At 67.7% G+C, this 110,395-nt stretch carries 114 protein-coding genes, 2 tRNA genes and 1 pseudogene (1 of these 117 only partly in view); 61 read left to right on the top strand and 56 right to left on the bottom strand.

All coding sequences use genetic code 11. The features are described 5' to 3' along the window. The first annotated feature begins 239 nt into the window (after window positions 1-239). Together B7L05_RS03005 and B7L05_RS03000 are read left to right on the top strand one after the other, a co-directional pair. Window positions 240-1,622 (top strand): M20/M25/M40 family metallo-hydrolase, encoded by a 1,383-nt coding sequence (locus B7L05_RS03005; protein ID WP_085808729.1) that lies wholly within the window; start codon window positions 240-242, stop codon window positions 1,620-1,622. A gap of 53 nt (window positions 1,623-1,675) precedes the next feature. Beyond that, window positions 1,676-2,335: a peptidylprolyl isomerase gene (locus B7L05_RS03000; protein ID WP_085808728.1), complete on the top strand. Its 660-nt coding sequence runs from the start codon at window positions 1,676-1,678 to the stop codon at window positions 2,333-2,335. A 9-nt stretch (window positions 2,336-2,344) separates the two neighbouring features. On the opposite strand, the gene B7L05_RS02995 is transcribed toward B7L05_RS03000, so the two are convergent. Beyond that, on the bottom strand, window positions 2,345-2,533 hold the full coding sequence (locus B7L05_RS02995; RefSeq protein ID WP_085809067.1) for a hypothetical protein: 189 nt from the start codon (window positions 2,531-2,533) through the stop codon (window positions 2,345-2,347). A gap of 236 nt (window positions 2,534-2,769) precedes the next feature. On the opposite strand from B7L05_RS02995, the gene B7L05_RS02990 reads away from it, so the two are divergent. Then, window positions 2,770-3,999 (top strand): dipeptidase, encoded by a 1,230-nt coding sequence (locus tag B7L05_RS02990; protein ID WP_085808727.1) that lies wholly within the window; start codon window positions 2,770-2,772, stop codon window positions 3,997-3,999. A gap of 4 nt (window positions 4,000-4,003) precedes the next feature. Here the strand turns inward: B7L05_RS02990 and B7L05_RS02985 are convergent, their stop codons facing one another. Genes B7L05_RS02985 through B7L05_RS16825 form a run of 3 tightly spaced genes read right to left on the bottom strand, consistent with a single transcriptional unit; the run spans window position 4,004 to window position 6,788 of the window. Then, window positions 4,004-5,008 carry a histone deacetylase family protein gene (locus B7L05_RS02985; protein ID WP_085808726.1) on the bottom strand — a complete coding sequence of 335 codons (1,005 nt, stop codon included), beginning with the start codon at window positions 5,006-5,008 and terminating at the stop codon, window positions 4,004-4,006. Continuing rightward, entirely contained in the window at window positions 5,005-6,201 is a 1,197-nt protein-coding gene (nhaA, locus tag B7L05_RS02980; protein ID WP_144037095.1) for a Na+/H+ antiporter NhaA, read from the bottom strand. The genes B7L05_RS02985 and nhaA overlap by 4 nt, the downstream gene beginning before the upstream one ends. Beyond that, window positions 6,198-6,788: an SOS response-associated peptidase family protein gene (locus B7L05_RS16825; protein ID WP_144037094.1), complete on the bottom strand. Its 591-nt coding sequence runs from the start codon at window positions 6,786-6,788 to the stop codon at window positions 6,198-6,200. The genes nhaA and B7L05_RS16825 overlap by 4 nt, the downstream gene beginning before the upstream one ends. Before the next feature lie 176 nt (window positions 6,789-6,964). Between B7L05_RS16825 and B7L05_RS02975 the strand changes: the two genes are divergently transcribed. Further along, window positions 6,965-8,038, top strand: a complete 1,074-nt coding sequence (locus B7L05_RS02975) for a nitronate monooxygenase family protein (RefSeq protein ID WP_085808724.1) — start codon at window positions 6,965-6,967, stop codon at window positions 8,036-8,038. 111 nt (window positions 8,039-8,149) lie between these two features. Here B7L05_RS02975 and B7L05_RS02970 read toward each other — a convergent pair whose 3' ends face one another. Continuing rightward, complete coding sequence (locus tag B7L05_RS02970) at window positions 8,150-9,790, bottom strand: lysine--tRNA ligase (RefSeq protein ID WP_085808723.1); 1,641 nt, start codon at window positions 9,788-9,790, stop codon at window positions 8,150-8,152. 200 nt (window positions 9,791-9,990) lie between these two features. Between B7L05_RS02970 and B7L05_RS02965 the strand changes: the two genes are divergently transcribed. Continuing rightward, window positions 9,991-10,242, top strand: a complete 252-nt coding sequence (locus B7L05_RS02965) for a PilZ domain-containing protein (RefSeq protein ID WP_256926579.1) — start codon at window positions 9,991-9,993, stop codon at window positions 10,240-10,242. Window positions 10,243-10,374: 132 nt separating this feature from the next. Here the strand turns inward: B7L05_RS02965 and B7L05_RS02960 are convergent, their stop codons facing one another. Then, on the bottom strand, window positions 10,375-11,310 hold the full coding sequence (locus tag B7L05_RS02960) for a ribose-phosphate pyrophosphokinase (RefSeq protein WP_085808721.1): 936 nt from the start codon (window positions 11,308-11,310) through the stop codon (window positions 10,375-10,377). A 124-nt stretch (window positions 11,311-11,434) separates the two neighbouring features. On the opposite strand from B7L05_RS02960, the gene gltX reads away from it, so the two are divergent. The 10 genes from gltX to B7L05_RS02910 all read left to right on the top strand — a co-directional run bounded on the left by gltX (window position 11,435) and on the right by B7L05_RS02910 (window position 20,071). Next, the gene (gene gltX / locus B7L05_RS02955) at window positions 11,435-12,766 is read left to right on the top strand and encodes a glutamate--tRNA ligase (protein ID WP_085808720.1); all 1,332 of its coding nucleotides are present in this window, start codon (window positions 11,435-11,437) and stop codon (window positions 12,764-12,766) included. Between the two features lie 103 nt (window positions 12,767-12,869). Then, on the top strand, window positions 12,870-13,526 hold the full coding sequence (locus B7L05_RS02950) for an energy transducer TonB (RefSeq protein WP_085808719.1): 657 nt from the start codon (window positions 12,870-12,872) through the stop codon (window positions 13,524-13,526). Between the two features lie 95 nt (window positions 13,527-13,621). Beyond that, on the top strand, window positions 13,622-13,969 hold the full coding sequence (locus B7L05_RS02945; protein ID WP_085808718.1) for a hypothetical protein: 348 nt from the start codon (window positions 13,622-13,624) through the stop codon (window positions 13,967-13,969). A 20-nt stretch (window positions 13,970-13,989) separates the two neighbouring features. After that, on the top strand, window positions 13,990-14,961 hold the full coding sequence (gene ribD, locus B7L05_RS02940; protein WP_085809066.1) for a bifunctional diaminohydroxyphosphoribosylaminopyrimidine deaminase/5-amino-6-(5-phosphoribosylamino)uracil reductase RibD: 972 nt from the start codon (window positions 13,990-13,992) through the stop codon (window positions 14,959-14,961). Next, window positions 14,943-15,557 (top strand): riboflavin synthase, encoded by a 615-nt coding sequence (locus tag B7L05_RS02935; RefSeq protein ID WP_085808717.1) that lies wholly within the window; start codon window positions 14,943-14,945, stop codon window positions 15,555-15,557. Before ribD ends, B7L05_RS02935 begins: the two co-directional genes overlap by 19 nt. Further along, entirely contained in the window at window positions 15,541-16,692 is a 1,152-nt protein-coding gene (gene ribB / locus B7L05_RS02930; protein ID WP_085808716.1) for a 3,4-dihydroxy-2-butanone-4-phosphate synthase, read from the top strand. Before B7L05_RS02935 ends, ribB begins: the two co-directional genes overlap by 17 nt. After that, the gene (locus B7L05_RS02925) at window positions 16,692-17,213 is read left to right on the top strand and encodes a hypothetical protein (RefSeq protein WP_085808715.1); all 522 of its coding nucleotides are present in this window, start codon (window positions 16,692-16,694) and stop codon (window positions 17,211-17,213) included. The genes ribB and B7L05_RS02925 overlap by 1 nt, the downstream gene beginning before the upstream one ends. Further along, the gene (gene ribH, locus B7L05_RS02920) at window positions 17,213-17,632 is read left to right on the top strand and encodes a 6,7-dimethyl-8-ribityllumazine synthase (protein WP_085808714.1); all 420 of its coding nucleotides are present in this window, start codon (window positions 17,213-17,215) and stop codon (window positions 17,630-17,632) included. The genes B7L05_RS02925 and ribH overlap by 1 nt, the downstream gene beginning before the upstream one ends. A 113-nt stretch (window positions 17,633-17,745) precedes the next feature. Beyond that, entirely contained in the window at window positions 17,746-18,627 is an 882-nt protein-coding gene (locus tag B7L05_RS02915; protein WP_085808713.1) for a bestrophin family protein, read from the top strand. Between the two features lie 76 nt (window positions 18,628-18,703). Next, complete coding sequence (locus B7L05_RS02910) at window positions 18,704-20,071, top strand: cytochrome P450 (protein WP_085808712.1); 1,368 nt, start codon at window positions 18,704-18,706, stop codon at window positions 20,069-20,071. A gap of 73 nt (window positions 20,072-20,144) precedes the next feature. Here the strand turns inward: B7L05_RS02910 and B7L05_RS02905 are convergent, their stop codons facing one another. The 4 genes from B7L05_RS02905 to B7L05_RS02890 form a co-directional block, all read right to left on the bottom strand. Beyond that, on the bottom strand, window positions 20,145-20,327 hold the full coding sequence (locus tag B7L05_RS02905; protein ID WP_085808711.1) for a hypothetical protein: 183 nt from the start codon (window positions 20,325-20,327) through the stop codon (window positions 20,145-20,147). A gap of 29 nt (window positions 20,328-20,356) precedes the next feature. After that, window positions 20,357-21,490, bottom strand: a complete 1,134-nt coding sequence (gene tgt / locus B7L05_RS02900) for a tRNA guanosine(34) transglycosylase Tgt (RefSeq protein WP_085808710.1) — start codon at window positions 21,488-21,490, stop codon at window positions 20,357-20,359. Further along, the gene (locus B7L05_RS02895) at window positions 21,487-21,879 is read right to left on the bottom strand and encodes an EF-hand domain-containing protein (RefSeq protein WP_307718245.1); all 393 of its coding nucleotides are present in this window, start codon (window positions 21,877-21,879) and stop codon (window positions 21,487-21,489) included. Before B7L05_RS02895 ends, tgt begins: the two co-directional genes overlap by 4 nt. A 174-nt stretch (window positions 21,880-22,053) precedes the next feature. Beyond that, window positions 22,054-22,127: transfer RNA gene (locus B7L05_RS02890), tRNA-Gln, on the bottom strand. Window positions 22,128-22,272: 145 nt separating this feature from the next. Here B7L05_RS02890 and B7L05_RS02885 point away from each other — a divergent pair. Both B7L05_RS02885 and B7L05_RS02880 read left to right on the top strand, forming a co-directional pair. Next, window positions 22,273-23,325 (top strand): Ppx/GppA phosphatase family protein, encoded by a 1,053-nt coding sequence (locus tag B7L05_RS02885; protein WP_144037093.1) that lies wholly within the window; start codon window positions 22,273-22,275, stop codon window positions 23,323-23,325. Window positions 23,326-23,346: 21 nt separating this feature from the next. Further along, window positions 23,347-24,036: an RlmE family RNA methyltransferase gene (locus B7L05_RS02880; protein WP_085808709.1), complete on the top strand. Its 690-nt coding sequence runs from the start codon at window positions 23,347-23,349 to the stop codon at window positions 24,034-24,036. A gap of 184 nt (window positions 24,037-24,220) precedes the next feature. Here B7L05_RS02880 and rpoZ read toward each other — a convergent pair whose 3' ends face one another. Next, window positions 24,221-24,565: a DNA-directed RNA polymerase subunit omega gene (rpoZ, locus tag B7L05_RS02875; RefSeq protein WP_085808708.1), complete on the bottom strand. Its 345-nt coding sequence runs from the start codon at window positions 24,563-24,565 to the stop codon at window positions 24,221-24,223. Between the two features lie 117 nt (window positions 24,566-24,682). Between rpoZ and B7L05_RS02870 the strand changes: the two genes are divergently transcribed. Next, the gene (locus B7L05_RS02870) at window positions 24,683-25,849 is read left to right on the top strand and encodes a phosphatidylserine/phosphatidylglycerophosphate/cardiolipin synthase family protein (protein ID WP_085808707.1); all 1,167 of its coding nucleotides are present in this window, start codon (window positions 24,683-24,685) and stop codon (window positions 25,847-25,849) included. Further along, entirely contained in the window at window positions 25,846-26,316 is a 471-nt protein-coding gene (locus tag B7L05_RS02865; RefSeq protein ID WP_085808706.1) for an OsmC family protein, read from the top strand. Before B7L05_RS02870 ends, B7L05_RS02865 begins: the two co-directional genes overlap by 4 nt. A gap of 13 nt (window positions 26,317-26,329) precedes the next feature. Here the strand turns inward: B7L05_RS02865 and B7L05_RS02860 are convergent, their stop codons facing one another. Next, complete coding sequence (locus B7L05_RS02860; protein ID WP_085808705.1) at window positions 26,330-26,944, bottom strand: class I SAM-dependent methyltransferase; 615 nt, start codon at window positions 26,942-26,944, stop codon at window positions 26,330-26,332. A 200-nt stretch (window positions 26,945-27,144) separates the two neighbouring features. On the opposite strand from B7L05_RS02860, the gene B7L05_RS02855 reads away from it, so the two are divergent. The 8 genes from B7L05_RS02855 (at window position 27,145) to B7L05_RS02820 (ending at window position 37,728) form a co-directional block, all read left to right on the top strand. Beyond that, window positions 27,145-28,434: an MFS transporter gene (locus tag B7L05_RS02855; protein WP_256926577.1), complete on the top strand. Its 1,290-nt coding sequence runs from the start codon at window positions 27,145-27,147 to the stop codon at window positions 28,432-28,434. 50 nt (window positions 28,435-28,484) lie between these two features. Next, a complete protein-coding gene (locus B7L05_RS02850) occupies window positions 28,485-29,735 on the top strand; it encodes an argininosuccinate synthase (RefSeq protein ID WP_085808703.1) in 1,251 nt (416 codons plus the stop codon). Between the two features lie 158 nt (window positions 29,736-29,893). Next, a complete protein-coding gene (locus B7L05_RS02845; protein ID WP_085808702.1) occupies window positions 29,894-30,157 on the top strand; it encodes a hypothetical protein in 264 nt (87 codons plus the stop codon). Window positions 30,158-30,159: 2 nt separating this feature from the next. Beyond that, a complete protein-coding gene (locus B7L05_RS02840) occupies window positions 30,160-31,755 on the top strand; it encodes a L,D-transpeptidase family protein (RefSeq protein ID WP_144037092.1) in 1,596 nt (531 codons plus the stop codon). A 70-nt stretch (window positions 31,756-31,825) separates the two neighbouring features. Further along, window positions 31,826-33,340, top strand: a complete 1,515-nt coding sequence (locus B7L05_RS02835) for an NAD(P)/FAD-dependent oxidoreductase (protein WP_085808701.1) — start codon at window positions 31,826-31,828, stop codon at window positions 33,338-33,340. Between the two features lies 1 nt (window position 33,341). After that, complete coding sequence (locus B7L05_RS02830) at window positions 33,342-35,159, top strand: hypothetical protein (protein WP_085808700.1); 1,818 nt, start codon at window positions 33,342-33,344, stop codon at window positions 35,157-35,159. A 9-nt stretch (window positions 35,160-35,168) separates the two neighbouring features. Beyond that, a complete protein-coding gene (locus B7L05_RS02825; protein ID WP_085808699.1) occupies window positions 35,169-36,839 on the top strand; it encodes a hypothetical protein in 1,671 nt (556 codons plus the stop codon). Between the two features lie 88 nt (window positions 36,840-36,927). Beyond that, the gene (locus B7L05_RS02820) at window positions 36,928-37,728 is read left to right on the top strand and encodes a DUF2490 domain-containing protein (protein WP_085808698.1); all 801 of its coding nucleotides are present in this window, start codon (window positions 36,928-36,930) and stop codon (window positions 37,726-37,728) included. A 6-nt stretch (window positions 37,729-37,734) separates the two neighbouring features. Here B7L05_RS02820 and B7L05_RS02815 read toward each other — a convergent pair whose 3' ends face one another. From B7L05_RS02815 to B7L05_RS02800, 4 genes are read right to left on the bottom strand one after another with little or no spacing between them, the layout of a single operon-like run. Next, window positions 37,735-38,865, bottom strand: coding sequence for a GNAT family N-acetyltransferase (locus B7L05_RS02815; protein WP_085808697.1), 1,131 nt, complete (start codon window positions 38,863-38,865; stop codon window positions 37,735-37,737). 32 nt (window positions 38,866-38,897) lie between these two features. Then, window positions 38,898-39,359: a RidA family protein gene (locus tag B7L05_RS02810; RefSeq protein WP_085808696.1), complete on the bottom strand. Its 462-nt coding sequence runs from the start codon at window positions 39,357-39,359 to the stop codon at window positions 38,898-38,900. Between the two features lie 33 nt (window positions 39,360-39,392). Then, window positions 39,393-40,049 (bottom strand): hypothetical protein, encoded by a 657-nt coding sequence (locus B7L05_RS02805; RefSeq protein ID WP_085808695.1) that lies wholly within the window; start codon window positions 40,047-40,049, stop codon window positions 39,393-39,395. Beyond that, window positions 40,046-40,321: a DUF3572 domain-containing protein gene (locus tag B7L05_RS02800; RefSeq protein WP_085808694.1), complete on the bottom strand. Its 276-nt coding sequence runs from the start codon at window positions 40,319-40,321 to the stop codon at window positions 40,046-40,048. Before B7L05_RS02800 ends, B7L05_RS02805 begins: the two co-directional genes overlap by 4 nt. 36 nt (window positions 40,322-40,357) lie before the next feature. On the opposite strand from B7L05_RS02800, the gene B7L05_RS02795 reads away from it, so the two are divergent. Continuing rightward, complete coding sequence (locus B7L05_RS02795; RefSeq protein ID WP_085808693.1) at window positions 40,358-40,720, top strand: response regulator; 363 nt, start codon at window positions 40,358-40,360, stop codon at window positions 40,718-40,720. On the opposite strand, the gene B7L05_RS17860 is transcribed toward B7L05_RS02795, so the two are convergent. The 3 genes from B7L05_RS17860 to mgtE all read right to left on the bottom strand — a co-directional run bounded on the left by B7L05_RS17860 (window position 40,692) and on the right by mgtE (window position 43,108). After that, entirely contained in the window at window positions 40,692-41,129 is a 438-nt protein-coding gene (locus tag B7L05_RS17860) for a GFA family protein (protein ID WP_218775982.1), read from the bottom strand. The genes B7L05_RS02795 and B7L05_RS17860 overlap by 29 nt on opposite strands. A gap of 67 nt (window positions 41,130-41,196) precedes the next feature. Continuing rightward, window positions 41,197-41,631, bottom strand: a complete 435-nt coding sequence (locus B7L05_RS02785; RefSeq protein WP_085808692.1) for a DUF1489 family protein — start codon at window positions 41,629-41,631, stop codon at window positions 41,197-41,199. A gap of 16 nt (window positions 41,632-41,647) precedes the next feature. Then, complete coding sequence (gene mgtE, locus B7L05_RS02780) at window positions 41,648-43,108, bottom strand: magnesium transporter (RefSeq protein WP_085808691.1); 1,461 nt, start codon at window positions 43,106-43,108, stop codon at window positions 41,648-41,650. Between the two features lie 137 nt (window positions 43,109-43,245). Between mgtE and B7L05_RS02775 the strand changes: the two genes are divergently transcribed. Beyond that, window positions 43,246-43,701, top strand: coding sequence for a peptidylprolyl isomerase (locus B7L05_RS02775; protein WP_085808690.1), 456 nt, complete (start codon window positions 43,246-43,248; stop codon window positions 43,699-43,701). A gap of 63 nt (window positions 43,702-43,764) precedes the next feature. On the opposite strand, the gene B7L05_RS02770 is transcribed toward B7L05_RS02775, so the two are convergent. Next, entirely contained in the window at window positions 43,765-44,655 is an 891-nt protein-coding gene (locus B7L05_RS02770) for a LysR substrate-binding domain-containing protein (RefSeq protein ID WP_085808689.1), read from the bottom strand. A gap of 484 nt (window positions 44,656-45,139) precedes the next feature. Here B7L05_RS02770 and B7L05_RS02765 point away from each other — a divergent pair, with 484 nt between their 5' ends. Beyond that, the gene (locus tag B7L05_RS02765) at window positions 45,140-47,434 is read left to right on the top strand and encodes a CDC48 family AAA ATPase (RefSeq protein WP_085808688.1); all 2,295 of its coding nucleotides are present in this window, start codon (window positions 45,140-45,142) and stop codon (window positions 47,432-47,434) included. A 200-nt stretch (window positions 47,435-47,634) separates the two neighbouring features. Here the strand turns inward: B7L05_RS02765 and dnaN are convergent, their stop codons facing one another. Both dnaN and B7L05_RS02755 read right to left on the bottom strand, forming a co-directional pair. Continuing rightward, the gene (gene dnaN / locus B7L05_RS02760) at window positions 47,635-48,753 is read right to left on the bottom strand and encodes a DNA polymerase III subunit beta (RefSeq protein ID WP_085808687.1); all 1,119 of its coding nucleotides are present in this window, start codon (window positions 48,751-48,753) and stop codon (window positions 47,635-47,637) included. Between the two features lie 125 nt (window positions 48,754-48,878). After that, a complete protein-coding gene (locus B7L05_RS02755) occupies window positions 48,879-49,529 on the bottom strand; it encodes an outer membrane protein (protein WP_085809062.1) in 651 nt (216 codons plus the stop codon). Window positions 49,530-49,756: 227 nt separating this feature from the next. Between B7L05_RS02755 and B7L05_RS02750 the strand changes: the two genes are divergently transcribed. From B7L05_RS02750 to rlmN, 3 genes are all read left to right on the top strand, one after another. Further along, window positions 49,757-50,398 carry a histidine phosphatase family protein gene (locus B7L05_RS02750; RefSeq protein WP_085809061.1) on the top strand — a complete coding sequence of 214 codons (642 nt, stop codon included), beginning with the start codon at window positions 49,757-49,759 and terminating at the stop codon, window positions 50,396-50,398. 17 nt (window positions 50,399-50,415) lie between these two features. Next, window positions 50,416-50,877 carry a hypothetical protein gene (locus tag B7L05_RS02745; RefSeq protein WP_085808686.1) on the top strand — a complete coding sequence of 154 codons (462 nt, stop codon included), beginning with the start codon at window positions 50,416-50,418 and terminating at the stop codon, window positions 50,875-50,877. Window positions 50,878-50,956: 79 nt separating this feature from the next. Next, entirely contained in the window at window positions 50,957-52,141 is a 1,185-nt protein-coding gene (rlmN, locus tag B7L05_RS02740) for a 23S rRNA (adenine(2503)-C(2))-methyltransferase RlmN (RefSeq protein WP_085809060.1), read from the top strand. Window positions 52,142-52,176: 35 nt separating this feature from the next. Here the strand turns inward: rlmN and recN are convergent, their stop codons facing one another. Together recN and B7L05_RS02730 are read right to left on the bottom strand one after the other, a co-directional pair. After that, window positions 52,177-53,832: a DNA repair protein RecN gene (gene recN, locus B7L05_RS02735; RefSeq protein ID WP_085808685.1), complete on the bottom strand. Its 1,656-nt coding sequence runs from the start codon at window positions 53,830-53,832 to the stop codon at window positions 52,177-52,179. A 34-nt stretch (window positions 53,833-53,866) separates the two neighbouring features. Next, window positions 53,867-54,949 carry an outer membrane protein assembly factor BamD gene (locus B7L05_RS02730; protein WP_085808684.1) on the bottom strand — a complete coding sequence of 361 codons (1,083 nt, stop codon included), beginning with the start codon at window positions 54,947-54,949 and terminating at the stop codon, window positions 53,867-53,869. 177 nt (window positions 54,950-55,126) lie between these two features. On the opposite strand from B7L05_RS02730, the gene B7L05_RS02725 reads away from it, so the two are divergent. The 5 genes from B7L05_RS02725 to B7L05_RS02705 are packed head-to-tail and all read left to right on the top strand — an operon-like array spanning window position 55,127 to window position 59,486. After that, window positions 55,127-55,957, top strand: a complete 831-nt coding sequence (locus B7L05_RS02725) for a class I mannose-6-phosphate isomerase (protein ID WP_085808683.1) — start codon at window positions 55,127-55,129, stop codon at window positions 55,955-55,957. A gap of 31 nt (window positions 55,958-55,988) precedes the next feature. Then, the gene (locus B7L05_RS02720) at window positions 55,989-56,750 is read left to right on the top strand and encodes a sulfite exporter TauE/SafE family protein (protein ID WP_085808682.1); all 762 of its coding nucleotides are present in this window, start codon (window positions 55,989-55,991) and stop codon (window positions 56,748-56,750) included. Between the two features lie 40 nt (window positions 56,751-56,790). Further along, complete coding sequence (locus B7L05_RS02715; RefSeq protein ID WP_085808681.1) at window positions 56,791-57,489, top strand: cytochrome b/b6 domain-containing protein; 699 nt, start codon at window positions 56,791-56,793, stop codon at window positions 57,487-57,489. Then, window positions 57,486-58,241, top strand: coding sequence for a molybdopterin-dependent oxidoreductase (locus B7L05_RS02710; protein WP_085808680.1), 756 nt, complete (start codon window positions 57,486-57,488; stop codon window positions 58,239-58,241). Before B7L05_RS02715 ends, B7L05_RS02710 begins: the two co-directional genes overlap by 4 nt. Window positions 58,242-58,259: 18 nt before the next feature. After that, window positions 58,260-59,486 carry a cyclopropane-fatty-acyl-phospholipid synthase family protein gene (locus B7L05_RS02705; RefSeq protein ID WP_085808679.1) on the top strand — a complete coding sequence of 409 codons (1,227 nt, stop codon included), beginning with the start codon at window positions 58,260-58,262 and terminating at the stop codon, window positions 59,484-59,486. 64 nt (window positions 59,487-59,550) lie between these two features. Here the strand turns inward: B7L05_RS02705 and B7L05_RS02700 are convergent, their stop codons facing one another. Continuing rightward, on the bottom strand, window positions 59,551-60,336 hold the full coding sequence (locus B7L05_RS02700; RefSeq protein ID WP_085808678.1) for an SDR family NAD(P)-dependent oxidoreductase: 786 nt from the start codon (window positions 60,334-60,336) through the stop codon (window positions 59,551-59,553). After that, window positions 60,333-61,127 (bottom strand): enoyl-CoA hydratase/isomerase family protein, encoded by a 795-nt coding sequence (locus B7L05_RS02695; RefSeq protein WP_085809059.1) that lies wholly within the window; start codon window positions 61,125-61,127, stop codon window positions 60,333-60,335. The genes B7L05_RS02700 and B7L05_RS02695 overlap by 4 nt, the downstream gene beginning before the upstream one ends. Window positions 61,128-61,258: 131 nt before the next feature. Between B7L05_RS02695 and B7L05_RS02690 the strand changes: the two genes are divergently transcribed. The 3 genes from B7L05_RS02690 to B7L05_RS02680 all read left to right on the top strand — a co-directional run bounded on the left by B7L05_RS02690 (window position 61,259) and on the right by B7L05_RS02680 (window position 64,443). Further along, window positions 61,259-62,047 carry an SDR family NAD(P)-dependent oxidoreductase gene (locus tag B7L05_RS02690; RefSeq protein ID WP_085808677.1) on the top strand — a complete coding sequence of 263 codons (789 nt, stop codon included), beginning with the start codon at window positions 61,259-61,261 and terminating at the stop codon, window positions 62,045-62,047. A gap of 69 nt (window positions 62,048-62,116) precedes the next feature. Beyond that, window positions 62,117-63,214, top strand: coding sequence for an acyl-CoA dehydrogenase family protein (locus tag B7L05_RS02685; protein ID WP_085808676.1), 1,098 nt, complete (start codon window positions 62,117-62,119; stop codon window positions 63,212-63,214). Between the two features lie 23 nt (window positions 63,215-63,237). Beyond that, window positions 63,238-64,443: an acyl-CoA dehydrogenase family protein gene (locus B7L05_RS02680; RefSeq protein ID WP_085808675.1), complete on the top strand. Its 1,206-nt coding sequence runs from the start codon at window positions 63,238-63,240 to the stop codon at window positions 64,441-64,443. A 62-nt stretch (window positions 64,444-64,505) separates the two neighbouring features. Here the strand turns inward: B7L05_RS02680 and B7L05_RS02675 are convergent, their stop codons facing one another. From B7L05_RS02675 to B7L05_RS02665, 3 genes are read right to left on the bottom strand one after another with little or no spacing between them, the layout of a single operon-like run. Then, window positions 64,506-66,359 carry an AMP-binding protein gene (locus tag B7L05_RS02675; RefSeq protein WP_085808674.1) on the bottom strand — a complete coding sequence of 618 codons (1,854 nt, stop codon included), beginning with the start codon at window positions 66,357-66,359 and terminating at the stop codon, window positions 64,506-64,508. A 50-nt stretch (window positions 66,360-66,409) separates the two neighbouring features. Further along, entirely contained in the window at window positions 66,410-66,649 is a 240-nt protein-coding gene (locus tag B7L05_RS02670; RefSeq protein ID WP_085808673.1) for a hypothetical protein, read from the bottom strand. A gap of 30 nt (window positions 66,650-66,679) precedes the next feature. After that, window positions 66,680-67,840 carry an acyl-CoA dehydrogenase family protein gene (locus tag B7L05_RS02665; protein WP_085809058.1) on the bottom strand — a complete coding sequence of 387 codons (1,161 nt, stop codon included), beginning with the start codon at window positions 67,838-67,840 and terminating at the stop codon, window positions 66,680-66,682. A gap of 130 nt (window positions 67,841-67,970) precedes the next feature. Here B7L05_RS02665 and B7L05_RS02660 point away from each other — a divergent pair, with 130 nt between their 5' ends. Continuing rightward, the gene (locus B7L05_RS02660; RefSeq protein WP_144037091.1) at window positions 67,971-68,633 is read left to right on the top strand and encodes an HPP family protein; all 663 of its coding nucleotides are present in this window, start codon (window positions 67,971-67,973) and stop codon (window positions 68,631-68,633) included. Window positions 68,634-68,642: 9 nt separating this feature from the next. Further along, a complete protein-coding gene (locus tag B7L05_RS02655; protein WP_179187103.1) occupies window positions 68,643-69,482 on the top strand; it encodes a MaoC family dehydratase N-terminal domain-containing protein in 840 nt (279 codons plus the stop codon). Between the two features lie 566 nt (window positions 69,483-70,048). On the opposite strand, the gene B7L05_RS02650 is transcribed toward B7L05_RS02655, so the two are convergent. The 4 genes from B7L05_RS02650 to B7L05_RS02635 form a co-directional block, all read right to left on the bottom strand. Further along, a complete protein-coding gene (locus B7L05_RS02650; RefSeq protein WP_144037090.1) occupies window positions 70,049-70,885 on the bottom strand; it encodes a hypothetical protein in 837 nt (278 codons plus the stop codon). 83 nt (window positions 70,886-70,968) lie between these two features. Then, window positions 70,969-71,562: a TetR/AcrR family transcriptional regulator gene (locus B7L05_RS02645; protein ID WP_085808670.1), complete on the bottom strand. Its 594-nt coding sequence runs from the start codon at window positions 71,560-71,562 to the stop codon at window positions 70,969-70,971. Between the two features lie 70 nt (window positions 71,563-71,632). Next, window positions 71,633-72,085, bottom strand: a complete 453-nt coding sequence (locus B7L05_RS02640) for a DUF5991 domain-containing protein (protein WP_085808669.1) — start codon at window positions 72,083-72,085, stop codon at window positions 71,633-71,635. A gap of 50 nt (window positions 72,086-72,135) precedes the next feature. Next, window positions 72,136-72,501 carry a hypothetical protein gene (locus tag B7L05_RS02635; RefSeq protein WP_085808668.1) on the bottom strand — a complete coding sequence of 122 codons (366 nt, stop codon included), beginning with the start codon at window positions 72,499-72,501 and terminating at the stop codon, window positions 72,136-72,138. Window positions 72,502-72,685: 184 nt separating this feature from the next. Between B7L05_RS02635 and B7L05_RS02630 the strand changes: the two genes are divergently transcribed. Then, window positions 72,686-73,354, top strand: coding sequence for a zinc-ribbon domain-containing protein (locus B7L05_RS02630; protein WP_085808667.1), 669 nt, complete (start codon window positions 72,686-72,688; stop codon window positions 73,352-73,354). A 10-nt stretch (window positions 73,355-73,364) separates the two neighbouring features. Here B7L05_RS02630 and B7L05_RS16820 read toward each other — a convergent pair whose 3' ends face one another. Next, on the bottom strand, window positions 73,365-73,640 hold the full coding sequence (locus B7L05_RS16820; protein WP_144037089.1) for a hypothetical protein: 276 nt from the start codon (window positions 73,638-73,640) through the stop codon (window positions 73,365-73,367). A gap of 85 nt (window positions 73,641-73,725) precedes the next feature. Here B7L05_RS16820 and B7L05_RS02625 point away from each other — a divergent pair, with 85 nt between their 5' ends. Genes B7L05_RS02625 through B7L05_RS02615 form a run of 3 tightly spaced genes read left to right on the top strand, consistent with a single transcriptional unit; the run spans window position 73,726 to window position 75,483 of the window. Next, window positions 73,726-74,142: a DUF4383 domain-containing protein gene (locus B7L05_RS02625; protein WP_085808666.1), complete on the top strand. Its 417-nt coding sequence runs from the start codon at window positions 73,726-73,728 to the stop codon at window positions 74,140-74,142. Then, window positions 74,139-75,200, top strand: a complete 1,062-nt coding sequence (locus B7L05_RS02620; RefSeq protein ID WP_085808665.1) for a hypothetical protein — start codon at window positions 74,139-74,141, stop codon at window positions 75,198-75,200. Before B7L05_RS02625 ends, B7L05_RS02620 begins: the two co-directional genes overlap by 4 nt. Then, window positions 75,184-75,483 (top strand): hypothetical protein, encoded by a 300-nt coding sequence (locus tag B7L05_RS02615; protein ID WP_256926576.1) that lies wholly within the window; start codon window positions 75,184-75,186, stop codon window positions 75,481-75,483. Before B7L05_RS02620 ends, B7L05_RS02615 begins: the two co-directional genes overlap by 17 nt. On the opposite strand, the gene B7L05_RS02610 is transcribed toward B7L05_RS02615, so the two are convergent. The 3 genes from B7L05_RS02610 to cpdR all read right to left on the bottom strand — a co-directional run bounded on the left by B7L05_RS02610 (window position 75,411) and on the right by cpdR (window position 77,890). Continuing rightward, the gene (locus tag B7L05_RS02610; RefSeq protein WP_085808663.1) at window positions 75,411-77,045 is read right to left on the bottom strand and encodes an FAD-binding oxidoreductase; all 1,635 of its coding nucleotides are present in this window, start codon (window positions 77,043-77,045) and stop codon (window positions 75,411-75,413) included. The two genes, B7L05_RS02615 and B7L05_RS02610, sit on opposite strands and share 73 nt — an antisense overlap. A gap of 345 nt (window positions 77,046-77,390) precedes the next feature. Further along, window positions 77,391-77,465: transfer RNA gene (locus B7L05_RS02605), tRNA-Val, on the bottom strand. A 47-nt stretch (window positions 77,466-77,512) separates the two neighbouring features. Then, entirely contained in the window at window positions 77,513-77,890 is a 378-nt protein-coding gene (cpdR, locus tag B7L05_RS02600) for a cell cycle two-component system response regulator CpdR (protein WP_085808662.1), read from the bottom strand. Between the two features lie 121 nt (window positions 77,891-78,011). Here cpdR and B7L05_RS02595 point away from each other — a divergent pair, with 121 nt between their 5' ends. Further along, the gene (locus B7L05_RS02595) at window positions 78,012-78,845 is read left to right on the top strand and encodes an N-formylglutamate amidohydrolase (RefSeq protein ID WP_085808661.1); all 834 of its coding nucleotides are present in this window, start codon (window positions 78,012-78,014) and stop codon (window positions 78,843-78,845) included. 173 nt (window positions 78,846-79,018) lie between these two features. Here the strand turns inward: B7L05_RS02595 and B7L05_RS02590 are convergent, their stop codons facing one another. The 3 genes from B7L05_RS02590 to B7L05_RS02580 are packed head-to-tail and all read right to left on the bottom strand — an operon-like array spanning window position 79,019 to window position 81,857. Continuing rightward, complete coding sequence (locus tag B7L05_RS02590) at window positions 79,019-79,564, bottom strand: cytochrome b (RefSeq protein WP_085808660.1); 546 nt, start codon at window positions 79,562-79,564, stop codon at window positions 79,019-79,021. A 16-nt stretch (window positions 79,565-79,580) separates the two neighbouring features. Then, window positions 79,581-80,357 (bottom strand): SapC family protein, encoded by a 777-nt coding sequence (locus B7L05_RS02585; RefSeq protein ID WP_085808659.1) that lies wholly within the window; start codon window positions 80,355-80,357, stop codon window positions 79,581-79,583. Window positions 80,358-80,414: 57 nt separating this feature from the next. Then, entirely contained in the window at window positions 80,415-81,857 is a 1,443-nt protein-coding gene (locus tag B7L05_RS02580) for an FAD-binding oxidoreductase (RefSeq protein ID WP_085808658.1), read from the bottom strand. A gap of 63 nt (window positions 81,858-81,920) precedes the next feature. Here B7L05_RS02580 and B7L05_RS02575 point away from each other — a divergent pair, with 63 nt between their 5' ends. The 4 genes from B7L05_RS02575 (at window position 81,921) to B7L05_RS02560 (ending at window position 84,581) form a co-directional block, all read left to right on the top strand. After that, window positions 81,921-82,373: a hypothetical protein gene (locus B7L05_RS02575; RefSeq protein WP_085808657.1), complete on the top strand. Its 453-nt coding sequence runs from the start codon at window positions 81,921-81,923 to the stop codon at window positions 82,371-82,373. 105 nt (window positions 82,374-82,478) lie between these two features. Further along, the gene (locus B7L05_RS02570; protein WP_085808656.1) at window positions 82,479-83,924 is read left to right on the top strand and encodes a DEAD/DEAH box helicase; all 1,446 of its coding nucleotides are present in this window, start codon (window positions 82,479-82,481) and stop codon (window positions 83,922-83,924) included. A gap of 1 nt (window position 83,925) precedes the next feature. Beyond that, a complete protein-coding gene (locus B7L05_RS02565) occupies window positions 83,926-84,396 on the top strand; it encodes an NUDIX domain-containing protein (RefSeq protein WP_256926575.1) in 471 nt (156 codons plus the stop codon). Further along, on the top strand, window positions 84,390-84,581 hold the full coding sequence (locus tag B7L05_RS02560) for a DUF1289 domain-containing protein (RefSeq protein ID WP_085808655.1): 192 nt from the start codon (window positions 84,390-84,392) through the stop codon (window positions 84,579-84,581). The genes B7L05_RS02565 and B7L05_RS02560 overlap by 7 nt, the downstream gene beginning before the upstream one ends. A gap of 85 nt (window positions 84,582-84,666) precedes the next feature. On the opposite strand, the gene B7L05_RS02555 is transcribed toward B7L05_RS02560, so the two are convergent. From B7L05_RS02555 to B7L05_RS02540, 4 genes are all read right to left on the bottom strand, one after another. Continuing rightward, window positions 84,667-85,092, bottom strand: a complete 426-nt coding sequence (locus B7L05_RS02555) for a L,D-transpeptidase family protein (RefSeq protein ID WP_307718244.1) — start codon at window positions 85,090-85,092, stop codon at window positions 84,667-84,669. Between the two features lie 354 nt (window positions 85,093-85,446). Beyond that, the gene (locus tag B7L05_RS02550) at window positions 85,447-86,394 is read right to left on the bottom strand and encodes an aldo/keto reductase (protein ID WP_085808653.1); all 948 of its coding nucleotides are present in this window, start codon (window positions 86,392-86,394) and stop codon (window positions 85,447-85,449) included. After that, window positions 86,391-86,573 (bottom strand): hypothetical protein, encoded by a 183-nt coding sequence (locus B7L05_RS02545; protein WP_085808652.1) that lies wholly within the window; start codon window positions 86,571-86,573, stop codon window positions 86,391-86,393. Before B7L05_RS02545 ends, B7L05_RS02550 begins: the two co-directional genes overlap by 4 nt. Then, window positions 86,573-86,893, bottom strand: coding sequence for a hypothetical protein (locus B7L05_RS02540; protein WP_085808651.1), 321 nt, complete (start codon window positions 86,891-86,893; stop codon window positions 86,573-86,575). The genes B7L05_RS02545 and B7L05_RS02540 overlap by 1 nt, the downstream gene beginning before the upstream one ends. A gap of 165 nt (window positions 86,894-87,058) precedes the next feature. On the opposite strand from B7L05_RS02540, the gene B7L05_RS02535 reads away from it, so the two are divergent. The 4 genes from B7L05_RS02535 to metH all read left to right on the top strand — a co-directional run bounded on the left by B7L05_RS02535 (window position 87,059) and on the right by metH (window position 92,762). Further along, window positions 87,059-88,012, top strand: a complete 954-nt coding sequence (locus B7L05_RS02535) for a metalloregulator ArsR/SmtB family transcription factor (protein WP_085808650.1) — start codon at window positions 87,059-87,061, stop codon at window positions 88,010-88,012. Next, a complete protein-coding gene (gene metF, locus B7L05_RS02530) occupies window positions 88,009-88,950 on the top strand; it encodes a methylenetetrahydrofolate reductase [NAD(P)H] (protein WP_085808649.1) in 942 nt (313 codons plus the stop codon). The genes B7L05_RS02535 and metF overlap by 4 nt, the downstream gene beginning before the upstream one ends. Continuing rightward, window positions 88,950-89,999, top strand: a complete 1,050-nt coding sequence (locus B7L05_RS02525; RefSeq protein WP_085808648.1) for a homocysteine S-methyltransferase family protein — start codon at window positions 88,950-88,952, stop codon at window positions 89,997-89,999. Before metF ends, B7L05_RS02525 begins: the two co-directional genes overlap by 1 nt. Before the next feature lie 75 nt (window positions 90,000-90,074). After that, window positions 90,075-92,762: a methionine synthase gene (gene metH, locus B7L05_RS02520; protein ID WP_085808647.1), complete on the top strand. Its 2,688-nt coding sequence runs from the start codon at window positions 90,075-90,077 to the stop codon at window positions 92,760-92,762. Window positions 92,763-92,810: 48 nt separating this feature from the next. On the opposite strand, the pseudogene B7L05_RS02515 reads toward metH, so the two are convergent. The 4 genes and pseudogenes from B7L05_RS02515 to B7L05_RS02500 form a co-directional block, all read right to left on the bottom strand. Beyond that, window positions 92,811-93,785, bottom strand: a pseudogene (locus tag B7L05_RS02515) (SDR family oxidoreductase). Further along, window positions 93,782-94,399, bottom strand: coding sequence for a flavodoxin family protein (locus B7L05_RS02510; protein ID WP_085808646.1), 618 nt, complete (start codon window positions 94,397-94,399; stop codon window positions 93,782-93,784). Before B7L05_RS02510 ends, B7L05_RS02515 begins: the two are co-directional and overlap by 4 nt. Then, complete coding sequence (locus B7L05_RS02505; protein WP_085808645.1) at window positions 94,396-94,845, bottom strand: DUF5991 domain-containing protein; 450 nt, start codon at window positions 94,843-94,845, stop codon at window positions 94,396-94,398. The genes B7L05_RS02510 and B7L05_RS02505 overlap by 4 nt, the downstream gene beginning before the upstream one ends. A gap of 69 nt (window positions 94,846-94,914) precedes the next feature. Further along, window positions 94,915-96,222, bottom strand: a complete 1,308-nt coding sequence (locus B7L05_RS02500; protein WP_085808644.1) for a M20/M25/M40 family metallo-hydrolase — start codon at window positions 96,220-96,222, stop codon at window positions 94,915-94,917. Window positions 96,223-96,435: 213 nt separating this feature from the next. Between B7L05_RS02500 and B7L05_RS02495 the strand changes: the two genes are divergently transcribed. Next, complete coding sequence (locus tag B7L05_RS02495; RefSeq protein WP_085808643.1) at window positions 96,436-96,864, top strand: hypothetical protein; 429 nt, start codon at window positions 96,436-96,438, stop codon at window positions 96,862-96,864. 1 nt (window position 96,865) lies between these two features. Then, window positions 96,866-97,618 carry a TorF family putative porin gene (locus B7L05_RS02490; protein WP_085808642.1) on the top strand — a complete coding sequence of 251 codons (753 nt, stop codon included), beginning with the start codon at window positions 96,866-96,868 and terminating at the stop codon, window positions 97,616-97,618. A gap of 287 nt (window positions 97,619-97,905) precedes the next feature. Here B7L05_RS02490 and B7L05_RS02485 read toward each other — a convergent pair whose 3' ends face one another. The 5 genes from B7L05_RS02485 to map all read right to left on the bottom strand — a co-directional run bounded on the left by B7L05_RS02485 (window position 97,906) and on the right by map (window position 104,596). After that, window positions 97,906-98,967: a hypothetical protein gene (locus B7L05_RS02485; protein WP_256926574.1), complete on the bottom strand. Its 1,062-nt coding sequence runs from the start codon at window positions 98,965-98,967 to the stop codon at window positions 97,906-97,908. A 427-nt stretch (window positions 98,968-99,394) separates the two neighbouring features. After that, on the bottom strand, window positions 99,395-100,807 hold the full coding sequence (gene glnA, locus B7L05_RS02480; protein WP_085808641.1) for a type I glutamate--ammonia ligase: 1,413 nt from the start codon (window positions 100,805-100,807) through the stop codon (window positions 99,395-99,397). Window positions 100,808-100,894: 87 nt separating this feature from the next. After that, window positions 100,895-101,233, bottom strand: coding sequence for a P-II family nitrogen regulator (locus B7L05_RS02475; protein WP_066777324.1), 339 nt, complete (start codon window positions 101,231-101,233; stop codon window positions 100,895-100,897). A gap of 214 nt (window positions 101,234-101,447) precedes the next feature. Continuing rightward, window positions 101,448-103,661, bottom strand: a complete 2,214-nt coding sequence (locus B7L05_RS02470; protein ID WP_085808640.1) for a PQQ-dependent dehydrogenase, methanol/ethanol family — start codon at window positions 103,659-103,661, stop codon at window positions 101,448-101,450. 107 nt (window positions 103,662-103,768) lie between these two features. Beyond that, a complete protein-coding gene (gene map, locus B7L05_RS02465; RefSeq protein ID WP_085808639.1) occupies window positions 103,769-104,596 on the bottom strand; it encodes a type I methionyl aminopeptidase in 828 nt (275 codons plus the stop codon). A gap of 68 nt (window positions 104,597-104,664) precedes the next feature. Here map and B7L05_RS02460 point away from each other — a divergent pair, with 68 nt between their 5' ends. The 3 genes from B7L05_RS02460 (at window position 104,665) to B7L05_RS02450 (ending at window position 106,777) form a co-directional block, all read left to right on the top strand. Beyond that, window positions 104,665-105,420, top strand: coding sequence for a molybdopterin-binding protein (locus B7L05_RS02460; RefSeq protein WP_085809055.1), 756 nt, complete (start codon window positions 104,665-104,667; stop codon window positions 105,418-105,420). A gap of 148 nt (window positions 105,421-105,568) precedes the next feature. After that, window positions 105,569-106,336: an EAL domain-containing protein gene (locus tag B7L05_RS02455; RefSeq protein WP_256926573.1), complete on the top strand. Its 768-nt coding sequence runs from the start codon at window positions 105,569-105,571 to the stop codon at window positions 106,334-106,336. A gap of 69 nt (window positions 106,337-106,405) precedes the next feature. Further along, window positions 106,406-106,777, top strand: a complete 372-nt coding sequence (locus B7L05_RS02450; RefSeq protein WP_256926572.1) for a DUF4440 domain-containing protein — start codon at window positions 106,406-106,408, stop codon at window positions 106,775-106,777. 49 nt (window positions 106,778-106,826) lie between these two features. Here the strand turns inward: B7L05_RS02450 and B7L05_RS02445 are convergent, their stop codons facing one another. The 3 genes from B7L05_RS02445 to B7L05_RS02435 form a co-directional block, all read right to left on the bottom strand. Beyond that, a complete protein-coding gene (locus B7L05_RS02445; RefSeq protein ID WP_085808637.1) occupies window positions 106,827-107,579 on the bottom strand; it encodes a hypothetical protein in 753 nt (250 codons plus the stop codon). Between the two features lie 127 nt (window positions 107,580-107,706). After that, a complete protein-coding gene (locus B7L05_RS02440) occupies window positions 107,707-108,840 on the bottom strand; it encodes a nitronate monooxygenase family protein (protein ID WP_085808636.1) in 1,134 nt (377 codons plus the stop codon). Between the two features lie 75 nt (window positions 108,841-108,915). Further along, window positions 108,916-110,395, bottom strand: partial view of a helicase HerA-like domain-containing protein gene (locus B7L05_RS02435; RefSeq protein ID WP_085808635.1) — the 3' portion only. 137 nt of this gene lie beyond the right edge of the window; 1,480 of the gene's 1,617 nt are visible here — the last part of the coding sequence; the start codon falls outside the window, past its right edge — the gene reads right to left on this strand; it ends in the stop codon at window positions 108,916-108,918.

Raw genomic sequence — 110,395 nt, 5'->3', positions numbered from 1 at the left:
ACGCCGCCGCGGCCCGGCGGGGGGTATCCTCCCCCAGGCAACGCCGGAATGCATAGGCAGTAGAGGCCCGCATGGTCTCCCGGGCTGGAGCTCTCCGGCCGCTGACCATGTTTAGGGGTTGTCGGGCGGTCCTGCGGGATCGTTCGGCAACCTCTTCTCATATCTGGCTCTTCTCATATCCGCCCCTTCTCATATCTGGACCGTCCCGGTAGCGTGGCGGGAAAGCAGGGGGTCAGCAGATGAAGATGGTTGGGATGCTCGCGGCGATGTTGCTGGCGGCGAGCAGCGCGCAAGCGGCGCCGGCGGCAGGCGCGGCGGACGCGCAGGCGATCGAGATCGCCAAGAAGCTGATCGCGCTGCGCACGGTGCGCGGGGCCGGCAACCAGACGCCGGCGGCGGCGGCCTATCTCAAGCAGCAGATGGTGGCGGCGGGGTTCCCAGCCGGGGACATTACCGTCGAGCCGGTCGACGATACCGCGCTGTTCATGGCCCGGTGGCGCGGGAGTGATCCAAAGGCGCCGGCCCTCGTCATCTCCGGCCATATGGATGTCGTCGAGGCGAAGCCTGCCGACTGGCAGCGCGACCCGTTCACCCCCGTGATCGAGAACGGCTATCTCTTCGGCCGCGGCGCGACCGACATGAAGCTCGACATGGCGCTGGTGGTCGCCACGCTGATCGACATGAAACGTGCCGGCTACACGCCGCGGCGCGACATCGTACTTGCCTTCTCGGGCGACGAGGAAACGGTGATGAAGACATCGTCGATCCTCGCCGAGCGGTTGAAGGGGGCGGAGATGGCGCTCAACGTCGATGGCGGCGGCGGGCTGCTGGGCGAGGACGGGCGGCCGCAATATTTCACCGTGGGTGCAGCGGAAAAGACCTACGCCGATTTCCAGCTCGAGGTGACCAACGCCGGCGGCCATTCGTCGGCGCCACGGCGTGACAATGCGATCAACCAGCTGGCAGCGGCACTGGCGCGGATCGGCGGCTATCGCTTCGCGCCGCAGCTGAGTCCGATCACCAAGGGATATTTCGAGGGCATCGCCGCGCGGCAGACACCCGAACTCGGCAAGGCGATGCGCGCTTTTGCGGCGAACCCGGCTGACAAGGCGGCGATCGAAACGCTGGCGGCGAGCCCCGCCTATGTCGGGCAGATCGGCACCACGTGCGTGACGACAACGATAAGCGGCGGGCACGCGCTGAATGCGCTGCCGCAGCGCGCGACCGCCAACATCAACTGCCGCATCTTTCCGGGCGTGAAGCCCGCGGCGGTGATGGCCGAGCTGCAACGCGTCGCCGCCGATCCGGCGGTAAAGTTCAGCGACGTGACCGAGGGATCGAACCCGACCGACGCCTCGCCGCTGCGCCCCGACCTGATGACCGCGGTGAAGAAGGCGATCGGCGCGGTGCGGCCCGGCGTGCCGGTGTTCCCGTCGATGTCCGCCGGCGCGAGCGATTCGATGTGGTTCCGTTCGGTCGGCATCCCCAGCTACGGCATCAGCCCGCTGTTCCTGAAGGAATCGGACGAGTTCGCGCACGGGCTGAACGAGCGCACCCCGATCGACAACGTGCCACTGGGCGTGCGCTATTACCGGTCGGTGCTGACCGATCTGTCGAAATGAGGTGAGCGCGCGGAGCGCTGGCGCTGCGAAGCGTCGGCGGCTACCGCGCGGGGATGCGTATCATCCTGTCGTCCGCGCTGATCGGCGCGATGCTGCCCGCGATCATGGCCCCCGCCGCCGCGCAGCGCGCCGATCGGCCGACGCCGGGGTTCGTCCGCGTGCGGCTGGAGACGGCGATGGGGCCGATCGTGCTGGCGCTGAACGCGAAGCGAGCGCCGGAGACGACCGCCAACTTCATGCGCTATGTCGACGACGGGCGGTTCGACGGGATCGCCTTCTATCGCGTGGCGCGCAACAAGGCGGCGCCGCAATATGGCTTCGTGCAATCGGGCATCCGCACTGACGCGCGCCGCTTCCTTGATCTGATCCCGCATGAATCGACGGCGAAGACGGGGATCAAGCACCTCGACATGACGATATCGATGGCGCGGCGCGGGCCGCCCGGATCGGCGAACGGCAATTGGTTCATCACTGTCGGCGCCGCGCCGCAGATGGACTGGACGAAGACCAATCCGGGCTATGCGGCGTTCGGCCGGGTCGTGGGGGGGCAAGCGGTGATCAAACGCATCCTGGCGCAGCCGACCGGCGGGCGGATGGCAGGAACGATGCTGATGAAGCCCGTCGTCATCACCCGATCAGTGCGGCTCGACGGCAAACCACGCCCCACCGGCCGCCCGCGCCCATGGCTGATCGAGGGGCGCAAGGACGGCTGAGCGGCGACGCTAGGCAGGCGTCGGCTCGTCCGACGCGGCGGGATCAGCGGCCGCTTCGTCCGTGTCGTTATAAACCTTGTCCAGATAGTAGCTGGCGATCGTGTAATGCGCCTTCACCGCCTCCGGATGCTCGGTGCGCTGCGCCATTTCCAGCTCGAGTTCGGCGCGGCGGTAGAAATAGTCCTTGTCGTCGGTCACCAATGCTACTCCGGTCTCTCCTGCGCTTCCATATGGGCGCGATTTTACAGTTTTAAATCAGGCGGGTGGCGGACGTTCGAAACACGGCACATGGCGTTGATATAGCAACGGCCGTTTACCTTGATCTTTCGGCCGCGTGACGTTCCAATGCTGCGTATCCCGGCACGATCGCCGGGAGGGAATGGTGCGGAACGCGGTATCTCCGTTTCCGTTCCGTTCCGATATGGGGAGCCTCAATGTCGTTGATCGCCATCCTGCTTGCCGCCGCGGCGCCCGCGTCGCCGCCGGTGCCCGCACGCGTGACGCAATTGCTGGAACGTTCCCCGATTATCGACGGCCACAACGATCTCGCCTGGGAAATCCGCGAGCGGCACGAGGCGCGGGTGGAGGCACTGGATCTCTCGCGCGATACGGCCGCGCTGCCGTATCCGCTGCAGACCGATGTGCCGCGCCTTCGGCGGGGCGGGGTAGGCGGGCAGTTCTGGTCGGTGTGGATACCCGCCGACACGACCGGGCCGCGCGCGGTGGAAATGACGCTCGAGCAGATCGACATCGTACGCCGCTTCGTCGCGGCGAACCCAACTGCGTTTGCCCTGGCGACAAGCGCCACCGACATCCGCGAGGCGCAGCGCGGCGGGCGGATCGCCTCGTTGATCGGGATCGAGGGTGGGCATCAGATCGACGGGCGGCTCTCGGTGCTGCGCCAGATGAAGGCGCTCGGCGTCGGTTACATGACGCTGACGCATGGCAAGAGCCTTGCCTGGGCCGATTCGTCGACCGACGCCCCGCGCGCGAACGGGCTCACTGCCTTCGGGCGGCAGGTAGTGGCGGAGATGAACCGCATCGGGATGATCGTCGACGTGAGCCACGTGTCCGACGCGACGCTGGCTGCGGTCCTCGACGTCGCGGTGGCGCCGGTAATCGCGTCGCATTCCTCGGCGCGCGCGCTGGCGGATGCGCCGCGCAACATCCCTGACGATCTGCTGCGGCGGATCGGGGCGGCGGGCGGCGTGGTGATGGTCAACGTCTATCCGGCGTTCCTGTCGAGCGCGTGGCGGGCGTGGGATCGCGAGCGGACCGCGTTCGGCAAGGCGAACGGGCTCGCCACCGATGCCTACGGCCCCAAGGCGCCCGCGCCGCTCGTCGCGTGGGATGCCGCGCATCCGATGCCGCGTGTGACCGCCGCGACCGTTGCCGACCACGTCGAGCATATCGCGCGCGTGGCAGGGCGCGGCGCGGTCGGGATCGGCGGCGATTACGACGGCATCGGCGGCACAGCGCCCGAGGATATGGCGGGGGTGGACGGCTATCCGCGGCTGTTCGCCGAGCTTGCCCGGCGTGGATGGAACGATGCCGATCTCGCGGCACTGGCGCAAGGCAACGTGCTGCGCGTGATCGAGAGGGTGGGGGCGGTGGCGGCAAGCCAGAAGGGCCGGCCGCCGATCGACGCGACTGCGCTGAACTGAAGCCTCAGAAGCCGGCGAGGAGGCTTGCGACGTTGGCGCCGAGCGCGTCGATCGCATAGCCACCCTCCATCACGATCGCGGTCGGCAGCCCGAGCGCAGCGATATCGCGCCCGATTACGGTGTAATCGGGCGTGCGCAGCGCGAAGTGGCTGATCGGATCGCCCTCCCACGTGTCCGCGCCGAAGCTGAGCACGAGGAAGCTCGCGCCCCAGCGCGCAATTGCGTCGAGAGCGCGGCTCTGCGCCGTGCGGAACGCGTCAAGCGTGGTGCCGTGCGGCAGTGGCAGGTTGAGCGTCGCGCCTTCGCCAGCGCCCTCGCCGGTCTCGTCGGTGTGGCCCCAGTAGAAGGGATAATCGGTTGCGGGGTCGGCGTGGACGCTGGCGTAGAAGACATCGCCGCGCTGCCAGAAGATGTCCTGCGTGCCGTTGCCGTGGTGATAATCGATATCGAGGATCGCGACGCGCGCGTGGCCCGCGTCGCGCGCCGCCTGCGCGGCGATCGCGGCGATGTTGAGGTGGCAGTAGCCGCCGCAATAATCGGCGCCGGCGTGGTGGCCGGGCGGACGACATAGCGCGAAGGCGGCGCGTTCCCCGCCGAGCACCGCGTGTGTCGCGGCGAGCGCCGACTGTGCGCTGCCGTAGGCGCTGGCCCAGGTCTGCGCGGTGATGGGCGTCGTCGCGTCGAACGAGTGGCGGCCGAGCAGCGCGTCGACCCGGTCGAGTCGCAGCGGGCGGCGGCCGACGATCGGAAAGGCATAGGGCAGGGCATCGCCGGGGCGTCCGGCGGCAGCCCAGGCGGCGGGCGCTTGTTGCAGGAACGCGCAATAGTCGGGCGAATGCACCGCGAGGATCGGCGCGTCGCCGCAATCGGGCGGGGCGTCCGCGCCGCCGATCGCGTCGAGGATCGCCTGAGCGCGTTCCGGCTTCTCAGCATAGTCGGTGAAGCCGCCGTTATGGAGCTCGTGCCGTGGCGCGTGCGCAAGCTGTGCGGGCGAGAAGAAGCGCTTCACGACGCCCGGCTCGCGGGCTTGGCGAGCGCGAGGACGATCGCGCCGGCAAGCGCCGATGCGATCGAGCCGGCGAGCACCCCGACCTTCACTTCCTCGACCAGCGGGGGGTCGCCGGGGAAGGCGAGCGTGCCGATGAACAGGCTCATTGTGAAGCCGATCCCGGCGAGCAGCGCCATGCCGTAGAGCTGTGCCCAGCTGACGCGATGCGGCGGCTTGGCGATGCCGAGCCGCGCGGCGCCCCAGATCATGCCGAAGATGCCGATCTGCTTGCCGAAGAACAGCCCTGCCGCCACCGCGAGCACGAGCGGCTCGCCGGCGATCGCCCAACCCGTGGCGCCCAGCGCGACGCCGGCATTGGCGAAGGCGAACAGCGGCACGACCGCGAAGGCGACCCACGGGTGAAGCGCGTGTTCGAGGCGGTGAAGCGACGAGTGCGCGGCGTCGGGGGCGCCGGGCGTGCGGACGATCGGCACGAAGGCCGCGGTCACGACGCCCGCGATCGTCGCATGGACGCCCGATCGCAGCACGAACAGCCACAATGCGGCGCCGACGAGCAGATACGGCCACAGCACCATAATCCCGCGCCGGTTCATGACGTAGAGAACGATCGTGGCGAGCCCCGCGCCGGCGAGCGCAACAGCGCTGATCTGATCAGTATAGGCGAGCGCGATGATCGCGACGGCGCCCATATCGTCGACGATCGCCACCGTCGTCAGCAGCAGCTTCAGCGCGGAGGGAACGCGCGAGCCCAGCATCGCCATGATGCCGACGGCGAAGGCGATATCGGTCGCCGCGGGGATCGCCCAGCCGCGCTGCAGCTGCGGCGCGTCGCCGACGATCGCGAGGAAGACGAGCGCGGGGACCGCCATGCCGGCGGCGGCGGCGAGGAAGGGCAGGCGGCGCTGATCGGCCTGTGCCAGCCGGCCGTCGACGAACTCGCGCTTGATCTCCAGCCCGACGAGCAGGAAGAACAGCGCCATCAGCCCATCGTTGATCCACAGGTGGACCGTCATCGCGCCGAGCTGCGGCGCGAGGACCGGCCCAATCTCGGCATGGAGCGCGTGCGCATAGCCTTCCGCCGTCACGGGCAGATTGGCGACGATCATCGCGAGGATCGCGGCGACGATCAGGACGACGCCGCCGGCGGCCTCGTTCGCGAGGAACGCGCGCAGCGCGGAGCGGCGCCGCGTCAACGCGCCGGCTCCACCGAGAGGCTGCCCGCGGGCAGCGGCCGGCACAGATCGGCCGAGGGAACCGCCGGATCGAGCCACGCTGCCCAGGTATCGCGGCCGAGCACGACGACCTGGCGCGAATGGTAGGGCGCGATATCGGGACCCGGCTCGCACGTCAGCATGGTGAAGGCTTCGCCGACGGCCGCGTCGTGCCGCCACAGACCGGCAATGCAGAACCACGAATGATCGACGAGGCGAAAGGCCCATTTGTCTTTGCGCTTCGCCTTGGGATCGGCCGGCGCGGTGAACTCAAAGAACGCGTCGACCGGGATGAGGCAGCGGCCCTTGACGAGGCTCCGCCCGTCCGAGCGATAGTTGTAGACCGGCCGCCCGCCCGCACCCGGCCAGCTCCAGCGGCGCGTGACGCACTCCGCCCGATCCGCAGCGCCCTCGACGCCGCGGATGATGATCGTCGAATCGGTAATGCGGAAGCCGTCGAGCGGTGCCATGTTGGGCGCGCCTTCGGGGAAGACGAGCGGGATGCGCGTCTCGCCCCAGTCGTTGCGGAGCTCGCCAAGGGCGATGCGGCGGGCGGCCTCGTTGCACATGCGGGGGAGGGTTAGCGGGTCGCGCGCGCGGGCGCTAACGTTGTCGGCAGGTTCCGATCGATCTGTTGGCGATTCACTTGCCCCTCGCTCGCGCGTGCGATCGCGCCGCGTCGGTGGCACGGCTGCTAGGTTGCTGCGCGATTGTGGAGTGCCGCTGCCGCGCGCATGACCCTGTGATGCGCTCGTTCCAGCACCTCGGCGTCACCATTCCCATCGTACAGGCTCCGATGGCGGGCGTTTCAACACCGCAATTGGCGGCTGCGGTGTCCGAGGCCGGCGGGCTGGGTTCGATCGGTGTCGGCGCGACCGATGCCGACGGAGCACGATCGATGATCGACGCCGTTCGCGCCCGCACCTGCCGCGCCTTCAACGTCAATCTCTTCGTCCATGCGACGCCGCGACCGGACGCGATGCGCGAGCGGCGATGGATCGATGCGCTGCGGCCGACTTTCGAGCGCTACGGCGCGACGCCACCGGCAGCGTTGAGGACGATCTACACCAGCTTCGCCGATGACGACGCGATGCTTGCGATGCTGCTGGAGACGGCGCCGCCGGTGATCAGTTTCCACTTCGGCGTGCCGCCAAAGGAAAAGATTGCGGCGTTGAAGGGCGCCGGCAGCCTGTTGCTCGCCTCTGCTACCAACCTCGATGAAGCGCGGCAGATCGAAGCGGCCGGCATCGACCTGATCGTCGCGCAGGGCTGGGAGGCCGGCGGGCATCGCGGCGTGTTCGATCCTGCGGCGCGCGATGACCGCCTCGGCACGGTGGCGCTGACGCGGCTGCTCGTCACGCATACGACCCTACCCGTCATCGCCGCCGGCGGGATCATGGATGGCGCCGGCATCCGTGCGGCGCTCAGCCTAGGCGCCGCGGCCGCGCAGCTGGGCACCGCCTTCGTCGCGTGTCCGGAGAGCAGCGCCGACACCGGCTATCGCGCGGCGCTGTTCGGGGAAGCTGCGCATCACACGACGATGACGAGCGCAATATCGGGCCGGCCGGCGCGTTGCCTGACGAACCGCTTTACCCGATGGGGAGAGGCGACCGGGCTTCCCGCGCCGGATTATCCAATCGCCTACGATGCGGGTAAGGCGCTGAACGCGGCGGCGCGCGCCGCCGGCGAGCCGGGTTTCGGCGCGCACTGGGCCGGCCAAGGCGCGCGGCTGGCGCGTTCGCTGCCTGCCGCGCAGCTGGTCGAGGCCCTGTGGCGGGAGGCGCAAGACACTAGCGCGCAGGGGGATGCGGACCAGTGAGCGAAGTGAGGCCCGGGCGCTCACCGTCCGGGCGTTAAGCGGAGCCGGCGGCGCGATGCATTGTCGCGCCAAGCATGCTGCCGGTCGCTGCGACGGTACGATCGCCCGCGGTTACGCCAGCGCGAGGGCCTCGGCGATGAGGCGGCGGGTGTTGGCGATCCCGTAGAGGCGGATGAAGCTGCCCATGCGCGGGCCCTGGCTCGAGCCGAGCAGCGTTTCGTACAGCGCCTTGAACCAATCGCGCAGCTCGGCGAAGCCGCCGGCGTCGCCGAACGCACTCTTGCCGATCTCATAGACGGCGTTCTGGATGTCCTCTGCCGAGGCGTCCTCGCCGAGCGCGGCGAGATCGCCGTCGAGGCGGCGCAGTGCGTCGACCTCGATCCCCTCGGGCGCACGACGCTTCAACGTGGGCGCGATGAAGTCGCCGTGGTAGGCGAGCGCGTAGCCGATCATGCGATCGAGCTCGGGGTGCTTCTCCGGCGCCGCATCGGGCAGATAATTGGCGAGATAGCCCCACACCTGCGCCTTGGTCGCGCCTTCGCCCATCACGCCGACGAGGTTGAGTAGCAACCCGAAGGTAACGGGCAGCGTCTCGCCGGGCACGTCGCCCGAGTGGACGTGGTGCACCGGATTGCCGAGCCGCTCCTTCCAGCCCTGACCCGCGTAATTGGCGCGGAACTGCCAGTAATCGTCGATCGCGCGCGGGATCAGGCCGAGGTGGAGCGACTTGGCCTTCTTGGGCTCGCGATAGATGTAGAAGGCGAGGCTCTCGTCGGGGCCGTAGGTGAGCCACTCCTCGATCGAGAGCCCGTTGCCCTTCGACTTGGAGATCTTCTCGCCCTTGGCGTCGAGGAACAGCTCGTAGATCAGCCCCTCGGGCTTACGCCCGCCGAGCACCTGCGCGATCTCGCCGCCGAGCACGCCCGAATCGATCAGGTCCTTGCCGTACATCTCATAGTCGACGCCGAGCGCGGCCCAGCGCATCCCCCAGTCCGGCTTCCACTGCAGCTTGGCGCGGCCGCCGAGGATCGACTGTTCGACCGTCTCACCCCCCGGAACGGAGGCGTCGGTGAAGCGGATGATCCCGGCTTCGGCGTCGACCACCTCGACGGGGACCTGGAGGACGATGCCGCTCGTCGGGCTGATCGGGAGGACAGGGGAATAGGTCGCCTGCCGCTCGGCGCGCAGCGTCGGTAGCATGACCGCCATGATCTTGTCGTAGTGGCGCAGCACGTCGCGCAGCTTCTCGTCGAAGCGGCCCGACGCGTAATAGTCGGTCGACGAGACGAACTCGTAATCGAAGCCGAAGCGATCGAGGAAGTCGCGCAGCATGGCGTTGTTGTGGGCGGCGAAGCTGTCGAACTTGCCGAATGGATCGGGGACGCGCGACAGCGGCTTGCCGAGGTTCGCCTCCAGCAATTCCTTGTTGGGTACGTTGTCGGGCACCTTGCGCAGCCCGTCCATGTCGTCGCTGAACGCCACCAGGCGCGTCGGAAGCCCGGTCATCTCCTCATAGGCGCGGCGGACCATGGTGGTGCGCAGCACTTCCTGGAAGGTGCCGATGTGCGGCAGGCCCGAGGGGCCGTAGCCGGTCTCGAACAGCATCGGCTCGCCGTTCGGCTTGCCATTGGGCCAGCGCTTGATGAGCTTGCGCGCTTCCTCGTACGGCCAGGCCTTGGACTCGAGCGCGGCGGCGCGGCGCTCATCATGGGTGGCGGCGTTCTGGGTGGGGGCAGCGGCGTCGTCGGTCATGGTGCGGTGCGACGTAGCGACGGCGGGCGGTGATGGCTATATGCGAAGGCGCGTTGTTCCAGGCCGTGGCCGCCGTGCAGATGCGTTTGCCGAAAAGTAACGAATGCGTCGGATAAGTTCGTCCCATGGACAACGCTGCATCTCTTTCGATCCCGGGTGAAAGCGAAGAAAGCCGCCGTGCGCTGCGCAAGGCGGTCCGGATGCGCGCCCATCTGCGCGATCGTGGCACGACCCGCTTCGAGATCGAAGTGGTCGACCTGTCGGTGACGGGGTTCCGCGCGCAGACGAGCTTCACGCTGTGGCCGGGAACCACGGTGTGGCTGACGCTGCCGGGGCTCGCGGGGCTGGAGGCGGTGGTCGCGTGGCGCGACAAGTACCGCTACGGCTGCGCGTTCTCCAAGCCGCTGCACCCGGCGGTGTTCGATCACATCGTGGCACTTGGGAACAGCTAGGCGCGCTCGCGCGGCGATCGCAACGCGAAGCTGTTCCCCGGCCGGCGGGTCGGCGAAGCCGAATCCGTCCGACGCCGCGGCTTGGCCGCGGCGCTTTCTATCTTTGTACCCGAACTGAAGCGAACCTAGACCTCAGTCGAACAGCGACGAGACGCTCGTCTCGTCGGCGATTCGTTTGATCGCCTCGGCGAGCAGCGGGGCGATGGTGAGGTGGCGGATGCGCTTGGCATTCCCGATCGCCTCGGCGTTGCCGATCGAATCGGTGATGACGAGCTCGCGCAGCACCGATCCCTCGACCCGCGCGACCGCGCCGCCCGACAGTACGCCGTGGGTGACATAGGCGACGACGTCCTCCGCGCCGGCTTCCTTCAGCGCGGCGGCGGCGTTGCACAGCGTACCCGCCGAATCGACGATGTCGTCGATCAGGATGCAGAAGCGCCCTTCGACCTCGCCGATGATGTTCATCACTTCCGATTCGCCCGCGCGCTCGCGCCGCTTGTCGACGATCGCGAGCGGGGCGTTGTTGAGCCGCTTGGCGAGCGCGCGGGCGCGCACCACGCCGCCGACGTCGGGCGAGACGACCGTCAGATTCTTCGAGCCGAAGCGCGCGTTGATGTCCGCCGACATCACCGGCGCGCCGAACAGATTGTCGGTCGGAATGTCGAAGAAGCCCTGAATCTGCCCGGCGTGAAGATCGACCGAGAGCACGCGATCCGCGCCCGCGGTGGTGATGAGGTTGGCGACGAGCTTGGCCGAGATCGGCGTGCGCGGGCCGGGTTTGCGATCCTGCCGGGCATAGCCGAAATAGGGCAGCACCGCGGTGATCCGCTTCGCCGAAGCGCGTTTCAGCGCGTCAATGCAGATCAGCAGTTCCATGAGGTTGTCGTTGACCGGAAAGCTGGTCGACTGGATCAGGAAGACGTCCTCGCCCCGGACGTTCTCCATAATCTCAACGAAGATCTCCTCGTCAGCGAAGCGGCGCACCAGCGCCTCCGTCAACGGCAGTTCGAGATAGGCAGCGATGTCCCGTGCCAGCGGCAGGTTCGAATTGCCCGTCATCAGTTTCATGCGTTGCGCCCTTTCGTCGCGGCCCCCTTAGCGCCGCCGCCTCATGTTGCAATCTCGCGTCACGATCCGAGCGTGTGCACCGGGTGGTTTGCGTGTGCCCCGCCGCACGCTAACCGCTGGCGGCATGACGATCGTTACCCGCTTCGCCCCATCCCCGACCGGCCGGCTCCACGTCGGCAACATCCGCACTGCGCTGTTTAACTGGATGTGGGCGCGCGCGAACGGCGGCCGCTTCCTGCTGCGCATCGACGATACCGACGCGGCGCGCAGCGAGGAACGGTTCGTCGCGGCGATCCGGGAGGATCTCGCGTGGCTAGGCCTGGCGCCCGACGACGAGGTGCGCCAGTCGGACCGGTTCGCACTGTATCAGGCGCGGTTCGACGCGCTGGTGGCGGCGGGGCGGATCTATCCCGCCTACGAGACCAGCCAGGAGCTCGACCTCAAGCGGAAGGTGCAGCTCGGTCGTGGGTTGCCGCCGATCTATGATCGCGCGGCGCTCGCGCTGAGCGACGCCGATCGCGCGCGACTCGAGGCTGATGGCGTGCGGCCGCACTGGCGCTTCCGCCTCGATCACGACGCGCCGGTCGAATGGGACGATCTGGTGCGCGGGCCCCAGCGGTTCGATCCGGCGACGATGAGCGATCCGGTGATCCGCCGCGCCGACGGATCGTGGCTCTACATGCTGCCGTCGGCGATCGACGATGTCGACTTGGGGATCACGCATGTCGTGCGCGGCGAGGATCACGTCGCCAACACCGCGCTGCAGATCCAGATGTTCGCGGCACTCGGCGGCACGCCGCCGGCGTTCGCGCACGCCGCGCTGCTGACGGGTGCGGAGGGCAAGCTTTCCAAGCGGCTCGGCAGCCTAGGCGTCGACGAGCTGCGCGCGGGCGGAATCGAACCACAGGCGATCCGCGCGTTGCTGGCGCGGCTCGGCACCAGCGACCCGGTCGAGCCGACGCCGGAGATGACGCCGCTCCTCGCCGGGTTCGATTTTGCCCGCTTCGGCCGCGCCCCGGCGCGGTTCGACGAGGGCGAACTCGCGCAGGTGAACGCGCGGATCATCCACCAGCTGCCCTATGCTGCCGTCGCCGATCGGCTGCCGGCCGGGATGGACGCACGCGCCTGGGAGGCGGTGCGGCCGAACCTGTCGACGCTCGCCGAGGCGGCGGACTGGTGGCAGGTGATCGAGGGGCCGGTCGACGCTGCGGCAGTGGAGGGCGAGGATGCCGAATATCTGGCGGCGGCAGCCGAGGCGGCGGCGAGCGTCGACTGGTCGGACGCCCCGTGGCACGCGCTGACGGCGCGGCTCAAGGCGGCGACCGGGCGCAAGGGCAAGGCACTGTTCCTGCCGCTGCGCCGCGCGCTGACGGGGCGCGACCATGGACCGGACATGGCGGCGCTGCTGCCGCTGATCGGCCGCGATCGGGCGCTCGCCCGGCTTCGGCAGGGCTGATCGATCAGCCTCAAGAAACGTATTGCAACGGTCTGGTTACGTTGTAACATCACGATCTGGGCAAGAGACCCGGGAAGGAGCAGCATCGAGGAGAGGTAAGGCCATGTATGCGGACCGTCACGCCCCGCCGGAGGGCATCAAGCCCGGCAGCCTGATCGTCGCCATCGGTATCAACGCAGGGCTGATCGGTGCCCTGCTGTTCGTGACGCCGGTGTTCGAGGTGAAGGAGCGCAATCGCGGACTGACGATCGAGAACGTGCCGATCGACCCGCTGCCCGAACCGCTTCCCCCCGAAGCGAAACCCGTCGCGAATACGCGGTCCGCAGCTTTGCCCGAGCGGGTCGACGTGACGATGCCGGTACTGCCGACGAGGCACGGCGACTTCGTGCTGCCCCCACCGTTGCCGCCACTGCCGCCCTTACCGCCGTTGCCGCCAGGCGAGGCAGTGCGGATCGATCCGCCTCCCGCGCCAGTGACGGTCGAGGCGCGGCTTGACCCGCAGTACGCGCGCGATCTCCAGCCCGCCTATCCACCGGGCGAGCGTCGCGCCGAGCACGAGGGGCGGGTGACGGTGCGCGTCACGATTGGTGTCGACGGACGGGTCACCGCGGCGGAGTGCATCAGCGCGGCGAGCGACGCCTTCTGCCGCGCGACGCGTGCGCAGGCGCTGGCGAAGTGGCGGTTCCAGCCAGCAACGCGTGATGGCGTACCGGTGGAGGCGACCAAGGAGATGACGGTGCGTTTCGAACTGCAATCGTGAGGGGCGGGCACGGCCGCAGCGGACATCGCCTTCGCTGTTGTGTCGTTCCGGGGTCGGGGCTGGTCGCGCCGTCCCCGGAGCCCTATATCGACGCTATGAACTTCTTTGCCCGGATGAGCCCGCTGCGCGCGGTTCGCGACCTGCGGCTGTTCCTGGCGCAGCGCCAGCCGTACGAACTGGTGTTCCTGCTGATCTCGATTTTGGTGACGGGCGTAATCCTGATCGGGTTCGTCAAGGATTCGCATATCGAGAAAGAATATCGCCCCAAGATCATTTACGTGCAGCAGTGGCGGCTCGACCGGACCGATGCCGAGATCCGCGCGCAGCAGGCGATCGACGCGCCGATCAAGCAGAAGGCGATCGACGACGAGCGCAAGCGGCGCGAGGCGCGGCAGGCGCAGTTCAAGCGGATCGACGACAAGCTCAACCAGTGGGGGCTGTAGCCAGCGAAGACGCGCGCTGGATGGGTGCAGCGCTGGCGCTTGCCGCGCGAGGGCGCGGACGAACCAGCCCGAACCCCAGCGTCGGCTGCGTGATCGTTGGTGACGGTCGGATCGTCGGGCGCGGCTGGACGCAGCCGGGGGGGCGTCCGCATGCCGAGGCGATGGCGCTGGCGCAGGCGGGCGAGGGCGCGCGCGGGTCGACCGCCTATGTCACGCTGGAGCCGTGTGCGCACCAGTCAGCGCGTGGGCCGGCCTGCGCCGACCTGCTGGTCGCGGCCGGGGTGGCGCGCGTCGTGGCCGGGAGCGGCGACCCCGATCCACGGACCGACGGCAAGGGGTTGGCGCGACTCGCGGCGGCGGGGATCGCGACGACGAGCGGCGTGCGGGCGGAAGAAGCGCGGACGGCGATGGCAGGGTTCCTGACGCGGCTGTCGCAGGGGCGGCCGCACGTGACGCTGAAGCTCGCCACCTCGCTCGACGGATGCATTGCGCGTGCCGACGGGGAGAGCCGCTGGATCACCGGTGCCGAGGCGCGCGCGCACGCGCATCTTGAGCGCAGCCGGCACGAGGCGATCCTGGTCGGCCGCGGGACATGGGAGATCGACCGCCCGGCGCTCGACGTGCGATTGCGGGGGCGGGAGGCGCGCGCGCCGCAGCGCGTCGTCCTGTCGAGCCGATCGGATCGCCTGCCGAACGCGGACGGCGTGACCGTCATCGCCGCGCCCGGCGCGATCGCCGGGCTGCCGGGCGACCATCTCTTCGTCGAGGGGGGCGCGGGGGCGGCGTCGGCGTTCCTCGCCGCGGACCTTGTCGACCGGCTGCTCCTGTACCGCGCGCCGATCCTGATCGGTGGCGGGCGGCCGGCGCTCGGCGACATCGGGCTGGGCGCGCTCGGCGAGGCGCACGGCCGTTGGCGATTGACCGATGCGCGCCAGCTTGGCAGCGACCGGCTCGAAGTCTACGAGCGGGTGCGATGTTCACCGGGATCATAACCGACGTCGGAGAGATTGCGCGCGTCGAGACGCGCGGCGACACCCGCGTCGTCGTCCGCACTGCCTATGAAACCGCCGAGATCGATCTCGGCGCGTCGGTCGCGTGCTCGGGCGTCTGCCTGACCGTCGTCGACAAGGGGCCGAACTGGCTCGCGTTCGACGTGTCGGGCGAGACGATCAGCCGCAGCGCGCAGGGGCAGTGGAGCGAGGGACGCCCACTCAACCTCGAACGCGCGATGAAGCTCGGCGACGAACTGGGCGGACATATCGTGACGGGGCACGTCGACGGCGTTGCCGAGGTGATTGACGTTACCGCCGACGGCGATTCAAAACGCGTGCGTTTCCGCGTGCCGAGCGATCTAGCGCCGTTCCTCGCGCCCAAGGGGTCGGTGACGGTCGACGGCGTGTCGCTGACGGTCAACGCCGTCGACGATGCCGCCGATGGATCGAGCACCTTCGCAATCAACATTATCCCGCATACCCAGGCCGTCACCACGTTGTCCGCGCTCGCGCCCGGCAAGGCGGTCAACATCGAGATCGACGTCCTCGCCCGCTACCTCCAACGGATGGAACATTATCGTGCAAAAGCCCGCTGAGCTCGCGCGCCTGCGCCACGCCTTCCTCTCGACGCCCGAGGAAATCATCGACGAGGCGAAGAACGGGCGGATGTTCATCCTGGTCGACGACGAGGATCGCGAGAACGAGGGCGATCTGGTGATCCCGGCGCAGATGGCGACGCCCGAGAAGATCAACTTCATGGCGAGGCACGGGCGCGGGCTGATCTGCCTCGCCATGACCAAGTCGCGGGTCGACGCGCTCGGGCTCGATCTGATGAGCCGCCACAACGGCACGCGGCACGAGACTGCCTTCACCGTCTCGATCGAGGCCCGCGACGGGGTGACGACCGGCATTTCCGCGGCGGACCGTGCGCGGACGATCGCGGTTGCGATCGACGCGTCGAAGAGCCGCGACGAGATCGTGACGCCGGGCCACGTCTTCCCGCTGGTCGCGCGCGACGGCGGCGTGCTGGTGCGCGCAGGGCATACCGAGGCTGCGGTCGACGTGTCGCGGCTTGCCGGGCTCAATCCGTCGGGCGTGATCTGCGAGATCATGAACGAGGACGGGACGATGTCGCGGATGGACGACCTCGTCTCCTTCGCGCAGCTCCACAACCTCAAGATCGGCACGATCCGCGATCTCATCGCCTATCGCCGGCGCCACGATCACCTCGTCGAGAAGAAGGCCGAGATGGCGTTCGAATCGAAGTGGGGCGGGCAGTGGAAGGCGATGACGTTCCACAACAAGGCGACCGGCGACGAGACGATCGCGCTGGTCAAGGGCAAGATCGATCCTGCCAAGCCAACGCTGGTGCGGATGCACACCGCGAGCTTCTTCGTCGACATGTTCGGCGAGACGTCCGAGCGTTCGGGACTGCTGTCGCATTCGATGGAGCTGATCGCCGAAGAAGGCGCGGGCGTGATCGTCGTCATCAATCGGCCGATGAAGGGCGTCATCACCCGTTTCATGCAGCTGCGCGCCGAGGGCAAGAGCGCCGGAGCACCCGAGGTTGAGGAGCTGCGCGACTATGGCGTGGGCGCGCAGATCCTGGCGGACTTGGGTGTCGAGGAGATGATCCTGCTCACCAATACGCACCACACGCTGGTCGGGCTCGAGGGCTATGGCCTGTCGATCGTCGGCGAGCGGCCGATCCCGGGCACCGGCGGGGAGTGATGCGGACCGGCGCCGACGAAGCGGCGGTGCCGAAATACGCGCACATCGAACGCGAGCGCCGCTGGCTGATCGATCCGTCACGTCTGCCCACCCTGCCCGCGGATCACGTGCTGATCGAGGATCGCTATCTGGCGGGCACGCGGATGCGGCTGCGGCGGATGACCGACAGCGGGGGTGGCGGTGCCGCGCTGAAGCTGACCAAGAAGTACGAGGCCGACGATCCGCTCGCGCGCGCGATCGTCACCGCCTATCTCGACGAGCCTGAATACGCGCTGCTCGCCGGGCTGCCGGGGGCAACGATCGTCAAGCGGCGCCACGCTCTGGTATCGGGCGGCCTGACTTACAGCGTAGACCGTTTCGAGGGGGCGCTGGCCGGGCTGATCCTCGCCGAGATCGAATGGGCCGACGATGCAGGGCTTCGAGGCTTGCCCGCGCCGTCCGGTGCGATACGGGAGGTCAGCGACGATCCACGCTATCAAGGCGGCGGCCTCGTCGTGCACGGCATACCGAAGGAAGACTGATGGCCAACATCCTCATCGTCGAGGCACGTTTCTACGATCACCTGAACGATATGCTGATCGCCGGCGCGCGCGCGGCGATCGAGGCAGCGGGGCACCAGGCCGAGGTGCTGACGGTGCCCGGCGCGCTCGAGGTGCCCGGCGCGATCGCGATGGCGGCGGAGAGCGAGCGCTATGACGCGTTCGTTGCGCTGGGCGTCGTCATTCGAGGCGAGACCTATCACTTTGAGATCGTCTCGAACGAGAGCGCGCGCGGGATCATGGCGCTGACGATGGACGGCATCCCGATCGGCAACGGCATCCTGACGACCGAGAACGAGGCGCAAGCGATTGCCCGGGCCGATCCCGCGCAGCTCAACAAGGGCGGTGGCGCGGCGCAGGCGGCGCTGGCGATGCTCGACCTGCGCGAGCGGCTGGGTTGATCAACGCCGGCCGGCGGCGGCCGGCCAGCCTTCTGCAAAACTTCGTTACGGACCCGCAGCGCGCGCAGCGCGTATGGCGCACTGCACTTATCGTAACGAGTTGATCCAGGTTCATGATCACTACGGCCTCTCCGCGGCTCAGCAACATCATCAGCGAGGTGTGGCGCCCGCTCGCCGCGCTGTTCGTCTGGGATTGCATCGTCACCGCGGTGTACATCTTCGCGCCGTTCACCGCGCCGTCGCTGCCCCTGACGCTGTTCGGCTCCGCGCTCGCGCTGTTCCTCGGCTTCCGCGATAATTCCGCGTACGAACGCTGGTGGGAAGGGCGCGGGCTGTGGGGGCTGATGATCAACGCCTCACGCAGCCTGGCGCGCGGCGCGCGCAGCATGCTGCCCGAGGAAGCGCGCGACTTGAAGCGCACGATCGTGCTGCGCCATGTCGCCTATGTGAATGCGCTGCGCTGCCAGTTGCGGAAGCAGCCCGCTGACGGCGAGGTGCTGCGCTTCCTGTCGCGCGGCGAGGCGGAGCCGGCGCTGCAACGGACCAACATCGCCAACGGCATCCTCGACGGCACCTCGCGGCGGATCGACGATGCGCGCAAGGCGGGAATGATCGACACCATCCAGCAAGCGCACCTGGAGGGGTTGCTGGTCGATATCGCCAACGCGCAGGGCGGCATGGAGCGGATCAAGAACACGCCGCTGCCCAACCAGTACCGCTTCTTCCCGACCTTCTTCACCCGCCTGTTCTGCGTCCTGCTGCCGATCGGGCTGGTCGAGACGTTGGGGATCGCGACGCCGATCGGATCGACGATCGCGGGGCTGATGTTCCTTGCCATCCTGCAGATCGGCGACGACCTGGTCGATCCGTTCGCCAACACGATCCACGATGTGCCGCTCAACGCGATGTGCCGCACGATCGAGATCGATCTGTTGCAAGCGATCGGTGACGAGGCGCCGCCCCCGCTGACGCCGGAGAAAGGCGTCTTGTGGTAGGGATGGCGTAACCGCTCCGGCTTACTTATACCGATGTAAGTAAGCCGGAGCTGGAGCCGCCAGGGAGAGATTCGCCATGCAGCACGCGCACACGATCGAGGCCAATCCGCACTGGCTGCCGCTCAATCCGCCATCGTCGCTGAACGCGATTCCCGGGGAGCGCGGCTGGCCCTTCATCGGCAACACGTTCGAGGTGCTGAAGGACCCGCTCGCCTTCACCAGGAAGATGGTGGCGAAACACGGGCCGGTTTATCGCAACAACAGCTTCGGCGGCGATTCGGTCGTGCTGCTCGGGCCGGAGGCGAACGAACTCGTCCTGTTCGACAAGGACAAGAACTTCTCGTCCGAGCAGGGCTGGGGTCCGGTGCTCAACCTCGTCTTCCCGCGCGGCCTGATGCTGATGGATTTCGAGAAGCATCGCGCCGACCGCAAGGCGCTGTCGGTGGCGTTCAAGCCCGAACCGATGAAGCATTATGCCGAGGAACTGAACGCCGGGATCGCCTCGCAGGTCGGCGGCTGGGCGAACCGCCCGCTCGATTTCTACCCGACGATCAAGGCGCTGACGCTCGATCTCGCCGCCACCAGCTTTCTCGGCGTGCCGCTGGGTGACGAGGCGGCGCGGATCAATCAGGCGTTCGTCGACGAGGTCCAGGCGTCGGTGTCGCCGATCCGGACGCCGCTGCCCGGCACGTCGATGCGCAAGGGGGTGAAGGCGCGCGAATATCTCGTCGATTTCTTTACGCGTGAAATCCCTGCGCGCCGCAACGGCAGCGGGCAGGATTTCTTCTCGCAATTCTGCCGCGCGACCGACGAGAGTGGCGCGCCGCTGCCCGCCGATGCGATCGTCGATCACATGAACTTCCTGATGATGGCGGCGCACGACACGATCACGTCATCGGCAACGAGCCTCGTCATGCTTCTCGGCCGCAACGTCGCTTGGCAGGAACGGCTGCGCGCGGAGATTGCGGGGCTCGGCAGCAACGACGGGACGGTGCCGTACGGCCAACTCGATCGGCTGGTGCTGACCGAATATGCGTTCAAGGAATCGCTGCGGCTGATGCCGCCGGTGCCGTCGATCCCGCGCCGGGCGATGCGCGACTTCGAGTTCGGCGGCTATCACATTCCGGCGGGCACGTTCGTCGGCGTCAATACCGCTTACACGCATCACATGGCCGAACACTGGCCCGATCCCGAGACGTTCGATCCGATGCGCTTCTCGCCCGAAGCGTCGAAGGGCCGGCACCGCTTCGCCTGGGTGCCGTTCGGCGGCGGCGCGCATATGTGCATCGGTCTGCACTTCGCGACGATGCAGATCCGCATCCTGATGGCGCAGCTGCTGAGCCGCTATCGCATCGAGCTGACGCCGGGTGCGGGCACGGACTGGCAGATCTTCCCGATCCCCAAGCCCAAGGACGGCCTGCCGGTGCGGTTCGTACCGGTCTGACGGTATAGACCGGCGCGCCGCCAGACGCGTGGCGCCAGGATCTGGATCGGCGCTGCGCCGATCCCGATGCGCGTCAGTCCTTCTTGCGGTTGGCGAAGATTACCGCGGCGGCGACGGCGGCCGAGCCGATGCCGACCCCGAGACCGATCTTGCCGAGATCCCAACCCTTGCGATCGCGGCGCGCATCGTTGGCGGCGGTCTGATGCTGCTTCGCCGCGGCGGCGGCGGCGAGGATCTCGTTGGGTTCGTCGGACACGCTTACTCTCCGCAATCTTGGGCCGAACGTCAGCCTTTGCTCCGCTGATATCGCGCACGGAAGCCATCGGCGAACGTTTTCAGCCGCGCCCCGGCGATCGCCGCGCGCAGATCGGCCATCAGCGCCTCGTAGAAGAAGATGTTATGCTCGGTCATCAGCATCGCGCCGAGGATCTCGCCGCTGCGAACGAGGTGATGGAGATAGGCGCGGCTCCACCCGGCGCAGGTCGGGCAGCCGCAGTCGGGATCGAGCGGGCCCTGATCCTCGTTGAAGCGCGCGTTGCGGATGTTGAGCGGCCCGTCGCGCGTGAACGCCTGACCCGTGCGCCCCGAACGCGTCGGCAGCACGCAATCGAACATGTCGACCCCGCGCTCGACCGCGCCGACGATGTCGTCTGGCTTGCCGACCCCCATAAGGTAGCGCGGCCGATCCGCGGGCAGTTGGCCGGGGGCGAAATCGAGGCAGCCGAACATCGCCTCCTGCCCCTCGCCGACCGCGAGACCGCCGATCGCATAGCCATCGAAGCCGATGTCGATCAGTGCGTCGGCGCTCGCCTTGCGAAAGCCTTGGTCGAGCGCGCCTTGCTGGATGCCGAAGATTGCGTTCTGCGCGGCGTGCGCGCCTCCGGCGTCGAACGCGGCGCGGCTGCGCTTCGCCCAGCGCATCGAGCGCTCCATCGCCGCCGCCTGCACCTCGCGCGTCGACGTGGTCGGCACCAGTTCGTCAAACGCCATGACAATGTTCGAGCCGAGCAGCCGCTGGATCTCGATCGAGCGTTCGGGGCTCAGCAGATGGCGCGTACCGTCAAGGTGCGACTTGAAGGTGATGCCTTCTTCCGACCGCTTGGTCAGATCGGCGAGGCTCATCACTTGATACCCGCCCGAATCGGTAAGGATCGGCCGGTCCCAGCCCATGAAGGTGTGCAGCCCGCCGAGCCGCGCGACGCGTTCCGCCCCGGGGCGCAGCATCAGGTGATAGGTATTGCCGAGGATGATGTCTGCGCCGGTCGCCGCGACGTCAGCGGGCTTCATCGCCTTAACGGTTGCGGCAGTGCCGACGGGCATGAAGGCGGGGGTCCGGATCGTGCCGCGGTGCATCGCGATCGCGCCGGTGCGCGCCGCGCCGTCGGTCGCCTCGATGGTGAAGGCGAAGCGCTCGCTCATCGCCGGCGCGGCTTTCGGCCGGGTGGCGGCACGCGATCGTCGCCATAGGCGCGGGCGCGGATCGTCAGCAATTCGGCGCGCGTGACGGCGCCGTCCTTGTCGCGGTCGTAGCGGGTGAAGAATTCGCGCATCTTTGCCTGAAGCTCGGCCAGCGAGATGCGGTTGTCACCGTCGCTGTCGGTTTCGAACGGGCTGGGCAGCGCGTTGCGATCGCCGAGATAGCGCTCGGCCCAGTCGGCAAAGGCGATGTAGCCGAGCGTGCCTGCCTTGGCGGTGTCGATCGCGGCGAAGCTGCGACGGACACCGGCTTCCAGCTCCGCACGCGTGACGCGAGCGTCGCCGTCGGTGTCGAACGTCGCGATCAACATCGCGGCGGGTTCGAACGCCATCGTCGCAGGCGGCTGTGCCGGTGGGGGCGGGGGACCGGCCGGTTGCGGCGAGGCAGCTTGGAGCAAGAGCGAGAGGATCAGCATCGGTCAGGCGCTCTTCGACGACAGCCGCCAAGGATCACCACGGCCCGCGAGGCAGCGCGCCACTGATCGACCGGCGGTTTGAGGAGCTGCTGGATGCCCGACAAGGACTCGAACCTTGATTGACGGAGTCAGAGTCCGCTCTCTTACCATTAGAGGATCGGGCACCGGCAGGGCCGCGCCTCTAAGACGCTCCGCAGGGAAGGTCAAGCGCCCGCTTGCAGCTTGCGGCACTGCACGCTAGCTTCACTGCCAAGCACCGAACGGGCGCGATGTCCGTGACGGCAGAACATAGAATGAAAGCAACGGCACGTGGCGCAACAATCCGCCGACTTGCCGTACCGGCGCGACCCATCCCGCGCCCGTCCGGCCTCCGAGGGCCCGTCAGCGGCCCGGCTACGCCAGGGCTTCGCGCGCCATTATGCCGCGCTCGATCTGGGCACCAACAACTGCCGTCTGTTGATCGCGCGGCCGCAGGGCGATGGCTTCGCGGTGGTCGACGCCTTCTCGCGCATTGTGCGGCTGGGCGAGGGGCTGGCGACGAGCGGGCGGCTGTCCGATGCGGCGATCGAGCGCACGATCGGCGCGCTGCGGATCTGCTCCGAAAAGCTGAAGCGGCGCAACGTCACGCTGGCGCGATCGGTCGCGACCGAGGCGTGCCGGCGCGCCTCAAACGGCGCGGCGTTCATCGCCCGCGCGCATGAGGAGACGGGCATCCACCTTGACGTCATTTCGGCGGAGGAGGAGGCGCGGCTCGCGGTGCTCGGCTGCCACGTGCTGCTCGAACCGGGCAATGCGCCCGCGCTGGTATTCGATATCGGCGGCGGATCGACCGAGCTCGTCCTGATCGACACGTCGACCACCGTGCCAACGGTGATCGACTGGCATTCGGCACCATGGGGCGTCGTGTCGCTGACCGAGAGCGCCGGCGGCAGCGGCAGCGAGGGCCCGGCGGGACTTGCAGCGGTGTACGAACGGATGCGTGGGCTGGTGCGCGAGAGTTTCGCGCCGTTCACGGCGCGGCTGCCAAAGGTGGAGGGGCCGCGGCGGCTGCTCGGCACGTCGGGAACGGTGACTACCCTGGCGAGCGTCCACCTCGGGCTCGACCGTTACGATCGCGCCCAGGTCGATGGGCTGATCGCGCCCTCGGCGTCGATGCGCGCGATCAGCCAGCGACTGGCGCATCTGTCGATCGCCGAACGCGCGCTGCTGCCGTGCATCGGGCGCGAGCGTGCCGATCTCGTCGTCGCGGGGTGCGCGATCCTCGAGACGATCCTCGACCTGTGGCCGGCCGAGCGGCTCGGCATCGCGGACCGTGGGATTCGCGAGGGTATCCTGCGGCGGCTGATGGCAACGGCGCGATAGAGACTGTGACGTGAAGGATCGATCGTGAGGGATGGTGGTGGCCTGCGCACGCGAGTGAAGACCGCGCGGCGGCGTACGGCACAGTCGACGCGCTGGCTCGAGCGGCAGCTGAACGACCCCTATGTCCGCCGCGCCAAGGCGGAAGGATATCGCAGCCGCGCGGCCTACAAGCTGATCGAGCTCGATGAGCGCTTCGGATTCCTGAAGGGGGCGAAGCGGATCGTCGATCTGGGCATGGCGCCGGGCGGCTGGAGCCAGGTGGTGCGCCGGCAGGTGCCGGGATGCGCGGTGGTCGGCATCGATTTGCTGCCGGTCGATCCGCTGGACGGCGTGACGATCCTGCAGCTCGATTTCATGGACGACGATGCGCCCGACCGGCTCATCGCCGAGCTTGGCGGCGCGCCCGACATCGTTCTGTCGGACATGGCGGCGAACACCGTCGGCCACCCACAGACCGACGCGTTGCGGACGATGGGGCTGGTGGAGGCGGCGAGCGACTTCGCGATATCGGTGCTGCGCCCCGGCGGCGCGTTCGTTGCCAAGGTGTTCGCGGGCGGCGCCGATTCGACGCTGGTCGCGCTGCTCAAGAAGAATTTCATGACGGTGAAGCACGCCAAGCCGCCGGCGAGCCGCAAGGGTTCGGTGGAATGGTTCGTCGTGGCGCAGGGTTTCAAGGGACGCGCCGCGCCGGCTTTGGACGAACAGGGGTAGGTTACCGGGGCCTGATCTGCGCCGTCATCCCGCCGCCTGTTGCTGCCATCACCGATCAGGACCGAAATCGGTGGTGATCTGAATCACGAAAGCCGCAGCGTTGCCGCTGCGGCTTCGTTTGTCTTGCGTGCGCGAGCCCGCGCTCGCGACATAAGGCGAGCTAGGCTATTGCTAATCGCAGGCGTCAGCCCTCGTAGTCGGCGCCGAGGTTCTGGTTGCGCGGCGGGGCGGCGGCGGTGAGGCGCAATGCCTCGGCCGATGCCGCGAGCGAGCCGACGGCGTCGGCTTCTTCCTCGTCGTCGATCTGCACGCGCTGCAGGCTCTGGATCACCGATTCCTTGAGATCCTTCGGCTTCACCGTCTGCTCGGCGATCTCGCGCAGCGCGACGACCGGGTTCTTGTCGCGATCGCGATCGATCGTCAGTTCGGCGCCGCCCGACACCTGACGCGCGCGCTGCGCGGCGAGCAGGACCAGATCGAAGCGGTTGGGGATCTTGTCGACGCAATCCTCGACGGTGACGCGCGCCATGGACGCTTCCTTCGCAAAATACCGATAGATGAAGCGCCGCGACCTACGCGCGGGCACGCGTCAAGTCAAGGAAGTACGTGGGTTGCCGCCGCCGCGCGCGCACGCCATCACCGCCCGATGACCAGCGCCACCGCCTTCACCGTCGACGGCAACCAGCTCACGCTGCTCGCCGAGGGACCTGAGCGGCTGGCCGCGCTGCTCGACCTGATCGGCGGCGCGCGTACCTCACTGCGCATCCTTTACTATATCTACGCAGATGATGCTTCCGGGCGCCAAGTCTCGGCGGCGCTGATCGACGCGGCGCGACGTGGTGTCGTGGTTCAGCTGATCGTCGACGGTTTCGGCAGCGGTGAGGCGGCGGAGAACAATTTCTTCGACGGGATGGAGGAGGCGGGAGTCTCCGTCTGCCGGTTCGTGCCGCGTCTCGGGCGGCGCTATCTGCTGCGCAACCACCAGAAGCTCGCGCTCGCCGACGGTGAGGCGGAGACGGCGCGGATCATCATCGGCGGGTTCAACGTCGAGGACGATTATTTCGGCACCGACGAGGAGCAGGCGTGGCGTGACTTGGGGCTGCTGGTCGAGGGTCCGGCGGCGGCGCGGATGGCCGGGTATTTTGACGCGCTGGAGGCGTGGGTGCGCACGCCCAAGGCGAAGCTTCGCCGGCTCAATCGCGATCTCGCGCGCTGGAGCGAGACCGAAGGGCCGGTCCGCTGGCTGATCGGCGGGCCGACGCGGCGCCTGTCGCCCTGGGCACGCGCCGTGCGCGCCGACATGCGCCTCGCGCCGCGGATCGACATTATCGCAGCCTATTTCACGCCCAGCCCCGCCCTGTTGCGGCGGCTCGACAAGGCCGGGCGATTGCGGCGGCCGGTCCGCGTCGTCACCGCGCGCAAGTCGGACAACAACGCGACGATCGCCGCCGCGCGCTTCACCTATCGCGGGCTATTGAAGAAAGGCGTGCGGGTGTTCGAGTTCGTCCCGACCAAGCTCCACACCAAACTCTATTCGGTAGGGGACGCGACGCATATCGGCAGCGCCAATTTCGACATGCGCAGCCTGTTCATCAACCTCGAACTGATGCTGCGGATCGAGGATGCGGCGTTCGCCGCGCACGTGCGCGACTATATCGACGGCGAGATCGCGCGCTCGGAGGAGATCACGCTCGACCGCTACCTTGCCGCGACCGGGCTATGGCAGCGCACGAAGCAGTTCGTGGCCTATCTGATCGTCGGCGTCGCCGACCCGTTCCTGTCACGAAGCCTCAATTTCGGGATCGACGAATGAGCGTGCCGCACGACTTTAACCCCCGCATCGCCTGGACGGGTAATCGCGGCGACGGGACGGCGCGTTACCTGGGCTATGATCGCACGTGGTCGATCGAGACGCCGGGCAAACCGGTGGTGCGATGTTCGAACGACCCGCGGCTCGGCGGAGATCCGGCGCTGCACAATCCTGAGGATCTGCTTATCGCCGCGCTCTCGGCGTGCCACATGCTGTGGTATCTGCATCTGGCGAGCGCGGCGGGCATCGCGGTGATCGCCTATGCCGACGATCCGCTGGGGCATGGCGAGAGCACGCCCGACGGGGCGGGCCGCTTCGTCGGCGCGACGCTGCGCCCCACGATCACCGTGCCACGCGGCACGGATCTGGCGCTCGCCGATTCATTGCACGGTGAGATCGCGCCAGTGTGCTTCATTGCTCGATCGGTGAAGTTTCCGTTGCGCTACGCGGCAACCTACGTCGACGCCTGACGCGCCGACCGCGTCAGTCCTTCCAGCACCAATAGAGTTGGGCGGGCGGCACGTTCCACCATTCCATGTCGTGATCGATCCGCCCGAAGTGCGGGGCGAGGAAATCACGCACTTTGGGGCTGAACTGATAAACGAGGAACGCACCGCCGGGGCGGATCACGCGCTGCGTTGCCGCGGCGATCGCGGGGCCGACGCCCGCTGGCAGCGTCGAGAAGGGCAGGCCGGAAAGGACGAAATCGGCCGCCTCATGCCCGCGTTCGGCGACGATCGCCTCGACCTCGGCGGCCGAGCCGTGGACGGCGACGAAGCGCGAATCGACGATCGTGTGATCGAGATAACGGATGAAATCAGGGTTGGTGTCGATCGCGATCAGCGTCGCGTCCGGCGCCATCCGCTCGAGGATCGGACGGCAGAAGGTGCCGACACCCGGGCCGTACTCAACGAACACCTTGCAATTCGCCCAGTCGACCGGCGCGAGCATCTTGTCGATCAGCTTCGCCGACGAGGGGATCACCGATCCGACCATCACCGGATGTTTCAGGAAGCCGGAAAAGAACATTTGCCATGGCCCGGGGACGCCGGCGGAACGGGTTCGCGCGCGGCGCACCGCACTGGTCGAGCTTGGCATGGAGGACACGGTACTCCCGAACGATCGTCTATGGTGCCGAACGCGGCACACGTACGTCGGTTGCCATAGCGGGGTTGCACCGGCGCCCCAAGGCCCTAATCGACGGATCGATGGAGAGTGACGGGGGACAGGAGAGGCGCGGCCTGCGCGCGCGCCGACGCAGGCGCCGCGGGCAGCCGTTCGATCGGCGTTTCGCGCTGATGTTCATGGTCATGCTGACGATCGCGGCGGGCAACACCGCGCTGCAATCGGTGCTGCCGGCGCTCGGGCGCTCGCTGGGCGTCGCCGACAGCGCGGTCGCGGCGGCATTCTCCGTATCGGCGCTGTTGTGGGTGATCGCGGCGCCATTCTGGGCCAACCGATCGGATCGGCACGGGCGGCGCGTGATGATCCTGCTGGGCATGGGCGGGTTCTGCGTCAGCCTGACGACGTGCGGCGTGTTCCTCGCGGCCGGCATCAACGGCTGGATCGGGGGGACGATGGCGTTCGTCCTCTTCATTCTCGGTCGGCTGATCTACGGTACGTTCGGCTCCGCGGCGCCGCCCGCGGTGCAGGCGATGGTCGCCGGCGACACGACGCGCGAGGAGCGGACGCGCGCGCTGACGCTGCTCGCCAGCGCGTTCGGGCTCGGCACGATCCTGGGGCCGGCGATCGCCCCCTATCTGATCCTGGGGCATCTCGGCACGATCGAGGTCGGGCTGGCGGGGCCGGCGTTCGTCTTCGCGATTTTCGGCATCATCATGTTCGTCACGGTGCGCGCGATCCTGCCCGACGATCGCGGGGTGGCGAGCACGGCGCACGGTGCGGCCAACGCCTATCCGTCGATCGGCGGCCAGGCGTCGGGGGCGAGCGTGCGCGCCGCGACCGAGCCGAAGGGCGGCGCGGGCGTCAGCTATTTCGACCGGCGCATCCGCGTCTGGATGATCGCCGGGCTGGTGATGGGCCACGCGCAGGCGATGACAGGGCAGGCGATCGGCTTCCTCGTCATCGATCGCCTCGCGCTTCCGCCGGCGCAGGCTTTGGAGCCGACGGGCATCGTGCTGATGATGGGCGCGGGTGCGGCGCTGCTGGCGCAATGGGGGATCATCCCGACGCTCAACCTCGCGCCGCGCGCGCTGGTGCTGGTGGGATTGGTGCTTGCCGCGGCCGGCACCGCTATGACCGGGCTCGCGACGTCGCTCTACGGCATTGCGACCGCCTATGCGCTCGCCAGCCTTGGCTTCGGCTTTACCCGGCCTGGGTTCACCGCCGGATCCAGCCTCGCCGTCGGGCCGGCGCAGCAGGGCTCGGTCGCGGGCAAGGTGACGAGCGTCAACGGCGCGAGCTTCGTCCTTGGTCCGTCGATCGGGGTGGGACTGTACACGATGTGGCATTCGCTGCCGTATCTCGTGGCGGGCGCGGGATGCGTGCTGCTATTCCTCTACTGCTGGTTCACGCTGCGCGAGCCCGATCCGCAGGAAGTCGCGGCGTTCGACGACCCGGTGGTGTGAGTGCGCGCGAAGGTTGATGGCGGCGGCGTCACCCCCTAGACGCGCCGACCATGACCGACTCCTCTCCCAACCGCCCCGCCGGTGTCGCCGGAATCAAGAAAGTCGTGCTCGCCTATTCGGGCGGGCTCGACACCAGCGTCATCCTGAAATGGCTGCAGCAGACCTACAATTGCGAGGTCGTGACCTTCACCGCCGATCTGGGGCAGGGCGAGGAACTGGAGCCGGCGCGGCGCAAGGCGGAGATGGCAGGGGTGAAGCCCGAGCACATCTTCATCGACGACCTGCGCGAGGAATTCGTCCGCGACTACGTCTTCCCGATGATGCGGGCGAACGCGATGTACGAGGGGCTGTACCTGCTCGGCACCTCGATTGCGCGCCCGCTGATCGCCAAGCGTCAGATCGAAATCGCGCGTCAGGTCGGCGCCGATGCCGTCAGCCACGGAGCGACCGGCAAGGGCAACGATCAAGTGCGCTTCGAGCTCGGCTATTACGCGCTCGCACCCGACATCAAGGTGATCGCGCCGTGGCGCGAGTGGGATCTCACCAGCCGCAGTCGCCTGATCGAGTTCGCCGAGCAGAACCAGATCATGGTGACCAAGGACAAGCGCGGCGAATCGCCGTTCTCGGTCGACGCTAACCTTCTGCACACTTCGTCCGAGGGCAAGGTGCTCGAGGATCCGTGGGAAGAGGTGCCCGACTACGTCTATTCGCGCACGGTGAACCCGGAGGACGCGCCCGACGCACCTGAGTTCATCACGATCGATTTCGAGCGCGGCGACGGCGTGGCGGTGAACGGCGAGGCGATGTCGCCCGCGACGCTGCTCGCGAAACTAAACGATCTCGGCTGCGCGCACGGCATCGGCCGGCTTGATCTGGTCGAGAATCGCTTCGTCGGCATGAAGAGCCGCGGGATGTACGAGACGCCGGGCGGCACGATCTATCACCTGGCGCACCGCGGGATCGAGCAACTGACGCTCGACCGCGGCGCGGCGCACCTGAAGGACGAGCTGGCGGTCCGCTACGCGGAGCTGGTCTACAACGGCTTCTGGTTCTCGCCCGAGCGCGAGATGATCCAGGCCGCCGTCGATCACAGCCAAGCGAAGGTGACGGGCACCGTACGCCTCAAGCTCTACAAGGGCAGCGTATCGGTGGTCGGCCGCAAGTCGCCGCACTCGCTGTACAGCGAGAAGGTGGTGACGTTCGAGGACGATCAGGGCGCGTACGACCAGCGCGACGCCGCGGGCTTCATCAAGCTCAACGCGCTTCGCCTGCGGCTGCTCGGCCGGCGCGACGCCGAATAAGGCGTCGCATCGATTGCGATGGCGGTGGGCGGCCGTGCGTTCCCGATGCGGGACAGTCGGTTCGTCACGATCGTTGCCGTAGAGGAACGAGTTCCTATCGTGTCGCGTTCATCGACCGGTAGGGGCGTCGTACGCCCCGTCAAAGAGGGAGTTGAACGATGAAGGGTGCCGCATTCGCTGCGCTGCTGCTGGGCGCGACGACGCTCACGGCTTGTGCGAACAACCGCGACGACGTGATCGCACCGGCGCCGCCGATGGGTCCGGGCGCGCTCGCTGGAACTGTCGCGGCTGATCGCGATGGCGACGGGATCGTCGACGGCTATTACACGCCCGACGGAGCCTATGTGCCGTTCCAGGCACCGCCGTGCCCGACCCCCCCGCCGCCCCCGCCGCCGCCGACCCCGCGCGGCGAGCGAGGCTGACCTTGTCGGCCGGCCTTGCCGCGCCGGTTCGGCGCGCGGGCCGGCTGGCGCTCTGCCTGTTGTTATTGGGTTCGACGGCCGCGCTGCCAGGCGCGGCCGTTGCGCAACGGCCAGCGCAGTCCGAACCCGGCGCTGCATCGGCTGCGCCGACCAGTGCCGTCGCGCTGGCGATCCGCAACCAGGTCGGCGGCCGGCTGAAGGACTTCTACCGACAGCGCGGCTATTGGCCGCTGTGGATCGTCGACGAGACGCCTGGTCCGCAGGCGGCCGCGCTGGTCGACGTGATCGAGACGGTCGGCGTCGACGGTCTCGACCCCGAACGCTATTCGCCCGATCGGCTGCGCCGCCTGATCGATGAGGCGCGGACCGGCGATGCGCGCGCGCTCGCCTATCTTGAAATTGCGCTGAGCGGGGCGCTCGCCGATGTGGTCCGCGACATGCGCGAACCGCACGTCGAGATTCGCTATCTCGAAGAGCAGCTTGAGCCGAAGCGCGCGCGGCCCGACGAGATCCTGCGCCGCGCCGCGCTTGCCAAGTCGACGCTCGACTATGTGCGCACGCTTGGGTGGATGAGCCCGCTCTACGTCCAGTTGCGTGACGCGCTCGCCGCGACCGATCCGGGGCAGGGTGACGCGGGCGTCACCATCCCGCCCGGCGCGCTGCTGCGCCCCGGCATGGCGGACGAACGGGTCGACCTGCTGCGGTTGCGGCTTGGGCTGCCGCCGGGCGACGTGTTCGACGATGCGCTCGCGGCGCGCGTCCGCCGGTTCCAGGCGGCGCGCGGTATGCCGGCGGACGGCATGGTCGGCGCGCGCACGCTCGCCGCACTCAACGCTGGTGACGGTGCTCTCGCCTCCGATCGCAGCGCACTGCTGCGGCTCAACCTCGAACGGGCGCGACTGCTGCCCGATGCTTGGACGCGTCACGTGGTGGTCGATGCCGCCGCCGCGCGCCTATGGTATTACGGCGGCGGCGCGGAGCAGGGGACGATGCGTGTCGTCGTCGGCACGCGCGAGACGCAGACGCCGATGATGGCCGGCACGATCCGCTACGCGACGCTCAACCCGTATTGGAACGTGCCGGTCGATCTGGTGCGCAAGCGGATCGCGCCCAAGGTGGTGTCGGGCACGTCGCTCGAGCGTCAGGGATATGAGGCGCTGTCGGACTGGACCAACGACGCGTCGGTGATCCCCTCGTCCTCGATCGATTGGCGTGCGGTCGTCGCCGGCAGCGTCGAGCCGCGCGTGCGCGAGCTGCCTGGGCGCGGCAATTCGATGGGTTCGGTCAAGTTCATGTTTCCCAACGATCTCGGCATCTATCTTCACGATACGCCGCAGAAGAATTTGTTCGCCAAGCCCGACCGGCATTTCTCGAACGGCTGCGTCAGGCTGGAGGATGCGGGGCGGCTGGGACGCTGGCTGTTCGATCGCCCGCTGACGCCCGAGAGCTCCGCGCCCGAGCAGCATGTGCCGGTGCCCGATCCAGTCCCGGTCTATCTGATGTACTTCACCGCCAGCCCGATCGAGGACGGCGTCACCTACGTCGCTGACGCCTATGGCCGCGACACGCCGGCGCTCGAGCAGCTGGCGAGCCGCTGACCCGTTAACCCGCCCTCAACCATCCTCCTTCATTGCCTTGTTCCGAGCAAAAGGACGGGGCGGCACAGGAATGGCGAATTCAGTCGGCACGGTTGACGTGGCGATCATCGGCGCGGGGCCGGCGGGCCTCACCGCGGCCTATCTGCTCGGCAAGGCGGGCTATTTGGTTACCATGATCGAGAAGGATCCGCGCTACGTCGGCGGGATCAGCCGCACCGTCGAACATGAGGGCTATCGCTTCGACATCGGCGGACACCGCTTCTTCTCGAAGTCGAAGGACGTGGTCGACCTCTGGAACGAGATCCTGCCCGACGATTTCATTGAGCGGCCACGGATGAGCCGCATCTATTACGAGGGAAAGTTCTACAGCTACCCACTGCGCGCGTTCGAAGCGCTGTGGAACCTCGGCATCTGGCGCTCGGCCTTGTGCATGGCGAGTTTCGCCAAGGCGAAGCTGCTGCCGAACACGCGCGTGAAGAGCTTCGAGGACTGGACCGTCAACGCCTTCGGCTGGAAGCTCTATTCGATCTTCTTCAAGACCTACACCGAGAAGGTGTGGGGCATGCCGTGCGACGCGATGAGCGCGGACTGGGCGGCGCAGCGCATCAAGGGGCTGAGCCTGTGGGGCGCGGTGACCGATGGGCTGAAGCGCAGCCTTGGGCTCAACAAGCGCCCGAACGACGGCATGGCGGTGAAGACGCTGCTCGAGAGCTTCCGCTATCCCCGGCTCGGGCCGGGTATGATGTGGGAAGCGGCGCGCGATCATGTGATCGCGCATGGTAACCACGTACTGATGGGGCATCAGCTGAAGCAGCTGGCGTTCAACGACGTGACGCAGCGCTGGACGGTGACGGCGAGCGACGGTGACGGCGGGACCGTCGCGATCAACGCGGCGCACGTCATCTCTTCCGCCCCGATGCGCGAACTGGCGAGCCGGCTGCATCCGCTGCCCGCGACGCTGCCCGAGGCCGCGAACCTCAAATACCGCGACTTCCTGACCGTCGCGCTGATGATCCGATCGCCCGATCTGTTTCCCGACAATTGGATCTACATCCACGATTCGAAGGTAAAGGTCGGCCGGGTACAGAACTTCCGCTCGTGGTCGCCCGAGATGGTGCCCGATCCGGAGGTTGCCTGCGTCGGGCTCGAATATTTCTGCTTCGAGGGCGACGGGCTGTGGTCGTCGAGCGACGCCGATCTGGTCGCGCTGGCGACGCGCGAGATGGCGCAGCTCGGCTTGTGCGATGCCGATCAGGTCGTCGGCGGGACGGTGGTGCGGCAGGAGAAGGCGTATCCCGTCTATGACGAGGATTATGCCGCCAACGTCGAGGCGCTGCGCCGCGAGATCGAGGCGCGCTATCCGACGCTCCACTGCGTCGGGCGCAACGGCATGCATCGCTACAACAACCAGGATCATGCGATGATGACCGCGATGCTGACGGTGCGTAACATCGCCGCCGGCGCGCGCGTCTACGACATCTGGGCAGTCAACGAGGACGCCGAATATCACGAGAGCGGCAACGAGGGCGAACAGGCGGCGCTCGGCAGCCTGCGCGCGGTGCCCGAACGGCTGAAGGCGGCGTGATGTGGACGCCGAGGACGCGCTGACGCCCGCGACGGGCGTTGATCGCGGCGGCGCCCGCGCCGTTCTGATCGGGTGGATCATCGCCGCGATCGTACTGACGCTGGCGATGGCCGAACCCATCCTGGCGCTGCGCTTCGTCGACCCCGACGACGCGATGCGGCTGGTGGAGGTGCGCGACTGGCTCGGCGGGCAGAGTTGGTGGGACGTGGCACAGCACCGGCTGAACCGCGGCGATTTCCCGATGCACTGGTCACGGCTCGTCGACCTGCCGATCGCAGGGGTGCTGTGGCTCGCCGGCCCGTTGGGGGAGGCGGCGGCGACGCGGATCGCGCTCGTCGTCGTGCCGCTGCTGGCGCTGCTCGCAGCGATGGCGCTGATCCATCGGATCGCGTTGAGGCTCGCTGGCGGCGAGATCGCGCGCTACGCGGTGCTGCTCGCGCCGCTCTCCGCACCGTTGGTATACCAGCTTCGCCCGATGCGGATCGACCATCACGGCTGGCAGATCGTGCTCGCGCTGGCGGCGGTGGCGCCGCTGGTCGGCCGCATGACATGGCGGGCGGGCGCGCTCGCCGGCCTCGCGCTCGCTGGGCTGCTGACCGTTTCGCTCGAAGGCATGCCGATCGCGGCGACAATCGCCGGGGTCGCGGCGCTGCACTGGGCGTGGCAGCCGGCGGGGCGCGATCGCTTGATCGGCCTCGTCTGGAGCCTGTTTCTGGGGGCGGCGATGCTGCACGGTGCGACGCGCGGGCCGGGATCGCTGCTGCCGTCATGCGACGCGATGGCGCCGGCGTGGCTCGCGACGTTGGGCGTGGCAGCGGGCGCGACGACGCTCGCCACGATGGCTGGCCGCCAGTCGGTGATTGTCCGCTTCGTGGCGCTGGCCGCCGCCGGTGCGGCCGCCGCGGCGACGCTGGCGGCGAGCGCGCCGGCGTGCCTCGCGGGGCCATTCGCGGCGCTGCCGCCGATCGTGCGCGACCTGTGGTACGTCAACGTCACCGAAGGACGGCCGTTGTGGGAGCAGACGCCGTCCTGGGCGGTGATGACGGTCGGGCTGCCGATCGTCGGGCTGGTGGGATGCTGGCGCGGCTGGCAGCGCACAAGCGGGGAAGCGCGGCCGCGCTGGGCGACGATGGCGGCGCTGGTCGCCGCGGCGCTGGGGGTCGCCATCTTCGTCAACCGCGCCGGGGCGACCGCCAACGCGCTCGCCGTTCCGGGCGCCGCGGCGCTGTTCCACGCGCTGCTGGTGCGCGCACGTGCCGTGCCACGGCCCGGCCGCCGCGTGGCGGCGACGCTGGCGGCGATGCTCGTCGCCTCGCCGGGGCAGGCCGCGGCGCTCGGCGTGATGATCGCGGATGCCGCAATGCCCGGCGCAACGGGTGATATTCCGGTGCAAGGCCTGCGAAACGCAGGCATGCGGCCGTGCGATCGGGTCGGCGACGTGCGCGTGATAGGCCGCTTGCCCGCCGGGATCGTCTTCGCGCCGCTCGACATCACTCCCGATATCCTCGCCACGACGCATCACCGCGCGGTTGCCGGCGGCTATCATCGCGCGCCGGCGGCACTCGCTACCGTGCTGACGGGGTTCAGCGCGTCGCCCGACGCGGCGCGCGCGATCGTACTGGCGAGCGGCGCCGACTATATCGCGGCCTGTCCGGGACTTAACGAGACCGACCTCTACCGCGACCGCTATCCGCACGGACTGTGGGCGCGATTGGCGCGCGGCGAACGCTTCGACTGGCTGGCGCCGATCGCGACCGGCACGCCGGCGATGGCGTGGCGGGTCATTCGCCCCTTGCCCTCGCCGACGCGCCGCCCGTAAGGCGGGCAGATGGAGCAGTCGGGGACGCCCCTTCGCTGGTGGCAGATGCGTGCGTTCGTGGTGGCGGCAACGGTCATCACCATCGTGCCGCTGCTGTGGCCGCAGATCCCCCCGCTGGTCGATCTGCCCGGCCACATGGGGCGGTATCGCGTCCAGCTGACGCCAAGCGCAGAGGCGCCTTGGCTGGCGCAGTGGTTCGCGTTCCAATGGTCGCTGATCGGAAATCTCGGCATCGACCTGCTGATCATCCCCTTTGCCAAGCTGTTCGGGCTGGAACTGGGCGTGAAGCTGATCGTCATCAGCATCCCCGCGCTGACCGCCGCCGGGCTGCTGTGGATCGCGCGCGAGGTACACGGCCGGATCCCGCCGACGGCGCTGTTCGCGCTGCCGCTCGCCTACAGCTACCCGTTCCAGTTCGGGTTCGTGAACTTCGCGCTGTCGATGGCGCTGGCGCTGTGCCTGTTCGCGCTGTGGCTGCGGCTCGGGCGGCTGAAGCGCTTCCGCCTGCGCACGGCGATCTTCGTTCCCGCCTCATGCCTGTTGTGGCTGTGCCATACGTTCGGCTGGGGCGTGCTCGGCGTGCTCGCCTTCTCGGCCGAGATGATCCGGCAGCACGACGCGCGCAAGGACGCAGGCTCGGGCCACTGGCTGGAAAGCTGGTTCCGCGCCGGGCTCGGCTGCATTCCGCTCGCGTTGCCGATGGCGCTGATGATCTTCTGGCGCTCGGGCGATCACGTAACCGGGCAGACGGCCGACTGGTTCAACTGGCAGGCCAAGGTCGCGTGGATCATGATGATCCTGCGCGATCGCTGGGAATTGTGGGACATCGCGTCGACCGCGGTGTTCGTGCTGATCCTGTTCAAGGCGTTCCGCGATCCCGCGATCGAATATTCGCGCAATCTGGGGCTGTCGGCGCTGTTTCTCGCCGCGGTTTTCGTCGCGCTGCCGCGCATCGTGTTCGGATCGGCCTATGCCGACATGCGGCTGGCGCCGTTCGTCGTCGCCATCGCGCTGATCGCGATTCGCCCGCGCGCGACGATGACGGCACGGCACGCGGGCATCCTTGCAGCGCTCGGGCTGAGCTTCTTCCTCCTGCGCACCGCCGGAACGACGATCAGCTACTGGCAGTTCGACCGCGACTACGACACCGAACTCGCCGCGCTCGACAAGCTGCCGGTTGGCGCCAAGGTGGTGACGTTCGTCGGCACCAATTGCCACAACGAGTGGCGGATGAGCCGGCTGGAGCATCTGCCGGCGATCGCGCTTGAGCGGCGGCTCGCCTATGCCAACGATCAATGGTCGATGGCGGGCGCGCAGCTGCTGACGGCGCGCTACAGCGCGGCCGGCATGTTCGCGCACGATCCGTCCGAAATCGTCACGCCGGGCTGGTGCCCGCGCGAATGGTGGAAGCCGATCGACTTCTCGATGGCGCGGTTTCCGCGCGAGGCGTTCGATTACGTCTGGCTGATCCGCACGCCGCCGTTCAACGCGCGCTACGCGACCGATCTCGATCGGATCTGGCGATCGCCGAGCGGGGCGAGCGCGCTGTTCAAGGTCAATCGAACCCGGCCCGCCCCGCAGATCAGCGATGAGGAACTGTATCCGCGCTGGTTCCTCGAGCTGCGGGCGCGCCGCGCGCGGGCGAAGCAGCGCGAGTTGCCGCCGCCGCCCAAGGCCTAGCGGAACGCGCCACTCATTTCGTCGCGTAAGCTGGCGACCAGCGCACTAAGTGCTTGTACGACCGCATTGAACAGGCATTAAGCGCGCAATGAAGATGTTGGTTCGGACGGGTACGCTGGCAGTATGTGCCATCGCCGCCGCGGCGCTGTCGAGCACACCGGCGGTGGCGCAGACCAATCACGGCAAGCAGATCTGGGGTAGCGTCCAAGTGGTCGCGCCGATCGCCGACGACTGGTTCGTGTCGGGTGAGATCCAGCCGCGCTTCAGCTCGGACAATGCGGCGACCGCGCCGATCACGATCATCCCGCCGGTGATTTCGTGGCGCAAGAGCGAGTCGCTGATCCTGTCGGCCGGTTACCTATACGCCTTCATCGACGGCGCGCGGCTGCCCAACGACCTGAACGAAAACCGGTTCTTCCAGCAGGCGTCGTATCGCGTCGGCGCGATCGGGCGAGTCGGTATTCGCGCGCAAACGCGCTTCGAGCAGCGCCTGCGCTCGACGGGAACGCAGTGGAACGCACGGGTGGCGCAGCAACTACTCGTCGCGACGCCGCTGACCAGGAAGGAGAGCGGCGGGCCGGTGGGGGTGATGTCGGTCGAGCTGTATCTCAACCTCAACGAAACCGATTGGGGCGCGCGGCGTGGCTACGACGACCTGTGGACCTTCGCCGGCGTGCAGCTGCCGATCACCTCGTCGGCGGCGCTCGAACTCGGCTATCTCAACCAGCGTCAGCGCGCGGTGAACGGCCGGCGCAACATGAATCACGCCGCCGTCGTCGGCGTGTCGTTCCAGCTGGCGCGGCGGATCCGGCCGCCCGCGGTCGTGCCGACGGTCGGTCCCGGGTTGCAGCCCAAGACGCGCAACCACGAGCCCGTCATTACCAAGTGAAGCGGCTCAGCCGCGTTTGAACGGCGTCATCTGCCCCAGATAGACCTGGTCCGCCTCGACCGCGTCGCGTTCGCGGACGAGGAAATCGGCCACCGCGCGACGGAAGCCAGCATCGGGAATATAGTGCGCCGACCAGGTTGGGACCGGAGCGTAGCCGCGCGCGAGCTTGTGCTCGCCCTGCGCGCCCGCCTCGACGCTTCCCAGCCCGCGCGCGATCGCGGCATCGATCGCTTGATAGTAGCACAGTTCGAAATGGAGGAAGGGCACGTCCTCGGTACAGCCCCAGTAGCGGCCGTAGAGCGCGTCGCCGCCGATCAGGTTGAGCGCGCCGGCGATCGGCACGCCGTCGCGCTCGGCGAGAATGAGCAGCACGCGATCGCCCATCGTCTGCCCCAGCAGCGGGAAGAAGCTGCGCGTCAGATAGGGGCGGCCCCACTTCCGGTTTCCGGTGTCCTGATAAAAGGTCCAGAAGGCGTCCCACTCGCGCGCCCCGATCTCGGGCCCGGTCAAGTGACGGATGGTAAGGCCAGCGACGGCGGCGGCGCGTTCCTTGCGGATCGCCTTGCGTTTGCGGCTGGCGAGCGTGTCAAGGAAATCGTCGAACGTACCGAAGCCCTGATTGCGCCAGTGGAACTGCGTGCCCTCCCGGATCAGCCAGCCGGCGGCTTCGAATAGCGGCACCTGATCGGGATCGACGAAGGTGGCGTGTGCCGAGGACAATTCATGCTGATCGGTGACCGCCTCCAACGCCGCGATCAGCGCGGGCGCGGCGGCGCGGTCGCGCAGCAGCAGGCGCGGGCCGGGCACGGGGGTGAAGGGGGCGGCGATCTGAAGCTTGGGATAATAGCGGCCGCCCGCCCGCTCCCACGCATCGGCCCATGCATGGTCGAAGACGTATTCGCCCTGGCTGTGCGACTTGGCGTAGGCGGGCGCGACCGCGATCGGCGCGCCGTCCGCCCCGTCGACGATGATCGGGATCGGCTGCCAGCCGCTGCGCGCGCCGACGCTGCTCGACTGTTCGAGTGCGGCGAGGAAGGCGTGGCTGACGAACGGGTTGCCGCCGCCGGCGCACGCATCCCATTGATCGGCGGGAATAGCGGATACGCCGTCGGCGAGGCGGGCGGTGACGGCGGTCATGCCCGCCTAATCTAGGGTGAAGTGCGCGCCGCTCAAGCGACCGCGATCACGGCGTCGATCTCGACCGCGGCGTTGCGCGGCAGCGCCGCGACACCGACCGCGGCGCGCGCATGCTTGCCCGCATCGCCGAACAGCGCGACCATCAGGTCCGACGCGCCGTTGGCGACTTCGGGCTGGTCGCCGAAGCCGGGCGCCGAATTGACGAACACGCCGAGCTTCACGACCCGGCCGACGCGCGTCAGATCGCCAAGGGCGGCCTTCACCTGTGCGACGACCATCAGCGCGCAGAGCTTCGCCGCTTCCTGGCCGGCGGCGACGTCGAGATCGTCGCCGAGGCGGCCGGTGACGACCTTGCCGTCGCGGAACGGCAGCTGTCCGGAGACGTGGAGCAGCCCGCCCGCCTCGACGGCGGGAACATAGGTGGCGACGGGGGCAGCAGCCTGCGGAAGCGCGAGGCCGAGCTCTTCGAGCGTGCGATCGATACGGTCGGTCATGGCGGCGGGTTCAACACCACCGCCCCCGGCGGGTCAATCCTGCAGCGCGCCGATCGTCGCCGCGCCGTCAGCCGGGTGGCCGGCGGCAAAGCGATCGAGGACCCAGGCGAGTGCTTCGGGCCAGTGATCGATCCGCGCGTGGGCGGCGGGAGCGGGGGGCACGCCCGGTGCCAACGCCGGTTCGGACACCATGTGCAGGCGATGCACCTGCGGCGCGTGCTCGGCGACCGATTGGTGGTGCATCGGCAGATCGTCGATGAACACGGTGACGGGGTTGCCGTGCTCGGCCACCAAACTGGCGACTGGGCCGCCCTTCGGACCCTGATTGCACTCGACGCGATGCGCGATGCCGAAGGCGGCGAGCTGGTCGACGCGGTGGCTGCGGCATTGATCCTGCAAGTTGGTGAGGATGACGATGTCCGCCACCTCGGCGATGCGGGCAAGCGCGTCGCGGGCGTGCGGCACCAGCGTCTGGCGATGCATTTCGTGCGGGAAGAAGCCGTCGAGGAACCCCATCATTTCCTCGCGCGAGGGCACGCCGCCGCCGTTGCGCCGCCGCATGTTCTTGCCCAGTTCCCAGCTCGACGGGGTGAAATCGATGTCGTGCGCCTCACCCAGCCAGTCGCCGAAATGGCGCACCATGTGGACGAGCACTTCGTCGCAGTCGGAGATCAGCAGCGGTCTGGTCATCGGGCTTCCAGTTCGTGGCGGGCGCGCACTAGCGCCTCGGGCTTGACGGCGAGATCGCTCGCGCAGGCGATCAGATCGGGCTCATATTGTTCGAGGAACATCAGCGATGCGGCAAGAACGCCCGGTTCGGTGAGGCGGGCGCGCAGATCGTCGGGATCGAGCCCGGTCAGCGAGACGAGGCGCGATGCACGGTCCGGTTCGGACAGTGTCCAGACCAGCGCACGCAGCGCGAGCGCATCGGCAGGTTCTGCGTTTGAATCGGTCCGCTTCATTGCCTATCTCTCACCCGGAACGGGGGATCAACGCGCGTGGCAAAGAAGGTGCTCGTTGTCGAGGACAACGAACTGAACCTGAAGCTGTTCTGCGACCTGCTGCGCGCGCATGAATTCGCGGTCGAGCCGGTGCGCGACGGACGCGAGGCGGTGGCGCGCGCGCGCGACTTCGTGCCCGACCTCATCATCATGGACATCCAGATGCCGCACGTGACGGGATACGAGCTGATCCTCGAACTCAAGGCCGATGAGGAGTTGCGCGCGATTCCGGTGATGGCGGTGACGGCCTATGCAGGGCGCGAGGATGAGGAGCGGATCCGCGCCGCGGGGGCCGAAGCCTATGTGTCGAAGCCGATTAGCCTGATGCGATTCATGGATGCGGTGGGCGCGCTGCTGTAGCGCGAAGCGCTAACCGCGACCCTGCGCGAAGTGCTGCACGTGATCGGGCAGCGTAACCCAATGATGTCTGCTTCTGTTCCCATACCGACCGGACGGGCGGCTGTAACGACGGATTGGCGATCGCGCCGACCGGTATCCCGATCATCGATGGGTGCTTGCCGGCCTTTGCGTAGACCGTCGATCCGCAGTCGCCGCAGAAGAACGTCTCGAACCGATTGCCCTCGTCGGTGGGACGCGTGAAGCGTCTTGCCTCGCCGACGATCTCAACCTGATCCACGGGATAATAGGCGAGCACCGCGAAGGGCGAGCCGCTGCGGCGCTGACAGGCTAGGCAGTGGCATGCCACGACGGCGAAGGTCGGTCCGGGTAGCTGCGCGGCGAGTTGCCCGCACTGGCACTGCGCTCTCATCGTTGATCCCCGCGGTCGAACGCCCAAGCTACCGTCCTCGGGTCGTGAGGCAAGCGGAGCGGCGGCGTCAGACCAGGCCGAGTTCGGCGAGCTTGCCGATCAGCGCCGGGGGCAGTTCCGCCATGCCGGTGCCGTCGCCGCCGAGATCGGCGGGGGCGTCCGCCGCCTCGAGGTAGCGCCAGCCCTGATGCGCGCGCTTCGGACGCGCGGCGACGAGGCGCAGTTCGGGATCGATGTGGATCGCGACGCGGCCACCCTCGGCCTCGCCGAACGACAGGATCGACGAGCGCGCGACGAGCTGGTGCTTGATAATCCAGAACAGCGAGCCGACGCCGGCGATCTCCTCGTGCCGCTTGGGCAGGTAGCGCGTCGTCAGGAACAACGGGCCTTCCGCGGCGCGCTGCTTCAGCCGCTCGGCAAGGTGATCGACGCTCGGATTGCCGAACGCCACCTTGGTGATGTGGAGCGGGGTGATGGGAAGCGGCGGCAGGGACGACGGCATGGCCGTGAGATGTGGGTCAGGCGGAAAGCGCCCACAAGGAGGCGAGGCCGAGAAACGAGTAGAAGCCCATCACGTCGGTGGCGGTGGTGACGAACACCGCCGAGGACACGGCGGGATCGATATTGGCGCGATCGAGCGCGACGGGCACGATCACGCCGACGAGCCCGGCAACGAGCGAGTTGATCATCATCGCCAGCGCGAACACCATGGACAGCTGGGCGTTGCCGAGCACCAGATAGCTGCCTAGCGCGCCGACGCAGCCGAGGATCGCACCGTTGCAGATCGCGATGCGAAATTCACGCATCAGCATGCGCAGCGTGTTCGAGCTGGTGAGCTGATTGGTGGCGAGCGCGCGCACGACGACCGCGAGCGTCTGCGTGCCGGCATTGCCGCCGAGCGCGGAGACCATCGGCATCAGCGCGGCGAGCAGCGCGAAGCGGGCGATTTCCGCGCTGAATACGCCTACCACCGAGGCGGAGATCATCGTCGCGCCGAGATTGACGATCAGCCAGATCGCGCGGGTGCGCACGGTGAAGCGGATCGGCTCATTGATGTCGCCTTCGCCGGCGCCCGACAGCAGCAGCGCGTCCTCGCCCGCCTCCTCTTGGATGATGTGAACGATATCATCGACGGTGATCATGCCCACGAGGCGCCCCGATCCGTCGGTGACGGCGGCAGAAATCAGCGCGTATTTTTGGAAGCGAAGTGCGACTTCCTCCTGGTCCATGTCGACCGGGATCAGCGTCTGCTCGCGCTTCATCACGTCCGCCATCGACACGCCGCGCGGCGTGCGCAGGATCCACGACAAGGCGCAGGTGCCGACCGGGCGGTGGCCGGGATCGACGACGAACACCTCCCAGAAGTCGGTCGTCAGCTCCTCGTGGCCACGCAGATAATCGATCGTGTCGCCGACGGTCCAATGCTCGGGCACCGCGATCAGCTCGCGCTGCATCAGGCGGCCGGCGGATTCCTCCGGGTAGGACAGCGCCTCCTCGATCGCGGCGCGATCGTCGGGCTCCATCGCGCGCAGCACCTCGCGCTGCTCGTCGGCATCGAGATCTTCGATGATCGCCACGGCATCGTCGGTGTCGAGTTCCGAGGCGAGGTCCGCAACCTGCCGCGCGTCGAGCGCGTCGATCAGACGTTCGCGAACGTAATCGTTCATCTCCGCGAACACGTCGCCGTCGAGCAGGTCGGCGACGGCGGAGGCAAGACCGGCGCGGCGATCGTCCGGCGTCAGCTCGAACAGGTCGGCGATGTCCGCCGGGTGCAGCGGCTCGACCAGCCGGTGCGCTTCTTCGGTGTCGCCGTCGTCTACCGCCGCGAGCACGGCGTCGACGAACTCGGGCCGCAGCCGATCGTCGGCGTCGAGCTGATCGTCGTCGACCCCCGTCGTCCGCTCGCCGAAGGGGTGCTCGTCGTAGCCGCGGTCTTCGGGCGGACGGCGCTCGGGCTCTCGAAGTTCGGTCTCGCTCATCGCATGCCCTCCCTTCGGCTGATCGGCGGACCGGCTCCTAGCGGCGTCGCCGGCACAAGCCAACCGCGGCCATTTGCCTTCGCGCACCCGCGGCGGTAGGGCGCCGCCTTCCCGAACTTACCGCAAGGAGCCGTTTCATGGCCGAAACTTTCACCACGCTCGTCATGACGCTGGACGGCGGCGACGTGACGATCAAGCTGCGCCCGGATCTCGCGCCGGCACATGTCGAGCGTATCGCCGAACTCGCCAACGAGGGCTTCTACGACGGCGTCGTCTTTCACCGCGTGATCCCCGGCTTCATGGCGCAGGGCGGTGATCCGACCGGCACCGGCATGCATGGTTCGGACAAGCCGAACCTGAAGCAGGAGTTCTCCAAGGAGCCGCACGTGCGCGGCGTGTGCTCGATGGCGCGCACCAACGATCCGAACAGCGCCAATTCGCAGTTCTTCATCTGCTTCGACGAAGCGCGCTTCCTCGACGGCCAATACACCGTTTGGGGCGAAGTGACCGACGGAATGGACCTGATCGATGCGCTGCCCAAGGGCGAGCCGCCGCGCGAGCCGGGCAAGATCAACAAGATGCGCGCGTCGTAAGCACGCGCTCAGCACGCGTGACTGTCGGGACGGCGCTTGGCGTCCGTCCCGACAGCTGTGCGATCAGACCGTTTTCGAACCCAGCGTTTCGATCAGCCAGTCGCGAAAGATGCGCACCGGCTTCAGCTGTAGCGCGCGCGGGCGGCAGACGAACCAATAGCTGTACGGGCTCACCACCTCGATATCGAACAGCTTGACCAGCCGCGGATCGGCCGCGTCCTGGAAATGGCTTTCGTGCATGAATGCGATCCCGAGCCCCTGCGCCGCCGCCTCGAGCATCAGCGCCCCCGAATCGAAGTGATCGACCGCCATCGGCTCGATATCCGAAAGCCCCGCCGCCTCGCGCCACGCGGCGAACGTGTCGGGCATGTCGCGGTGGACGAGCGCGGTCAGCGTGGCGAGCTGTTCAGGATGGGCGATGGGATCGGGCCGCTCGACCAGCGTACGGCTGCCGATCACGTACACCATGTTGCGGTCGAGCCGCCGGGCGTACAGCGCGGGATCGATGTCGCGCGCCAACGCGATCGCCGCATCCAGCCCTTCGCCGAGCCTAGCGACGCCGTGCCCGGCGGTATCGATGTCTAGATGGAGCTCCGGATGCGTCGCGCGGAGCTCGGCAAGGCGCGGGAAGAGCCGCTGCGACGCGAACAGCGGAAGCACGCCCAGCCGCAGCCGCACGACGTCCACTGCGCTGGTCATCGATTCAACCGCATCTGACAATTGATCGAGCACCGGCGCGATCTGCGCGAGAAGGCGATCGCCGTCGCTGTTGGGCATCATCGCCTGATGACGCCGATCGAACAACGGCCGGCCAAGGAACCGCTCGAGCGTCTGCACCCGGCGGCTCAGCGCGGGCGCCGAAAGCGCCAGTTCCTGCGCCGCCAGCTTCACCGAGCCGAGCCGCGCCACGGCGACAAAGGCTTCGATCGCAGTGAGGGGCGGGAGGCGACGCATTACTCTTCCGGCGGGTCAATGGTGCGGTGCATCATGCGGTCACGTCGCGAGCTGTGCAACCCTGCCTCTGAGCTTGTTGCACAAAATGCACGCGGCATCGTTTCTTTCGCACTTGCACAATCAAACCGCCGAGCCCAATTACGGCGTGCCTTTCAGGCATCCTCTCCTAAAAACTTTCATGGGTCGGCGTTCGCGTCGGCCCTTTTTTTGTCGACTGTGCGGCGTGTATACGGGCGCGGCTATCGGATCATAGCTGACGAGTGCGGCGCATAAGCGCCATCTTACTCAGGTTCGACTAGGCTAATTGTGCGTTCGCCAGCACCGCCGAGATAGCATGCGGCTGCAACGGTTCGCTGCCCGTGAGCCTCTAGTGCGCGCGCTGCATCTGCGCTCTTCCCGGATCCGACAATGAGCGCGCCGTGCGCCCTCCCAATTCGATCGCGCGTATATATCTAACAGGTCACGAAGACGAAGGAGAAGCGCTTTGGCGGATGGCGATACAGCGGCGGCCAAGCTCCAGGTCGCGAATGCGCGGCCGGAGGATAGCGGGCGGGGGATTGCGCATCTGCCGCGGGCGTTCATGGCGTCGATGGGGCTGAGCGACGGCGACGTGATCGAGATCGTCGGCAAGAAGGCCACGCCGGCGCGCGCGGTTGGGCCGTATCAGGAGGACGAGGGGCTAGCGCTCGTCCGTATCGATGGCTTGCAGCGCGCCAACGCGGGGGTAGGCTCGGGCGATTTCGTCGAGGTTCGGCGTGCCGAATCGAAGCCGGCGACGCGCGTCGTCTTCGCCCCCGCGGCGCAGAACCTGCGGCTGCAGGGATCGACCGTGGCGCTGAAGCGGACGTTCATCGGACGCCCGCTGTGCCAGGGCGACGTGATCGCGACGGCGGGGCACCAGCGCGTCGCGAACATGCCGCCGGGGATGGCGCAATATGTCAACGCGCCGGCCTATGCGTTGCAGGAAATCCGCCTCGTCGTGGTGTCTGCGGCGCCCAAGGGCATCGTCCATATCGACGAGAATACCGAGATCGAGCTGCGGCCCGAATATGAGGAGCCGAACGACGCGCGGCGCGCCGACGTTACCTACGACGATATCGGCGGGATGGCGGGCACGATCGACCAGCTGCGCGAGATGGTCGAACTGCCGCTGCGCTATCCCGAGCTGTTCCAGCGGTTGGGCGTCGATCCGCCCAAGGGTGTGCTGCTCCATGGTCCGCCCGGCACCGGCAAGACGCGGCTGGCGCGCGCCGTCGCTAACGAAAGCGACGCGCAGTTCTTCCTGATCAACGGCCCCGAAATCATGGGTTCGGCCTATGGCGAGAGCGAGGGCCGGTTGCGGCAGGTGTTCGAGGAAGCGTCTAAATCCGCACCGTCGATCGTGTTCATCGACGAAATCGATTCGATCGCGCCGAAGCGCGGCCAGGTATCGGGCGAGGCCGAGAAGCGCCTCGTCGCGCAGCTGCTCACGCTGATGGACGGGCTGGAAGCGCGCGCCAATCTGGTGGTGATCGCGGCCACCAACCGCCCGGAGGCGATCGACGAGGCGCTGCGGCGGCCGGGACGGTTCGACCGCGAGATCGTGGTGGGCGTGCCAGACGAGCGCGGGCGCCGCGAGATCATGGGCATCCACACGCGCGGCATGCCGCTGGGCGACCGCGTCGACCTCGACGAGCTGGCGCGGACCACCTTCGGTTTCGTCGGAGCCGATCTCGCCGCGCTGACGCGCGAGGCGGCGATCGAGGCGGTGCGGCGGATCATGCCGCGGCTCAACCTGGAGGAGCGCACGATCCCACCCGAGGTGCTCGACACGCTGGCGGTGACGCGCGAGGATTTCATGGAGGCGCTGAAGCGCGTGCAGCCGAGCGCGATGCGCGAAGTGATGGTGCAGGCGCCGACGGTTCGCTGGGACGATGTCGGCGGGCTAGACGACGCGCAGATGCGGCTAAAGGAAGGCGTCGAACTGCCGCTGAAGGATCCGGACGCGTTTCGGCGGCTGGGCATCCGCCCGGCGAAGGGCTTCCTGCTCTACGGACCGCCGGGGACGGGCAAGACGCTGCTCGCCAAGGCGGTGGCGCGTGAGGCGGAGGCGAACTTCATCGCTACCAAATCGAGCGACCTCTTGAGCAAATGGTATGGCGAAAGCGAGCAGCAGATCGCCAAGCTGTTCGCCCGCGCACGGCAGGTGGCGCCGACGGTCATCTTCATCGACGAGCTCGACAGCCTGGTGCCGGCGCGCGGCGGCGGGCTTGGCGAGCCGCAGGTGACCGAGCGGATCGTCAACACGATCCTCGCCGAGATGGACGGGCTGGAGGAATTGCAGTCGGTGGTGGTGATCGGCGCGACCAACCGCCCCAATCTGATCGATCCTGCACTGCTCCGCCCGGGGCGTTTTGACGAGCTGATCTACGTTTCCGTGCCGACCGCACAGGGGCGGCGACGGATCTTGGCGATCCAGACGCAGAAGATGCCGCTTGCCGACGACGTCGATCTCGACGCGATCGCCGAGCGTACCGACCGTTTCACCGGTGCCGATCTGGAGGACGTGGTGCGCCGCGCCGGCCTGATCGCGCTGCGCGAATCGCTGGACACGCGCGAGGTGCGCCAGTCGCACTTCCTGGCCGCGCTGAATGAGTCTCGCGCGAGCGTGACGCCGGAGATGGAGCGCGACTATCAACAGATCGCGGCGAAGCTCAAACAGGACGCCGCGGCGATCCAGCCGATCGGCTTCATCTCGCCGGGGCAGCTGACCCCGCGGGGAAGCAAGAGCGTAGACTGACGGAGGTGGCGCCGATCGACCGGGACACCCGATCGATCGGCGCTGCTGCCATTTCACGTCGATGGCTAAGCGCCGGGCGATGCGCTGACATCCGCGAGCGTCACCGCAGGGCGCTTAGAGCTTCACGTCGCAGCGCCGCTTCCGAAACAAGTACCAGCGCGTAGCCGAGCGGCGCGTGCACACACCGCTAGGCGCGCGGATCAGACGCGCATCGGCATCAGGACGTAGAGCGCCGGCGCCTTGTCGTTCTCGCGAATAAGCGTCGGCGCGGCGGCATCGGCGAGGTGGACTTCGACCACGTCGCCGTCGATCTGGCCAAGGATGTCCATGAGGTAGCGGCTGTTGAAGCCGATCTCGAACGGTGCGGCAACATATTCGCCGGGGACTTCCTCCGCCGCCGTGCCGTTCTCGGGGCTCGTCACCGACAGCGTAATCTTGTCGCGATCGAGCGCCATCTTGACCGCGCGCGTCTTCTCGGTCGCGATCGTCGAGACGCGGTCGACGCCCTCCATGAAGGCCGACGGATCGAGCTTCAGGATCTTGTCGTTGCCGGTGGGAATGACGCGGCTGTAATCGGGGAAGGTGCCGTCGATTAGCTTCGAGGTGAGGATCGCCTTGCCGAGATCGAAGCGGATCTTGGTGCCGCTGAGCGATACACCGACCGAGCCGTCGACCTCATCGAGCAGCTTGCGCAGTTCGGCGACGCATTTGCGCGGCACGATGACGTCGGGCATGTTCTCCGCACCCTCGGGGCGGGGCAGCGTGACGCGCGCCAGGCGGTGGCCATCGGTCGCCGCGGCCTTGAGCACGGGCTGCGACCCGTCGGCATCGGCGACGTGGAAGAAGATGCCGTTGAGATAGTAGCGCGTCTCTTCGGTCGAGATCGCGAAGCGCGTCTTGTCGATGATCTGCTTCAGCGCCTCGGCGGGCATCTCGAACTGCGTCGGCAGCTCGCCCTCGGCGATCACCGGGAAGTCGTCGCGCGGCAGTGTGCCGAGCGAGAAGCGCGCGCGGCCGGCGACGATCGCCATGCGGCCGTCGGCGGCGGTGAGCGAAACCTGCGCCCCCTCGGGCAGCTTGCGCGCGATATCGAACAGCGTGTGCGCCGAGACGGTGGTCGCGCCGGGCTGATCGACCGCGGCGGCGACGTTCTCGTTGATTTGGAGATCGAGATCGGTTGCCATCAGCCGCAGCGTGCCCTCGGCCGTCGCCTCGAGCAGGACGTTCGACAGGATCGGGATGGTGTTGCGGCGCTCCACCACCGATTGCACATGGCTCAGCCCCTTCAGGAGCGTCGCGCGTTCGATCGTCGCCTTCATTCTCACGTCCCCCGGCCCGCCGGATTCGACCAGGGGCAACTCCCCGGTTTCCTAACCAAACGCGAAGGGCCGGAGCAAGCGCCCCGACCCCTCTTTTTCGGTGGATAGTTCGGTTTCGTTAACGATCAGAAACGGAAGCCGACGCCCGCGGCGACCTGGTGACGATCGGTGTCGACGCCGAAGGTGCCGGTGCTGGCGCCGTTCGGATAGTTGAGCCGGGCGTCGCTGTAGTTCGAGTAGCGATACTCGAGCTTCGCATAGGTGCGCGGCGTCAGCGACTGTTCGACACCCGCGCCGAGGCGGAAGCCGTCGAGGTTGAAGTTACGGCCCGTTTCGGTGCGCGTGTCGTCACGCGTCAGATCAAGGCGTGCGTTGGTGTAGCCGACCTTGCCGTAAATCAGCGTCGTCGGCGCGGCGAGCACGCCGATCCGGCCACCGATGTAGAGATCGCGCCCGGCCTTCACGCGGCCGAAGCCGAAGTCGTTGGGATCACGCGGATCGTTGGTGACGCGCCCGGTCGAACCGGTGATCTCCCCCTCGACGCCGACGACGAGGCCGTTGAACGCGACGTCATAGCCGAGATCGCCGCCGTAGAGGAAACCGTCGCTGCCCTGGTCGCCGCGGATCAGCGAATCCTGCGTGTCGCCGGGACGCAGCGCGTCGTAGCCGAGGATTACGCCCGCGCGCGGGCCAGTGAACGGCCCGACTTCCTGCGCGGCGGCGGGGACGGCGAGAACGGTGGTGGCGGCGAGCGTCGCCAGGATGAGGTTACGCATGAATGACTCCATCTACATGCTCCGCCGAAACGCGGCGGGGAAAGCGCCAATGGTCGAAGCGCGGCCACGTTGCATGAACCCCAGATAAACAAGGATTTCCGTGGTTTCTGCGCCACAGGGGGTTGAAGCGTGCGCGACGGATGCCCAATCGGCACGGGCGGGCGTATGGCCGGATCAGCGTTCGAAAGGCGTTGCTTTCGAAGGCGCCGCGCTCGACAACGCGCGGTATGACGATCGATCATCAGGCGCGGCGCGGCCGTGATTTCATCGCGCGCCACGGCGAGACGGTGTTCAACGCCGCGCGCCGGCTGCAGGGCGACGCGCCGCACACGCCGCTGACGCGCGCGGGCTTCGCACAGGCGGAGGAGATGGGGCGGGCGTTGCGGCAGACGCTCGGCGCGAAGCCGCCGCTGACGATGTGGGCATCGTCGACCGGGCGCGCGCTGCAGACGCTGGCGATCGTCGCCGAGCATCTCGAGCTCGACTGGCACGATGCGCGGCACGACGATCGGCTGATCGAGATCGGCATGGGCAGCTGGGGCGGGCGCTATTACGCCGACGTGATCGGCGAAGTGGGGCCGGTGGTGGACGAGAGGGGGCTGCTGCGCCCCGCACCGGACGGCGAGCGGTATGAGGCGATCGCCGATCGCGTGTCGGGCTGGCTCGCCGATACCGCGGACGATCCGGGCGATCGTTTGGTGATCATGCACGGCATCTCGAGCCGCGTGCTGCGCGGGGTGATGACGGGCGCGCCGCTCGACGCGTGCGGAGCACCGGTACTGCCGGGGCATCCGCAGGGCACGGTGACGATGATCGAGCGCGGAGTAGAGCAGGTGGTGCATCTCGGCACCGGCTACGCTCCGGCCTGATCGCGGCGGGAACGACGATGATCCTGGCGGTGGCGTTGCTGCTCGCTGGCGAGCGAATGGCGATCGGCGTGTACGACGCGTGGGGCGCATTCCGCGAAGGCGATCCGGCGCGCTGCTACGCCATCAGCAAACCGCTGCGAGCCGGCGGCAGCGCGCGCTGGCGGCCGTTCGCCAGCGTTGCCGCGCGCTTTGGCCGCGACGGGCGACCAGCGATCTACATCCGCCTGTCGAGCGCGCGCAGCGCGGCGGCGCCGGCCACTCTGGCGATCGGCGAGCGGCGGTTCACGCTGGCGGGCAACGCCCGCGCCGCCTGGGCGCCCGATGCCGCGACCGATCGCGCGATCGTAGCCGCGATGCGCGGCGGGCGCAGCATGAGCGTGTCGGCGGTGAGCGCGTCGGGGCGCGCCTTTGCCGACAGCTACGCGCTGGGCGGCGCGGCGACGGCGATCGATGCGGCGACGCTCGGGTGTCTCGGCTGACCGCCGCCAGGCCGTGACGCTGGAAGTTCACCGCGTTTCGCGCTATATGCGCGCGATGCAAACACCGTCGGCTGCGCCCATGCCCATCCCCGGGCACATCGATCCCGTGCCTGTCGCGCGTGCCGTCACGCCGCGGGCGGATGGCCGCGTCGATCTCGTCGGCCTGTCCAAGGCCGAGCTGCGCGAGGCGCTGGCGGCGGGCGGGCTCGATCCCAAGCAGGCGAAGCTGCGCGCCAAGCAGATCTGGCACTGGATCTACAATCGCGGCGCGACCGATTTCGCGGTGATGACCGACATTGCCAAGGCGCAGCACCCGTGGCTCGCCGAGCGTTTCGTGATCGGACGGCCGCAGGTGGTGGAGGCGCAGGTCTCTGTCGACGGGACGCGCAAGTGGCTGCTGCGGTCGGACGACGGGCAGGACTATGAGATGGTGTTCATCCCCGACGCGGATCGCGGTACCTTGTGCGTATCGAGCCAGGTCGGTTGCACGCTCAACTGCCGCTTCTGCCACACGGGGACGATGCGGCTGGTGCGCAACCTGACCGCGGGTGAGATCGTCGGGCAGGTGATGCTCGCGCGCGACGGACTGGGCGAGTGGCCGAGCCAGCCCGAGGGCCGCATGCTGACCAACATCGTGATGATGGGCATGGGCGAGCCGCTGTACAATTTCGACAACGTGCGCGACGCGCTCTCAGTAGTGATGGACGGCGACGGGCTCGCGCTGTCGAAGCGGCGGATCACGCTGTCGACGTCAGGCGTCGTACCGATGATGGCGCGCGCGGGAGCAGAGATCGGCGTCAACCTTGCCGTCTCGCTCCACGCGGTAACGAAGGACGTGCGCGACGAGATCGTGCCGCTCAACCGCAAGTACGGGATCGAGGAGCTGCTGCAGGCGTGCGCGGATTATCCTGGTGCGAACAATGCACGGCGCATCACGTTCGAATATGTGATGCTCAAGGACAAGAACGATTCGGACGACGACGCGCGCGAGCTGGTGCGGCTGCTGCGGCATTACCGGCTGCCGGCAAAGGTGAACCTGATCCCGTTCAATCCATGGCCGGGCGCGCCGTACGAATGCTCGGCGCCCGAGCGAATTCGCGCTTTCTCGAACATCATCTTCGAAGGCGGCTTCTCGGCGCCGACGCGTACGCCGCGCGGGCGCGACATCGATGCCGCGTGCGGCCAGCTCAAGACTGCGGCCGAGAAGAAGAGCCGCGCCGAGCTCGATCGGCAGGCCGAGGAGAAGCTCGCGGCGCTCGGGTGAGCGGGCCGCGCATCGCAACCCGCTGACCCTCGGGTTCAAGCCGTCTCGATCAGGCGGTCCGCCTGCGCGCGTGCTTCGTCGGTGATCGTTGCGCCCGACAGCATGCGCGCGATCTCCTCGCGCCGTTCCGCATCGTCGAGCTGGCGAACGCCCGTGCGCGTCACCACACCGTCGTTGCGCTTGGCGATCAGGAGATGCGCCGCGCCGCGCGCCGCGACCTGCGGCGAGTGTGTGACGACGAGTAGCTGCGTAGCGGTCGCGAGCCGCGCAAGGCGCTCGCCGATCGCGGAGGCGACCGCGCCGCCGACGCCGCGATCGATCTCGTCGAAGATCATCGTCGCCGCGCCGCCTTCCTCCGCCAGCGCGACCTTGAGCGCGAGGATGAACCGCGACAGCTCGCCGCCCGAGGCGATCTTGATCAGTGCCGCGAAGGGCGCACCGGGATTGGTCGCGATCTCGAACTCGACGCGGTCCTGGCCGAAGGGGCTCCACTGATCCTCGGGCAGCGGCGCGACGCCGGTGCGGAAGCGCGCGGCGTCGAGTTTGAGCGGGGGCAGCTCGCCCGCCACCGCCGCGTCTAGCCTGGCGGCGGCGGCGCGGCGTGCGTCGCTCAGGCGCTCGGCGGCTGCGACGTACGCCGCGCGTGCCTTGGCCGCGCGCTGCTCAAGCGCGGCGATGCCTTCCTCGCCCGCCTCGAGCCGGTCGCGTCGGCCGCGCAACTCGTCGGCGAGCGCGGCGAGATCATCGGGCTGGACGCGGTGCTTGCGCGCGGCGGCACGCAGCTCGAACAGCCGCGCCTCGTCTTCCTCCAGCGCGCGCGGATCATAGGCGAGTGCGCGGCTCGCCTCGGTGACCTGCTCGCCCGCGTTGCTCGTCTCGATCACCGCCCGATCGAGCGCCGCCAGGGCTTCGGTGAGCGCCGGATGGTCGGGCGCGATGCGATCGAGGATGCGCGCAGCCTGACGCATGCTGGCGAGCGCACCATCCGATCCTTCGAGCGCATCGACGAGCGCGTTGAGGTCCTCGGTGATCTTCTCCGAGCGCTGCATGATGCGTCGGCGCTCGGCGAGCACCTCTTCCTCGCCAGCCTCGGGGGCGAGCGCGTCGAGCTCGGCGACGGCATGATCGAGCCACTCGCGGTCGCGCGCCGCGGTCTCGATCTCGGCGCGCGCGGCGAGGAGCGCCTCGTCGGCGGTGCGCCATGCGCGCCAGGCGTCGGATACCCCGGCGGTGTCGAGCCGCCCGAACGTGTCGAGCAGCGCGCGATGGCCGCGCGGGTTGAGCAGCCCGCGATCGTCGTGCTGGCCGTGGATCTCGACCAGGCGCGTGCCGAGTTCGCGCAGCAGCGCCGCTGACGCGGGCTGGTTGTTGAGGAACCCGCGGCTGCCGCCGTCCGCCTTGACGACGCGGCGCACGATCAGCGGCTCGCCCGGCTCCGCCTCGATCCCGTTGTCTTCGAGCAGACCGGCGATATCGGCAGGGGGATCGAAGGTGGCGGTGACGCTCGCCTGCGCTGCGCCGTGGCGCACCAGCCCGCTGTCACCGCGTGCGCCGAGCGCTAGGCCGAGCGCATCGAGCAGGATCGACTTACCCGCGCCCGTCTCGCCGGTGAGTACGCCGAGACCGGGCCCGAAATCGAGGTCCAGCGCCTCGATCAGCACGACGTCCCGGATCGAAAGCGCGGTCAGCATGTGCGGCTCAACGCCCGGCGCCGCGGGCGGTGCCTCACTGATCCTGCGGCGGTGCCGGGGGCGTACCGGGCTGGACGCCGGTCGGCGTCGCGCTGCTCGGCGCGTTGCCGGCGGGCGTCGCACCGGCGCCGCCAGTGGTGGTCGCCGGCGTCGGCGCGCCCGGCGCCTCGGCGCGCGGCGTCGGCGCGTCCTCGACCGGCAGCACCTCGACCTCGGTCCGCGGGGCGGCGGCGGGGGCGGGAACGGTGAGCTGCGGGACGACCTGCTCGCCCGGCGCGAGCGGCTTGACTGGCATCACCGGGTTCTCGCCGAGCAGATCGAAGGCGCGCTTGTACCAGTCGGTCTCTGGATAGTTGGCGCCGAGCACGGCGGCGCTCCGCCGCGCTTCCTCACGCACGCCGAGCGCCAGATACGTCTCGGTCAGCCGCATCAGCGCCTCGGGGGTGTGCGTGGTGGTCTGATAATCGTCGACGACCTTGCGGAAGCGCATCGTGGCGGCAAGCCACTGGCCGCGGCGCTCGTAGAAGCGGCCGACCTCCATTTCCTTGCCCGCGAGGTGATCGCGCACGAGATCGATCTTGAGCCGCGCGTCGGCGGCATAACGCGTGTTGGGATAACGGCGGGTGAGTTCGCCCAGCGCGTCCTGCGCCTGAACCGAGATCTTCTGATCACGCGTCACGTCGCTGATCTGTTCGTAATAGCTCATCGCGATGAGATAATAGGCGTAGGGCGCATCGCGGTTGCCGGGGTGGACCGACAGGAAGCGCTGCGCGCCCTGAATCGCTTCGGTGTAGCTTTTCGCGAGATAGTTGCTGAACGCGCCCATCAGCTGCGCGCGGCGCGCCCAAACCGAATAGGGGTGCTGGCGCTCGACCTCGTCGAACAGCGCGGCGGCGACCTTGTACTGGCGCTGGTCGAGCTTCTCGCGCGCGGCGCTGTACAGCGTACCGACGTCGCGCGCGACGTAGGGCAGATCGCCCTTGCTCGCGCGGTTGCGTGCGCATCCCGCCATCGGCAGCGCGACCGCGGCGATCAGCAGGGCGACGAGCGGGCGGGCCGCCTTGGAACGGGACGGCCGAACGCCGCGGGGCCGGGACAGGGACGAGGAGATACGCATCGGAATGAGCCTTTAGCGCAGGGCCGCGCGTGCGAACAATGGCGAAACGAGCGGGGCTGGACGAGCGGGACGAAACGGGCAGGTGTGGGCCGCAGAACGATATGCAGGCGGAATGAAACGGCTTGGTCGCGGCGGCGTTGAGCGGGTAGCACAGCCATCCATCATCGGGGTACCAACATGACTGCAACCTTGCTGGCGACCAAGCGCGTCGAGAAGCCGTGGGGCCGCCACAAATTGTACCCCGGCTTTCCCGATCCCGCGCCGGGCGGCGAGCCGATCGGCGAGGTGTGGTTCCAGTCACCGCACCCCGACGAGCCCGAAATGCTGATCAAGTATCTGTTCACCAGCGAGAAGCTGTCGGTGCAGGACCATCCGTCGGACGAGGAGGCACAGAAGCGCGGCCTGCCGCGCGGCAAGGACGAATGCTGGCTGATCCTCGACGCCCAGCCCGACTCGACGATCGCGATCGGGCCGAAGCAGCCGATGACGGCGGACGAACTGCGCGCGAGCGCGCTCGACGGATCGATCGAGGACAAGCTCGACTGGAAGAAGGTGAAGGCGGGCGACTTCTACTACTCGCATTCCGGCGTGATCCACGCGATCGGCGCGGGGCTGACGCTGATCGAGGTGCAGCAGAATTCGGATACCACCTATCGCCTGTACGATTACGGCCGCCCGCGCGAGCTTCACCTCGACGACGGCATCGCGGTGGCGGAGCTTACCCCCTATGTCGCGCCGCCGCGGCCGGGCGAGGTCGCGCCGGGGCGTACGATCCTGGTCGAAGGACCCAAGTTCGTGCTCGAGCGGTGGACCGGTGGCGAGCGAACGGTGCGCCTGCCGGAAGGCAAGCCCGGCTGGCTGGTGCCGGTGCGCGGCCACGGCGTGGTCGGCGGCGTCGCGTGGAGGGCGGGCGAGTGCGTGATGCTGACGGGCGAGGAGATCCTTTACGCGTCGAACGATGCCGACCTGCTGTTCGCCTATACCGGAACCAAGCGGATCGACGCTTGACCGGCGACGCGCACGCAGCGCGGCGCTCGCGATGATCGATGCCGCTGGAGCGGCGCTGGCGGCCGGGGCGGGGTTCGTCGGCGGGGCGATGAACGCACTCGCCGGCGGCGGCACCTTCGCGACGCTGCCTGCCCTGCTAGCTGCGGGGCTGCCCGCGAACGTCGCCAATGCGACATCCAATGTCGCGTTGCTGCCGGGCGCCGCGACGAGTGCGTGGAGCTTCCGCGACGAACTGGCGCCGGTGGGCGGCGTTGGCGTGCGAACGCTGTCCGGCGTGACCTTTGTCGCGGGGCTCGCGGGCAGCGCGCTGTTGGTCGTGACGCCGACGCGTACCTTCGATCTCATCATTCCGTGGCTGGTGCTCTACGCCTTCGTCGTGCTTGCCTTCGGCAAGCGCGCGTCGGCTTGGCTAGCGCGGCGCGTGACGATCGGGCCGCGCACGCTGGTGGCGGCGCAGGCGCTGCTCGGCATTTACGGCGGCTATTTCGGCGGCGGCGTGGGGCTGATGATGACGGCGACCTACGGGCTGCTCGCCCGGCTCGACCCGCGCAAGCTGTTCGCGCCGCGCACGCTGATGCTCGCGGTCGCCAATGCCGCCGCCGCGATCGTCTTCGTCGCGGCAGGGATGGTGGCGTGGGAATTCGGCGTGCCGATGCTGGTCGGCGCGATCGCGGGAGGCTGGGCGGGCGCGCTGATCGGCAAGCGCCTGCCGCCGGGCGCGGTGCGCGCGTGGACGCTGCTGGTGACGGGCGCGACTACGGCGGTCTTCTTTTGGCGCGCATACGCCGGATGAGCGCTGTCGGTGCACCGCGGTTTGCGATAGGTTGCGCCCGATGACCGTGATCTATCGCCATCGCCTCGCGACGCGCCTGTGGCACGCGATCAACGCTGTCGCGATCTTCATTTTGATCGGCTCGGGGCTCGGGATCTCGAACGCGCATCCGCGGCTCTACTGGGGGCGCTACGGCGCGAACTTCGATGCCGCGTGGTGGGAGCTGCCGCGGTTCCCCGCCTGGCTGACGATCCCGGCGAACTACAATCTTGCGCTGTCGCGGCGCTGGCATCTGTTCTTCGCGCTGGTGCTGGCGTTCGGACTGCTCGGCTACATGATCGCGGGATTGCTCAACCGCCATTTCGCGCGCGATCTACGCGTGCGCCGGCGCGAGCTGACGGTGCGACACGTTGCCGCGGACGTGCGCGAACACCTGTCGTTCCGCTTCCACGATCCGGCCGATCCGCAGGCGTACAACCTGTTGCAGAAGCTGTCGTACGTCGGCGTCGTCTTCGTGCTGCTGCCGCTCGTCATTCTTACCGGCATCGCGCTGTCGCCCGGGATGAACGCGGCATGGCCGTGGCTGCTCGACGTGTTCGGAGGGCGCCAGTCGGCGCGGTCGATCCATTTCCTGTGCATGATCGCGATCACGCTGTTCGTCGTCGTCCACCTGGTGCTGGTGATCCTCGCCGGGCCGCTCAACGAACTGCGCTCGGTCATCACCGGCTGGTGGCGCGTGCCCGAGGAGCCCAGGCCATGATCGTGTCGCGACGAGGGTTGATCGCGGGCACGGCGGCAAGCGGCGCGGTGCTGCTCACGGGATGCGACCGGGTGATTCAACAGCCCGCCACGCGGCGCATCCTGTTTCTGGGCGAGGACATGCATCGTGGCCTGCAGCGTGCGCTGACGAATCGCGACGCGCTCGCGCCAGAGTTCGCGTCAGAGCAACGGTCGCCGTTCTTCCGGCCGAACGGCACGCGCGATCCCGGCACGCCGCAATATGCCGCCCTGCGCGCCGGCAATTTCGCCGACTGGCGGCTCGCCGTCGGCGGATTGGTCGCGCGGCCGCTGTCGCTGAGCCTCAAGGATCTGGGTGCGCTGCCGCAGCGCGCGCAAATCACGCGGCACGACTGCGTCGAGGGGTGGAGCGCGATCGGCAAGTGGCAGGGACCGCAATTAGCCGACGTGCTCAAGGCCGCAGGCACGCGCGATAGCGCGCGCTACATCGTCTTCACCTGTGCCGACCTCTACGGCGGCGCGCCCTATTACGAGTCGATCGACCTGGTCGACGCGTTCCATCCACAGACGATCCTCGCCTGGACGCTCAACGATCGCTTCCTGCCGGTGGCGAACGGTGCACCATGTCGGCTGCGCGTCGAGCGTCAATTGGGATACAAGCACGCCAAATATCTGATGCGGATCGACGCGGTCGCCAGCCTCGATGGCATCGGCCGTGGCAAGGGCGGGTATTGGGAAGACAATGTCGATTACGATTGGTACGCCGGCATCTGATCGTTACGTGCCCGTGCCATGGCGCTGATCGATCTGTTTCTCTCCCGCGCGGTGAAGCGCGGCCGTCTCACCCTCCACCGCCCCGGCCACGCGCCGACCAGCTTCGGCACGCCGCAGGAGGGGTATCCGAACGTCACGATCCGCTTCGCCGACCGGCGCGTCGCACTGGCGATCGCGCGCAACCCGGCGCTGGGCGCGGGCGAATGCTACATGAACGGGCGGCTGATCATCGAGGAGGGCGACGTGCGCGACCTCGTCGAACTGCTGAAGCGCAACAGCCGCTGGGAAGGCGGGGAGCGCAACCTGAAGCCCAGTGCGGCGACGCGCGCGATCGGCGCGGTGCGCTATCGGCTCGACCGGATCAACATGGAGCGTCGATCGAAGCGCAACGTCGCGCACCATTACGACCTCTCGGGGCGGCTCTACGACCTCTTCCTCGATCGCGACAAGCAGTACAGCTGCGCCTATTTCACCGATCCCGCCAACAGCCTGGAACAGGCGCAGCAGGACAAGAAGGCGCATATTGCCGCCAAGCTGGCGCTGAAGCCTGACATGCGCGTGCTCGACATCGGCTGCGGCTGGGGCGGCATGGCGCTGTATCTTCACCAGCATTTCGACGTCGACGTGCTCGGTGTGACGCTGTCGGAGGAGCAGCTCAAGGTCGCGCGCGCGCGGGCCGGCGAGGCGGGGGTCGCCGATCGCGTGAAGTTCGAGCTGATCGACTATCGCCGCGTCGAGGGGCAGTTCGACCGCATCGTGTCGGTCGGCATGTTCGAACACGTCGGCCCGCCGCAGTATCGCACCTTCTTCCGCAAGTGTCGCGAGCTGCTGGCGGACGATGGCGTGATGCTGCTGCACACGATCGGCCGGATGGGCGGACCGGGCACGACCGACGACTGGACCGCGAAGTACATCTTCCCCGGCGGATACAATCCGGCGCTGAGCGAGATCGTCACCGCCTACGAAGGGCTGCGGCTGTTTCCGACCGATATCGAGGTGCTGCGGCTGCATTATGCCTGGACGATCGATCACTGGTACGATCGCACGATGGCGGCGAAGGACGCGATCGTCGCGCTCTACGACGAACGATTCTTCCGCATGTGGACCTTTTACCTGGCGGGTGCAGCGTCCGCCTTCCGCAACGGCGGCATGTGCAATTACCAGATCCAGCTGACCAAGAGCCGCACCGCCGTGCCGGTGACGCGCGACTATATGATCGAGGGCGAGCGCGCGTTGCGGGGTTGAAGAATTCGGTCAGTCGACCGTCATCCCGGATGGCTGGCCGGGATGACGGTGCAGCGGCATGCGATCAGCCGCCGCCGTGGAGGTTGATCTTCTGCCCGTTGGCGTATTCCCCGTCGGCCGAGACGAAATAGGCCACCGCCGCGGCGACGTCCGCCGGGGTGGAGACGCGGCCGAAGGGCGACTGGGCGGCGAGATCGTGGATGTCGGCGACACCGCGCGTTGCCTTGGCAAGGCGCTCGCCCATGTCGGTCACCGTCAGACCGGGGGCGACGATGTTGGTGCGGATGTTGTTGGCGCGCTCCTCCTTCGACAGCACCAGCGCGAGCGCCTCCGACGCGGCCTTGCCCATCGAATAGGGCGCGCCGTTGGGGGCGTGATAGAGCGTTGCGACGCTGGAAATGATGATGATGTCGCCGCGGCCCTTCTCCTTCGCGCGCTGGCGCATGGAGGGCAGGACCAGCTTCGACATATAGTGCGGCGCAAAGGCATGGGTGCGCATCACGCGCTCGAACTCGCCCGGATCGGTATCGGCGACGCTCTGCCCGCGGCTGGCGATGCCGGCGTTGTTGACGAGGATGTCGACCCCACCGAAGTCGGCGACGACAGCGTCGACCATCGTCTCGCACTCCTCGAAGTGATCGACCGAGGCGGCATAAGCCTTGGCGCGGCGCCCCAGCCCTTCGATCTCGCGCACCACCTCCTCGGCAGCGTCGGCGTCGCGGCGGTAGTTCACCGCGACGTCGGCACCGTCGCGCGCCAGCCGCAGCGCGATCTCACGCCCGATGCCGCGCCCGCCGCCGGTGACGAGTGCCACCCGGCCCTCAAGTCCGCTGGGGGTTCCGGCGCTCATGCCGCCTGCTCCTTCTTCTTGCTGTAATCGGGGCGGCGCTTCTCAAAGAATGCCTTGATCCCCTCACCGAAATCGGGCGCGGTCGCGCAGAGGATCTGGTTGCGGTCCTCCATCGCCACCGCTGCCTCGAGGCTGGGCGCGTCGATCGACATGCGCAGACATTCCTTGGTGAGCCTGAGGCCCATCGGCGAGGTGGTAAGCATCTGTTCGATCAGCGGCGCGGCGGCTTCCTCCATCTGGTCGTCGGGCACGACGCGGCTGACGAGGCCTGTTGCAAGCGCGCGATCGGCGGTGATAAAATTACCAGTGAGCATGAATTCCGCCGCGACGCTCGCGCCGACGAGGCGCGGCAGGAAATAGCTAACGCCGATGTCGCACGCGGAAAGCCCGATGCGGATGAAGGCGGCGTTCATGCGCACCGATTCGCCGGCGATGCGGATGTCGGATGCGAGCGCCATCGCAAAGCCGCCGCCGCATGCGGGGCCGTGGACGAGGCTGATGATCGGCTGCGGGCAATAGCGCATCTTCATCACGATCTCGGCGATCGAGCGCTGGTGCGCGAGGCGATCGATCGTATCGAATTCGGAGCGGCCGCCCTCCTGCAGGTCGAGCCCGGCGCAATAGGCGCGGCCGGCACCCTTCAGCACCACGACGCGGCAGTCACGATCCTTGTGCAGCGCGCCGAAATAGTGGTTCAATTCCTCGACATGGCGATCGTTGAGCGCATTTAGGACGTGCGGGCGGTTCATCGTCACCCAATCGACTTCGCCCCGGCGCTCGACCGAGATCATCTCATATTCCAACAGGCCTCTCCCACTCTTGTCTATTGCACTGATCTGTTGACGGGGCACTCTACATAACTAAAGTTATCCTGCAATCGCGAGGTCGCAATCGGCCCGCGTTCGAGCTGGGGAGAGGCTGAGTGAAACTGGGTTCGGATATCGCGGCGATCATTACCGGAGGCGCCTCCGGGCTCGGCCTCGCGACGGCGAAGGCGCTGCGGGCGGAAGGCGTGAAGGTCGCGCTGTTCGACAAGAACGGCGAGATCGGCCCGGGCGTCGCGGAGGAGATCGGTGCGACCTACTGCGAGGTTGACGTGATGGATCAGGCGTCGGTTGACGCTGGTTTTGCCAAGGCGCGCGCGGCGAATGGGCAGGAGCGGATCCTGGTCAATTGCGCGGGCGGTGGCTTCGGTGGCCCGAACAAGACGGTGGCGCGATCGAAGGAGGACGGCTCGATCAAGCCGTATCCGATCGAGAACTACCAGAAGACGCTCGAGCTAAACCTCGTCGGCACGTTCCGCTGCATCGTCGGCGCGGCGGCGGGGATGATGACGTTGGAACCGACCGAAGACGGCGATCGCGGGGCGATCGTCAACACGGCGAGCGTCGCGGGCGAAGAGGGCCAGGTGGGGCAGGTCGCCTATGCGTCGGCCAAGGCGGGCATCATCGGCATGACGCTCAATGTCGCGCGCGACCTGTCACCCGAAGGCATCCGCTGCAACACGATCCTGCCGGGCATCTTCGACACGCCGCTGCTGGGCCGCGCGAAGCCGCAGGTGAAGGCGGCACTCTCCGCGATGGTGCCGTTCCCCAAGCGGCTCGGCATGCCGGAGGAATATGCCAAGCTGGCGCTGGAAATGTGCCGCAACGGTTATTTCAATGGCGAGGACGTGCGGCTCGACGGCGCGATCCGGATGCAGCCGCGCTAATCAACGGATCATGGCCTCTCGAACGTGCCGCGACAGGATCGGCACGGACGGGCGGGCGGGGAGAGTGAGATGAATTTCGACTATTCCGACGACCAGAAGATGCTGAAGGACGAGGCGCGCAAGTTCCTCGCCGCGAAGTGCGACGCCAAGGTGGTGCGCGGTGTGCTCGACAATGCCGATCGCGCCTATGACGAGGCGCTGTGGAAGGGCGTTGCGGAGCAAGGCTGGCTCGGCGTCGCGATCCCCGAGGAGTTCGGCGGGCTCGGCATGGGCCATGTCGAGCTGTGCGGGCTAGCCGAGGAGCTTGGCCGCGCGTGCGCGCCAATCCCGTTCGCCTCCACTGTCTATTTCGTCGCCGAGGCGCTGATGAAGTTCGGCTCGCAGGAACAGAAGGCCAAGTGGCTGCCCCGGATTGCGGCGGGCGAGGTAATCGGTGCGTTCGCCACCGCCGAGGGCAAGGGCCCCGTGACGGCGCGGTCGATCGGCACCAGCGTGTCGGACGGCAAGCTGTCGGGCGAGAAGATCCCGGTGACCGACGGCGACGTCGCTGACCTGATCGTCGTGCTGGCGAAGGACGGGCTGTATCTGGTCGAAAAGGGCGAAGGCGTATCGGCCGAGGTGCTCACGACGCTCGACCCGACGCGCTCGGCGGCGAAGCTCATTTTCTCGGGCGCGCCGGCCGAGCGGCTCGGCAGCGAGGACGGGATCGCGGCGATGCAGGCGGTGTTCGATCGTGCGGCGGTGCTGCTCGCGTTCGAGCAGGTCGGCGGCGCCGACAAGAGCCTAGAGATGGCAAAGGAATATGCGCTGAGCCGCCATGCCTTCGGCCGTGCGATCGCGGGCTATCAGGCGATCAAGCACAAGCTCGCCGATATCTACGTCAAGAACGAGGTTGCGCGATCGAACGCCTATTTCGGCGCGTGGGCGCTCAATACCGATGCGGGTGACCTGCCGCTGGCGGCGGCGACCGCGCGCGTCGCGGCGAGCGAGGCGTTCTGGTTCGCTTCCAAGGAGAATATCCAGACGCACGGCGGCATCGGCTTCACCTGGGAGGCCGATCCGCAGCTCTACTACCGCCGGTCGCGCCAGCTCAGCCTCGTCGCGGGTGCCCCGGCGACATGGCGCGAACGGCTGGTGAGCCAGCTCGAAATGAAGAACGCGGCCTGAACGCCGAGCGAGAGGACGAGATCATGGACTTCAACGATTCCCCGGAAGAAGCCGAGTATCGCGCCACCGCGCGCGCGTGGCTCGAGAAGAACGCGGCCGAGCACAAGGCGATGAACCACGCCGACGACATGGCGGCCGGCAAGGCGTGGCAGAAGCGCAAGGCCGAAGCCGGCTACGCGCAGATCACTTGGCCCAAGGAGTGGGGCGGGGCTGGCGGCACGCCGATCCAGTCGGTGATCTTCGGCCAGGAAGAGGCCAAGTTCCCGGTGCAATACGGCTATTTCACCATTGGCCTTGGCATGTGCGTGCCGACGGTGATGGCGTTCGCCAACGACGAGACCAAGCAGCGCTTCGTCGGCCCGGCGCTGCGCGGCGAAGAAATCTGGTCGCAGCTGTTCTCCGAACCCGCCGGCGGATCGGACGTGGCGGCGATCCGCACCCGCGCGGTGCGTGACGGCGACGATTGGGTCGTGAACGGCCAGAAGGTGTGGACCTCGGGCGCGCATTATTCGGATTACGGCATCGTCCTCGTCCGCACCAATCCCGACGTGCCCAAGCACAAGGGCCTGACGATGTTCTGGCTCGATCTGAAGTCGCCGGGCGTCGAGATCCGGCCGATTCACCAGATGTCGGGCGGATCGAACTTCAACGAAGTCTATTTCACCGACGTTCGCATCCCTGATGCGCAGCGGCTAGGCGCGGTGGACGACGGCTGGAAGGTCGCGCTGGTCACGCTGATGAACGAGCGGCTCGCGGTCGGCGGGGCGAGCGGGGCGAGCCCGAAGGAAATCCTGGCGTTGGCGAAGGACCTCGACGCGGCAGACGGCCCTCTGATCAAGGACAGTGCGTTCCGCCAGCGGCTGGCCGACTGGTACGTCCAGTCGGAAGGGCTGCGCAACACGCGCATGCGCACGATGACGGCGCTGAGCCGCGGGCAGACGCCGGGGCCGGAAAGCTCGATCGGCAAGATCATCGCCGCCAACGTGCTGCAGGATCTGGGCAATGCCGCGATCGAGGCGGAGGATCAGTATGGGATCATCAACGATCCCGCGCTGCTGCCGCTGAAGGGCCTGTTCCAGGGCGCGGTGATGAATGCGCCGGGCCTTCGCATCGCGGGCGGCACCGACGAAATCCTGAAAAACATCATCGCCGAGCGTGTTCTCGGCCTGCCCGGCGAGATTCGCACCGACAAGGATGCGGCGTTCAAGGACCTTGCCGTCGGGCGCTGATACGCACCTGCGCTTTCAAGCCGCCGCCGTTCCGGAAGAACCTGGAACGGCGGCGGTTTTGTTTAGCCGCGCAGATCGATGATGTGCTCGCCCACCTCATCAGCGAACAGCGCCTTGACGATATCGGCACGCGCGGTGAGCGTCGCGCGCTGGTTGACGTAGCCCTTGTCGGTGATCTCGCCCCCGTCGATCGACGGTGCCGTGCGTAGGATGGTGAAGCGTCCGACGCGGCGCGACGATCCGCCCGCCTCGGCGTTGAACGCCTCCAGCTTCTCCTTCACCAGCCCCTCCAGCGTCGGGAAAGGATCCGCACCCGGCGTCGCTTCCGCGAGCGTCTGCAACGCCGAGGCAGAGGGCCAGGCGAGTACCGCGATGAACGGCTTGTCCTGCCCGGCGATCACCGCGTCCTGGAGATAGGGCGAGCAGGCGGCGACGATATCAGGCCGCAGCGTGCCAACCGACACCCACGTCCCCGACGAAAGCTTGAAGTCCTCCGTTACGCGCCCGTCGAAGACGAGGCCGAGTTCGGGCTGATCGGGATCGAGGAAGCGCGCAGCATCGCCGAGCATGTAATAGCCCTCCTCGTCGAAGGCGGCGGCGGTCTTTTCAGGATCGTTGTGGTAGCCGGTCGTGACGGTCGGCCCCTTCACCCGCACCTCGAGCTTGTCGCCGCTGGGCACGAGCTTGAGCGTGCTGCCCGGAAGCGGCAGCCCGATCAGCCCGACGCGCTCCGACGCCCAGTGGACGACGGTGACGCCGAGCGTCTCGGTCGCGCCGTACATGGTGGTGAACGGCATGCGCTCGCCCGTCTCCGCGATCGCCAGCGCCTGCATCCGATCGTAGAGATCGTCGGACAGCGTCGCGCCGCCATAGCCCATGCCGCGCAGGTTCTTGAAAAAGGCGTGCCGCAGCGTCGGATCGCGCTCCATCGCGTCGGCGAGCATCGCAAAGGCGATCGGCGCCGAGCCGAAGCTCATCGGCGAGATCTCGCGCAAATTGGCGATCGTCGTCTCGAATAGGCCGGGGACGGGCTTGCCCTCGTCGATGTAGAGCGTGCCGCCGCCGGCGATCGCGGCGTTGAAGTGGATCGTGCCCGCAGAGATGTGGTTCCACGGCATCCAATCGAGCGAGATCGGATGGTCGACCGGATCGGGATCGTCGCGCAGCCCTTCCGACGCCGCGATCAGGTTGACGAACATTCCCTGATGCTGCGGCACCCCCTTGGGCATCCCGGTCGATCCCGAGGTGAACAGATATTTGCCGACGGTGTCGTGCGTCAGCGCCTCGCGCGCTTCGTTGACCGCCTCGGTTGCGACGGTGTCGGTCAACTCGCGGAACGGGATGGTGCCCGCGCCGCCGTCGACGGTGACGAAGACGAGCGAGGGATCGAGGGCGCGTAGCGTATCAAAGGCGCGCTCGAACATCGCGGCCTGCTCGGCGAAGACGATCCGCGGGCGCACGGTGGCGAAACAGTGTTTGAGCTTGGCGTGATCGGTCGAGACGAGGCTGTAGGCAGGGCTGAGCGGCGCGATCGGCACGCCCGCGGTGAAGCAGCCGACCATCAGGATGCCCTGCGCGACCGAATTGGCGCTGAGGCACATCACCGCGTCACCAGCGCCCAGCCCGCGATCGAGCAGCCACTGCGCGACGCTGTCCGCCATGCGCTTGCCTTCGCCGTAGGTGACGCCCTGCCACGGCCCGTGGCCGGGCGCGCGCTGCATCAGCCAGGGCCGATCGGGATGAAGCGCGGCGCGCTCGGCCATCAGATGCGGGATCGAGCGGGCGGGCTCGGCCATCGCGTGGTTCGACCGGATCAGGATCGTGCCATCGTCGCGATGATCGACGGTGATGTCCGGCCCCTTCTGCGGCAGGCGGCGGAAGGGCGGGGGGTTGGGCACGGCAGCGGCGGTGGCCATCGGGGTCTCTCCTATTTTGCCCCGATATAAGCCGCTTGTATTAGTCTCGCCTAGCGCTGAATCGCGTCGCGGCCCTCAAGCTTGGCTTGGCGCCGCCGCGGGGTGCCGATGGCGGCGCCGACTAGTACCGCGGTCGACAGCAGGATCGACGAGACGAGGCCGCCGATGGCGAGCAGCCCGCCACTCGTCACCTCGACGCGCACGGCGAAGCGCGCACGCTTGCCGATCCGCAGCGACAGCTTGCCACGCTGTGTGATGGGTGGGCGATAGGGCGCGGGAACCTCGATCATCCTGGTCCAACGCCGTGCGAAGCGGGCGGTTCAGAACGAGCGCGGCAGATCGAGGACGTGCTCGGACACGAAGGAGAGGATGAGGTTGGTCGAGATCGGGGCGACCTGATACAGCCGCGTCTCGCGGAACTTGCGCTCGACGTCATATTCCTCCGCGAAGCCGAAGCCGCCGTGCGTCTGGATGCACGCCTCGCCCGCCGCCCAGCTCGCCTCCGCCGCGAGCATCTTCGCCATATTGGCCTCGGCGCCGCAATTCTCGCCCGCCTCGTACAACCGGATCGCTTCGTGCGTCAGCAGCTCGGCGGCACGCATCTGCGCATAGGCGCGCGCGATCGGGAACTGGATTCCCTGATTCTGGCCGATCGGGCGGCCGAACACCTTGCGCTCGCGGGCGTAGGCGCTGGCCTTGTCGATGAACCATTTGGCGTCGCCGATGCATTCGGCGGCGATCAGCGCGCGCTCCGCGTTCATCCCTGACAGGATGTATTTGAAGCCCTTGCCCTCCTCACCGATCAGGTTCGCGGCGGGCACGGGCACGTCGTCGAAGAAAACCTCGGTCGACGAGTGGTTCATCATCGTCGTGATCGGGCGGATCGTCATGCCCTGCTGCAGCGCCTCACGCATGTCGACGAGGAAGACCGACAGGCCGTCGGTGCGCTTCGTCACCTGATCCTGCGGCGTCGTGCGGGCGAGCAGCACCATCAGATCCGATTGCAGCGCGCGGCTGGTCCAGATCTTCTGCCCGGAGACGATGTAGCGATCGCCGTCGCGGCGCGCGACCGTCTTGAGCGATCCCGTGTCGGTCCCGCTCGTCGGCTCGGTGACGCCGAATGCCTGCAGCCGCAGCGTGCCGTTGGCGACCTCGGACAAATAACGGCGCTTCTGCTCCTCGCTGCCGTGGCGCAGGATCGTGCCCATGACGTACATCTGCGCGTGGCAGGCGCCGCCGTTCGCGCCCTGCTGCTGGATCTCTTCGAGGATCGCGGCGGCGGCGGACAAGGGCAGGCCGGCGCCGCCATATTCCTCAGGGATCAGCACCGACAGGAAGCCGCTGCGCGTCAGCGCGTCGACGAATTCGGTGGGATAGGCGCGCTCGCGATCCTTCGCCCGCCAATAGGGGCCGGGGAAGTCGGCGCACAATTTGGCGACCTCGCGACGGATGTCGGCGTAATCAGGCCATGTGCTGCTCATCGGATCCTCCACCAATTTAACGATCGGATAAGAAAGGAAGCGGCGAGGAGCCAGCAAAAATGACTTCCTTTCGCGCCAGCGACTCGCGCTGGTACGTGGCGGACTGGGATCATCGACGAGGACCGGCTGCTTGCGTTTCTTCCAGCCCATTCTAGCGGGCGCGCATCTGCCCGAGCGGATCGTCGCGTGTTTAGGGGCGGCGATCGGCATCGCGGTGACGATGATGGTCTGCGCGCTCGCCCCGCGCGGCGGCAGCGACCTACCGATCATCGTGGCGCCGCTGGGTGCGTCGGCCGTGCTCGTCTTCGCGGTGCCGGCGAGCCCGCTGGCGCAGCCGTGGCCGGTGATCGGCGGTAACGTCGTCTCGACGTTGGTAGGGGTTGCGGCGTTCACGCTGGTTCGCGATCCGGTCGTGGCAGCCGCACTCGGCGTCGGTGCGGCGATCCTCGTCATGTCGCTACTGCGCTGCCTGCATCCGCCTGGCGGCGCGGCGGCGCTGACAGCGGTGATCGGCAGCCAAAGCATCCACGATGCTGGCTTCGGCTTCGCGCTGCTGCCGGTCGGGATCAATTCGGTCGCGCTGGTTGCGCTAGGTATCGCGTTCCACCGCGCGACGCGGCGCAGCTATCCGCATCGCCCGTCGCCAGCACCGCCGCTGCCTAGCGGGCTTCACCTCGCCGATATCGACGCGGCGTTGGACGACATGCACGAGAGCTTTGACATCAGCCGCGACGATCTCGATGCGCTGCTGACGCGCGCCGAATGGTATGCCGACGCGCGACGGCGGGGCTGAGGAGCGATTGTGGCAGACGATTCGATAGCGAGCCTAGACAGCTGGCAACCGGTGTTAACCGAGCAGCACGACGATCTCGTCGCCGCGCCGCTGCGGCGGCTGGCCGCGCTGTTCGACCACGACGGCGCCCACTGGCCGGTGGGCGAGCTGCCGCCACTCGCGCACTGGCTCTATTTTCTGCCCGAGGCCCGGCAATCGACCATCGGGCGCGACGGGCATCCGCAGCGCGGCGTCGAACTACCGCCGATCAATGCGCCGCGGCGCATGTGGGCCGGGGGGCGGCTGACCTTTAACGCGCCCTTGCCGATCGGCGCGCCCGCCATGCGACGCAGCCTCGTCACCGACGTCAACAAAAAGAGCGGGCGCAGCGGGACGCTGACGTTCGTTACCGTGCGGCACGAGATCGTCGTCGATGGCGCGGCAGCGGTGATCGAGGAGCAGGATCTGGTGTTCCGTCAGCCGGGTAACGGAACTCCAGCGCCCGCCGCGTCTGATACGCGCCGTGCGACGGCGCGGGCCGACTTCGTGCCGGACGCGACCGCGCTGTTCCGCTTCTCGGCGCTGACGTTCAACGCGCACCGCATCCACTATGATCGCGCCTATGCCATCGAAGAGGAGCATTATCCCGATCTCGTCGTGCACGGGCCGTATCAGGCGATGCTGCTGGCTGACTTCCTGCTTCGCCAGCGACCCGACCGGCGTCTGACAAACTTCTCGTTCCGCGGCGCGAGACCGCTGTTCGTCGGCGCGGCGGCCGCGCTCAATCTGGCGGCGGGCGAACCGGTGTCGCTGTGGACGACGGATGGGGACGGCTGCGCATGCATGGAGGTGCAGGCGACCCTCGCCTGATCGTATATGCGGTCGACCGTCATGTGGGTATCGGACACCAAGCGATCAGCGAGCGGTTCTTTAATCGTTCCTACAATCGCGCGAAGTGCGGCGTCGGATGCCGTTTCAACGCATCTTCATCCGGATGATCATAGGTCACGTCGTATGGCGGCACGAACGACCTTACTCGTGTCGTTCCACGCGCGCGGCATCGCGATAAAGGTGAATTCTTACGGTGATAGGCGTTCGGAATTCAGCCTTGCGCCGCACCCTTTTTGCGATTGCCCGGCGCCACGCTTGCCAGGATTGCGAGCGCCTTGCGTTCGGGTCGTGGAAGCAAGCCGCTTCGATGTATCGCCCCGCTGCCCTTTGCTTCGCGCGTGGCGTAGCTCTGACACTCATGCAGGCGAACGCGGTTGTTCGTCTACGAGCCGCCACGACATCACCGCGACTTCGTGAGACGAACGATCAACCACTTGCGAGAAGCCCTGTTGGACAATCGAAGATCCACGGCTCGGCTGATCAGAGATTCACGTCCTAGGATGTGCAAATCCGTCGCTCATTGACCGGAGAGGGTGCTTAAGCCGTCACCAGCCAGCCGGGATCCAATCGAAGGCGTGAACTGCCGAGGCGCCCGTCCAGCGCTTGCAGAGGCGCTCGAGTGGCCAGAACGCCAGGGCGCCGAGCGCGAGGCCGGGAAGAAAGCCAGTCATGAACAGGCCAAAGGTCAGCTGCTCCGACGTTTGCCCGCTGATCGCCAGGACAATCGCGATTCCAGCCAGCACCCCGCCCGCTAGGAAGATTAATTCCACGACGACGAAGCCGAGCAGCAGCGCGCCCTTCCACCACGATCTGCCGGCATGCTTCTCGACGCGGCGCGCCGCCCGTTGCTCGTCGGCGCGCGCGCGCAGCTGCTCGCGTTGCAATGCGGTGAGGCGGTTGTCGAAAAGCCACCGGCGAACGGCCAGGATGATCCCGAGCATCACCGATGCACTGGCAAAAGCGATGTAGAAGCTGGCCGTTCGTTGCGTGCCGATCGCTGCTAAGAATAGCAGCCCCATCGTCAGGCCTATGATCGTCGCATAGCTTGGTTGCATTGCATCATCCGGTTCGCGCGCTGGCCGCACGGGTGCGCGACTGGCAAGCCGTCGGGCCGGCGCGTCCGCCGCGTTCCGGATCGATCCGAAGAGCGCCAGCGCGATCAGCGATATGACGACGCCGAAAATCAGCGCGATCGCATTTGTGCTCCACGTCGGCAGCATGCGCTCCAGGACCAGCCAAGCTAGCCAGCCGAGGAGCGGGAGGGCGGCGGAATGGAGCAGGACGGAACGCCAACCCTCGCGCTGGAACGCGGCGCATTCCTGATCACTGAGCGGAAGCGCAGGACCGTGGCCATGCCGGCGGAACAGCCAGCCGTCGCGCACGCGCTCGAATTGCGGCGGCAGACCGGCGATCCGGTCGATCACGATGGGGCGGTGCGGTAAGCGTTGCATGTCGCTACCTCTCATCACGGACGGTGCGCCGCGGCGAGGCTCTCGCGTACGCGGGCGAGCGCGGCGTCCTCCGGGTCGTGCTGCCCCATCGCGGCCCAAGATCCGGTGATCGCCATGCTGCAATGCCCGTGAACGGTGGCGACGAGCGAGCGGGCGAAGGTGCCCAGGGCGTCATCGATCGGGCGGTGCAGTACGGCAGCCACCTCCGCCGCGACGATCCGCATCAATCGGCCGCGTGTCTCCTGTTGCGCCGGGGACAGCGTTTCGCGAGCGGGGCGGTGATCGTAGATCGCGGCCCAGCGATGCGGGTTTTCGCGCGCGAAGGAGAAATAGGCGCGGACTAGCGCCTCGATGCGATCGCCTTTCGCGGTGGCGAGGCTGGCTTCGAGCGCGTCCGCCCAGTCACCGAAGCTGGCGGTGTTGATCGCGGTGACCAGCCCGTCGACGTTGCCGAAGACGTTGTGGACCGTTCCGATCGTATAGCCGACCCGCTTCGCCACTTCCCGTGCGGAGAAGGCGACGAACCCCTTCTGCGCCATCAATTCGGTGCCTGCGCGGATCATCAGCGCGGTCAATTCCTCGCGGCTGTGGTCTGATCGTCTGCCCATGTGCGAACGGGTGCCTTTGGATACGAGCGAGCCGGTGGCCAATCGTTCGATCGGCCACCGGGCACATGGATCAGCCAGCGCGGCGGAACAGGGGGCCGCTACGCGAGCCCATGTCGCTGGTTGGCCCGTAGCTTTCCAGCCGCGTCATCAGTCCGTTCTCGGTTCTGGTCATGCGGAACAGACGCGTGCCCGACGGGCCACGGCCGGGATCGGTCGGCCGGAACTTGTAGAGCTTGATGACCACCGAATCCATTTCCGGCGTAGCGGTGCATTTCACGTGCAGATCGGTCTGATAGCCCTGAGCGTCGAGGCGGCAGCCCGTGGATCCGGCCGCCGGGCCCAGCGTCAGCGTGTGGGTAACGAATATGGCTACGCCATCCGCACCCGCCCCGCCGACGCGGCCGAGCGGCTCCTCCCACACGAACGTGCCGTGCCAGGTGGATAGCGGAGCGGCGATAGCCGGTCCGGCAACGGGCAGGGTGGCGGCGCCGAGCGCGGCGACGGTCATGATCGACTTCAACATCGTTGTTCTCCCGATGACATGTTGATGAACGTTTCGCAGGCGGTTCGGCTTCACCGAGTGTGGAGCGGCATCCTTCCGGTGATCGGCTGGACCGTGTAGTCGCTGCCGCCGCGGGGCGATGGCCACATCGTGACGCGGAAGCGCTGCTTCGCGGCACATACGTTGAGCGTCCAAATCTCGGCATGGCCCCCGCGGGGGGTGAAGCTGCCCGGGACGATGCGCATATCGGCCGAGTAGATGAAGCTGCAGCCGCCGGTCGCCTTCGAATAGCGGGAAATGTCGGTCAGCACATCCGCGGCGAGCTGCGAGCTTGCCATGGTGCGACCGCTGGTGGCGATGCCGTAGGCAGCCGCAGGCTGGCTGGCGACGCCGGCGGTCACGACAATCGCGGCGGCAATTAAGGCTGTGAACTTCATGCTCGTTCTCCTCTCTTCCCGATCCTCGCAGGATCGCCGGCGATCGTTCGTGATCGCTGGAGCAAGAAATAAGCACCGCTCAATTAACTTTAAATGAACGGTGTTTAATTATTTGGGACGGTTCAGGATCATTCGAACGTTGTGCGTGCCTTAGGCGTCGTGACCGTAACGATCGGGAGAGCGGATGATGGCCTTCTGCAATCAATGCGGTACGCAACTGCCCGAGGGGGCGAAATTCTGTGCCAACTGCGGTGCGGCGGCGGCGCCGCTTGCGCCCGACCAGGCAGCTAATCCTCTGAGCTCGCCCCGCGCGGCCGGGCTTGACCACGCGCCGTCCGGCGTGGCGCCGGTACGCACAGGGGGTGGGGGACTTGGCTGGATCCTGCCCGCGCTTGTCGCGGTTGCGGCAATCGCCATCGCCTATCTGATGTTTGCGCCACGCAGTGGCGATCCGGCTGCGCCAACGCAGGAACGCACCGCCGCGGGCGGTGGGGACCCGATCCGGGGAAGCGAGCGGGCAGTGAACGACGCCGCGCCGGTCGGCGATATGTCAGGCGTTGTCTCGGCTGCGGTTCTCGACTCGGCCTTCAACAGCGATCCCGCCGGCGCCGCGGCTCGCTACGCCGGTCCGATCCGCGTCTCAGGCGTGATCGCGTCGATGGTTCAGCCCGGCGCGACCCCGGCGCTGTCGATGGAGGGGCGCACCCGCTTCAATTTTATGGTCGTGAACTTCCCTGCCGGCTATCGTGAGCGGCTCGCGTCCTTGTCGAAGGGGCAGTTCATCACGGTCTCGTGCGACGGTGTGCGGCAGCTGGCGGGCACCACCATCCTGTCGGGTTGCGTGCTGAGCTGACGCGGCGAGACTACATCCGCGCAGCGACGCGTCGTGCGAAACGATCGAGGAACAGTACCGGATAGATTGCCGCCGCAACGCCAAGCGCGACGGCAATCAGCACCCCGCTGCCGGTTTTCATGTCGTATCCGCGCGCCGCGAGCCCGGGCGAGACCTGTTCTACCACCAGCGCCACGATGAGCACCCCCAGCGTTATTTCAACGCCGAGGAATACCAGACGGACGAGGCAGCCACTGGCGATCGCCGCCGGTGGACGAGGGGGCAAAGGAGGGGGCGTATCGCGCATGCTCGGTTCGTCCCTCCCTGTCCCGGCAACGCGGTGCATTGTCTTGTCCCGCGCCGGATGGCACGTCATCCGCCAGGAGAGACCAATGGATCAAGTGCGTCGGTTCGGATGGCTCTATTTTGCCGGCTTCATGCTGGTGGTGGGTATCGGTTACGTGCCCGCCTTCCATGACGCGGACGGGAATCTGTTCGGCCTGTTCAAGCTCGACCTTTACGACGACAGCCTGCACTTCTTTTCCGGCCTGTGGGCCGGGATCGCAGCTTGGTGGTCCTACGGCGCGGCGAGAACCTATTTCCGGCTGTTCGGACCGTTGTATTTCGCAGACGGCGTGATGGGGCTTTTTCTGGGCAGCGGCTATCTCGACGGCGGCATCTTCCTCTACGGGCCGGTGCGGCTGTCGCTCTACGCGCATGTCTTCGCCAATCTGCCGCACCTGGTGATTGGTGGCGTAGCGATTTACGTCGGCTATCGGCTGGCGCGGCGACCAGCGATCGCGCCATGAGGCGTCGCTGGCGTGTAGCGCTCGCTGGCGCGGGCCTGCTCGCCGTGCTGGTCGCGGTGCCGGTGGCAACGATCGAACTGGGCTGCCGCGCCCCGATCGCCGGTTTCGATCCACACGCGCCCTATCGTCCGATCGCCGGAGCGGAACGGTCCGAAGCGCGAACGTGGCTGACCTATCCCGAATGGCACATCGTCTACGCCGCGGAGAGCCTGGGGCGCTGGCTGAGCGCAGGGTTGCCGCCAAGCGGCTACGGCTATGGCGGCGACATCGCGGGGTTTTGGACCGGCTTCTGCCGGATCAACCGTGTCGCGCGCAGCCGACCAGGTGCCGCGGACGCCAAGGTGATGATCTACACCATCGGCATCAGCTTCACCGTCGAGATGGCGGTGAAGGCGGCCTATGAGCGAACAATTGGCCGCCTTTCAGAGTGGATCGGCGGCTCGGACAGCGCGGACGATCGCTACGCCGCTATGGCGCAGACTCGATACGGCGCCTTCATGCACGAGACGCCCTGGTACCGGTTTCCATTCGACGCGACGCTGCGCGGCGCATGGCAGACACGGGCAGGGACGTCGACGGTACGCCATGTCGAGCGGCGCGTCGCACTGACGGCCGAGTATCTCGTGAAGTCGGGATATGCGAAAGCGATCCGTAGCGCCGACGCCGCGGTCAGCGCACCGGATGAACGAATGCTGCGCTTCGTTGCGCGTGCGGAGCCGAATGCGATCCGCCGCGTCGACGGGCGGCTGCGCCCGCTGCGTAGCGCCGGTGGTGTGACCGTGGTGGCAGCGCCGCGCTACGCACAATTCACCGATCTCATCGGCAAGCTGGCCCGCGCGCGCATCCCGCTGGTGGAGATCGCAGGCAACGACGATATCTTCGTAACGGCGCTCCTACCCGCGGGCCGCGATGTTCCCGGTACCGTGCTGCTCGACCAGCCGCTCGAACAGGCGGGATGGCGGCGGATCGGGACGTCAGTGAAAGTGCCTGGCCTCAACGCCCTTGTCGACGCCGTTACCGCGACAGGCGGCAGGATCGAGCATGTCTACGATTATTAGAGCGCTGATCGGCGGAGCATTGGCGCTGGTCGGCTGGACGCTGGTGATGATCATCATGCCCTTCGTGGGCCCGGCGGGGCGGCAGGTCGCCGTGATCGGCGAAAGCGCGGACGCGGTGCGGACAGTCGTCGCGGCGGGGGGACGCGTGGTGGAGGTACGCCGGGGCGCTACGCTCGCACGTGGTGATCGGCCTGGCTTCGTCCGCGCACTCTACGCCGCCGGCGCGCCGCTGGTCGTCGAGGGGCGGATCGCCGCCGGCTGTTTCGCAAAGGCGGGTGCGTAGCGCGCATACCAGGTGTTGCTGAACAGGCCCGCCGGATCCCACGCGCGCTTCGCTGCGAAGAAAGCGCCGATCTCGGGGTAGGAGCGCGCCAACTGCTCGGGCGAATAATGAAGCTGGTAGGGAAGAAAGAAGCGACCGCCTTCCGCCAATGTGAGGTCGATAAGATCGCTGGTCAGCTTTCGCATCCGCGCCGTCCCGGCGGGATCGGTGGTCTGATTTAGATAGAGCACCACGGAGAAGGCGGGCGCGGGGGCGTAACTCAGGACGTTGTCCTCGCGCCCAACCGCGCGGATCGACGCGTTGACCAGATTAGCATCCTGCGCGCGGAATAGACGGCGCATCCCGTCAATGAAGGGCACGATCCGATCCCGCGGCACGAAATATTCGTGCAGAATGTCGGTCTCACCCGGGAGGTCGTTGAAAAGATAGGCGACCGAGTCGTGCATCGGATCGTTGCGCGCGACCAGGCACGCCTCGCCCGATCCCTGAGCCTGCGCGCGCGTGACGGTACACGCCTCCAGGCGGTGTTCGAGATGCTTCTCACTCCACCATTTCACCGACTTGAAGGCATCGGCCCGCTTCGCGAGGTTGACCGTCAGGCGGCGTAACTTCGTGGACGGCACCTCCCCCAGCGGTGCGCGGGCAAGTGCCTGATCCTCAGAGAACTGGCGATACTGATAGACGAGCGCCTCCTGCAGCAGCGAGCCGGGGGCAGTCGACAGGTGGACGTAGCTGAGCCCAACGCTAGGATCGGCCGCGATGCGCGCGAAGGTCGCCGGGAAGTCGCGATAGTCGATTAGCGCCCGTTCCGAGCGATAGATCGCGTTGGGAACGACTTCCAGCGTCGCCGAAAGGATAACGCCGAACAGCCCGTAGCCACCCACCACATGGCGGAACAGATCGGCATTTTCGTCGCGCGAGGCCGTGACGATCCGCCCGTCCGCCAACATCAGACGCACGCTGCGCAACGATCCCATGATCGCGCCGGCCTGATGATCCATTCCGTGCGCGTTGACCGAGATCGAGCCGCCGACCGAGAAGATGTCGGTCGACTGCATCGCCTTGACCGCAAACCGCGGATGGATCGCCTGCTGGATTGCGTGCCATGTCGCGCCGGCGCCGACCGTCACGGTGCCCGCCGCCTCGTCGAGCCGGATCGCCTTCAGACCACGCATGTCCAGCACTACGCCACCGGCGCGAAACGCCTGGCCACCCATCGAATGTTTCACCCCGGCGGCCGACACCGGCAGCCCATTGGCCCGCGCATGGGCGATCGCCGTGGCGACATCCGCCTCGTTGCGGATCTGCACGACGCCGGCAACGGCGGTGCGGCTAAGGCAGCTGGCGTCGTTCACGGTGCCACCGCGCTGAGACCAGTTTGGCGCGGCCGGTCGCTTGGTGGACAGCGGCTTGGCAACAACCGGGGCCAGCGTAGGTAGTACGCCCGCGCAATCTTTCGGACCGGTCGGATCGGCCGCCAGCGGCAGCGCATAAATCGCGCCGCCGGTCACCGCTAGCGCAGGGACTGACGCTCCCGCCAGCCACAGTTTCTTTCGTGCCATCGCGCCGATTGCCTCCGCCGCGCCGTTCCAATCCCTTTCGCGGCAAGCCTCCGATGCCGTCAAGCACCTTCACCGATCAGCGACGCGATCCACACCAAGTAGACTCGGTAACCCGGTAATTGCCAGATGTGGCCGGCGCTTACGCCAGACGCACGCGTGAACAGGCGGCATCATCAGGGACGGATCCGCTTGCTGCTGGACGTCGGTTTATTGGTAGCTGCGTTCCAATTTCATGAAGGATATCGCAGCGGCCGGTAGATTGGTGCGCGTTCGAACGCCTCAACCAATCGCATCGCAGCAGAAACAGAAAAGCCCCGGAGATCCGCAGATCGCCGGGGCTTTTCATGGTGGGCGTGGCAAGGATTGAACTTGCGACCCCTGCGATGTCAACACAGTGCTCTACCACTGAGCTACACGCCCACGGGAGCGGGGCCATTAGCCGGGGCTTTGCCGCAGCGCAACCCCGCTCAATTCGATCCGAGAAATTCTCCGACTTCGAACATGCGATCGACCTCGAGCACCAGGTCGCGCAGGTGGAACGGCTTCGACAGGACGCGCGCTTGCGGCATCGCCTTGCCGGCGCGCAGCGTGACGGCGGCAAAGCCGGTGATGAACATGACGCGCAGGTTCGGGCGCAGTTCGCCTGCCTTTTGCGCGAGCTCGATCCCGTCCATTTCCGGCATGACGATGTCGGTCAGCAGCAGGTCGAATTCCTCCTGCTCGACGAGCGGCAGCGCCGCCGTGCCGCGATCGACGGCGGTTACCGCATAGCCGGATTTCTCCAGCGCGCGCGTCAGATATTCGCGCATCACCTGGTCGTCTTCGGCCAGCAAAATCCGGATCATTCGTGCCCTCGCGCTCTGGCGACCCATGTATGCGCCAACCCCTTAACATTTTCCAGACGGCGGCGTTGCGCGTACGAGCGTGCATTGCGGCGAACCCGGTTGTTCCATAGGCTGAGCCGAGATGCCGCCCCCGTTCGACCTGTACGGCGAGATGCCGCCTGCGAGCCCGGTGGTCCTGTCGGTGCCGCACGCAGGCCGCGACTATCCCGACGCGCTGTATGCGGCACTGCGCGTGCCCGCAGCCGCGCTGACGGGGCTGGAGGATCGCTACGTCGACGCGATCGCGCTGGCGGCGCGCAGCGGCGAAGCGACGATCGTGCAGCGGATCGGCCGGGCGTGGATCGACCTCAACCGCGCGGAGCATGATCGCGATCCGCGGCTCGACGACGGCGCGCCGTCCGGGCATCTCAGCACCAAGGTGCGCAGCGGCCTTGGCCTCGTGCCGCGCCGCACCTCCGCCGCGGGCGAGCTGTGGCGGCGCCGGCTGCGCGCCGACGACGTGGCAGCGCGAATCGCTGATGCGCACCGCCCCTATCACGAAACGCTCGCACGGCTGCTCGCAGCGGCGAAGGCGCACTTCGGCGTGGCCGTGCTGCTCGATCTCCATTCGATGCCGCCGATCGTCAACAGCGCGGCGCGGATCGTGACGGGCGATCGGTTCGGCCGGGCAGCGGCGGGCCGCTTCGTCCACCGCGTCGAGGCGGAAGTGGCGGCGGCCGGCCTTGGTCACGCGTTGAACGCCCCCTATGCCGGCGGGCATATCCTCGAGCGCCATGCCACCCCCGCCGCCGGGATCCACGCGATCCAGCTGGAAATCGATCGCTCGCTCTACCTCGACGAAACGTTCGACCGGCCCGGGCGCGGCGCGGCGCGTGTCGTCGATCTCGTCCGCGCGATCATCGACGCGCTGGCCGACGAGGCCATGGCGCACCCCCGCGCGCTGGCCGCCGAATGAGCATAAAAAAACCACCCCGGGCGGTTGCCCGAGGTGGCCAAGGTTCAGGGAGGAGACACATCCGAGGATGTGCCATACGGTTCCGCGAAAGGGGGGACACGGACGCCGTACAGCACTAACTTAGGAGTGCGGTATTTGGTTTCAAGCCCCGTCGTCGCGATGCAACAAAGAAGCTAGCGGCGCACCGCCGGCGCCATCCGAGCGAGCACATCGTCGCGCAGGATGAGGTGATGACGCAGCGCCGCCGCGATGTGCAGAACCACCAAGGCCAGCATCAGCCAGCCGAGCAGTTCGTGCGCCTCATGCGCCGCGCTACCGGTCGCGGTGGAAACCGGCAGGTAGGGAATGTCGAACGTCCCGAACCAGTCGAGCGGGCGGCGCTTCTCGGTACCCGAGACCATCGCCCAGCCGCTGAGCGGCATCAGCAGCAGCAGCGCGTAGAGCGTCCAGTGCGTCGCATGGGCGAGCCCCTTCTCCCATGCGGGCGTGTGCGCCAGCAGGGGCGGGGCCCGATGCGCGAGCCGCCAGGCGAGGCGGCCCGCCGTCAGCGCCAGCACGGTGATACCGACCGCCTTGTGACCGGGCATCCACGCGCGCAGCGAAGGGATCGCATCATGCAGCAGGCCGATCGCGAGATTGACAACCACCAGCAGCGCGATGATCCAGTGAAACGCGATGGCGACGCTCGAGTAGCGCCGATCCTGCGGCAGGCGGGCCATCGCATTTCTCCTGCGATCAGGCGTTGAGGTTCGGCTGCGGCATCTTGCCCGATGCCATCTGGCGGGCGAAGATGTCGCGCATCAGCGAGAGCGAGAAGAGGTGCGCGTAGAGCAGCGGCAGCATGCCGCTCTTGCTCATCTTGCGCAGCTGGTCGCCGCGCAGATCCTGCAGCTTTTCCTCGTTCACCATCTGAAAGCCGCGATAGACGAAGGGCTGCGGATTGCTGTCGTGTTGGATCGACACCTCGCCGTCCATCAGCAACTCGGCTTCGCGCAGCTCGGTCATGAACGCCGCGGTGCGCGCGCCAGCCTGCTCGAACTGCTCGTTGAAGGCGAGGATGTTCTTGGTCACCGCGCTCGGCTGGCCGTTCTCGAACAAGGGCTCGCCCTCGTCGAAGCGCCCGATCGTGTCCGACGTCGGATCGAAGCAGAGCGACAGCTCCTCCGCATCGGGGCGCAGCCGCGCTAGCATGTACGGATAGCGACGGACGTAGGCGGGGACGTAGAAGTTCTCCTCCGTCAGCTTGCCGTCGGCATCGATGAAAACGTTGACGCCTTCGTTGAGGCCCATCAGCGCGATCGGGATGGCATCATCGCCGGCGGAGAAGACGATCGGCATGAAGCGCTGCGCCAGCGCAAACTCGTCGATCGTCACCGGGATGGCGTGCTGCGCGCCAAGGAACGGCGCCGAAGTCGCCGGGCGGATGCGGTAATCCGCGTGCAATTCGCTCGAGAGCGGTTCCAGCCCGTTGTAGAAGAGCGGGAGCGGTTGCTGCTGCGGCGCGGTGGCCATCTGATCTCTCCAGAAATGTCGCATGGGCGACGCCGAGCCGCCCGGATGAACCGCGCCCTATTGATCCGCCACGCGCGGTGCAAGCGGCACCAGCTTGCCGGGATTCATGATGCCGAGCGGATCGAGCGCCGATTTGATCGCGCGCAACGCGGCGATGCGCGCGGGAGACGACAATCGTTCGAGCTCGTCGATCTTCATCTGCCCGATGCCGTGCTCGGCCGAGATCGAGCCACCGACCGCGACGACGAGATCGTTGACGAACCGCGAGACGACCGGCGCTTCCTCCGCCAGCCAGCGGTCGCGATCGGCGCCGGCGGGCGCGCGGACGTGAAAGTGGACGTTGCCGTCGCCGAGATGGCCGAAGCCGCTGGCGCGCGTGCCCGGGAAGCGCGCATCGCACGCCGCAGCGGCGTCCACCATGAAGCGCGGCATCGTATCGACCGGCACCGAGATATCATGTTGCGCGGCGGGGCCGGTCGCGCGTTCGGCGTCCGAGATCGAATCGCGGATGCGCCAGAATGCGTCCGCCTGGCGCTCGCTCGTCGCCAGCGTCGCGTCGGCGACGAGGCCGTCCTCGATCGCTGGCCCGAGGACGCGCTCAATGAACGCTTCGGGCGGTTGCTCGTCGGCGGCGACGGCCTCTATCAGAACGTGCCATGGGTGCGGCGTCGCGAGCGGCGCTCGGGCATCGGGTACGTGAGCGAGCACCGCGTCAAGCGATTCGGCCGGCAGAAGCTCGAAGCTCTCGATCAAATCACCGGCGGCTTCGAAGCGGCGCAGCAGCGCTAGCGCCTCGATGGGGGAGGCGACCGCCGCCCAGGCCACTGCCCGCGCACGGATCGCGGGCGCTAGGCGCAGCGTCGCGGCAGTGACGATGCCCAGCGTGCCTTCGGCGCCGATCAGCAGCTGCGTCAGATCGTAGCCGCGATTGTCCTTCTTGAGCGGCGACAGGCCGTCGTAGAGCGTGCCGTCCGGCAGCACCGCCTCGATCCCGGCGACCAGGCCGCGCATCGTGCCCCAGCGCAGCACCTGCGTGCCGCCGGCGTTGGTCGACACCAATCCGCCGATCGTCGCCGATCCGCGCGCGCCCAGCGTTAGCGGGAAGCGGCGACCGGCCGATAGCGCCGCAGCGTGCAGATCGGCGAGGATCACGCCGGCTTCGGCAACTGCCAGCCCGGCGTTCGCGTCGAGCGCGCGGATCGCATTGAGCCGGCGAAGCGACAGGAGGGCGGCGTCGCCGCTCGACGGCGGCGTCGCACCGCCGACCATCGACGTGTTGCCGCCCTGCGGCACCAGCGGAACGCCGGCGGCGGCCGCTGCCCGGACGATCGCCTGCACCTCGCGCACCGTTCGGGGCTCGAACATGATCGGTGCACGGCCATGCCAGCGCTTTCGCCAGTCGATCTCCCACGGCGCGATGGCGTCGCGATCGGTAACGATGGCGCGCGGCTGCACGATGGGGCGGAGCGCGTCGACGAGGCTGGTCTGGGCTGGCGTCATGCCGCATGATCGCCGCAATTCATCCATGGTTCAAACATTTCGCGGCAACGGCACGATCAACCGATGACTCAGCGCCGTGCCCTTCTTCCGCTCGCGATCTGCGGACCGCTGCTGATCTCGGCGCACGAGCCGGCGGGGTTGGACGGCGTACAGTTCGCGCAGATGATCTACCGCGAGCGGGTGGTGATCCGCATCCCGCAACTTCCCGTACGACGCAGCGAACCGGCGGCGGAGGTGACGTGGCGCGAGCACAAGGCGCCCAAGTGCGTCGCCGCCGCGACACTGGCGAGCGCGATGTTCTCCCGCGACGGCGACGTCGACCTGATCGTCACCGACGGACGCCGCCTGCGCGCCAAGCTTGATGACGATTGCCCGACGCTCAACTTCTACAGCGGCTTCTACCTGAAGCGCGCTGCCGATGGGATGGTCTGTGCCAAGCGCGACGTGCTTCGATCGCGATCGGGCGCGCGCTGCGAGATCAGCCGGTTCAGGACGTTGACCGCGACGACGAAATAGTCCGTCCGCACAGTATAAAGCGGCGTTTTCCTTGACAATGGACGCGCAATCGCGTCTCGCGCCCAATGACGGGCGTGCGCTTCGCGCCCCTTTTTCAGGATCGCCATGAGCTTCGCCGACCTCGGCCTGTCAGAAGAACTTCTCCGCGCCGTCGGCGACACGGGCTATACCGACCCGACGCTGATCCAGGCCGCGGCGATCCCCAGCGTGCTGATGATGCGCGACATCATCGGCATCGCGCAGACGGGGACGGGCAAGACGGCGTCGTTCGTGCTGCCGATGATCGATATCCTGGCGCACGGCCGCGCCCGCGCGCTGATGCCGCGCAGCCTGATTCTCGAGCCGACACGCGAACTTGCGGCGCAGGTTGCAGAGAATTTTGAGATCTACGGCAAGTATCACAAACTGTCGATGGCGCTGCTGATCGGCGGTGTGCAGATGGGCGATCAGGTGAAGGCGCTGGAGCGCGGCGTCGACGTGCTGATCGCGACCCCCGGACGGCTGATGGATCTGTTCGGGCGCGGCAAGATCCTGCTCAACGGCTGCAGCATGCTCGTGATCGACGAGGCCGATCGCATGCTCGACATGGGGTTCATCCCCGATATCGAGGAAATCTGCACGAAGCTGCCCAAGCAGCGGCAGACGCTGCTTTTCTCGGCGACAATGCCGCCGCCGATCAAGAAGCTGGCAGACAAGTTCCTGTCCAATCCCAAGACGATCGAGGTCGCGCGCCCGGCGAGCACCAACATCAACATCACGCAGTGGCTGGTGCCGGTGAAGGGCTCGGCATTCCAAAAGCGCGATACGCTGCGCCGGCTGCTGAAATCGGACGGCGTCGCCACTGCGATCATCTTCTGCAACCGCAAGACGACGGTGCGCGAGCTCAACAAGAGCTTGAAGAAGCACGGTTTCGCAGCGGGCGAGATTCACGGCGACATGGAACAGTCGGCGCGGATCGCCGAGCTTGACCGGTTCAAGTCGGGTGACATCAACATCCTGGTGGCGTCCGACGTCGCGGCGCGCGGGCTCGACATCAAGGGCGTCAGCCACGTCTTCAATTTCGATGCACCGTGGCATCCCGACGATTACGTGCATCGCATTGGTCGCACGGGGCGCGCAGGGGCCACGGGCACGTCCTATACCTTCGTCGGACCCGAAGACGCCGAGAACATCCAAAACATCGAAAAGCTTACCGGGCAAACCATTGCCAAGTTCGAAGTTCCGGCGGCTGACGAGGCGATCGCCGAGACGCCGCGCGAGCGGCCAGGTCGTGCGCGGCCGAGACCGGCGGCGGACGCACCTGCAACGCCAGTTGTCGAGAAGGAACCGGCTGCTCGTGAAAGTGCGGATACCCGGCGTGACGATCAGGCGGGTCGCAGGCTTGGAGGCCGGGCAGGCAGCAGCCGCGAAGAGCAGGCGAGCCGGGGTCGGGACGATCAGGCCGGCTATCAGCGATCCACGTCGCAGCGTCGCCACGAGCGTGACGAGGGGCCGGACGACGGGTGGAACGGTCCAGTGCCGGCGTTCCTGAGCGCAACGATCGGCAGCTGACGTGCCTGCGTGGCGCTACCGGATCGCCGGGCGCGCGATGCGATGGTGGTGGAAGCTCAGGCGCCCGCGCACGTTCGGCGCGCGCGCCGTGCTGGTCGATCGGGCGGGGCGCGTCGCGCTCGTACGGCATCACTATATCGATGGCTGGTATCTGCCGGGCGGCGGCGTTGCCAAGCGCGAGAGTGCCGCGACGGCGATCCGCCGCGAGCTTCGCGAGGAAGTGGGGCTGGGCGACGTGCGGCTGGTGCGCGTACTCGGCGTCTATCATAACACGGCGCAGAGCAAGGACGATCATGTCGTTGTCTTTACAGCCGAAACCGATACGCCGGAGGCGCTGATCGCAGCCGATCGGCGTGAGATCGCAGAGGTTGCGTGGGCCGCCGTGGAGGCGCTGCCGGACGATACGTCACCGGCGACGCGGCGCCGGATTGCGGAGTATCGCGCGGGCGAACAGGGGTTCGGTGCGTGGTGACGGCAAGCGTCGAATCGCCGTGCATCGGCATCTGCCGGCTCGATAACGAGGGTGAACTGTGCCTCGGTTGTTACCGGACGCTGGACGAGATCGGGGCATGGCGCGACGCCGACGATGCGGGTCGTCGTGCTATCATCGTGCAGGCCAATCAGCGGCAGCGGTCAGTGGGTGGCGGGGAGCGCTGAGCTCTCCCGAGGCGGGAAGAACTGCCCGAAAGTGTGGGGTTGAGGAGGGGTTTGGGTGTAGTTGGTGACGGGTTTGCGGTGAGGATCAGATGGCCTTGACGGGCTGACCGACCTCGAGCGCTTCACCGCGCGTGACGATCACCTTGTCGCCGAGCTTCACGGCGGCAAACAGCTTTTTGGCAAAGGCCAGCGGCACGCCGATGCAGCCGTGGGTCATATAGCCGTCGGCGACCTCGCTGGCGTGGATCGAGATGCCGTCGTTGGTGAGCCGCAGCATGTACGGCATCGGCGCGTGATAGATGTTCGATACGTGATCCGCGTCTTTCTGCGTGATCGGATAGACACCGAGCGGCGTTGGCTTGGCGTCAGCACCGAACAGGACGGCGGCGGCGCCGATTTCATGGCCGTCGCGGAAGACGCTGAGTACCTGCGCCGCGAGATCGACGGTGACGACGATCGTACCCTTCACGGGGGCGGCGCTTTCGTCCCAGTGATGGTCGCCCATCTTCATCGGCCCTTCGATCGGGAGGACCGACTTGATCGTGTACGAAGCAGGTTGGGATTGGGGCTGGGGCGTTGGCGCAACCTGGGCAGGCGGTGCGACGGTCGTAGGCACGTCCTGGCTCGCGAGGACGCGGGGGCCGGGCGGGGGGCGGGTGGTGGCGAAGGCGACCGACCCCGCGGCGACCGCGAACGACAGAAGCACGAGGCGGGTCGGCGACAGCATGGCGATGCAATAGCCGCTAACGGATTGCCGGCACCTGACGCGATAGGGTTAACGCCGCGGTGAGACCACCATGAGCTGGCCTGTCGCGCCAGGACAGGTGGCTGAGCGCAATCGTGCCGACGATCGGCTCGGATCGCTTCAGGCGCCGGCGGCGGTGAGGCGATCGAGCTGATCGGGTGTCAGGTCCAGCGTCATCGCGGGCATCAGTTCCTCGACCTGCGCGGCGCTGGTGGCGCTGGCGATCGGGGCGGTGACGCCGTCCTGCGCGATGAGCCAGGCGAGTGCGATCTGCGCGAGGCTGGCACCGGTTTCCGCGGCGACGGCGTCCATCGCATCGAGCACCGCCTTGCCGCGACCCTGAAGAAGATCGCCCATGCGCCCGCCGCGCACGCTCTTCGACAGATCGCCCTCGCTGCGATACTTGCCGGTGAGGAAGCCCGAGGCGAGCCCGTAATAGGGCACGACGCCGACATTCTGTTCGACGCAATAATCCTGTAGCTCGCCCTCGAACTTGGTGCGGCTGACGAGATTGTATTCGGGCTGGAGCGCATCGTAGCGTGGCAGGCCGGCGGCGCGCGCCGCCTCGTTCGCAGACTTCAGCCGCGCGGCGTGGAAATTGGACGCGCCGAGGACGCGGACCTTGCCCGCCTTCACCAGCGCGGCGAACGCCTCGAGCACCGCCTCCTGCGGCGTCGCCTCATCATCCTGGTGCGCGAAATAGAGATCGATGCGATCGGTGCCGAGGCGCTGCAACGATGCGTCGCATGCGGCGGCGATCCGGGCGGGGGCGAGCTTCTCGCCACCCTCACCGGGCAGCATGCCGACCTTGGTCGCGATCAGCACGTCGTCGCGCTTGCCCGAGGCACGCAGCCACTCGCCGATCATCGTCTCCGATTCGCCGCCCTTGTGGCCGGGCACCCATGCCGAATAGACGTCCGCCGTATCGATCATGGTGCCGCCGCCGGCGACGAACGCGTCGAGCACCGCGAAGCTCGCGTCGCGATCGGCGGTCCAGCCGAAGACGTTGCCGCCCAGCACGAGCGGGGCGATCTGAAGATCGGATGAGCCGAGGCGGCGCTTGTTCATCGGGCGGGGGTATCCTCGATCGCATTGTCGAGCGCGATGCTGTTCGCGTCGAGCATCGCGGCGGCGTCGTTGAGCTGCTGTTCCTCGTCGGCGCTGATCGCGCCGGGCGCGTCGGGCTCCGACGAACAGGCGGCGAGCAGAAGGAGCGCGGCGAGCGCCCCTCCCGTCACGTGACGCATCAGTTCTTCAGCGCGTTGCCGGCGTCGGTCAGCGCCTCGCCCGTTTCCTGCGCCGCGCGATCGGCCGAATTGTCGATCGCCGCGCCGGCGCGATCCGCGCCGCCTTCGATCCGGGCACCGGCATTGTCGAGCGTCGCCTCGGCTGAGCCGAGTGCGCGGTCGGTCGCAGCCTCAACGTCGTTGACTGCGTTCGAGGTGGTCGCGCTGACATCCGCGCCGACGGCATTGGCGGCGTCTGCCGTCTCGTTCTGGGCATTTTGGCTGCACGCGGCGAGCGCGGCGGCGGCAACGAGCGTGGCGGCGGTGGCGAAGAACTTCATACCGAAAAACTCCCTGTCGTTTGACGAACGCCGGCAGCGCCGACGACGACGGGACTAACGTGGCGCAGGTATTTTCGCTCCGCAACGAAACTTTGCTGGCCGACAAGACAGGACGCGTCGATGCGCGTTTGACGACATATAAAGATATCTTTATATCTTTTAGCCGTGACCAACGCCCTTGAAACCTTCCGTGCCCTCGCCGATTCGTCGCGGCTGCGCATCCTGCAGCTGCTGCGGACGATGGAGCTATCGGTCGGTGAGCTGGCGTTGGTGCTGGGGCAGAGCCAACCGCGCGTCAGCCGGCACGTCAAGATCCTGTGCGATGCCGGGCTCGCCGAGCGGCGCAAGGAGGGCAGCTGGGTGTTCGTCGCGCTGGGCGCGGCGCGGCTGGTGGAACCGGTGCTCGCGGCGATCGATGCATGGGACGAGGATGCGGGCGAGGGCGCGACCGATGCCGCCCGGCTCGCCGCGGTGCGTGCGGACCGTGCGGCGAGCGCACTGCAATGGTTCGAGGCGAATGCCGGCGAGTGGGACGCGATCCGATCGCTGCACATCGCCGAGAGCGACGTCGAGCGCGCGATGCAGCGGATGCTGGGCGACGCGCCGCTCGGCCGGCTGGTGGATATCGGCACGGGAACGGGGCGGATGATCGAGCTGTTCGCGCCGCATGCGCGCACCGCGCTCGGCATCGATCGCAGTTCGGAAATGCTGCGGCTGGCGCGCGCCAAGATCGGCGAGCAGGGGCTGGGCAATGCCGAGCTGCGCCAGGCCGACCTCTACTCGCTGCCGCTGGGCGACGGCGCGGCGGATGTCGCGATCGTCCATCACGTACTGCATTATGCGCAGCAGCCAGGCGCCGCGATCGTCGAGGCGGCGCGCGTGCTGGCGCCGGGCGGGCGGCTGCTGATCGCGGACTTCGCGCCGCACGATCGCGAGGAGCTGCGCTCACGCGATGCGCATACCCGGCTCGGCTTCTCCGACGCGCAGATAGCGGGCTGGTTCGCGGCCGCGGGGCTCGACGTCGCGCAGGTCGAGACGCTGGAAGGCGGCGAATTGACGGTGAAGATCTGGCTCGGCCGCAAGGCTGGCGCCGCATTGCATGAGGTGAAGGCGGCATGACGCTATCGATCAACCAGCTCGAAGAGGCGCGCCGCGCGCTCGACGCGCCGCTCTACGCCGACGTGGCGGGCGACATCGAGGTGAGTTTTGAATTCTTCCCGCCCAAGAGCGAGAAGATGGAAGCGACGCTTTGGGACTCGATCGCGACGCTGGCGCCGCTCGGGCCGCGCTTCGTCTCGGTGACCTATGGCGCGGGCGGATCGACGCGCGAGCGCACGCACGCGACGGTGGCGCGGATCGCCCGCGAGACCGACATTCCGGCGGCGGCGCACCTCACCTGCGTAGAGGCGACGCGGGCGGAGATCGACGCGGTCGCGAACGAATATTGGGCGGCGGGCGTGCGGCATATCGTGGCGCTGCGTGGCGATTCGCCGCGCGCCGGCGAGCGCTACGCCGCGCATCCGGGCGGGTATGAGAATGCCGCCGCGCTGGTCGAAGGACTGCGCCGGCTGCACCCGTTCGAGATCTCGGTCGCCTGCTATCCCGAGAGCCATCCCGATTCAGGGGACGCGGCGGCGGACCTAGACAATCTCAAGCGCAAGATGGACGCTGGCGCGACGCGCGCGATCAGCCAGTTCTTCTTCTCGCCCGACACCTTCTTCCGCTACCGCGACGCCGTTGCGGCGGCGGGGATCGACGCTGAGATCGTGCCGGGGATCATGCCGGTGACGAACTTCGCGGCGGTGACGCGCATGTCCAAGATGTGCGGCACCGATGTGCCGGCGTGGATGGAGCGGCTGTTCGCGGGGCTCGACGATCTGCCCGACGCGCGGCAGCTGGTGGCGGCGACGCTGACCGCCGAGCTGTGCCGCAAGCTCTATGCCGGCGGCGTGAAGCAGTTCCACTTCTACACGCTCAACCGCGCCGAGCTGAGCTTCGCGATCTGCCACCTGCTGGGCGTGCGCGCGCGGCCCGCGGCGCGGGCGGAGGCGGCGTGATGGGCGTGCGCGAGACGTTCCACGCCGAGGCGGCGAAGCGTATCCTGATCACCGACGGCGCGTTCGGCACCGAGATCCAGAACTGGAAGCTGTCCGAGGCGGATTACGCCGGGACGCTGGGGCTGACCCATGACGCGAAGGGCAACAACGATATCCTCGCGCTGACCAAGCCCGAAGTGCCCGAAGCGATCCACCGGGCCTATTTCGAAGCCGGGGCGGATATCGCGGAGACGAATACCTTTTCGGCGAACCGTATCAGCCAGGCGGATTACGGCGCCGAGCATCTGGTGCGCGAGATCAATTTGGAGAGCGCACGGCTGGCGCGGCGCATCGCGGATGAGTTTCAGGCCAAGGACGGGCGGCCGCGCTTCGTCGCGGGCGCGGTGGGGCCGACCAACAAGACGCTGTCGCTGTCCCCCGACGTGAACGACCCGGGCTATCGCGAGATTGATTTCGACCAGCTGAAGGACGTGTACCGCGAGCAGATCGATGCGCTGGTCGAAGGCGGCGCGGACTTCATCCTGATCGAGACGGTGTTCGACACGCTCAACGCCAAGGCGGGCGTGATGGCGGCGATCGAGGCGGGCGAGGCGCTGGGGCGTGACTTGCCGATCATGCTGTCGATGACGCTGACCGACCTGTCGGGGCGCAATCTGTCCGGGCATACGGTGGAGGCGTTCTGGCATGCGATCCGCCACGCCCGGCCGCTGACGATCGGGCTGAACTGTTCGTTCGGGGCGGAGCAGCTGCGGCCGCACGTCAAGACGCTGAGCGAGATCTGCGACGCGCTGATCATGGTCTATCCCAACGCCGGGCTGCCCAACGAGCTGGGCGCGTACGACGAGGCGCCCGCGACGACGGCGGGGCTGGTGCACGAATGGGCCGCGGCTGGGCAGGTCAACGTGCTGGGCGGATGCTGCGGATCGACCCCGGCGCATATCGCGGCGATCGCCCAGGCGGTGGCGGACGTCGCGCCGCGCAAGCTGCCGACGCCACCGGTGCGCACGCGGCTCGCGGGGCTGGAGCCGTTTTCGATGGCGGCGGCCTGACGCTTTCTTGCCCTGCGCGCCACGTGGGCGCGTGCATATGACGACCCCGCGTTCGGGGCGACCCTAGGACATGTCGTGACGCAATCCTCCTCCTCCACCTTCGTCAACGTCGGCGAGCGGACCAACGTCACCGGATCGGCGGCGTTCAAGAAGCTGATCATGGCGGGGGACTATACCCGCGCGGTCGAGGTCGCGCGCCAGCAGGTCGAGAATGGCGCGCAGGTGATCGACGTCAACATGGACGAGGGGCTGCTCGACGCGCATCACGCCATGACGACGTTCCTGAAGCTGATCACCGCCGAGCCCGACATCGCGCGCGTGCCGGTGATGATCGACAGTTCCAAGTGGGACGTGATCGAGGCGGGGCTGAAGTGCGTATCGGGCAAGCCGATCGTCAATTCGATCAGCATGAAGGAGGGCGAGGAAGAATTCCTCGACCGCGCGCGCAAGTGCATGAACTACGGCGCCGCCGCGGTTATCATGGCGTTCGACGAGGTCGGGCAGGCGGATACCAAGGAGCGCAAGGTCGAGATTTGTGAGCGCGCGTACAAGCTGCTGACGGGGATCGGCTTTCCGCCCGAGGACATCATCTTCGATCCCAACGTGTTCGCGGTTGCGACGGGGATCGAGGAGCACAACAATTACGGCGTCGACTTCATCGAGGCGACGCGTGAGATCAAGGCGCGCTGCCCGCACGTCCATATTTCGGGCGGGCTCTCCAACCTGTCGTTCAGCTTCCGCGGCAACGAGGCGGTGCGCCGCGCGATGCACTCGGTGTTCCTCTACCACGCGATCCCCGCGGGGATGGACATGGCGATCGTCAACGCCGGGCAGCTCGACGTGTACGACACGATCGATCCCGAGCTGCGCACCGCATGCGAGGACGTGATCCTCAATCGCGATCCCGAGGCGGGCGACCGGCTGGTGGCGCTGGCCGAGCGCTTCCGCGGGACCGATGCGGTGGCCGAGAAGCAGGCCGCCGAGTGGCGATCGTGGGACGTCGTCAAGCGGCTGGAGCACGCGCTGGTAAAGGGCATCGACGCGCATGTCGTCGAGGATACCGAGGAGGCGCGCGTCGCGATCTTCGAGCGCGGCGGGCGGCCGATCGAGGTGATCGAAGGCCCGTTGATGGACGGCATGAACGTCGTCGGCGACCTGTTCGGCAGCGGCAAGATGTTCCTGCCGCAGGTGGTGAAATCGGCGCGCGTGATGAAGAAGGCGGTGGCGCACCTGCTGCCGTTCATCGAGGCGGAGAAATCGGCCGGCGCCAAGGCCAAAGGCCGCGTGATCATGGCGACCGTCAAGGGCGACGTTCACGATATCGGCAAGAACATCGTTGGCGTTGTCCTGCAGTGCAACGGCTTCGAGGTGATCGACCTGGGCGTGATGGTGCCCTGGACCAAAATCCTCGAAGCGGCGAACGAGAACGACGCCGACATGATTGGCCTGTCGGGCCTGATTACGCCGAGCCTCGACGAGATGGTGACGGTCGGCGAGGAGATGCAGCGCGCGGGCATGACGATGCCGCTGCTGATCGGCGGGGCGACGACATCCAAGGTTCACACCGCGCTGCGCATCGCGCCGGCGTACGAGGGCCCGGTGGTGCACGTGCTCGACGCGAGTCGCGCGGTGGGCGTGGCGACCGCGCTCGTCTCCGAGACGCAGCGCGACCCTTATGTAATCAAGGTAGCCGATGAATATGCCGCGGTGCGCGCCGCACGCGAGGGCAAGGGGCAGAACGACCTGCTGCCGCTGGAGCGCGCGCGTGCCAACGGCTTCGTTGCCGACATGACGCTGAAGCCAGCCGCGCCGCGCCAGCCGGGCGTGCACGTGTTCGACGACTGGGACCTTGCCGACCTGCGCGACTATATCGACTGGACGCCGTTCTTTCGCGCTTGGGAACTCGCCGGCAATTTCCCCGCGATCCTCGACGATGCGGTGGTGGGGGAGAGCGCGCGCGCGCTATACGCCGATGCACAGGCGATGCTCGACCGGATCGTCGAGGAAAAGTGGCTGACCGCGCGCGGCGTCGCCGGGCTGTGGCCGTGCCACCGGCACGACGACGACGTGTGGGTCTATACCGCGCATACCGAGAGCCACCGCAGCCCCGACGGCGCGAGCATTCCCGACGGGTTCCGCATTCCCGATCTCGACCGGCGCGACGAGCGCACGGTGCGGCTGCCGTTTCTGCGTCAGCAGATCGCCAAGCGCGAAGGGCGTCCGAACATGTGCCTCGCCGACTTCATCGACCCCCAGGGCGACTGGATCGGCGGCTTCGCGGTCGGCATCCACGGGATCGAGCCGCACCTGGAGCGCTTCCGCGCGGCGATCGACGATTATTCGGACATCCTGCTCAAGGCGCTGGCGGACCGCTTCGCCGAGGCGATGGCCGAGGCGATGCACCGCAAGGTGCGAACCGAATTGTGGGGCTACGCCCCCGACGAGCAGCTGACCAACGAGGCGCTGATCCGCGAGCAATATCGTGGCATCCGCCCCGCGCCGGGCTATCCCGCCTGCCCCGAGCACAGCCTGAAGACGATCCTGTTCGAGATGCTCGACGCCGAGGCGCGGACCGGGATCACGCTGACCGAGAGCTACGCGATGCTGCCGACCGCGGCGGTGAGCGGCTTCTACTTCGGGCATCCGCAGGCGGAATATTTCGGCGTCGCGCGGATCGGCGAGGATCAGGTGGCGGATTATGCGCGGCGACGCGGGGTGGACGCCGAGACGGCAAAGCGGCGGCTGCGGCCGAACCTCGACTGAGCCGTCCCACCGCCCCGACGTTGCGCCCGGGCGGCGTGGCTTTTGCGGTCAGACCGCGCCCGTGCCGCCGTTGGCGCCGAACACGCTGCCGCTGGTGAAGCTGGTCGTCGGATCGGCAAGTGCAACCCAGATCGCGCCGAATTCGGCCGGCTGGCCGGCGCGACCCAGCGGCGTATCCTGCCCGAACTCGCCCATCTTGCCGGGAAGCTGCCCGCCCGCGACCTGCAGCGGCGTCCATACCGGGCCGGGCGCGACGCCGTTGACGCGGATGCCGCGCGACCCGAGCTGCTTGGCGAGCCCCTTGGTAAAGATCAGCTGCGCGCCCTTCGTCGTCGCGTAATCGAGCAGTTCCTCGCCCGGATTGTACGAATTGACCGACAGCGTGTTGATGATCGTTGCGCCCGGCTTGAGCAGCGGTACCGCCGCCTTGCAGATGTGGAACATCGCGTAAACGTTGGTCTTCATCGTGCGATCGAACTGTTCGGGGGTGATCTCGTCGATCGACGCCTTCGACTGCTGTTACGCGGCATTGTTGACGACGATGTCGAGCCCGCCAAGTTCTCGATTGGCGCGCGTGACGAGATCGCCGCAGAATTTGGCGTTGGTGAGGTCGCCGGGAATGAGGACGATCTTGCGGCCTTCCGCGCGCAGCAGCTTGGCGACGTCCTGCGCGTCGGGCTCCTCGGTCGGGAAATAGTTGATCGTGACGTCGGCGCCCTCGCGCGCGAAGGCGATCACGGCGGCGCGGCCGATCCCGCTGTCGCCGCCCGTCACCAGCGCCTTCATCCCCTGCAACCGGCCCGACCCGCGGTAGCTGCGCTCGCCGCAATCAGGGACGGGCTGCATGTCGCGCTGGAGCGCGGGCCATTTCTGGCGCTGCTCGGGGAACGGCTGGCTGGTGTAGGCGGTCTTTGGATCGGGCGTCGGGCGCCGCGCGGGCTGCGCAAGAACGGGGGCGGCGGCAAGGCCGGCGCCGGCAACGGCGCTGCCCTTCAGAACGTCTCGGCGGCTGGCATCGGTCATGCGGTAATTCCCGGCATCGGATTGGAGAGAAGTAGCCGCGCGAGGTGCGCGGCGTTGGTTGCGACGGTCGTCGCGGTCTGGGTCACCTTCTCGGGCGTTTCGCCGAGATCCTTGAAATCGACCGACCCCATCGCTTCGCCGACCCAGTAGCAGGCGGAGACGGGCGGGATCGTCCAGCCGGTGTCGTTGAGCGACTGGAAGAGCTGCGCCGAGGACCAGTGCGCGCCATCCTCGTTGCCGACGATCGCGGCCACGGCGACCTTGCCGAAGCTCGGCATGCGGCCTTGGTCGTCGGTCTCGCCGATGAACGCGTCCATCCGCTCGAGCACGCGTTTCGCGACGCTGCCGATCTGACCCATCCAGATCGGGCCGCCGAAAATGAGGATATCGTGCGCGAGGATCTTTTCACGAATTGCGGGCCAGGCATCGCCATCGCCCTCGTCGCTGGTGACGCCGGGCTTCACGTCGTGCGCGGCGATGCGGATCGTTTCGGTGACGGTGACGCCCTGTTTGGCGAAGGCGGCGGCGAGCACCGCGATCATTGCGTCGGTCGACGAGGCGCCGGACGGCTTGAGCGTGCAGTTGAGCGCGATTGCGCGCGGCGCAGCGGTCACCGCGTCACCTTCCTGAAATGGCGGCCGAGCGGGCGATCATTCTCCCACGGACTGTAGCTGCCCCAGCCAGTCCAGATCGTGCCGCGACGGTTGGAGAGCGAGAACAGCCGCTCGCCGGGGCGATAGACCGCGACGCCATATTGGTTGCGCAATGCGCCATCACCGAAGCTGCGAAACGCGATGTCGAGCACGCCGGCGCGGGGAACGGCGGTGCAGCGGATTACTTCGTCGGTTTGATAGCCGCGCGCGGTGATGCGGCAGCCGTCAGCGCCGAGACGCAGATCATAGGTGACGACGACGCCCGATCCACCGGCGGTGCGCCCGCCGTTCCAGACGTAGCGATAGTCGCCCCACCACGCGCGCGGCGCGGCGGGACTGGGTTGCGCTGCCGCAGATGCCACGCAGGCGAGCGCGACGAGGAGAGGTCCGGTAACCGGCAGCCGCATCCGCAATCCTTTCGGGTTGCTGAACGAGGCTGGCGGCGCATCGTTGCGGCGGGCACGCCGCGGGAGTGGTTATTTGCGGCGGGCGGTGGCGGTGAGGCGCGAGACTAGCGCGGCGTTGCGTAGTGCCTGGCGCGGCAGGCTGGTGAGATCGACCCATTCGCCGACCGCGTGCGCGCCGCCTCCCGCCGCGCCGAGCCCGCCCATCGTGACCGCGTCCGCGGCGACGAAGCTCGAATCCGCCGCGCCGCGCTTCGCCGGGTCCATCTCCGCCATTTCGGGCAGGCCGAGCTCGCGGTTGACGGCGTTGAGCTCGGCCATCAGCGCGCGGTTGGCGGCGGTGGGGGGCATCGAGGGATAGCCTTCGAAGAAGCGGATCGACGCATCGGTGCCGGGCAGGTGCTTGGCGACGATCGCGGTCATCGCCGCCTGGACGCGCGCGTCCTGTTCGGGGGTGAGGCTGCGCAGGTCTCCGCGCGCGACGGCACTGGCGGGGATGACGTTGGTCTTGCCCTCCGCACGGCCCTTCACTCCTGCGTCGTCGAGCGCAGCGGGGGTGCCGCCGACGAGCACGCCGACGTTGAAGGTGAGGTTTGGCTCGGGCAGCGTGCGGCGGAACTCGTCGAGGATGCGCGCCATCTCGTATGTCGCGCCATAGCCGAGCGAATCGTTGAAGATGCTGCTCGAATGGCCAGTGCGGCCGGTGGCGACGATCTCCCAATTGGTCGAGCTGCGCCGCGCGGTAGTGGCGAGTTCGCGGCCGGCGTCGGTCGCGACATTCTCATATTCGAGCGCGACGTCGGCCCATTTGCCGGCTTCCACGAGATCGCGGCGCGCGGCGGCGAGCGGCGTGCCCGTTTTTTCCTCGTCGCCGGTGAGGACGACCTTGATGTCGGCATTCCTCAGCGTGCCGGCGGCCTGCATCGCGCGCAGCGCGGCGACGATGACGACGAGCCCGCCCTTGTCGTCCCCCACGCCGGGGCCGGTGACCTTGCTGCCCTCACGCGACCAGCCGGTGAAGCCGCTGTCGGGCTCGAACACGGTATCAAGGTGGCCGATCATCAGCACGCGCTGCCCGCGGCCGTTGCCGGTGTGCGTCGCGACGATGTGCCCGGCGCGGCCCGTCGCGGTCATGTCGATCCATTCGACCCGGAAGCTGAGCGGTTCAAGCTCGGCACGCATCATCTCGCCCACCGCCTTGACCCCGGCGAGGTTGAGGCTGCCCGAATTTTGACGGACGAGCTTCTCGAGCAGCGCCTCGTGCCGCGGCACTTCCGCGGAAATCGCAGCCTGCATCTTCGACTGCTGCGCGTTTGGGGCGGCGGGGGCGGGAGCGGCGGCGAGCGCGAGCGGGAGGGCGGCGGCGATAAGGCGGTGCATAGGTGCGACGCTATCAGCCGATGAAGCCGCCGACCAGCGCGGTGCCGCAAGGCCGCCCAACAGTGAGCAAGTTGGCGCGATTGTTAGAAATCGTTGCCTACGCGATTGCGTTGAACGCACGCGGTCTGCCATCGGTTGACGTGGTGCCGCGCCCGTCCTGCGCGGTATCGGCGAGCCGGCGCAAAAGCCGGCCGCCCTGCAGGAGGCAAAACCATGTCCATCTTCATCGCCGGGCTGCTGCTCGGCACCCCGATAATCGATCACCACCGTGTCGAGATCGATCACGGCGGCCATCGCGTCGACGTGACCTATCGCAGCGACGCCACGCTCGCGCATCGCCAGATCGGCGCGGCGGGCGCGCCCGGCCGCCCCGCGACGCTGCGCTGCGCGTGGACTGCGAAACTCACCGTCGAGCGCGAGGCGCGCAGCAGCGCGGGCCACGTGCTGAAGCGCGCGATCGCCAGCGAGACGCCGATCACTGGCACGCGCCCCGGCTGGTGCGACGCGCAGCGCGGCGCGATTGCGCAGGAGGTGGCGATGCGCAGCCGCGAGATGCGCGAGCATCTGCTGGCGGTCGCGGCCGAGGACCGCGCCGCACTCGCGCTCGAGCTCGACCGCGTCCACGCGCCGGCGCGCGGCTGAGATGCAGATTGCAAAAATATTGGTGACCGCCGCCGCGACGATCGCGGCGGCGGTGCCTGTGGCGGCGATGGCGCAGGTGTCGCTCGGCGCGAGCGTCGAGGCGGCGACCGACGAGCGGCGGCGCGGGATCAGCTGGAGCGACGGCGATCTCGCACCCGCGGCGAGCGTGCGCGCTGGGCTGCCGGCGGGGTTCGACCTAGGCGTGCGCGTCACCGGTACGCGCGGCGATCCGCGCCACGGCGGGGCGGACGCGGTGGCGGAAGTGACGGGCGGTTTTGGCGGCGACGTCGGCAGCGGGCTGCGGCTCGACGGGTTCGTGACGGGGCATCTGTTCGTCGGCGCGGCCGAGCGGCTCGACTACGTCGAGGGCGGGCTGGGCGCGAGCTACGCATTGGGGCCCGCCGAGATCGGCGTCGATGCGCGCTACGCCCCCGACCAGGCGGCGATCGGCGGCGACAATCTGTGGGTCGGCGCGCGCGCCCGGGTCGGCGTGCCGGCGACGCCGTTCACGCTGCACGGCGGCATCGGCCACTCGTTGGGATCGGTCGACGATCCGCGCCGCGCGGCGCGACTGCGGCCGGGCGGCAGCTACGCCGACTGGTCGCTCGGCGTCGACCATATCACTGGGCCGCTGACGATCGGCGTCGACTATACCGGCACCGATATCGCGCGCGACCGGCTGGTGGCATCGCCGTTCGCGGGGGCGCGTCATGTGGGGGACAAGGTGACGGCGCGGGTGGCGGTGACGTTCTAGGGTCGTGGGCGGGGCGGCGGTTTGCCGTTCCGACCGGTCTTGCGACTGACTGATGTCAAGCGGGCGTGGCTCCCGTTTGGCACAGCACGCGCGGCTGCGACGCATCGGCCTTGCGGTGGATCCTCGCCTGGTTTCACGCATCAGGCGGTTTGTCGGCGCACGAATGAGGGGCAGGCTGCGATCGCGAGGGGAACGGGCGTCAGCCTAATTCGCTGCCGGCGCAGACGCGTCCTGCTCCTCCGTCAGATCGAGCGCCTCGAAACCACCGACGGCGACGCGGCGGCTGATCAGACTGTTCTCTGGGTGACATATTTCGATCGCCGCGTCAGTCTCTCGATCTTGTAGTAGCCCTGTGCATCCTCCGACGGGGCGGACGGGCGCGCGGTATAGCGCCGCTCCGCGATTTGCCGCAGCACGAGGGCAGTCCATGGATTGCGATCCGACTGGCGCAGCACCTCGGCTTCTGCGGTGCGGCCGTCCGGCCTAATCCAGAAACCGAAATCTGCCCATTGGATCGCATCTTTGTCGGTACTTTTAAATGGCACTGGATTCGGGTCACCGAAGCGCCGCGCGCGCTGACGGATCTCCTCAAGCCGCGCGGCGCTGTCGAGTTCGTAGGGGGGCGCCTTCACCAGCACTGGCGCATCCTCCTGGTTTTGCCCGAGCGAGCGGATCAGTTGGTTCAACTCGTCGCCCTCGGCTTCCTGAGCGGCGAGGCGTAGCCGAAGAACCTTGAGCGCGGTGCGATAGCCCGGCTGCTGCGCGATCGGTCGTTGATCAAGCTCGTCGAGCTTGGCGCGCGCGTCCTTCGGGCGCTTGATCGCCGCTGCCAGCCATGCGCGCTTCATTCCCGCGAGCATCGCTCCCCGTTCGTTGCCGATCTTGAGCGCTGCTTCCTCGCTGCTGCGATACGCTTGGTCGGCCTTCACATTGTCGCTGGTCTTGAGCCACATGTCGCCGAGCGCGGTCGTTGCTGCGAGAACCGCTGGATCGGTCGGCGGAAGATTATCGCGCAAGGTACGCACCTGCCCTGCGACGGCCCGGCGATAATCGAACTGGTTGCCCTCGTGCAGCGCCACCGTCGCATAGGCCTCGTAGATCGCGGCGACCGGCTTGGGATCGGTGCTCGCCTTACCCCTGTTGCGCCCGATCGCGGCGGCAAGCAGTGCCTTGGCGTCTAGATAGGCGCCAGTACGAAAACGCGCCTCTGCCAGCGCGATGCTCGCCTGCGCGTCGCGAAGCGGTGTGCACCCTCCGCGAACGCATTGCGCATGCGGTTCCTCCAGTCGCTTTCCCGTGATGACGATGTCACCGGTCGCTTGCGCCAACAGCATGAGAATCAACGACATTCGCGGTCCTTTTCTCGCAGCATATCCATGGGCGGCGAGGACACAAGCGTGATCGCGATTGCGGGATGTTGGGCTGCGAGCGGGCGGGAACGGATTGTGAGTCGAGCCGCAAGTTTGTGCTGTTGCACTCGTCAACTGCGGGATGATCGCGGGCGTTCAAGCTCGATCAATCGTGACGATGGAGGGCTCGGGCGTGGGTCTCTTACAGCTCGACGGGCAGTGACTTGGTTTGGGGAGTTCGAGCGTCGGCAGAGTCAGGTTGCGGCGTGTTCGTGCGCATCGTAATCCAAAGAGTAAGGGCGCCCGGTTTTCACCAGGCGCCCCAGCTTTATCCCGCCGCGGCGAAGCCGCGTCGTCGATCCTCGCCAAAGCGAGGTCGGCCGGCGTTCGCGGTCTCGCGGGTAGCTTTGCGCTACCCGCGTGCCACTCACGCGCTGTAGTACATGTCGTATTCGACCGGGCTTGGCGTCATTTCCCAGCGGGCTACTTCGGCCCACTTGAGTTCGACATAGGCCTCGATCTGGTCCTTGGTGAACACGTCGCCCTTCAGGAGGAAATCATGATCGGCGAGCAGGCTTTCCAGCGCCTCGCGCAGGCTGGCGCAGACGGTGGGGACCTCGGCAAGTTCGGCCGGGGGCAGATCGTAGAGGTTCTTGTCCATCGCCTCGCCGGGATGGATGCGGTTCTGGATGCCGTCGAGGCCGGCCATCAGCAGCGCGGCATAGGCGAGGTACGGGTTCGCCATCGCATCGGGGAAACGCACCTCGACGCGCTTCGACTTGGGGCCGGTGCCGTAGGGGATGCGGCACGAGGCCGAGCGGTTGCGCGCCGAATAGGCGAGCAACACCGGCGCCTCGTAACCCGGCACCAGCCGCTTGTAGCTGTTGGTGGTGGGGTTGGTGAAGGCGTTGATCGCCTTGGCGTGCTTGATGATGCCGCCGATGAAGTAGAGGCAGGTTTCGGAGAGGCCGGCATAGCCGTTACCGGCGAATAGCGGCGTCTTGCCTTCCCAGATCGAGAAGTGGGTGTGCATGCCCGAGCCGTTATCTTCCTTGATCGGCTTGGGCATGAAGGTCGCCGACTTGCCATAAGCATGCGCGACCTGGTGCACGACGTACTTGTAGATCTGCATGCGATCGGCGGTGGTGGTCAGCGTGCCGAAGGTGAGACCGAGCTCGTGCTGCGCGGCGGCGACCTCGTGGTGGTGCTTGTCGCACGGCAGGCCCATTTCGAGCATGGTGGTGACCATCTCGCCGCGGATGTCGACCGCGCTGTCGACCGGCGCGACGGGGAAATAGCCGCCCTTGGCGCGCGGGCGGTGCGCGAGGTTGCCGCCTTCATATTCGCGGCCGGTGTTGGTCGGCAGCTCGATATCGTCGATCTTGAAGTACGACTGGTTGTACGACGTGTCGAAGCGCACGTCGTCGAACATGAAGAATTCGGCTTCGGGGCCGACGTACACCGTGTCGCCGATCCCGGTCGACTTGACGTACGCCTCGGCGCGCTTCGCGGTGGTGCGCGGATCGCGGGCATAGCCCTCGCCGGTCGACGGCTCGACGATGTCGCAGAAGACGATCAGCATCGGGGTCGCCGAGAAGGGATCGGTGTAGACGGCGTCGAGATCCGGCTTGAGGATCATGTCGCTCTCGTTGATCGCCTTCCAGCCTTCGATCGACGAGCCGTCGAACATGAGGCCGTCAGTCCACTCGTCCTCGCCCATCACCGACGAGACCATGGTGAGGTGCTGCCACTTACCCTTGGGATCGGTGAAGCGCAGGTCGACCCACTCGATCTCCTCGTCCTTGATCTTCTTGATGATGTCGTTGGCGGTGGTGGCCATGTCTATTCTCTTCCTTGCGGTTACGCCGCCGACTGAACGATCGGCGGTCGTGATGACGGGGCGGCTGAGGGAGCGCCCGGCGGTGGATCAGATCGCGTCGTCGTTGCGCTCGCCGGTGCGGATGCGCAGCGCGGTCTCGACCGGGATGACGAAGATCTTGCCGTCGCCGATCCGGCCGGTCTGCGCCGCCTGCGCGATCGCCTCCACCACGCGATCGACGAGGCCGTCCTCGACGACGACCTCGAGCTTCACCTTGGGCAGGAAATCGACGACGTACTCGGCACCGCGATAGAGCTCGGTATGGCCCTTCTGGCGGCCGAACCCCTTCGCTTCGGTGACGGTGATGCCCGACACGCCGACTTCGTGGAGCGCTTCCTTCACTTCATCGAGCTTGAACGGCTTGATGATCGCTTCGATCTTCTTCACGCGGTAACGCCCACCCTGGTTAGAACTCTCGCCCCGACATCTGCGGCTTGCATCGAACGTGCCAGCCGCGCGCGCGCGAGGCAAGGTGGAGACTCGCCGGCGCGGCGGGTTAACAAGTGCCTAACAATCGGGCACCGCCACGCCGGATGCATAGCAAAAGGGCATACCCCACGCCCCTCCGGCATCCCGACGTTTGTAAGGCAGGGCACGATCGTTAGCGGACACCCGTCGGCACGGGCGACTTCTGTGCCGCCGGGGCGGGGGCGACCGTTTTGATGCTGCCGAGGTTCTTCTGCGCCCAGTGCGCCTCGTCGATCACGTAGAGGCGGATGAGCTGCGCCTGCTCGGGCGTGAGCACGCGCGCGAAGCTGACCATGCCCTTGTCCTTGAGCATCCCGTCGATCAGGATCGCCTTCCACGTATCGGCATCCGCCAGCGTGCCCGAACGCTGAAGGTTGGGCAGCACGCCGCCGCCGCCGGCGCTGGCGCCGTGGCAGACCTGACAGTAGCGGCCGAACAGCGCCTGGCCTTGCGCCACCTGCTGCGGCGTCGCGGTGTTGGCGGGGAGGGTGATGGGTGTCGAATCCTGCGGCTGCGTGCCGGGCAGCTGAACCTTGCCGCCGAGCTTGAAGACGAGCAGGCGGGGCACGTTGGGCACGTCGCGCGCCTTGCCGATCGCATAGCCGATCGACAACGGCAGCGCGCCGCCGCGCCCGGCGAGCACCGCGACATATTGCTCGTTGCCGATCATGAAGGTCGACGCGCCCGCCATGATGCCGGTGCCGACCGGGTAGGAGAAGACCTGCTTGCCCGTATCCGCGGTGTAGGCGCGCAATTCGCCCAATGCCGTGCCCTGGAAGACGAGGTTGCCCGCGGTGGTCATCGTGCCGCCGTTCCACGGCGTCGGATAATCGACCGTCCAGCGCGCCTTGTTGGCGACGGGATCCCAGGCCACCAGCCGCCCGGTGGCGCCGGCGATCGCGGCCTTCACCGCGGCGGGATCGCGCGGGTACATCGCATTGCCGAGATCCTGGCCGACGTTGAAGCCGATCGGCTTCGCGGCATCGAGCGGCGAGGATGGGTTGAGATACGCCGAGCCGACGATCTGCGCCGGAATATAGGCGAGCCCCGCCTTGGGATTGAAGCTCATCGGCTGCCAATTGTGCGCGGCGATCGCGCTCGGTACCGCCAGGAACGGCTTGCCCGTCTTGTAGAAGCGCGAGGCCGGGTTCTCGATCGGGCGGCCGGTCTTCATGTCGTAGCCCGTCGCCCAGTTGACGCCGGGGATGAACTGGCCGGCGTTGATGAGCTTTCCGTTGGTGCGATCGACGACGTAGAAGAAGCCGTTCTTCGGCGCCTGCATCAGCACGCGGCGCTGCTGCCCGCCGATGGTGAGCGTGGCGAGGTTGATCGGCTGCGTCGCGGTGAAATCCCACGTCTCGCCGGGGGTTTCCTGATAGTGCCAGACGTACTGGCCGGTGTCGGGCTTCAGCGCGACGATCGAGGAGAGGAAGAGGTTGTCGCCCTGTCCCTCGCTGCGCAGGCCGTGGTTCCAGGGCGAGCCGTTGCCGACGCCGAGATAGAGCTGATCGAGTTCGGCATCGTAGACGATCGAATCCCACACGGTGCCGCCGCCGCCCGACTGCTTCCACTGGCCGTTCTTCGACCAGGTGGGCGCGACCTTCGCCATCGCCGCGTCGCTCGCCTCGCCGTCCTTCGCGCCGGTGGGGTTAGGGACGGTGTAGAAGCGCCACTTCTTCGCGCCGGTCACAGCATCATAGGCGGTGACGTAGCCGCGCACGCCGAACTCGGCGCCGCCGTTGCCGATCATCACCATGCCCTTCACCACGCGCGGCGCGCCGGTGATCGTGTACGGCTTCGAATTGTCGGTGGTCTGCACCGACCAGTCCTGCTTGCCCGTCGCGGCATCGAGCGCGATCAGCCGGCCGTCGATCGTGCCGAGGTAGAGCCGCCCCTTCCACGCCGCGACGCCGCGGTTGACGACGTCGCAGCACGCCTGGACGCCCTTTTCCTTGTTCACGCCGGGATCGAATTCCCACAGCTTCTGGCCGGTGCCCGCGTCGTAGGCGAACACCTTCGACCACGGCCCGGTGACGAAGAGCTTGCCGTCGATGACGATCGGGGTGGCTTCCTGCCCGCGCGCGTCGGGCATGTCGGCGTACCAGGCGAGGCCGAGCTGGCCGACGTTGCCGGCGTTGATCTGCGTCAGCGGCGAGTAGCGCTGCTCCTGGTAGTTGTAGCCCGTCATCGCCCAGTCGCGCCCGTCGCCGCCGCTGGTGAGCAGGGCGGCGTCGACGCGGCCAGCGCCGGTGGTGCCGCTGCGATCGGCAGCGGCGGTATCGTTGGTGGTCGCCGTGTTGCACGACGTGAGCGCCAGTGCCACGGCCAGCGCGTATCGAAGCTGCATTTCCCTCTCCCCGCCCCCTGTGCCGGGGCCTTGCGCCGAGAGACTGACGCAGGTTGGCGCGGAAGGGAAGGGGGTCCGCGCGCCGACGAACGCGGCGCGCGGACGGATCAGGCGTAAGGCGGCTTGTGCATCCCGGCGGGCGAGGTGGTGAAGATCTCGCAGCCCTCCTCGGTGATGCCGATCGAATGTTCAAACTGCGCCGAGAGCGAGCGATCGCGTGTCACCGCCGTCCAGCCGTCGTCGAGCAGCTTCACGTCGGCGCGGCCGATGTTGATCATCGGTTCGATCGTGAAGATCATGCCTGGCTTGAGCTCGGGACCGGTGCCGGGGCGGCCGACGTGGACGACCTCCGGCGCATCGTGGAACAGGCGGCCGAGGCCGTGGCCGCAGAAATCGCGCACCACGCCGTAGCGATGCGCCTCGGCATGGCGCTGGATCGCATGCGCGACGTCGCCCAAATGCGCGCCGGGGCGGGCGTGCTCGATGCCGATCATCAGGCATTCGTAAGTGACGTCGACCAGCCGGCGCGCCTTCAGCGGGACGTCGCCGATGAGGTACATGCGCGACGAATCGCCGTGCCAGCCGTCGACGATCGGCGTCACGTCGACGTTGACGATATCGCCCGACTTCAGCGTCTTTTCGCTGGGGATGCCGTGGCACACGACGTGGTTGATCGAGATGCAGCTGCTGTGCGTGTAGCCGCGATAGCCGAGCGTCGCGGGGACACCGCCGTTGGCCAGCACGAAATCGTAGATCAGCCGATCGATCTCCGCCGTCGTGACGCCGGGCACCATGTGCGGCGCGATCATGTCGAGCGTTTCGGCGGCGAGCCGGCCGGCGGCATGCATCCCGGTGAAGGCGTCGGGGCCGTGGAGCTTGATGGCGCCGGTGCGCCCGAGCGGTGCGTCGCTGGTGACGGTGACGTAATCGGTCATGCCCGCCGATATAGCGTGACGAGCGGCGATTTGCGAGGCTATGCCGGCAGGTGATGGAGACCGAGGCAATGGGCGAACGCATCTGGACCGCCGCGCTCGTCGTGATCGGCGACGAGATCCTGTCGGGCCGCACGCAGGACAAGAACATCGCGCAGATCGCGCAGTGGCTCAACGTTCAGGGCATTCGGCTGGTCGAAGTGCGCGTGGTACCCGACGTTGAGAGTGCGATCGTCGAGGCGGTGAACGCGCTGCGGGCGCGCAACGACTATCTCTTCACCACCGGCGGCATCGGGCCGACGCACGACGACATCACGGTGGACGCGATCGCCGCGGCGCTGGGCGTCGGCGTGTCGCACCATCCGGCCGCGGTGGCGGTGCTGGAGCGCTATTATGCGACGCGCGGCGGTGCGACCGAGGCGCGGCTGCGCATGGCGCGCGTGCCCGACGGCGCGGGGCTGATCGAGAACAAGATGTCGGGCGCGCCGGGCATCCGAATCGAGAACGTGTTCATCATGGCGGGCGTGCCGCACATCACTGCCGGCATGCTCGACGCGCTGACCGGCACGCTGGAGGGCGGCCGGCCAGTGGTGAGCAAGCAGATCGGTTGCTGGGTGGCGGAAAGCGAGGTCGCCGACCTGTTGCGGCAGACCGAAAAGGCGCACGCGGGTGTGGCGATCGGCAGCTATCCGTTCTTCCGCGAGGGGCGGACGGGCGCCAATTTCGTCGTCCGATCGCCCGACGAGGCGGCAGTGGACGCGTGCATCGCGGATCTGACCGCGGCGCTCGAGGCGGCTGGGCATCAGGTGGCGGCCGGGGGGATCTGATCCGAGGTACCGGCGCTGCGCCGGAAGTGGCGCGTGCGGACAAGCGACGGGGCGGCCCACGCGGCGCGATGTAGTGGGTCGATATCGCCATCGGTAAACGAAGCCTTAGCTATTCATTTTCCATAGCTTGATTCATGGATATCGAGCGATGAGTGGATGCAGCGGGTGCCGGCAGGCGGGCACGTCGTTCGATCTAGCGATGGCGTTTCAGCCGATCGTCGACGTCGAGACCGGCCGCGCCTGGGCCTATGAGGCGCTGGTTCGCGGCCCCAACGGCGAGGGCGCGGGGCAAGTGCTCGCTGCAGTGACTGACGAGAACCGCTACGCTTTCGACCAGCAGTGCCGCATCGCCGCGATCGAGCAGGCAGTGGCGGCGGGGATCGTCGACACCGGGGCGCGGCTGTCGATCAACTTCCTGCCGAACGCGGTCTATTCGCCGGTCGCCTGCATCCAGCTGACGCTGAAGACCGCGGCGGCGACCGGCTTTCCGACCGATCGACTGATCTTCGAATTCACCGAGAACGAGGAGATGGCCGATACCGCGCATGTCGCGACGATCATCGACACCTATCGCCGGAAGGGGTTCGCCACCGCGCTCGACGATTTCGGTGCGGGCCATGCCGGCCTGTCGCTGCTCGCGCGGTTGCAGACCGACATCATCAAGCTCGACATGGAATTGGTGCGCAATATCGACGCCAGCCTGCCGCGGCGCATGATCGTCGAGGGGCTGGTTCAGATGTTCGCGCGGATGAACATCACCGTCGTCGCCGAGGGGATCGAGACGGCGGCGGAATACCAGACGCTGCGCGCGCTGGGTGTGCGCTACATGCAGGGCTATCTGCTGACGCGGCCCGGCTTCCGCGTGCTGCCGGCGCACGTCCTGCCCAGTGACGCGCCGGTCATGCTGCGCGCCTGAGGCGCTTCATCCAACCTTGCGCGGGAACGATCGCCGCGCGGCGGCGCTCTTGCTCGCAAGACGAGGAGAATGCGTGTGGAAGACCAACGGCTGTGGGCGTTTGAGGAAAGCCTGTGGGTGGGCGACGCCGATCACTATCGCGAGCTGATCGACGACGAATGCGTGATGGTGCTGCCCGAACAGCCATTTGTGCTGACCGGTGAGCAGGCGATCGAGGCGGTAGCTGACACGCCGCGCTGGTCCGAGGTTGCGTTCAGCGAGCAGCAGGTGATGCGGCCGCAGGAAGGGCTGATCGCGATCGCCTACAAGGCGGAGGCGAAGCGCGACGACAAGGCGTACACCGCCTATTGCACGACGACGATGCGGCGGCTGGAACACGACGTGTGGCGTGTGGTGCAGCACCAGCAGACGGTGCCGCCGGTAGTCGCGGTCAAGGCATAAGCCGCGCGCGGAGCCGGCGCGATCGGCGCGCCGGCTGCCACGCTAGGGCTCAGTTCTTCGTCGCCGATCGTGCGGCGAGCCGGGCGACGAGATCGACCTTCCAGTTGTGCTGGAGCGCCACCGGATCGGCATGGTCTGCGATGGCGTAGCCGACGCGGCGTTCGAGGCTTTCGAGCACGGTGCGGCGCGTCGCGGCTGGGGCAGTGTCGAGGTCATGCGCGAGCGCGTCGATCACCCAGGCATAGCCGTCGGTCGCTGCCGAGACGACGCGCGGATCGGTGGCGGCAGCCGGCGTATCGACAGCGCGAATGTCGACGGCAGATGTTGCTCCGCCGGGGCGGCGGGACTGCACGGCGGCGGTGGCGCGGCGGACGAGCGTACCGGTGCCGCCATCGCGGTGGGCGAGCAGGAACAGCCCGAGCCCGAACGAGAAGTAGCTTGCCCAGGTGAGCATCCAGCGCACGTCGGTGATGAACGGGATCGCCGCGCCCCACCAGTCGTTGGCGAGCGCGCGCACCACAAGGACGATCAGCGACGCGGGGATCACCGTCCACAACAGGCGCAGCCCGGTGCGCCCCATGCCGGCGGCGTCGCGCGCGGCGGCGAGCACGCCTGCGAACAGCGCGGCACCGGCGAGCGTGCTGACGAAGCGCTGGCCGCTGAGCATGATCGTCACCTCGTCGGGCGTCAGCTGCGAGCGGAGCGTGAAAAGTGCGTAGGTCGCCGCCCAGAAGGCGAGCGACCAGGTGAGGAGCGGGTTGCGATCGGCGGCGGACCCGCGCGCAAGCGAGAGACTGTGCATCGCGGCGTGATAGCCAGCGCGCCTGCGCCGGGCCAGACGAAAGGGGCGTAATGCTGCCCCATTCGTCGCAAACCAGATCGAGCCTCTCGCCGGTCGTCCCGCGCCGATGCGGCGCGGTGCTGGATGCTCAATCGGCGACGAGGCCGGTGATGCGCTCGATCGCCTCGGCGAACTCGATCTTGAAGTCCTGCACGACCTGCCCCGCGGGGCGGACCTGATCGACGAGGCCGACGCCCTGGCCGACGAAATAGGTCACCATCTCGCGCGCGGCGGGATCGCCCTTCTGCGCGGCCAGATCGCAGGCGCGGATTGCGGGCTCGCTGATCAGGCTCTGATACGGCATCGGCAGCGGGCCAGGGGAGGCGGGGCCCTCCCAGGCGTCGGTCCACGCCGAGCGCAGCTGGCGCGACGGCTTGCCGGTGCGGCTCTTCGAGCGGACGGTATCGCGCGAGGTGGCGGCGACCATCTTCTCGCGGAACACGTCGGAGCATTCGCTCTCGGGCGTCGCGAGCCACACCGAGCCGGTCCACACGCCGTCCGCGCCCATCGCCATCGCGCCTGCCATCTGCGCGCCCGTCATGATCCCGCCCGCCGCAAGGACGGGAACGCGCTTGCCGTGTGCTTCGAGCGCGCGGATCACCTCGGGGACGAGGACGATGGTAGAGACCTCGCCGCAGTGGCCGCCCGCCTCGCCGCCCTGCACGACGAGGATGTCGACCCCGGCATCGACCTGGCGAATGGCGTGCTCCTTCGCGCCGACGAGGGCCGCGACGGGCACGCCGCGCTCGCGGCCCATGTCGATCATCGCCTGCGGCGGTACGCCGAGCGCGTTGGCGATGAGCTTGATCGGATGGCGGAAGGCGACGTCGAGCATCGCGAGCGCGAGATTGGGATCGAATGGGGCGGGGGCTGCGGAATCGGCGCGCTCCTCAGGCATCGTGAAGCCGTGCTTTTCGGCGAGATCGCCGACGAAGGCGCGGTGTTGCGCCGGTACCTTGTCGAGAATCGAGGCGCGGGTGAGGCCCTTCGCGCCGCCGGTGGCGAGGTTCTCGGGGATCAGCACGTCGAGGCCGTAGGGCTTGCCGTCGACGTGCGCGTCGATCCAGGCGAGTTCGGTCTCGAGGCTCTCGAGCGTGTGACCGGTCGCGCCGAGCACGCCGAACCCGCCCGCGCGGCTGACCGCGGCGACAACGTCGCGGCAGTGGCTGAAGGCGAGCAGCGGGAAATCGATCCCCAGCATCGCGCAGATCGGTGACTTCATCCTTGCCTCTCCCGCTATCGTTTGCCGGCGTTGTCGCGCGGAGCGGCGGGAAAGGGAAGGGGTATGGCGATCGGCCTAGCCGCGGAACAGCCCGCCGAGGACGCCGCGCAGCAGCGAGCCAACCACTCCGCCCGATGCCTTGCTGCCGCCACGCCGGCCGCTGCCGAACACCTGCTTGCCGATCTCGTTCGCGACCTGCCGCCCGATCGATGAGCTGGCGGCGCGCGTGGCGGAGGTAATCGCCTTGTTCCACGGTGAGTTGGCGGCGGCTTTCTCCTCGGCAATGCGCGCGCGTTCGGCGTCCTTGGCGGCGCGCGCTTCCTCCTTGGCCCGCACGGCAGCGGCCTTCTCGGCATCGTCGGCGGCGCGCGTCTGCGCGGCGGCGGCAGCGGCCTCGGCGGTCTTGGCGGCGAGCAGCTCCTCCGCCGATTCGCGATCGACCAGCGTATCGTATTTCGCGCCGATCGCGTCGGTCTCGACCAGCAGCGCGCGTTCCGCCGGCGTGATCGGGCCGACGCGGCTGCGCGGCGGGCGGATCAGCGTGCGCTCGACCGGCGAGGGCGAGCCATCGGGTTGGAGCAGCGAGACGAGCGCCTCGCCGATGCGCAGTTCGGTGATCGCGGCGGCGACGTCGATCCCGGCGTTGGCGCGGAACGTCTGCGCGGCGCTGCGCACCGCGGCCTGATCGCGCGGGGTGAAGGCGTTGAGTTTGTGCTGGATACGGTTGTTGAGCTGGCCGGCGACGGTATCGGGGATGTCGATCGGGTTTTGCGTGATGAAATAGACGCCGACGCCCTTCGAGCGGATCAAGCGGACGACCTGCTCGATCTTCTCGACCAATGCCTCGGGTGCATCGTTGAACAGCAGATGCGCCTCGTCGAAGAAGAAGCACAATTTCGGGCGATCGGGATCGCCGATCTCGCGCAGCGTCTCGAACAGTTCGGAGAGAAGCCAGAGCAGGAAGGTGGCGTAGAGCTTTGGCGAAGCCATCAGCTTGTCGGCGGCGAGGATGTTGACGATGCCGCGACCGCGATCGTCGGTGCGCAGAAAGTCAGCGAGGTCGAGCGCGGGCTCGCCGAAAAAATGCTCGCCGCCCTGGCTGCGCAGCTGGAGCAGCGCGCGCTGGATCGCACCGATCGACTGTTTGGAGACGTTGCCGAAGGTGACGGTCAGTTCCTGCGCGCGGCCGGCGCAATGCGCGAGGATCGCTTGCAGATCGTCGAGATCGAGCAGCAGCAGCCCGTCCTGATCGGCGACGTGAAACGCGATAGTGAGGACACCTTCCTGCACCTCGTTGAGGCCGAGCAGGCGGGCGAGCATCAACGGGCCCATTTCGGACACGGTGGTGCGGATCGGATGCCCTTGTTCGCCGTAGAGATCCCAGAATTGCACCGGCATGTCGGCATAGGCCCAGTCCGCGTCGCCAATCGCCGCGGCGCGATCGGCGAAGGCCGCATGGGTCTTCGCTTGCGGCGAGCCCGCCATCGCTAGGCCGGAAAGATCGCCCTTCACGTCGGCGACGAAGCACGCGACGCCGGCGGCGGAGAAGCCCTCG

This window comes from Sphingomonas sp. TZW2008, assembly GCF_002117915.1.
Classification (GTDB): Bacteria; Pseudomonadota; Alphaproteobacteria; order Sphingomonadales; family Sphingomonadaceae; genus Sphingomonas.
This window is presented reverse-complemented; position numbering and strand designations above follow the sequence as displayed.

Excerpts from the sequence above, each read along its gene's own strand:
- B7L05_RS02805 (WP_085808695.1), bottom strand. The coding sequence starts at position 40,049 with ATGACCAGACCGCTGCTGATCTCCGACTGCGACGAAGTGCTCGTCCAC.
- B7L05_RS02915 (WP_085808713.1), top strand. The coding sequence starts at position 17,746 with ATGATCACTACGGCCTCTCCGCGGCTCAGCAACATCATCAGCGAGGTG.
- rpoZ (WP_085808708.1), bottom strand. The coding sequence starts at position 24,565 with ATGGCGCGCGTCACCGTCGAGGATTGCGTCGACAAGATCCCCAACCGC.
- B7L05_RS02770 (WP_085808689.1), bottom strand. The coding sequence starts at position 44,655 with ATGCGTCGCCTCCCGCCCCTCACTGCGATCGAAGCCTTTGTCGCCGTG.
- B7L05_RS02630 (WP_085808667.1), top strand. The coding sequence starts at position 72,686 with ATGATGGCCTTCTGCAATCAATGCGGTACGCAACTGCCCGAGGGGGCG.
- B7L05_RS02590 (WP_085808660.1), bottom strand. The coding sequence starts at position 79,564 with ATGGCCCGCCTGCCGCAGGATCGGCGCTACTCGAGCGTCGCCATCGCG.
- B7L05_RS02935 (WP_085808717.1), top strand. The coding sequence starts at position 14,943 with ATGTTCACCGGGATCATAACCGACGTCGGAGAGATTGCGCGCGTCGAG.
- recN (WP_085808685.1), bottom strand. The coding sequence starts at position 53,832 with ATGCTGACCGCGCTTTCGATCCGGGACGTCGTGCTGATCGAGGCGCTG.
- B7L05_RS02555 (WP_307718244.1), bottom strand. The coding sequence starts at position 85,092 with ATGAAGATGGGCGACCATCACTGGGACGAAAGCGCCGCCCCCGTGAAG.
- B7L05_RS02970 (WP_085808723.1), bottom strand. The coding sequence starts at position 9,790 with ATGACCGACGACGCCGCTGCCCCCACCCAGAACGCCGCCACCCATGAT.
- B7L05_RS02595 (WP_085808661.1), top strand. The coding sequence starts at position 78,012 with ATGCCGCCCCCGTTCGACCTGTACGGCGAGATGCCGCCTGCGAGCCCG.
- B7L05_RS02775 (WP_085808690.1), top strand. The coding sequence starts at position 43,246 with ATGGCCGAAACTTTCACCACGCTCGTCATGACGCTGGACGGCGGCGAC.
- B7L05_RS02550 (WP_085808653.1), bottom strand. The coding sequence starts at position 86,394 with ATGAACAAGCGCCGCCTCGGCTCATCCGATCTTCAGATCGCCCCGCTC.
- B7L05_RS02715 (WP_085808681.1), top strand. The coding sequence starts at position 56,791 with ATGACCGTGATCTATCGCCATCGCCTCGCGACGCGCCTGTGGCACGCG.
- B7L05_RS02710 (WP_085808680.1), top strand. The coding sequence starts at position 57,486 with ATGATCGTGTCGCGACGAGGGTTGATCGCGGGCACGGCGGCAAGCGGC.
- B7L05_RS02455 (WP_256926573.1), top strand. The coding sequence starts at position 105,569 with ATGAGTGGATGCAGCGGGTGCCGGCAGGCGGGCACGTCGTTCGATCTA.
- B7L05_RS02490 (WP_085808642.1), top strand. The coding sequence starts at position 96,866 with ATGCAGATTGCAAAAATATTGGTGACCGCCGCCGCGACGATCGCGGCG.
- B7L05_RS02965 (WP_256926579.1), top strand. The coding sequence starts at position 9,991 with ATGCGCGCCCATCTGCGCGATCGTGGCACGACCCGCTTCGAGATCGAA.
- B7L05_RS02810 (WP_085808696.1), bottom strand. The coding sequence starts at position 39,359 with ATGACCGACCGTATCGATCGCACGCTCGAAGAGCTCGGCCTCGCGCTT.
- B7L05_RS02975 (WP_085808724.1), top strand. The coding sequence starts at position 6,965 with ATGCGCTCGTTCCAGCACCTCGGCGTCACCATTCCCATCGTACAGGCT.
- B7L05_RS02910 (WP_085808712.1), top strand. The coding sequence starts at position 18,704 with ATGCAGCACGCGCACACGATCGAGGCCAATCCGCACTGGCTGCCGCTC.
- B7L05_RS02500 (WP_085808644.1), bottom strand. The coding sequence starts at position 96,222 with ATGCACCGCCTTATCGCCGCCGCCCTCCCGCTCGCGCTCGCCGCCGCT.
- B7L05_RS17860 (WP_218775982.1), bottom strand. The coding sequence starts at position 41,129 with ATGAGAGCGCAGTGCCAGTGCGGGCAACTCGCCGCGCAGCTACCCGGA.
- B7L05_RS02700 (WP_085808678.1), bottom strand. The coding sequence starts at position 60,336 with ATGAGCGCCGGAACCCCCAGCGGACTTGAGGGCCGGGTGGCACTCGTC.
- glnA (WP_085808641.1), bottom strand. The coding sequence starts at position 100,807 with ATGGCCACCACCGCCAACGACATCATCAAGAAGATCAAGGACGAGGAG.
- B7L05_RS03000 (WP_085808728.1), top strand. The coding sequence starts at position 1,676 with ATGCGTATCATCCTGTCGTCCGCGCTGATCGGCGCGATGCTGCCCGCG.
- B7L05_RS02750 (WP_085809061.1), top strand. The coding sequence starts at position 49,757 with ATGACGATCGATCATCAGGCGCGGCGCGGCCGTGATTTCATCGCGCGC.
- mgtE (WP_085808691.1), bottom strand. The coding sequence starts at position 43,108 with ATGAGCGAGACCGAACTTCGAGAGCCCGAGCGCCGTCCGCCCGAAGAC.
- B7L05_RS02570 (WP_085808656.1), top strand. The coding sequence starts at position 82,479 with ATGAGCTTCGCCGACCTCGGCCTGTCAGAAGAACTTCTCCGCGCCGTC.
- dnaN (WP_085808687.1), bottom strand. The coding sequence starts at position 48,753 with ATGAAGGCGACGATCGAACGCGCGACGCTCCTGAAGGGGCTGAGCCAT.
- B7L05_RS02845 (WP_085808702.1), top strand. The coding sequence starts at position 29,894 with ATGAAGGGTGCCGCATTCGCTGCGCTGCTGCTGGGCGCGACGACGCTC.
- B7L05_RS02725 (WP_085808683.1), top strand. The coding sequence starts at position 55,127 with ATGACTGCAACCTTGCTGGCGACCAAGCGCGTCGAGAAGCCGTGGGGC.
- B7L05_RS02615 (WP_256926576.1), top strand. The coding sequence starts at position 75,184 with ATGTCTACGATTATTAGAGCGCTGATCGGCGGAGCATTGGCGCTGGTC.
- B7L05_RS02745 (WP_085808686.1), top strand. The coding sequence starts at position 50,416 with ATGATCCTGGCGGTGGCGTTGCTGCTCGCTGGCGAGCGAATGGCGATC.
- B7L05_RS02755 (WP_085809062.1), bottom strand. The coding sequence starts at position 49,529 with ATGCGTAACCTCATCCTGGCGACGCTCGCCGCCACCACCGTTCTCGCC.
- B7L05_RS16825 (WP_144037094.1), bottom strand. The coding sequence starts at position 6,788 with ATGTGCAACGAGGCCGCCCGCCGCATCGCCCTTGGCGAGCTCCGCAAC.
- B7L05_RS02540 (WP_085808651.1), bottom strand. The coding sequence starts at position 86,893 with ATGAAGTTCTTCGCCACCGCCGCCACGCTCGTTGCCGCCGCCGCGCTC.
- B7L05_RS02505 (WP_085808645.1), bottom strand. The coding sequence starts at position 94,845 with ATGCGGCTGCCGGTTACCGGACCTCTCCTCGTCGCGCTCGCCTGCGTG.
- B7L05_RS02545 (WP_085808652.1), bottom strand. The coding sequence starts at position 86,573 with ATGCGTCACGTGACGGGAGGGGCGCTCGCCGCGCTCCTTCTGCTCGCC.
- rlmN (WP_085809060.1), top strand. The coding sequence starts at position 50,957 with ATGCCCATCCCCGGGCACATCGATCCCGTGCCTGTCGCGCGTGCCGTC.
- B7L05_RS02870 (WP_085808707.1), top strand. The coding sequence starts at position 24,683 with ATGACCAGCGCCACCGCCTTCACCGTCGACGGCAACCAGCTCACGCTG.
- B7L05_RS02580 (WP_085808658.1), bottom strand. The coding sequence starts at position 81,857 with ATGACGCCAGCCCAGACCAGCCTCGTCGACGCGCTCCGCCCCATCGTG.
- B7L05_RS02950 (WP_085808719.1), top strand. The coding sequence starts at position 12,870 with ATGTATGCGGACCGTCACGCCCCGCCGGAGGGCATCAAGCCCGGCAGC.
- B7L05_RS02705 (WP_085808679.1), top strand. The coding sequence starts at position 58,260 with ATGGCGCTGATCGATCTGTTTCTCTCCCGCGCGGTGAAGCGCGGCCGT.
- B7L05_RS02625 (WP_085808666.1), top strand. The coding sequence starts at position 73,726 with ATGGATCAAGTGCGTCGGTTCGGATGGCTCTATTTTGCCGGCTTCATG.
- B7L05_RS02575 (WP_085808657.1), top strand. The coding sequence starts at position 81,921 with ATGACTCAGCGCCGTGCCCTTCTTCCGCTCGCGATCTGCGGACCGCTG.
- B7L05_RS02685 (WP_085808676.1), top strand. The coding sequence starts at position 62,117 with ATGAATTTCGACTATTCCGACGACCAGAAGATGCTGAAGGACGAGGCG.
- B7L05_RS03005 (WP_085808729.1), top strand. The coding sequence starts at position 240 with ATGAAGATGGTTGGGATGCTCGCGGCGATGTTGCTGGCGGCGAGCAGC.
- B7L05_RS02730 (WP_085808684.1), bottom strand. The coding sequence starts at position 54,949 with ATGCGTATCTCCTCGTCCCTGTCCCGGCCCCGCGGCGTTCGGCCGTCC.
- B7L05_RS02855 (WP_256926577.1), top strand. The coding sequence starts at position 27,145 with ATGTTCATGGTCATGCTGACGATCGCGGCGGGCAACACCGCGCTGCAA.
- B7L05_RS02470 (WP_085808640.1), bottom strand. The coding sequence starts at position 103,661 with ATGCAGCTTCGATACGCGCTGGCCGTGGCACTGGCGCTCACGTCGTGC.
- B7L05_RS02815 (WP_085808697.1), bottom strand. The coding sequence starts at position 38,865 with ATGACCGCCGTCACCGCCCGCCTCGCCGACGGCGTATCCGCTATTCCC.
- B7L05_RS02525 (WP_085808648.1), top strand. The coding sequence starts at position 88,950 with ATGGGCGTGCGCGAGACGTTCCACGCCGAGGCGGCGAAGCGTATCCTG.
- B7L05_RS02640 (WP_085808669.1), bottom strand. The coding sequence starts at position 72,085 with ATGTTGAAGTCGATCATGACCGTCGCCGCGCTCGGCGCCGCCACCCTG.
- B7L05_RS02865 (WP_085808706.1), top strand. The coding sequence starts at position 25,846 with ATGAGCGTGCCGCACGACTTTAACCCCCGCATCGCCTGGACGGGTAAT.
- B7L05_RS02785 (WP_085808692.1), bottom strand. The coding sequence starts at position 41,631 with ATGCCGTCGTCCCTGCCGCCGCTTCCCATCACCCCGCTCCACATCACC.
- B7L05_RS02495 (WP_085808643.1), top strand. The coding sequence starts at position 96,436 with ATGTCCATCTTCATCGCCGGGCTGCTGCTCGGCACCCCGATAATCGAT.
- B7L05_RS02800 (WP_085808694.1), bottom strand. The coding sequence starts at position 40,321 with ATGAAGCGGACCGATTCAAACGCAGAACCTGCCGATGCGCTCGCGCTG.
- B7L05_RS02820 (WP_085808698.1), top strand. The coding sequence starts at position 36,928 with ATGAAGATGTTGGTTCGGACGGGTACGCTGGCAGTATGTGCCATCGCC.
- B7L05_RS02460 (WP_085809055.1), top strand. The coding sequence starts at position 104,665 with ATGGGCGAACGCATCTGGACCGCCGCGCTCGTCGTGATCGGCGACGAG.
- B7L05_RS02485 (WP_256926574.1), bottom strand. The coding sequence starts at position 98,967 with ATGTCGTTGATTCTCATGCTGTTGGCGCAAGCGACCGGTGACATCGTC.
- B7L05_RS02825 (WP_085808699.1), top strand. The coding sequence starts at position 35,169 with ATGGAGCAGTCGGGGACGCCCCTTCGCTGGTGGCAGATGCGTGCGTTC.
- B7L05_RS02945 (WP_085808718.1), top strand. The coding sequence starts at position 13,622 with ATGAACTTCTTTGCCCGGATGAGCCCGCTGCGCGCGGTTCGCGACCTG.
- cpdR (WP_085808662.1), bottom strand. The coding sequence starts at position 77,890 with ATGATCCGGATTTTGCTGGCCGAAGACGACCAGGTGATGCGCGAATAT.
- B7L05_RS02610 (WP_085808663.1), bottom strand. The coding sequence starts at position 77,045 with ATGGCACGAAAGAAACTGTGGCTGGCGGGAGCGTCAGTCCCTGCGCTA.
- B7L05_RS02665 (WP_085809058.1), bottom strand. The coding sequence starts at position 67,840 with ATGAGCAGCACATGGCCTGATTACGCCGACATCCGTCGCGAGGTCGCC.
- B7L05_RS02695 (WP_085809059.1), bottom strand. The coding sequence starts at position 61,127 with ATGATCTCGGTCGAGCGCCGGGGCGAAGTCGATTGGGTGACGATGAAC.
- B7L05_RS02620 (WP_085808665.1), top strand. The coding sequence starts at position 74,139 with ATGAGGCGTCGCTGGCGTGTAGCGCTCGCTGGCGCGGGCCTGCTCGCC.
- B7L05_RS02990 (WP_085808727.1), top strand. The coding sequence starts at position 2,770 with ATGTCGTTGATCGCCATCCTGCTTGCCGCCGCGGCGCCCGCGTCGCCG.
- ribD (WP_085809066.1), top strand. The coding sequence starts at position 13,990 with ATGGGTGCAGCGCTGGCGCTTGCCGCGCGAGGGCGCGGACGAACCAGC.
- B7L05_RS02440 (WP_085808636.1), bottom strand. The coding sequence starts at position 108,840 with ATGAAGTCACCGATCTGCGCGATGCTGGGGATCGATTTCCCGCTGCTC.
- B7L05_RS02680 (WP_085808675.1), top strand. The coding sequence starts at position 63,238 with ATGGACTTCAACGATTCCCCGGAAGAAGCCGAGTATCGCGCCACCGCG.
- B7L05_RS02645 (WP_085808670.1), bottom strand. The coding sequence starts at position 71,562 with ATGGGCAGACGATCAGACCACAGCCGCGAGGAATTGACCGCGCTGATG.
- tgt (WP_085808710.1), bottom strand. The coding sequence starts at position 21,490 with ATGAGCGAGCGCTTCGCCTTCACCATCGAGGCGACCGACGGCGCGGCG.
- B7L05_RS02450 (WP_256926572.1), top strand. The coding sequence starts at position 106,406 with ATGCGTGTGGAAGACCAACGGCTGTGGGCGTTTGAGGAAAGCCTGTGG.
- B7L05_RS02960 (WP_085808721.1), bottom strand. The coding sequence starts at position 11,310 with ATGAAACTGATGACGGGCAATTCGAACCTGCCGCTGGCACGGGACATC.
- B7L05_RS02635 (WP_085808668.1), bottom strand. The coding sequence starts at position 72,501 with ATGAAGTTCACAGCCTTAATTGCCGCCGCGATTGTCGTGACCGCCGGC.
- B7L05_RS02925 (WP_085808715.1), top strand. The coding sequence starts at position 16,692 with ATGCGGACCGGCGCCGACGAAGCGGCGGTGCCGAAATACGCGCACATC.
- map (WP_085808639.1), bottom strand. The coding sequence starts at position 104,596 with ATGACCGATTACGTCACCGTCACCAGCGACGCACCGCTCGGGCGCACC.
- B7L05_RS02850 (WP_085808703.1), top strand. The coding sequence starts at position 28,485 with ATGACCGACTCCTCTCCCAACCGCCCCGCCGGTGTCGCCGGAATCAAG.
- gltX (WP_085808720.1), top strand. The coding sequence starts at position 11,435 with ATGACGATCGTTACCCGCTTCGCCCCATCCCCGACCGGCCGGCTCCAC.
- metF (WP_085808649.1), top strand. The coding sequence starts at position 88,009 with ATGACGCTATCGATCAACCAGCTCGAAGAGGCGCGCCGCGCGCTCGAC.
- B7L05_RS02585 (WP_085808659.1), bottom strand. The coding sequence starts at position 80,357 with ATGGCCACCGCGCCGCAGCAGCAACCGCTCCCGCTCTTCTACAACGGG.
- B7L05_RS02445 (WP_085808637.1), bottom strand. The coding sequence starts at position 107,579 with ATGCACAGTCTCTCGCTTGCGCGCGGGTCCGCCGCCGATCGCAACCCG.
- B7L05_RS02675 (WP_085808674.1), bottom strand. The coding sequence starts at position 66,359 with ATGGCCACCGCCGCTGCCGTGCCCAACCCCCCGCCCTTCCGCCGCCTG.
- B7L05_RS02895 (WP_307718245.1), bottom strand. The coding sequence starts at position 21,879 with ATGGCGTTCGAACCCGCCGCGATGTTGATCGCGACGTTCGACACCGAC.
- ribH (WP_085808714.1), top strand. The coding sequence starts at position 17,213 with ATGGCCAACATCCTCATCGTCGAGGCACGTTTCTACGATCACCTGAAC.
- B7L05_RS02670 (WP_085808673.1), bottom strand. The coding sequence starts at position 66,649 with ATGATCGAGGTTCCCGCGCCCTATCGCCCACCCATCACACAGCGTGGC.
- B7L05_RS02835 (WP_085808701.1), top strand. The coding sequence starts at position 31,826 with ATGGCGAATTCAGTCGGCACGGTTGACGTGGCGATCATCGGCGCGGGG.
- B7L05_RS02860 (WP_085808705.1), bottom strand. The coding sequence starts at position 26,944 with ATGCCAAGCTCGACCAGTGCGGTGCGCCGCGCGCGAACCCGTTCCGCC.
- B7L05_RS16820 (WP_144037089.1), bottom strand. The coding sequence starts at position 73,640 with ATGCGCGATACGCCCCCTCCTTTGCCCCCTCGTCCACCGGCGGCGATC.
- B7L05_RS02720 (WP_085808682.1), top strand. The coding sequence starts at position 55,989 with ATGATCGATGCCGCTGGAGCGGCGCTGGCGGCCGGGGCGGGGTTCGTC.